This is a genomic window from Kouleothrix sp., assembly GCF_046328425.1.
Classification (GTDB): Bacteria; Chloroflexota; Chloroflexia; order Chloroflexales; family Roseiflexaceae; genus Kouleothrix.
The window spans coordinates 57,672-160,300 of sequence record NZ_JAXLWP010000017.1 but is presented as its reverse complement, the minus strand read 5'-3'; the positions used below and the strand labels follow the sequence as shown (position 1 = coordinate 160,300).

The 102,629-nt window shown below is 68.3% G+C and carries 91 protein-coding genes; 37 read left to right on the top strand and 54 right to left on the bottom strand.

What is annotated here, in order from left to right; genetic code table 11:
- From U0177_RS17145 to U0177_RS17130, 4 genes are all read right to left on the bottom strand, one after another.
- Positions 1-897: Rieske 2Fe-2S domain-containing protein (locus U0177_RS17145; RefSeq protein WP_409571873.1), on the bottom strand; the 897-nt coding region annotated here is incomplete at its 3' end.
- A 50-nt stretch (positions 898-947) separates the two neighbouring features.
- Entirely contained in the window at positions 948-2,168 is a 1,221-nt protein-coding gene (locus U0177_RS17140) for a zinc-dependent alcohol dehydrogenase (RefSeq protein ID WP_409571872.1), read from the bottom strand.
- Positions 2,169-2,387: 219 nt separating this feature from the next.
- Complete coding sequence (locus U0177_RS17135) at positions 2,388-3,083, bottom strand: hypothetical protein (RefSeq protein WP_409571871.1); 696 nt, start codon at positions 3,081-3,083, stop codon at positions 2,388-2,390.
- 61 nt (positions 3,084-3,144) lie between these two features.
- The gene (locus U0177_RS17130; protein WP_409571870.1) at positions 3,145-3,516 is read right to left on the bottom strand and encodes a hypothetical protein; all 372 of its coding nucleotides are present in this window, start codon (positions 3,514-3,516) and stop codon (positions 3,145-3,147) included.
- Positions 3,517-3,801: 285 nt separating this feature from the next.
- Between U0177_RS17130 and U0177_RS17125 the strand changes: the two genes are divergently transcribed.
- Positions 3,802-4,473: an HAD family hydrolase gene (locus tag U0177_RS17125; protein WP_409571869.1), complete on the top strand. Its 672-nt coding sequence runs from the start codon at positions 3,802-3,804 to the stop codon at positions 4,471-4,473.
- Here U0177_RS17125 and U0177_RS17120 read toward each other — a convergent pair.
- Entirely contained in the window at positions 4,437-5,681 is a 1,245-nt protein-coding gene (locus tag U0177_RS17120) for a potassium channel family protein (protein WP_409571868.1), read from the bottom strand. The genes U0177_RS17125 and U0177_RS17120 overlap by 37 nt on opposite strands.
- 178 nt (positions 5,682-5,859) lie before the next feature.
- Here U0177_RS17120 and U0177_RS17115 point away from each other — a divergent pair, with 178 nt between their 5' ends.
- The 4 genes from U0177_RS17115 to U0177_RS17100 all read left to right on the top strand — a co-directional run bounded on the left by U0177_RS17115 (position 5,860) and on the right by U0177_RS17100 (position 8,136).
- Positions 5,860-6,183, top strand: coding sequence for a hypothetical protein (locus U0177_RS17115; protein WP_409571867.1), 324 nt, complete (start codon positions 5,860-5,862; stop codon positions 6,181-6,183).
- Between the two features lie 36 nt (positions 6,184-6,219).
- Positions 6,220-6,693 (top strand): DUF1440 domain-containing protein, encoded by a 474-nt coding sequence (locus U0177_RS17110; RefSeq protein ID WP_409571866.1) that lies wholly within the window; start codon positions 6,220-6,222, stop codon positions 6,691-6,693.
- Between the two features lie 232 nt (positions 6,694-6,925).
- Positions 6,926-7,372 (top strand): hypothetical protein, encoded by a 447-nt coding sequence (locus tag U0177_RS17105; RefSeq protein ID WP_409571865.1) that lies wholly within the window; start codon positions 6,926-6,928, stop codon positions 7,370-7,372.
- Between the two features lie 5 nt (positions 7,373-7,377).
- Positions 7,378-8,136 (top strand): alpha/beta fold hydrolase, encoded by a 759-nt coding sequence (locus U0177_RS17100; protein WP_409571864.1) that lies wholly within the window; start codon positions 7,378-7,380, stop codon positions 8,134-8,136.
- Positions 8,137-8,345: 209 nt separating this feature from the next.
- On the opposite strand, the gene U0177_RS17095 is transcribed toward U0177_RS17100, so the two are convergent.
- The 4 genes from U0177_RS17095 to U0177_RS17080 form a co-directional block, all read right to left on the bottom strand.
- Positions 8,346-8,627, bottom strand: coding sequence for a hypothetical protein (locus U0177_RS17095; protein ID WP_409571863.1), 282 nt, complete (start codon positions 8,625-8,627; stop codon positions 8,346-8,348).
- 89 nt (positions 8,628-8,716) lie between these two features.
- Complete coding sequence (locus tag U0177_RS17090) at positions 8,717-9,328, bottom strand: macro domain-containing protein (protein WP_409571862.1); 612 nt, start codon at positions 9,326-9,328, stop codon at positions 8,717-8,719.
- A gap of 133 nt (positions 9,329-9,461) precedes the next feature.
- Positions 9,462-10,481, bottom strand: a complete 1,020-nt coding sequence (locus U0177_RS17085; protein ID WP_409571861.1) for a Gfo/Idh/MocA family protein — start codon at positions 10,479-10,481, stop codon at positions 9,462-9,464.
- 10 nt (positions 10,482-10,491) lie between these two features.
- The gene (locus U0177_RS17080; RefSeq protein WP_409571860.1) at positions 10,492-11,208 is read right to left on the bottom strand and encodes a cysteine hydrolase family protein; all 717 of its coding nucleotides are present in this window, start codon (positions 11,206-11,208) and stop codon (positions 10,492-10,494) included.
- Positions 11,209-11,480: 272 nt separating this feature from the next.
- Here U0177_RS17080 and U0177_RS17075 point away from each other — a divergent pair, with 272 nt between their 5' ends.
- Together U0177_RS17075 and U0177_RS17070 are read left to right on the top strand one after the other, a co-directional pair.
- Positions 11,481-11,843: a hypothetical protein gene (locus U0177_RS17075; RefSeq protein ID WP_409571859.1), complete on the top strand. Its 363-nt coding sequence runs from the start codon at positions 11,481-11,483 to the stop codon at positions 11,841-11,843.
- A gap of 142 nt (positions 11,844-11,985) precedes the next feature.
- Positions 11,986-12,804, top strand: a complete 819-nt coding sequence (locus U0177_RS17070) for a transposase (protein WP_409571877.1) — start codon at positions 11,986-11,988, stop codon at positions 12,802-12,804.
- A gap of 447 nt (positions 12,805-13,251) precedes the next feature.
- Here the strand turns inward: U0177_RS17070 and U0177_RS17065 are convergent, their stop codons facing one another.
- Genes U0177_RS17065 through U0177_RS17050 form a run of 4 tightly spaced genes read right to left on the bottom strand, consistent with a single transcriptional unit; the run spans position 13,252 to position 16,622 of the window.
- The gene (locus U0177_RS17065) at positions 13,252-15,168 is read right to left on the bottom strand and encodes an NAD+ synthase (RefSeq protein ID WP_409571858.1); all 1,917 of its coding nucleotides are present in this window, start codon (positions 15,166-15,168) and stop codon (positions 13,252-13,254) included.
- 14 nt (positions 15,169-15,182) lie between these two features.
- On the bottom strand, positions 15,183-15,413 hold the full coding sequence (locus tag U0177_RS17060; RefSeq protein WP_409571857.1) for a PLDc N-terminal domain-containing protein: 231 nt from the start codon (positions 15,411-15,413) through the stop codon (positions 15,183-15,185).
- Positions 15,410-15,895 (bottom strand): adenylyltransferase/cytidyltransferase family protein, encoded by a 486-nt coding sequence (locus tag U0177_RS17055; RefSeq protein ID WP_409571856.1) that lies wholly within the window; start codon positions 15,893-15,895, stop codon positions 15,410-15,412. Before U0177_RS17055 ends, U0177_RS17060 begins: the two co-directional genes overlap by 4 nt.
- A 1-nt stretch (position 15,896) precedes the next feature.
- Entirely contained in the window at positions 15,897-16,622 is a 726-nt protein-coding gene (locus tag U0177_RS17050; protein WP_409571855.1) for an NUDIX hydrolase, read from the bottom strand.
- 598 nt (positions 16,623-17,220) lie between these two features.
- Here U0177_RS17050 and U0177_RS17045 point away from each other — a divergent pair.
- The 3 genes from U0177_RS17045 to U0177_RS17035 all read left to right on the top strand — a co-directional run bounded on the left by U0177_RS17045 (position 17,221) and on the right by U0177_RS17035 (position 20,857).
- Positions 17,221-18,336, top strand: a complete 1,116-nt coding sequence (locus U0177_RS17045) for a helix-hairpin-helix domain-containing protein (protein WP_409571854.1) — start codon at positions 17,221-17,223, stop codon at positions 18,334-18,336.
- 3 nt (positions 18,337-18,339) lie between these two features.
- Complete coding sequence (locus U0177_RS17040) at positions 18,340-19,632, top strand: Ig-like domain-containing protein (protein ID WP_409571853.1); 1,293 nt, start codon at positions 18,340-18,342, stop codon at positions 19,630-19,632.
- Positions 19,633-19,873: 241 nt separating this feature from the next.
- Positions 19,874-20,857: a thioredoxin family protein gene (locus tag U0177_RS17035; RefSeq protein WP_409571852.1), complete on the top strand. Its 984-nt coding sequence runs from the start codon at positions 19,874-19,876 to the stop codon at positions 20,855-20,857.
- A gap of 151 nt (positions 20,858-21,008) precedes the next feature.
- Here U0177_RS17035 and U0177_RS17030 read toward each other — a convergent pair whose 3' ends face one another.
- Both U0177_RS17030 and pepF read right to left on the bottom strand, forming a co-directional pair.
- Positions 21,009-21,329, bottom strand: a complete 321-nt coding sequence (locus tag U0177_RS17030; RefSeq protein ID WP_409571851.1) for a hypothetical protein — start codon at positions 21,327-21,329, stop codon at positions 21,009-21,011.
- Positions 21,330-21,522: 193 nt separating this feature from the next.
- Positions 21,523-23,325: an oligoendopeptidase F gene (gene pepF, locus U0177_RS17025; RefSeq protein WP_409571850.1), complete on the bottom strand. Its 1,803-nt coding sequence runs from the start codon at positions 23,323-23,325 to the stop codon at positions 21,523-21,525.
- 282 nt (positions 23,326-23,607) lie between these two features.
- Here pepF and U0177_RS17020 point away from each other — a divergent pair, with 282 nt between their 5' ends.
- From U0177_RS17020 to U0177_RS16990, 7 genes are all read left to right on the top strand, one after another.
- Positions 23,608-24,609, top strand: a complete 1,002-nt coding sequence (locus tag U0177_RS17020; RefSeq protein ID WP_409571849.1) for a pyridoxamine 5'-phosphate oxidase family protein — start codon at positions 23,608-23,610, stop codon at positions 24,607-24,609.
- A gap of 65 nt (positions 24,610-24,674) precedes the next feature.
- A complete protein-coding gene (locus U0177_RS17015) occupies positions 24,675-25,919 on the top strand; it encodes a class I SAM-dependent rRNA methyltransferase (RefSeq protein ID WP_409571848.1) in 1,245 nt (414 codons plus the stop codon).
- Positions 25,920-26,090: 171 nt separating this feature from the next.
- Positions 26,091-26,483, top strand: coding sequence for a response regulator (locus tag U0177_RS17010; RefSeq protein ID WP_409571847.1), 393 nt, complete (start codon positions 26,091-26,093; stop codon positions 26,481-26,483).
- A 199-nt stretch (positions 26,484-26,682) separates the two neighbouring features.
- Positions 26,683-28,122, top strand: a complete 1,440-nt coding sequence (locus U0177_RS17005) for a circularly permuted type 2 ATP-grasp protein (RefSeq protein ID WP_409571876.1) — start codon at positions 26,683-26,685, stop codon at positions 28,120-28,122.
- A gap of 70 nt (positions 28,123-28,192) precedes the next feature.
- Positions 28,193-29,194 (top strand): alpha-E domain-containing protein, encoded by a 1,002-nt coding sequence (locus tag U0177_RS17000; protein ID WP_409571846.1) that lies wholly within the window; start codon positions 28,193-28,195, stop codon positions 29,192-29,194.
- A gap of 357 nt (positions 29,195-29,551) precedes the next feature.
- A complete protein-coding gene (locus tag U0177_RS16995; protein ID WP_409571845.1) occupies positions 29,552-30,319 on the top strand; it encodes an AAA family ATPase in 768 nt (255 codons plus the stop codon).
- 18 nt (positions 30,320-30,337) lie between these two features.
- Positions 30,338-31,174, top strand: a complete 837-nt coding sequence (locus tag U0177_RS16990) for a transglutaminase domain-containing protein (protein ID WP_409571844.1) — start codon at positions 30,338-30,340, stop codon at positions 31,172-31,174.
- Between the two features lie 13 nt (positions 31,175-31,187).
- On the opposite strand, the gene U0177_RS16985 is transcribed toward U0177_RS16990, so the two are convergent.
- The 3 genes from U0177_RS16985 to U0177_RS16975 all read right to left on the bottom strand — a co-directional run bounded on the left by U0177_RS16985 (position 31,188) and on the right by U0177_RS16975 (position 34,542).
- The gene (locus U0177_RS16985) at positions 31,188-32,300 is read right to left on the bottom strand and encodes a glycosyltransferase family 4 protein (RefSeq protein WP_409571843.1); all 1,113 of its coding nucleotides are present in this window, start codon (positions 32,298-32,300) and stop codon (positions 31,188-31,190) included.
- A gap of 80 nt (positions 32,301-32,380) precedes the next feature.
- Positions 32,381-33,007, bottom strand: a complete 627-nt coding sequence (upp, locus tag U0177_RS16980; RefSeq protein ID WP_409571842.1) for a uracil phosphoribosyltransferase — start codon at positions 33,005-33,007, stop codon at positions 32,381-32,383.
- 239 nt (positions 33,008-33,246) lie between these two features.
- Positions 33,247-34,542, bottom strand: coding sequence for a hypothetical protein (locus U0177_RS16975; protein ID WP_409571841.1), 1,296 nt, complete (start codon positions 34,540-34,542; stop codon positions 33,247-33,249).
- Positions 34,543-34,957: 415 nt separating this feature from the next.
- Between U0177_RS16975 and U0177_RS16970 the strand changes: the two genes are divergently transcribed.
- The 3 genes from U0177_RS16970 to U0177_RS16960 are packed head-to-tail and all read left to right on the top strand — an operon-like array spanning position 34,958 to position 38,028.
- Positions 34,958-35,521: a flavin reductase family protein gene (locus U0177_RS16970; protein WP_409571840.1), complete on the top strand. Its 564-nt coding sequence runs from the start codon at positions 34,958-34,960 to the stop codon at positions 35,519-35,521.
- 9 nt (positions 35,522-35,530) lie between these two features.
- Positions 35,531-35,962 (top strand): universal stress protein, encoded by a 432-nt coding sequence (locus U0177_RS16965; RefSeq protein WP_409571839.1) that lies wholly within the window; start codon positions 35,531-35,533, stop codon positions 35,960-35,962.
- Positions 35,963-35,967: 5 nt separating this feature from the next.
- Positions 35,968-38,028 carry a glycosyltransferase gene (locus U0177_RS16960; RefSeq protein ID WP_409571838.1) on the top strand — a complete coding sequence of 687 codons (2,061 nt, stop codon included), beginning with the start codon at positions 35,968-35,970 and terminating at the stop codon, positions 38,026-38,028.
- 393 nt (positions 38,029-38,421) lie between these two features.
- Here U0177_RS16960 and U0177_RS16955 read toward each other — a convergent pair whose 3' ends face one another.
- Positions 38,422-39,390, bottom strand: a complete 969-nt coding sequence (locus U0177_RS16955) for a quinone oxidoreductase family protein (RefSeq protein ID WP_409571837.1) — start codon at positions 39,388-39,390, stop codon at positions 38,422-38,424.
- A 158-nt stretch (positions 39,391-39,548) separates the two neighbouring features.
- Here U0177_RS16955 and U0177_RS16950 point away from each other — a divergent pair, with 158 nt between their 5' ends.
- Positions 39,549-40,625 carry an STAS domain-containing protein gene (locus U0177_RS16950; RefSeq protein ID WP_409571836.1) on the top strand — a complete coding sequence of 359 codons (1,077 nt, stop codon included), beginning with the start codon at positions 39,549-39,551 and terminating at the stop codon, positions 40,623-40,625.
- 1 nt (position 40,626) lies between these two features.
- Here the strand turns inward: U0177_RS16950 and U0177_RS16945 are convergent, their stop codons facing one another.
- A complete protein-coding gene (locus U0177_RS16945; RefSeq protein WP_409571835.1) occupies positions 40,627-42,483 on the bottom strand; it encodes a thiamine pyrophosphate-binding protein in 1,857 nt (618 codons plus the stop codon).
- 258 nt (positions 42,484-42,741) lie between these two features.
- Between U0177_RS16945 and U0177_RS16940 the strand changes: the two genes are divergently transcribed.
- Positions 42,742-43,062 (top strand): hypothetical protein, encoded by a 321-nt coding sequence (locus U0177_RS16940; protein ID WP_409571834.1) that lies wholly within the window; start codon positions 42,742-42,744, stop codon positions 43,060-43,062.
- Here U0177_RS16940 and U0177_RS16935 read toward each other — a convergent pair.
- Both U0177_RS16935 and U0177_RS16930 read right to left on the bottom strand, forming a co-directional pair.
- On the bottom strand, positions 43,059-43,598 hold the full coding sequence (locus U0177_RS16935; RefSeq protein WP_409571833.1) for a CDP-alcohol phosphatidyltransferase family protein: 540 nt from the start codon (positions 43,596-43,598) through the stop codon (positions 43,059-43,061). The two genes, U0177_RS16940 and U0177_RS16935, sit on opposite strands and share 4 nt — an antisense overlap.
- A 114-nt stretch (positions 43,599-43,712) precedes the next feature.
- Complete coding sequence (locus U0177_RS16930) at positions 43,713-45,920, bottom strand: heterodisulfide reductase-related iron-sulfur binding cluster (RefSeq protein WP_409571832.1); 2,208 nt, start codon at positions 45,918-45,920, stop codon at positions 43,713-43,715.
- A gap of 304 nt (positions 45,921-46,224) precedes the next feature.
- On the opposite strand from U0177_RS16930, the gene U0177_RS16925 reads away from it, so the two are divergent.
- From U0177_RS16925 to U0177_RS16905, 5 genes are all read left to right on the top strand, one after another.
- On the top strand, positions 46,225-46,668 hold the full coding sequence (locus U0177_RS16925; RefSeq protein WP_409571831.1) for an OsmC family peroxiredoxin: 444 nt from the start codon (positions 46,225-46,227) through the stop codon (positions 46,666-46,668).
- Positions 46,669-47,252: 584 nt separating this feature from the next.
- Complete coding sequence (locus U0177_RS16920) at positions 47,253-48,257, top strand: thiamine pyrophosphate-dependent dehydrogenase E1 component subunit alpha (RefSeq protein ID WP_409571830.1); 1,005 nt, start codon at positions 47,253-47,255, stop codon at positions 48,255-48,257.
- A 351-nt stretch (positions 48,258-48,608) separates the two neighbouring features.
- Positions 48,609-49,631 carry an alpha-ketoacid dehydrogenase subunit beta gene (locus U0177_RS16915; protein ID WP_409571829.1) on the top strand — a complete coding sequence of 341 codons (1,023 nt, stop codon included), beginning with the start codon at positions 48,609-48,611 and terminating at the stop codon, positions 49,629-49,631.
- Positions 49,632-49,648: 17 nt separating this feature from the next.
- Entirely contained in the window at positions 49,649-51,037 is a 1,389-nt protein-coding gene (locus tag U0177_RS16910; protein ID WP_409571828.1) for an alpha/beta fold hydrolase, read from the top strand.
- A gap of 192 nt (positions 51,038-51,229) precedes the next feature.
- Positions 51,230-52,231, top strand: a complete 1,002-nt coding sequence (locus tag U0177_RS16905; protein WP_409571827.1) for an ATP-NAD kinase family protein — start codon at positions 51,230-51,232, stop codon at positions 52,229-52,231.
- 198 nt (positions 52,232-52,429) lie between these two features.
- Here U0177_RS16905 and U0177_RS16900 read toward each other — a convergent pair whose 3' ends face one another.
- From U0177_RS16900 to U0177_RS16860, 9 genes are all read right to left on the bottom strand, one after another.
- On the bottom strand, positions 52,430-52,912 hold the full coding sequence (locus U0177_RS16900; protein WP_409571826.1) for an MOSC domain-containing protein: 483 nt from the start codon (positions 52,910-52,912) through the stop codon (positions 52,430-52,432).
- A gap of 1,282 nt (positions 52,913-54,194) precedes the next feature.
- A complete protein-coding gene (locus tag U0177_RS16895; protein ID WP_409571825.1) occupies positions 54,195-54,839 on the bottom strand; it encodes an N-acetylmuramoyl-L-alanine amidase in 645 nt (214 codons plus the stop codon).
- Between the two features lie 191 nt (positions 54,840-55,030).
- Positions 55,031-55,921 (bottom strand): STAS domain-containing protein, encoded by an 891-nt coding sequence (locus U0177_RS16890; protein WP_409571824.1) that lies wholly within the window; start codon positions 55,919-55,921, stop codon positions 55,031-55,033.
- Positions 55,918-56,679: an SAM-dependent methyltransferase gene (locus U0177_RS16885; RefSeq protein ID WP_409571823.1), complete on the bottom strand. Its 762-nt coding sequence runs from the start codon at positions 56,677-56,679 to the stop codon at positions 55,918-55,920. The genes U0177_RS16890 and U0177_RS16885 overlap by 4 nt, the downstream gene beginning before the upstream one ends.
- Positions 56,680-56,987: 308 nt before the next feature.
- Positions 56,988-57,452, bottom strand: a complete 465-nt coding sequence (gene bcp / locus U0177_RS16880; RefSeq protein WP_409571822.1) for a thioredoxin-dependent thiol peroxidase — start codon at positions 57,450-57,452, stop codon at positions 56,988-56,990.
- 79 nt (positions 57,453-57,531) lie between these two features.
- On the bottom strand, positions 57,532-58,485 hold the full coding sequence (locus tag U0177_RS16875; RefSeq protein WP_409571821.1) for a universal stress protein: 954 nt from the start codon (positions 58,483-58,485) through the stop codon (positions 57,532-57,534).
- Positions 58,486-58,491: 6 nt separating this feature from the next.
- Positions 58,492-60,120 carry a DHA2 family efflux MFS transporter permease subunit gene (locus tag U0177_RS16870; protein WP_409571820.1) on the bottom strand — a complete coding sequence of 543 codons (1,629 nt, stop codon included), beginning with the start codon at positions 60,118-60,120 and terminating at the stop codon, positions 58,492-58,494.
- A gap of 38 nt (positions 60,121-60,158) precedes the next feature.
- Entirely contained in the window at positions 60,159-60,872 is a 714-nt protein-coding gene (locus U0177_RS16865) for an HlyD family secretion protein (protein WP_409571819.1), read from the bottom strand.
- Between the two features lie 89 nt (positions 60,873-60,961).
- Positions 60,962-61,420 carry a MarR family winged helix-turn-helix transcriptional regulator gene (locus U0177_RS16860; protein WP_409571818.1) on the bottom strand — a complete coding sequence of 153 codons (459 nt, stop codon included), beginning with the start codon at positions 61,418-61,420 and terminating at the stop codon, positions 60,962-60,964.
- A gap of 432 nt (positions 61,421-61,852) precedes the next feature.
- Here U0177_RS16860 and U0177_RS16855 point away from each other — a divergent pair, with 432 nt between their 5' ends.
- The gene (locus tag U0177_RS16855) at positions 61,853-62,581 is read left to right on the top strand and encodes a response regulator transcription factor (RefSeq protein WP_409571817.1); all 729 of its coding nucleotides are present in this window, start codon (positions 61,853-61,855) and stop codon (positions 62,579-62,581) included.
- A 111-nt stretch (positions 62,582-62,692) separates the two neighbouring features.
- Here U0177_RS16855 and U0177_RS16850 read toward each other — a convergent pair whose 3' ends face one another.
- On the bottom strand, positions 62,693-63,223 hold the full coding sequence (locus U0177_RS16850) for a polyhydroxyalkanoate synthesis regulator DNA-binding domain-containing protein (protein WP_409571816.1): 531 nt from the start codon (positions 63,221-63,223) through the stop codon (positions 62,693-62,695).
- Between the two features lie 488 nt (positions 63,224-63,711).
- Positions 63,712-64,005: a CsbD family protein gene (locus U0177_RS16845; protein WP_409571815.1), complete on the bottom strand. Its 294-nt coding sequence runs from the start codon at positions 64,003-64,005 to the stop codon at positions 63,712-63,714.
- A gap of 128 nt (positions 64,006-64,133) precedes the next feature.
- Between U0177_RS16845 and U0177_RS16840 the strand changes: the two genes are divergently transcribed.
- The 3 genes from U0177_RS16840 (at position 64,134) to U0177_RS16830 (ending at position 66,630) form a co-directional block, all read left to right on the top strand.
- Positions 64,134-64,868, top strand: a complete 735-nt coding sequence (locus U0177_RS16840) for a sugar phosphate isomerase/epimerase family protein (protein ID WP_409571814.1) — start codon at positions 64,134-64,136, stop codon at positions 64,866-64,868.
- A 1-nt stretch (position 64,869) separates the two neighbouring features.
- Entirely contained in the window at positions 64,870-65,283 is a 414-nt protein-coding gene (locus U0177_RS16835) for a thiol-disulfide oxidoreductase DCC family protein (RefSeq protein ID WP_409571813.1), read from the top strand.
- A gap of 372 nt (positions 65,284-65,655) precedes the next feature.
- Positions 65,656-66,630 carry a ring-cleaving dioxygenase gene (locus U0177_RS16830; protein ID WP_409571812.1) on the top strand — a complete coding sequence of 325 codons (975 nt, stop codon included), beginning with the start codon at positions 65,656-65,658 and terminating at the stop codon, positions 66,628-66,630.
- Positions 66,631-66,636: 6 nt separating this feature from the next.
- On the opposite strand, the gene U0177_RS16825 is transcribed toward U0177_RS16830, so the two are convergent.
- The 10 genes from U0177_RS16825 to U0177_RS16780 all read right to left on the bottom strand — a co-directional run bounded on the left by U0177_RS16825 (position 66,637) and on the right by U0177_RS16780 (position 80,885).
- On the bottom strand, positions 66,637-73,269 hold the full coding sequence (locus tag U0177_RS16825) for an AAA family ATPase (protein WP_409571811.1): 6,633 nt from the start codon (positions 73,267-73,269) through the stop codon (positions 66,637-66,639).
- A gap of 295 nt (positions 73,270-73,564) precedes the next feature.
- Complete coding sequence (locus U0177_RS16820) at positions 73,565-74,365, bottom strand: SDR family NAD(P)-dependent oxidoreductase (protein WP_409571810.1); 801 nt, start codon at positions 74,363-74,365, stop codon at positions 73,565-73,567.
- Positions 74,366-74,549: 184 nt separating this feature from the next.
- Entirely contained in the window at positions 74,550-75,173 is a 624-nt protein-coding gene (locus U0177_RS16815) for an NADPH-dependent FMN reductase (RefSeq protein ID WP_409571809.1), read from the bottom strand.
- 160 nt (positions 75,174-75,333) lie between these two features.
- Positions 75,334-76,278 carry a hypothetical protein gene (locus U0177_RS16810; protein ID WP_409571808.1) on the bottom strand — a complete coding sequence of 315 codons (945 nt, stop codon included), beginning with the start codon at positions 76,276-76,278 and terminating at the stop codon, positions 75,334-75,336.
- A gap of 179 nt (positions 76,279-76,457) precedes the next feature.
- Positions 76,458-76,925 carry a DUF5946 family protein gene (locus U0177_RS16805; RefSeq protein ID WP_409571807.1) on the bottom strand — a complete coding sequence of 156 codons (468 nt, stop codon included), beginning with the start codon at positions 76,923-76,925 and terminating at the stop codon, positions 76,458-76,460.
- A gap of 33 nt (positions 76,926-76,958) precedes the next feature.
- Entirely contained in the window at positions 76,959-77,357 is a 399-nt protein-coding gene (locus U0177_RS16800) for a hypothetical protein (protein WP_409571806.1), read from the bottom strand.
- A gap of 166 nt (positions 77,358-77,523) precedes the next feature.
- On the bottom strand, positions 77,524-77,820 hold the full coding sequence (locus tag U0177_RS16795; RefSeq protein ID WP_409571805.1) for a MoaD/ThiS family protein: 297 nt from the start codon (positions 77,818-77,820) through the stop codon (positions 77,524-77,526).
- Complete coding sequence (locus tag U0177_RS16790) at positions 77,817-78,932, bottom strand: WD40/YVTN/BNR-like repeat-containing protein (protein WP_409571804.1); 1,116 nt, start codon at positions 78,930-78,932, stop codon at positions 77,817-77,819. The genes U0177_RS16795 and U0177_RS16790 overlap by 4 nt, the downstream gene beginning before the upstream one ends.
- Before the next feature lie 181 nt (positions 78,933-79,113).
- Positions 79,114-79,539, bottom strand: a complete 426-nt coding sequence (locus U0177_RS16785; protein ID WP_409571803.1) for a YciI family protein — start codon at positions 79,537-79,539, stop codon at positions 79,114-79,116.
- Between the two features lie 89 nt (positions 79,540-79,628).
- Positions 79,629-80,885, bottom strand: coding sequence for an RNA polymerase sigma factor (locus tag U0177_RS16780; protein WP_409571802.1), 1,257 nt, complete (start codon positions 80,883-80,885; stop codon positions 79,629-79,631).
- Between the two features lie 308 nt (positions 80,886-81,193).
- On the opposite strand from U0177_RS16780, the gene U0177_RS16775 reads away from it, so the two are divergent.
- The 6 genes from U0177_RS16775 to U0177_RS16750 are packed head-to-tail and all read left to right on the top strand — an operon-like array spanning position 81,194 to position 89,270.
- A complete protein-coding gene (locus U0177_RS16775) occupies positions 81,194-81,895 on the top strand; it encodes an ABC transporter ATP-binding protein (protein ID WP_409571801.1) in 702 nt (233 codons plus the stop codon).
- 2 nt (positions 81,896-81,897) lie between these two features.
- Positions 81,898-84,309: an ABC transporter permease gene (locus tag U0177_RS16770; RefSeq protein WP_409571800.1), complete on the top strand. Its 2,412-nt coding sequence runs from the start codon at positions 81,898-81,900 to the stop codon at positions 84,307-84,309.
- Entirely contained in the window at positions 84,302-85,003 is a 702-nt protein-coding gene (locus U0177_RS16765; protein ID WP_409571799.1) for an ABC transporter ATP-binding protein, read from the top strand. The genes U0177_RS16770 and U0177_RS16765 overlap by 8 nt, the downstream gene beginning before the upstream one ends.
- Positions 85,000-86,562 carry a biotin/lipoyl-binding protein gene (locus tag U0177_RS16760; protein WP_409571798.1) on the top strand — a complete coding sequence of 521 codons (1,563 nt, stop codon included), beginning with the start codon at positions 85,000-85,002 and terminating at the stop codon, positions 86,560-86,562. The genes U0177_RS16765 and U0177_RS16760 overlap by 4 nt, the downstream gene beginning before the upstream one ends.
- 24 nt (positions 86,563-86,586) lie before the next feature.
- Positions 86,587-88,623, top strand: a complete 2,037-nt coding sequence (locus tag U0177_RS16755) for a sensor histidine kinase (RefSeq protein WP_409571797.1) — start codon at positions 86,587-86,589, stop codon at positions 88,621-88,623.
- A complete protein-coding gene (locus U0177_RS16750; RefSeq protein ID WP_409571796.1) occupies positions 88,596-89,270 on the top strand; it encodes a response regulator in 675 nt (224 codons plus the stop codon). The genes U0177_RS16755 and U0177_RS16750 overlap by 28 nt, the downstream gene beginning before the upstream one ends.
- Positions 89,271-89,426: 156 nt before the next feature.
- On the opposite strand, the gene U0177_RS16745 is transcribed toward U0177_RS16750, so the two are convergent.
- From U0177_RS16745 to U0177_RS16695, 11 genes are all read right to left on the bottom strand, one after another.
- The gene (locus U0177_RS16745; protein WP_409571795.1) at positions 89,427-90,668 is read right to left on the bottom strand and encodes a winged helix-turn-helix domain-containing protein; all 1,242 of its coding nucleotides are present in this window, start codon (positions 90,666-90,668) and stop codon (positions 89,427-89,429) included.
- A 9-nt stretch (positions 90,669-90,677) separates the two neighbouring features.
- Entirely contained in the window at positions 90,678-91,340 is a 663-nt protein-coding gene (locus U0177_RS16740; protein WP_409571794.1) for a dienelactone hydrolase family protein, read from the bottom strand.
- Positions 91,341-91,441: 101 nt separating this feature from the next.
- Positions 91,442-91,930 (bottom strand): DinB family protein, encoded by a 489-nt coding sequence (locus U0177_RS16735; RefSeq protein ID WP_409571793.1) that lies wholly within the window; start codon positions 91,928-91,930, stop codon positions 91,442-91,444.
- Between the two features lie 80 nt (positions 91,931-92,010).
- The gene (locus U0177_RS16730; RefSeq protein ID WP_409571792.1) at positions 92,011-96,921 is read right to left on the bottom strand and encodes a CheR family methyltransferase; all 4,911 of its coding nucleotides are present in this window, start codon (positions 96,919-96,921) and stop codon (positions 92,011-92,013) included.
- Between the two features lie 430 nt (positions 96,922-97,351).
- Positions 97,352-97,813, bottom strand: coding sequence for a VOC family protein (locus tag U0177_RS16725; RefSeq protein WP_409571791.1), 462 nt, complete (start codon positions 97,811-97,813; stop codon positions 97,352-97,354).
- 172 nt (positions 97,814-97,985) lie between these two features.
- Complete coding sequence (locus U0177_RS16720; protein ID WP_409571790.1) at positions 97,986-98,330, bottom strand: DUF86 domain-containing protein; 345 nt, start codon at positions 98,328-98,330, stop codon at positions 97,986-97,988.
- Complete coding sequence (locus U0177_RS16715) at positions 98,311-98,622, bottom strand: nucleotidyltransferase family protein (protein ID WP_409571789.1); 312 nt, start codon at positions 98,620-98,622, stop codon at positions 98,311-98,313. Before U0177_RS16715 ends, U0177_RS16720 begins: the two co-directional genes overlap by 20 nt.
- Positions 98,623-98,873: 251 nt before the next feature.
- On the bottom strand, positions 98,874-99,203 hold the full coding sequence (locus U0177_RS16710; RefSeq protein WP_409571875.1) for an alpha/beta hydrolase-fold protein: 330 nt from the start codon (positions 99,201-99,203) through the stop codon (positions 98,874-98,876).
- A 24-nt stretch (positions 99,204-99,227) separates the two neighbouring features.
- Positions 99,228-100,388, bottom strand: coding sequence for a radical SAM protein (locus U0177_RS16705; protein WP_409571788.1), 1,161 nt, complete (start codon positions 100,386-100,388; stop codon positions 99,228-99,230).
- 516 nt (positions 100,389-100,904) lie between these two features.
- Positions 100,905-101,522 (bottom strand): hypothetical protein, encoded by a 618-nt coding sequence (locus U0177_RS16700; protein ID WP_409571787.1) that lies wholly within the window; start codon positions 101,520-101,522, stop codon positions 100,905-100,907.
- 327 nt (positions 101,523-101,849) lie between these two features.
- Positions 101,850-102,593 carry a LexA family protein gene (locus tag U0177_RS16695; protein WP_409571786.1) on the bottom strand — a complete coding sequence of 248 codons (744 nt, stop codon included), beginning with the start codon at positions 102,591-102,593 and terminating at the stop codon, positions 101,850-101,852.
- Positions 102,594-102,629: the final 36 nt, after the last annotated feature.

Here is a 102,629-nt window from a genome sequence, read left to right as displayed (position 1 = left end):
GACCTGGCCGTTGCGCACGCGCGCCTCGTAGGCCGGCTGGGCCATGGTGGCCGGGCCGTGCACCACGCTGCCGTCGCGCAGATCGAACACCGACTGGTGCCACGGGCACTCGACGCAGCCATCGGCGAACGTGCCCTCTTCGAGTGGGCCGCCGGCGTGGCTGCACACCGCGCCGATCGCGTACAGCTGGTTGGCGTCGTGGTACACCAGCACCGGCTTGCCGGCCAGCTCGACGCGCTGGGCCTGGCCCTCGGCCAGGTCGTCGAGCGGCAGCACCGCCGTCCAGCTCGTGGGCTTGTGGGCCGGCTCGGCGTGGTTCACGCCGACGCCGAGGCGGTACACCAGGTCGCCGCCGAGGCCGGCCGAGGCGCCCACCACCGCCAGGCCCAGCGTCGAGAGCAGCACGCCGCGGCGGCGCTGGCCGGCCGCGCGCGCCCAGATCGACAGCAAGAACAGCCCTAGGCCGGCGGTATTCAGCAGCCCGTGCGCCGCGCCCACCGCCAGCGCGCGGTCGTCGATCGCCGAGTAGTCGGCCAGGCCGGCCAGGGCGGTAGGCACCGCCGCAGCTGCGCCGATCGACAGCAGCATGTCGGCGGCCTGCTCGGCGGCCGGCCCGCCACCCATGCCGGCGTAGGCGTCGAACAGCGCCGCCAGCGCCCAGGCGCCGATCGGGATATCGGTGAGCGCGGCGTGCAGCGGGTGGCCGAACCATGTGCCGTGCAGCGCGTCGGCGATGGCTCGCGCCGGTGTGCCGCCGCTCAGCACCGCCTTGTGAATGCTGCTCGCGAGCTGCGCGCCGGCATGTTCGAGGCCGGGGATGCGCTTGATCGCCTGCTCGACCTCGGCGGCGCTGGCGGGCAGCGCGCCAATCGCGCGCTCGATCGATGTGCCGATCATTCGTGTGCTCCTTTGCAAATCTGCTACAAGATGCGCGGCCGGCGCGTGTGCTACGCCAGCGCAGGCTCGAGCTTCACCTTCACCCAGCCGGGCTGGCGCGTATCGAACGCGCGGTAGGCGTCGATCGCGGCCACCAGCGGCCCCACCTGCGTGAGGATCTCGGCCGGGTTGACCTGGCCGGCGCGCACGATATCGACGAGCCTGGGGATGTAGGCGCGGTGGTTGCAGTTACCCATGCGGATCGTCAGGTTGCGGTTCATGGCCGCGCCGATCGGGAAGAACTGCGCCGTCTGCGGGTATACGCCGATGATCGAGAGCGTGCCGGCCTTGGCCAGCGCCTGCACCGCCCAGCTCAGCACCTGCGATGGCGCGTCGCCAGGGTGCCAGTTGTCGCCCTGCTCGTTGGTGCTGGGCGCCACGGTCTTGCGCTCGTCGCGGAACTGGCCGCCCTGCGTCGTCGCCGACTTCAGCGCCGGGATGCCGGCGTGCGGCCGGTTGGCGTCGACGCCCACCGCGTCGATCGCGCAGTCGACGCCGATGCCGCCGGTGAGATCGTGGATCATCGCCACCGGGTCGTGCTGGTTGTAGTCGATCGCCTCGGCGCCCTGGCGGCGGGCCATGTCGAGGCGCGAGGCGATCGTGTCGACCGCGAAGATCCGGCCGGCGCCCATGAGGCGCGCGCTAACGATCGCAAACAGGCCCACCGGGCCGCAGCCGAACACCGCCACGGTATGCCCCGGCTTGATGTTCGCCATCGCCGCGCCGAAGTAGCCGGTCGGGAAGATGTCCGAGAGCATGATCGCCTGCTCGTCGTCGATCGCGTCGGGCAGGCGCACCGGGCCGACATTCGCGAACGGCACGCGCGCGTACTCGGCCTGCAGGCCGTGGAATGGCCCGGTGAGGCCGGGGCCGCCGAAAAACGCCGTGCCGGCCTGCGACCCTTTGGGGTTGGCGTTGTCGCACTGCGCATAGTAGCCGGCGCGGCAGTAGGCGCAGTAGCCGCAGGCGATCGTCGAGGGGATCACCACCCGGTCGCCGGGGCGCAGGTTGTGCACTTTTTTGCCGACATCCTCGACGACGCCAACGCCCTCGTGGCCCAGGATGGTGCCGGCCTCCATGCCGGGCATGGTGCCGCGAATCATGTGCAGGTCGGTGCCGCAGATTGCGCTGGCGGTGATCCGCACGATCGCGTCGGTGTCGGCTTCGAGCCCCGGCTCGCGCACGTCGTCGAGCCGGATGTCGCCGATGCCGTGAAATACCACTGCTTTCATTGCTTCCTCTCTTCTCTGGCTCCAGGCCACTCGGCCGCGCCCGCCGTGGCGGGCGCGGCGGCTAGGGCGTAGTGGCGTCATACCAAATTCGCTTGATTACGTACACTTTAGTGGGGGTTTGGGGGTGGCGAAGCCGCCCCCAAATTTCTTATTGTGCTGCACAACGTGGTGAAGCCAGGTTGTGCAGCACAATCTATATGTGATCAAGCGAACAGCGTATCACATATCGGCGCGCGCCTGCGGCGCCGTGAACACCGCGCCGGTCGGCGCGTCGGTGGGGCTGGCGTGCGTCTCGCCGAGCGCCGCGCCGGGCTTCGGCGCGCCCTGCTGGCGCTCGCTTCGCATGCGATCCATCTCGCGCGAGACCGCCGGCAGGTTCTGGGCCACCACGCCGCGCAGCAGGTCGATCACTGCGCCGACTGCGGCGCTTTTCAGCGTGTCGACCTCGCCGCTCACCTGGCTGGCGATCTGGCCGAGGCCCGCCGACGCCGCGCGTGTTCGGCTGGTGCCGCCGCCCGGCTGCTCGAATGCGCCTGCCGGCGTGCCGCCGGGGTAGTGCGTGATGCCTGCGCCGCTGGCGTGGCGCTCGGCCGGCCCGGCTTCGTCGGGCGACGTGGCGTAGTAGTGCATGCCCGTGCCGGCGAGCGCGCCCTCGGGCCGCTGCTTGGCCGGCTTCGCCTGGCCCGCGGCCGGCGGCGTATACTCGCGGAACGAGTCTTCGGCGCGCTCGGGCGACCAGCTGGCGCGTGGCTCCGAGCGCCCGCCGAGCATGTAGCCGGCGGCGAGCGCCAGCCCGACCGATAGCCAGGGGCGCTTGGCGATCTGACCGCCAATGCTGCTCGGGGTGGGGGTGTTGGCCTCGCGTGCGCGCTCGATCACGCGCTGCGAGAATTGGCCAGGGGTATGTTCTTGCATTGTTCCGTCCTTTCAATTGCTCGAATGGAGGCACGGCCGAGCAATCGGCGTGCCAGGGGCGCTACGCGCTGGGCGCTATTCGCCCGAGATGCTCGGTTGGCTCTTGCACCGCGCGGCCGTTGACGATGCGCACGCGCACCACGCCGTCGCGGGCGAACAGCACAAAGCTCATGCCCTCGTGGGGCGCCAGGTCGGCGTGGCGGTAGCAGGTGTAGGCGAACCATGCCGCGCGCGCGGCGTTCAGCAGCGTGCGGTAGAGCGGACCGCTGGCGGCCTGGGCTAGGTGGTGCTCGATCTCGCCCAGCTTGGTCGCCGCGCGCGGCCAGGCTTCGTCGAGCGCGATCGCCTGGCGCAATGGCATCACCGTAAGGGCTAGCTCGTCGGGTAGCGTGCTCGCGAGCATCCACTGGTAGAAGGTTGGCTGAGGGCTCATTCCAGCACTCCTGGCTTGGTGTAGCGCGCTGGGTACGCCTGGGGCTGGTGGTGGCTGGTCGGATCGTGCGTGCCCGTGGAACTGCGCGAGCGCGCTCCGCACGGCTGCCCGGCGCTACCTGCGGTTCTCCACTGGCGTTTTGCAAGCAAAGATCGTGCCGATGCTGCCGGGCGCGGCACCTGGCTTGCTAGAAAGGGCCCGACCGCGCTGGCGGGCGAACCGAAACTTCACGACACGCGCCGCGCAGGCGGCGCTGTTGCCTTTGGCAGAAAAGGGAGCAACCGTATGAGCCGGATTGACGGCGTTATTTTCGATGTCGACGGCACGCTGATCGACAGCAACGACGCGCACGCGCGCGCCTGGGTGGCGGCGCTGGCCGAGCACGGCTACGACGTGCCGTTTGAGCGCGTGCGCCGGCTGATCGGCATGGGCGGCGACAAGCTGCTACCCAGCGTGGCTGGGATCGACACAGACTCCGAGCGCGGCAAGCAGATCGACAAGCGGCGCGGCGCGATCTTCCAGCAGCGTTTTTTGCCCGAGGTCGGCGCATTTCCGCAGGTGCGCCCGCTGCTCGAGCGCCTAAGCGCCGATGGGATGCGGCTGGTGGTGGCGAGCTCGGCCAAGGGCGACGAGATCGACACGCTGCTCGAGCGCACCGGCGCGGCCGATCTGTTTGAGTCCAGCACTTCGTCGAGCGATGCGCCGCGCTCCAAGCCCGACCCCGACATCGTCGAGGCCGCGCTTGGCCAGCTGGGGCTGCCGGCCGGCCAGGTGCTGATGATCGGCGATACGCCCTACGATGTAGAGGCCGCCGCCAAGGCCGGCATCGGCATTGTCGCGCTGCGCTCGGGCGGCTGGGGCGACGCCGACCTCGCGGGCGCGCTGGCGGTGTACGACGACCCGGCCGACCTGCTGGCCGGCTACGACGACTCGCCGCTCCACCAGACGCTGGGGTAGTCGGCGCGCGCGGCCTCGACGCTGTAGCCGTTCGCCGCCGCGTAGGCTGCGATGTACGGGTCGGTTTCGAGCCGGAACACCTCAAACGCGTCCACTGGCGAGGCCGACGACAGGTCGAGCGCCGGGTCTTCGGCTTTGGAGGCGCCTGGGCTGCTGCGCGGCAGCGTGCCGTCGGGCGCCTCGATCGCGGCCTCGACCAGCGCGGGCACCGGGCGCCGCGCCGACGAGCGCGCCGACAGCATGCCGATCGCCTCGATCTCGTCGCACAGCCGCGCGTACTCCTGGGCGAGCTGCGCGCGCAGCTGCGCCGAGGCGGGCTGCGCGGGCGGGGCGGCGCGCAGCGAGGCGCTGAGGCGGCGCAGGCTGTAGTGCAGCGCCTGCTCGAGCAGCAGCAGCTGCGGGTGGTACACCAGCTCGCGGTGGGCGTCGGGCGAGAGGCCGTAGCGCAGCAGGCCCACCAGCCCCTGAGTGGTGACGAGCACGCGCAGCACGCTCTGCTGGATGCGGCGCGGGTGGGCATAGTACAGCACCGGGTGGGTCTCGTGGCTTTCGGTGATCGACAGCAGCTCGAGCGCCAGGTCGCGCAGCTGGGCGGCGATCTGATCGGGCCACTGGCCATTCTCGCCCAGGTAGCGGCGCAGCAGCGGCAGCCCGCTCGGGTGCCCGGCCACCTCGGCGTCGAGCGCGGTGGCGATCGTGCGGCGCTGCGAGAGCGCCGGGTACACCGCCAGCACATACGCCACGCTGAGCGCGGCGGTGAGCGCGCCCATCAGCGCCTCGGCCACCGCCAGCAGCCGCAGCCCCTGCCCCAGCGGCTGAATATCGCCAAACCCCAGTGTCGCAACCGTAACGCCGCTGAAGTACAGCCCGTCGAGCAGGCCGGCGTTCAGGGCGTGCGGCGCGGAAAACGCGGCAGGGTCGTCGATCCAGGGGAAGTACAGCAGCGCGAAGCCAACGATCAGCAGGCCGAGCCACATGCCGATCAGGCCGACCACCATCAGCGGCAGCGACCAGTTCAGCAGCCGGTCGGCGGTGCCGTGGCCGGGCGCGTGCCGCGCCGCCAGCGTCAGCACGCGCCAGATCGCGCGCTGGAAGCCGCTGCTCAGCGGGCTTCTGACCTCGGGGTGCAGCACCGTCGCCACAATATCGAACTGCACAAGCGCGATCAGCGCCGCGCCGGCGAGCAGCGCGAGAATATACAGCGTCATGCTGGCCTGCTATGCGAGCGAACCTCTCCGAGCCCGAAACATTCGCATATATATGCGCAAGAACTGTGCCATGTGCTTGTATGGCGCTCAGGCGGCACGCCGCTTGCCCAGCTGCGGCTATCGGCAGCGTACGGCGCGCCGCCGCATCGATCGTGAGATCGCCGAAAGGAGCGCCACTATGGCTGATCGTAAAAAGAAAAATTCGCCGAGCGACGAAACCGAGCGCCGCGAAACCGGCCGCAAAGATGCCGGCAGCGGCACAGCCGGCCGTGGCGCAGTTGATGGGCTCGGCGGCGCGGGCGGAACATCGGGCGCGGGCGGCGTGCGCGGCGACGCCGGCACTCTGGGCGACCCGGCCGGGGTTGGCCAGGGCGACGCGCCGGCGCCCGGCTCGGCCGGCAAGGTCGCCGGCCGGCGCGGCCAATCGAACGACGGCGGGCTGAGCGGCCGCACGCGCGGCCCCGACGGCGAAACCGTGCCGAACCAGGACGAACCTGCCTGAGCGCGCTGTTCGGCACCACAGAAAGGATCTGGGCACATGACCATCGAACCAACCCTGGCCGGCGCGCTGGCGGGCTGCGCAGCCACGGCGCCAATGACTGCGGCCATGGAGCTGCTGCACCGCGCGCTGCCGCAGCACGAGCGCTACCCGCTGCCGCCCAGCCAGATCACCGCGTCGGTGGCCGGCAAGCTGGGCGTGGCCGACGAGATCGGCGGCGACGAGCACACCGCGCTGACGCTGCTGGCGCACTTCGGCTATGGCGCGGCGGCCGGGGCGCTCTACGGGCAGGTGGCGCAGCGCGCCACGGCCGCCCCGGCGATCAGCGGCATGCTGTATGGGCTGGGTGTGTGGGGCGTGAGCTACCTGGGCCTGCTGCCGGCCATGAACATCCTGCCGCCGGCGACGCGGCACCCCGGCCGCCGCAACGCCCTGATGATCGCCTCGCACCTGGTGTGGGGCGCGTCGCTTGGGCTGCTGGCCGCGCGCCTGGCCGAGTCAAAAAGAGCGTAAGCCGTACTATTCAGTAATCTAACAGCCCGTTTCGCCGAATCCGGCCGCGAGTATACGCGGTATCTCTTCGAAAGATTTGCCGGCGGCGCGCCAAACGTGGCGCGCCGCCGGAGTAATATCAAAGCGCATGCCGGTATAGAAGTTGCTAAATACCGGCGGCAACGAACACGGCGCCGCGGCTCTGCAGGCGGCTGCCGCTAGTGAAATATATGAGGAAAGCGAGCGGAAGTTGATGAAACCCATTCACGCACAACGCCTACAGCAGTACAGCCTGATCATTTGCACCGCGCTCGGTGCTGGCGCTGGCGCGGCATTCGCCACCAGCACGCCCGGCGCGTTTGGCGTTATGTTTGGCCTTTTCTTGTGGTCGCTGATCGCCGGAACCGTGGTGGCGATCGTCGCGTCGCTGAGCGGCCGGATCAAGCTCGACGATTGGCGCAGGGGCTTGCGCCTCAGCGCGGCGATCTACTTCGCGAACTCGACGGTGTATATCCTGGCGCTGCTGCTGGGCGCGGCCATGGGGCCGGCGCAGGTGGTCTCCGGCCAGTTGTTCGACCCGCTGACCATGGCGCGGATCATTGCGCCGGGCGTCTACTTCGCCACCAGCATCATGACGCTGGCCAGCATCTTTTTCTATATGCGCACGCCCGGCACGAGCCGCGAAACCACCAGGCGGTAGCCGAGATGCAAGCATACGGGCATACCCAGCCAATCGCGCGGCGGGCGCGTGTTGGCGCGGCGTCGATCTACTACGAGACGCACGGCTCCGGCGCGCCGCTGGTGCTGCTGCACGGGTTCTCGGGCTCGACGCGCTGGTGGGGCCGCAATGTCGCCGCGCTGGCTCGCCAGTTCCAGGTGTATATCCCCGACTTGGCTGGCTTCGGCCAGAGCCGTAGCGCAGTGCCGTTTGAGCTGGCCGACGCGGCGCGGCACGTGGCGCGCTGGATGGATCAGGCCGGCCTCGAGCGCGCCAGTATGGTCGGCCACTCGATGGGCGGGCTGATTGCGGCCGAGCTTGCCGCCGACGCGCCCGAGCGCGTGGCCAGGCTGGTGCTGGTCGATTCCGCCGGGCTTGGCTTCGATGCCAGCGACGTGCCGCCGGTGAGCGAGCTGCTGCCGGCGCTGCGCTACCTGCCCACGGCGTTTATCCCGCCGCTGCTGGGCGATATGCGGCGCGCCGGGCTGCGCACGCTGGTGCGGGCCAGCCGCGCGCTCGCCACCTACGATATCCGCGCCAAGCTCGCGGCCATCCGTGCCCCGGCGCTGATCGTGTGGGGCCGCTACGATCCGATGATCCCGCTGGCGGTGGGGCGGGCGCTGGCGCGCGAGCTGCCGCACGCCCGGCTGGCGGTGATCGACGCCGCCGGCCACAACCCGATGTGGGATCAGCCGGCGGCGTTCAACCGGCTGCTCTGCCAGTTTCTGGCTCACGAGCCCGCCTGAGAGCGCGTTTTCGCTGTCCGGCTGCCTCAATCGGGCGCTTTTGCCGGCTGCAGCATGCTACTCAGCCATCGTTGTGTCCAAAAGGAAAGTGCCGCTCTGCCGAAGGCTAAGCACGCCAGCTGCGTAGATCCTCTTTGTTTTACTATGCCCTGCCCGGCGAAGCCGGGCAGGGCATAGTACATAGAACGTATCCTCGCCGCTCGTGCTGGCTAGGCCGCCGGCTGCGACCAACGCAGGGTTTGCATCCAGCACAGCATCGGGCCGTTTTCAAGCACCTCGCTGGTGGTGTAGCCGCCCTCGAGCTCGAGCGGCGTGACCAGCGAAGTGCCGCAGCGCGGGCACACCGGCTCGTCGGCCGCGAGTAGCCAGATGCTCTGGTCGCTTGCATTGACGAGCAGCCAGAGGTTATGCAGCGCATTCTGCTGCTCGAGCACCCAGGTGCCGCCGCTACACGCCCGATCCGGGCAGAGATAATGCTCTGGTGTCTCCATCGTCCCCACCACACGCTCTGTGTCGCTAGCGGCGGGCCGCGCGCCCGCCGTGCCGATCGCAGAAGCAAGAGCGGTGCCACGTAGTGGCGCTAGCGCGAGCGCATCTTCTTGTCGTGGTCGATCTGTTTCTCGAGGCTCTTGGCCCACTCGAGATCGCCGAGGATGACGCTGCGGTAGGCCGTCCACATCTGGAAGGCGGCGCGCTCGGGCGGCATCTTGCCGGTGCCGGTGCCGAGGCCAGGCATCGCCAGCGCGCCGATCTGGTCGTTCGGGCTGGCGCGGTGGGCCTGGTTATGCGCCTCGACGGCGCGCAGAATCGCGCGCATGGCCAGGTAGGCGTGTACGGTGTTGCTCACGTCCGAGGGCACGCGCATGGTCGGCGCCACCACGACGTAGCGCAGGCGCGCGCTGTTGGTCGGCATCACCAGCGCCTGGCCCACCAGCAGCTCGCCGGCGTAGTCGCGCTCGATCTGGGCGCGCAGCGCGTCTTGCAGCCGCCAGTCGAAGATCTCTTTGCTGATCGCCAGGTCGGTGCCGCCATCGGTGAAGCCGAAGGCATTGGCTGGGATGGCTAGCGCGTCGACGGGCAGCGTCAGAATGTTCTGGTTCAGCACCTTCACGCCGCTTTCTTCCGAGAAGTAGCGCTTCCAGGCATGCACCATGTCGGCCGAGCGGTCGCAGAGCGTGATTGCAGCGGGCATCGCGGTTCTCCTTTGGTGTTGCAATGGTGTTGTGTTGTCGATCTAACCGCGCGCGGCCGCGCGGAGATGCGCCGATACCGGCCGCACCTGATGGCGGGCGGGCGCGTGCGCTGGGCGGCCTCGCGCCGGTGCGCTACAGCGCCCGGATGGCCACGCGCTGGCCCAGCTTGGCCGACTCGATCGCGCCGAACACCATGGCCAGGCTTTTGATGTTGTCGTGGCATTCGCCCATGGGCGTGGCGCCGGTGCGAAGCGCGTGGGCGAACTCGCGCAGCGACCCGGCGATCCCGCTGGGCGCGTCGGCGTCGGGCGCGATCGTGCGCGCTTCGGTCGGGCGCAGGAAGCCGGTGTCGCCGGCCAGCACCTCGGCGACCGGCGCGCCGTGGCCATCCCAGGTGGCGCTGCCGCGCGGCCCAACCGCGCGCCACTCGGCCTCCCACGAGGTCGGGTGGCCATCGGCGCACCAGCTGCCGCGGTAGATATAGCGCATGCCGCCGGTCATCTCGAAGATCGCGCTGGCGCAGGCATTACCGGCGTACCAGCTCCAGGGCGGGTTGAACTCGTCGCAGTACACCGCCAGCGGGTCGGCGCCGCTGAGGTAGCGCGCCGCGTCGAAGGTGTGGATGGCCATGTCGAGCAGCAGCGGGCTGGGCATGGCGTCGCGGAAGCCGCCAAAGTGCGCGCCGATAAAGAAGTCGGCGGTGAGCATGCCGGGCGTGCCGATCTGCTCGGCGATCAGGCGGCGCAGCGCGGCCAGCCGGGCGTCGTAGCGGCGGCTCTGGCTCACCATATACAGCAGCCCGGCGCGCTCGGCGGCGGCGACCATGGCGCGGGCGCGGTCCATGGTGTCGGCCATGGGCTTTTCGCCGAGCACCGGCACGCCGGCCGCCAGCGCCGCGAGCGTCACGTCGTGGTGTGCCTCGGGCACCGTCACGTCCACCACGAAGTCGGGCCGCAGCTCGGCCAGCGCGCGGTCGAGCTCGGCGCCAGTGTAGATGCCCGCCAGCCCCAGGTCGCTGGCGGCCTGTGCCGCCGCGTCGGGGCGAATATCGACCCAGCCGGCCAGCCGGGCGTCGGCGCTGGCCGCCAGGTTCTTGGCCCAGGCGCGGCCCATTCCGCCGGCGCCTACCAGGAGTGCGCGTAGCTGCTGCATGATTTACTCGCTATTCACTCAGCGTCGCCACCACTTCGACGCCATTCATGGCCATGTGGTGCAGAAACAGCACGTGGTGCAGGTCGCCGTCGTGCGCGCGGATGCCGAGCGCGCGCGCGACCTCGACCGGCGTGTCGAAGGTTTCGACCGCGTCGGCCGGCACGATCACGCGGCGGTGCTGGTTGGCCGCGCCGGCTTCGAGCCGCAGGTGCATTGCCGCCTGGTATGCGCACAGGTCCGAGCAGTCGCCGACCACCACGAACCGGTCGAGCTGCGGGTTGGCGCGCAGCCATGCGCCCAGGCCGGTGCCGAAGTGCGAGTTGATCGAGTTCTTGGGGAAGATCGCGATCTCGCTGTAGAACGGCAGCTCGCGCAGCTCGTCGACCGCCTGGCTTTCGGCGGTGCCGCGCAGGCAGTGCGGCGGGTACGAGCCAAACTCGGGCGCGTCGGGCGCGTGCGTGTCCTGCGTCAGCGCGAAGTGGCGCACGCCCAGCGCGTACGCCTGGCGGAACAGCGCGGCCACCGGCTGGGCCACCCGCCCGACGCGCGCGCTGGCCAGTGGCCCCTCGACACAAAAGCCGTTGATCACGTCGATCGAGATCAGCGCCACGCGCTCGGGCGCGCCGCCGACGATATCGGCCAGCGCGGCTGGCGGGAGCTGGCGATACCAATCTTCGAGGTAGGCGAGAAACGGCCGGCTGGTATCGGTTAGGTTGATTGTGTTCATGGGTGTGCTCCTGGGCGTCGATCGCCTCTGCCAATGGGCGCCGTACGATATCCGGTTGTCTATCGCAAGGATTTGTTAGTGTTAACTTGGCACTATTCTAGCATACTTTTTCGATAGTGTCAAGATGTCACTTTCTACTGCTTCTCTGTTTGGTGGGGGTTTGGGGGCGCCTTTGCCACCCCCATACGCATTAAGCGTAGTAGACAAGGACAGCTCTTGTGGTATGGTTGTTGTCGCCAAACCACAACCAAACACCGACAGGAGCCGCCCTGATGACGACTATACCACAGCTGGCCGCCACGCTTGCGGCGGTGTTGACCGAGGAAGCCGACCGTGCCGGCCGCCAGACCGGCTTTGTTCAGCGCTCGGACGCCAAACTGACCGGCAGTGTGTTCGTGCAAACGCTCGTGTTTGGCCTCGGTGCCGACCCGCAGGCGAGCTTGAGCGCCCTGACGCAGACGAGTGCCGCCTTGGGCGTAACCATCTCGCCCGAAGCCTTGCATCAGCGGTTTGACCGAACCGCCGCCACCTGTCTGGAACACGTGCTCGGGGCTGCGATTGGCGAGGTGCTGTGTGCTGACCCACTCCAGCTTGCCCATCCTCGACCGCTTCGCCGAGGTGGTGGTGCAAGATAGTACCACGATCGCCTTGCCCGAGGCGCTCGCCGCGGTCTGGACCGGCTGCGGTAATGGCACGCCCGACGCCGGCAACGCGGCGCTTAGCTCCAGGTCGCCCTCGACCTGCGCACGGGGCGCTTGCGCGGCCCGACCCTGCACGATGGCCGCGAGTCGGATGCTCACGCCACCCTGCATCACGATCTGCCGCAGGGCGCGGTCCGGCTGGTGGATTTGGGCTATTTTGACCTCGCCCTGCTGGCGGAGTTGGACGCGCGGGCGTGTCCTGGTTCTCGCGCATGCAGGCACTGACCAGCCTGCAAACGGACGATGGACGCTGGTGGCGCCTGCACGACCTGCTGGCCGCCATGCCCGAGGCAACGCTCGATCTGCCGGTGCGGCTGGGGCGGGAGGCGCAGGTGCGGGCGCGCTTGCTGGCAGTGCGGGCACCGCAGGAGGTGGTCGACCAGCGCCGCCGCCGCTTGCGGGAGGAAGCAAAGCGCAGGGCCAGATGGTCAGCGCGCTGCGCTTGGCCTTGGCGGCGTGGAGCGTGTTTGTGACCACCATCCCGCCGGACGGACTGACCGTGACGGAGGCGCTGGTGCTGGCGCGGGCGCGCTGGCAGATCGAACTGCTGTTTAAGCTGTGGAAAAGCCACGGGCAGATTGATCTGGTACGGGACGTGCAGCCGTGGCGGGTGCTGTGTGAATTGTATGGACGCTTGCTCAATCAAATTGTGCAGCATTGGCTGCTGCTCGTGAGCGGGTGGGATGCGCCCGCACGGAGTTGGGGCAAAGCGGCACAGACAATTCGTACGCGATGGATCGCGCTGGCAACGGCGATGGGGCAGCCCGCACGGCTGCGGGACGCGCTGACGACGCTGGCACGCTGTATTCAAGCAGGCTGCCGCAAGAACCGACGCAGGAAACATCCGTGTACCTTCCAGCGGTTTTTGATGAGTACCGATAGCTGTGTGGCGTAAGCTTAATGCGCATGGGGGCGCCTTTGCCACCCCCAAATTTCTTTAGAAGCTGTTTAAAAAGGGTGGTTTGGGGGGACGAAGTCCCTCCAAGTATCCACTTTTTCTGGCGGGTGGCGGCCACATTCGTGGCCGCCACCGCCAGAAAAGTGCGAGGGGCTATGCCCCTCGCGCACCCCTTTTCAAACAGGCTCTTAGGACAAACGCAGTTGGCGCGCTCAACCCCTTCGGCAGAGCGGTACTATGCTCCATATCGTGTCCTTTTTCCGCGCAGAGCGCGAAAAAACCACACACAGAAGATGAACAGGTACCATGCTGCCGCAGGCTCGGTCGCGTACCGTGAGGAAGCCAGATCACGCGAGTGCGTAACTCCTATTCTTATAGTGTTGCACTACGTGGCTTACGCCACATGATGCAACACTATCTATACGTGATCAAGCGAACAGCGTATTAGTAGTCGAGCGGGCGCAAATAGTACTCGCCGATCGCGGTGGCGCTGAGCATGGCGGTGCTGGGCAGGTGGCGTTTCCAGTGGGTGCTGTCGAGCCGGCGCTTCACCAGTGCCACGTCGTCGGGGCGGAAGCCCAGCGCCGCGATGCCGGCGGGGTTGTAGCCCGCGAGCAAGAAATGCAGGATCTGGTCGGCCAGCGGGTAGCTGATGCCAAAATCGGCCTCGTCGGTCTGCCCGACGATCAGGTCGGCCGAGGCCGGCTTCGCGACGATCACGTCGGGCACGCCGACGTGGCGTGCCAGCTGCCACACCTGGCTTTTGAACAGGTCGCCGAGCGGGTTCACCGGCGGCGAGTCGTCGGCGTGCCAGGTGTAGTAGCCAAACAGCCGCTCGGTCTTGTTGCCGGTGCCTACCGGGATGCAGCCAAGCCGCTGCGATTGGTCGAACAGCGCGATCATGCGGGTGCGGGCCATGATATTGCCCTTGCGCCGCCCGTCGATCGTCGGGTCGAGCCTGGCGTAGCCGTCGACCGCGTCGCTGATGTCGAGCGTCAGGCTGCGCACGCCCAGCGCGTCGATGCACAGCTGGGCGTGCTCGAGGCTTTCGCGGCTCGAGGTGCGGTAGGGCATGCGCAGCGCCAGCACGTGCTCGGCGCCAAACGCCTCGGCGCACAGGTACGTCACCAGCGCCGAGTCGACCCCGCCCGACAGCCCGACCACTACGTCGGCGAAGCCGCGCCGGCGCGCCACTTCGTCGCGCAGAAACGCCACCAGCCAGCGCCGCACCGCCGCCGCGTCGATGCGCAGGAAGTCGGCGCTCGGGTCGAACTTCGCAGCGGCGACGACCGGGAGGCAGGCAGATGGCGAGGCAGTAGGCCCGGTAGCACGCTCGCTCTCGCCGCCTGCTTGGCTGGTTGGCCCGCGCTGCGGGTGCGGCGCATCCCAGCGCACCAGGCCCGCCTCGCCACGCTGGGTGCGCGCCAGCTCATTCTGCAAATGCGGCAGCATGGTCTCGAGGTCGGCCAGCAGCGGCTGGTCGGCGCGGGCGATCGGCAGCTCGGCCAGGTCGAGCGTCGCGGTGACCAGCGCTTCGTCCCACAGCGGCCCGCGCACGAGGAAGTTGCCGCGCGGCCCGATCGCCAGCGAGCCGCCGGGAAAGCCTTTGCCGCCCTCGAAGCCCACCAGCTGCGCCAGCACGCCAAACACGCCGTGCTCGTCGGCGATGCGGTAGATCAGCTCGTCCCAATGCTCGACGTTCGCCGGCCGGGGGGTGGCGATGCCGCGCGCCGGCGACGCGCTGACCACATACACTACCTGGGCGCCGTCGAGCGCGGCCACGGTGCCGCTGATGCTGTGCCAGGCGTCTTCGCAGATCAGCAGCGCCGCGCGGCCGAAGCGCGTGTCGAAGGCCAGCACCTGGCGCCCGGCCTCGACAAAGCGCGCCTCGTCGAATACGCCGTAGGTTGGCAGGAACACTTTTCGGTGCACGTGGCGGATGCCGGGGCGAAGAACTAACGACGGATGACCAAAGGCTGCTTCCCCAATCGCCGATGCCTGGTCTTGCGTCTTTTGGCTTGCATCTGCAGAGCCGAGCGTCGCATACAGAGCGGAGTTATAGAACCGGTCGCGGTAGCGCTCGTAGAAGCCCACCGCAATGTCGAGCGGCCGGGCTGCGGGGCCGCTCGCCGCCAGGTAGCGCTGGTTTATGTCGGCGTATACCTGGCCGGCCGGGCGGGCAACCTCGCGCACGCCACCCTCGAGGAAGTAGCCACTGAGAAATGTTTCGGGCAGCACCAGCACATCGGGCTGCGGATCGAGCGCGGCCAGCTGCGCGAAGATCGCGCCAAGCCGGGCGATATTCGCGTCGTAATCGCCTTTTTTCGGGCGCAGTTGGGCGATGGCGATCTGTATCGGCATAGGTGTTCCTTGTGTCAGCGGTGAGTGCTCGCCGAGGCGCGCGGCCGGGCGATCAGGCACGCCAGCGCGCCGACCAGCGGCAGCAGAATGATCAGCGCGACCCAGATCGCCCGCGCCGACGGCGGCAGATCGCTGCGGCGTACCAGCCGCAGCGCCAGCGCGCCCAGCCCGAGCCAGGCCGCGATCAGCGCCAGGTTGGCGAGCTGGGTCAGTAGAAGCGGCCAGTGTATGCCGAGTGGCGTCATGGTGCTCCTTTCGCGCGCTCGGCAAAGTACGGGCGCACGCATTCGGGAATGTACTCCCAGTGGGCCAGCGGGTCGGCGCGCACCTGCGTGGCCGAGATCGGCACCACCCGCCGCTCCAGATCGACCAGCACGTGGCGCGCCCCTAGCTCGGCCGCCAGCCGGTCGCCGTAGGTTTCGGAAGTGAACACGACATCGACGTTCGGCGCATACCGGCCGATCAGCTCGCGCCAGATCGGCCAGAAGTCGGGGTGCTCGTGCGGGTACGAGGGAACTTCGTCGGTGACGTGCACCACCCGCGCGGCTGGGAAGCTGCCGCGCACCCAGCCGTAGCGCAGCGCGCCGTCGATCGGCTCGCGCCGCAGCGTGCACACCAGCACCGTGAGCTGATCGACCATGCGCAGGCCGGTTTCGATCAGGTGGCAGTGGCCTTTGGTCAGCGGCATGAACTTGCCCAGGATCATGCCGTGGCTCGCGCGCTGCATGCTAGCCCTCGGCGTCGTCGACGCGGGCCTCGCGCCAGCGAAACACGAACTGCTCGTCGCCGCGGTTGCGGCGAAAGCGGTACAGCGAGGTCGGCCGGCCGCGGCCTTCGCGGCGAATGCCGGTGTCTTCGAGCACTTTGGCGTCTTTGATCTTGCGGTAGAAGTTGCCTTTGTCGAGCTTCTCGCCGAGGATTTGCTCGTAGATGTGCTTCAGCTCGAGGATCGAAAATACCTCGGGCAGCAGCTGAAACGCCAGCGTGGTGTACTCGAGCTTCGAGCGCAGCCGGTCGAGCGCGGCTGCCAGGATGGTGTCGTGGTCGAAGGCGAGCGGGCCGGGCAGCTGGCTGATGGCGAACCAGCGCACGTCGGTGCTTTCGTCCGACACGCGCAGCGTTTGCTTGTCGGCGCTCACCAGCGCGATGTAGGCGATGCTGATCACGCGCGTGCGCGGGTCGCGGCCGGGCTCGCCGAAGGTATACAGCTGCTCGAGGTAGATGTCGCGCACGCCGGTTTCTTCTTCCAGCTCGCGGCGCGCGGCCTGCTCGAGCGATTCGTCCATGTTGATGAAACCGCCGGGCAGCGCCCAACGGCCTTCGTAGGGCCAGTGCTTGCGCTGCACCATCAGCACGTGCAGCTCGCGATCCTGCAAGGTGAAAATCACGACGTCGACCGTCACCGACGGGCGCTCGTAGCGTGAGGGATCGTAGCTCTCGGCATTCTCGCTCATTCACTCGCTCCTTTTAGTGTTAAATATACAATAAGTATACATGCAGGCCGGCGGCTTGTCAAGCCCAGCGCCTGCTGGGGAAGGGCTGGTGCAACGTCAGCCCTCACCCCCTCGCCCCCTCCCCTGACAGAAGAGGGGAGGGGTCGAAAGACTTTGCACGAGCCGTGGTTGTGGCGCGGGCGCACTTGCCGGCACGCGCCACTTCTACTATAATGGCGCGCGTCTTTCTCCTACCTCGCTCACCAAGATCACGCAGCCGAGTGCATTGTTTCGGGCGAAGCGCGATGCCGCGCGGCCAGGCCCGCTTGCGCAACCGCAGCCACCGATAGTGCGAATACGGCACAGGGCCGTGCCGCGCGGTATACACCCACCTTCGCAGCTGTGCCCCGGCTCGGCGTGTGACCATCTCGGCAGCGCGTCGTCATACTCTTCGGCAGCGGCCCGCGCCCGGCTCGGCCTCGTCTCGCCGACCTTCCCGCTGCTACGGTATTGCATAGTCCGAATACCGGTCGTATCTGGCAGCTGGCAGCCACTCGTATGCCCGCCATGGGCTGTGGTTGGTCGCCGCGGCCATCGTGTGAGACACAAGGAGCAGTGTATGAACTGGACATCGCTCGTCATCGGTCTGCTGATTGGCTGGATCGCCGAATGGGTGATCGACTGGGTGTACTGGCGGCGGCGCGCCAGCGGCTCGGCCGAGCTCGACGCGCTGCGCGAGCAGAACGGCCGGCTACGCGCCGATATCGAGGCCGCTGCCGGCGGGGTGGCGCAGCTCAAGGCCGACCTGGCGCGCCAGAGCGCGAACCTGGCAACTGCCCAGGCCGACAACGACAAGCTGCGCGCCGAGCTGGCGGCCGCGAATGGCTCGCTGGCCCAGCTCAGGGCCGAGCTCGATCGCGCCGGCCAGGCCGACCAGGGCGCCGCGCTGGCGCAGCTGCACGCTCGCGCGAATGTTGCGCGCGGCGCGGCGGCAGCCCTGAACGACCGGCTCGGCCGCCTCGAGGCCGATCTGGCGGCTGCGCAGGCCGAAAATGCTCAGCTGCACGCCCGGCTCGAGGCCAACGCCCCGGCCGGCGACGCGAGCCAGTTCAAAACCCAGCTGCTGCGCGCCGACGACGTGGCGGGCGCGCTGGAGCTGGAGCGCCTGCGCGCCGAAAACGCCCAGCTGCACGCCCAGCTCGAGGCCGGCGCCCCGGCCGCGCGGGCGGTTGGCGACGCGAGCCAGTTCAAAACGCAGCTGCTGCGCGCCGAAGACGTGGCGGGCGCGCTGGAGCTGGAGCACCTGCGTGCCGAAGACGAGCGTGTGCGAGTGCACGCCGAGCCGGCGCCGGTGAGCGCTGGCGCTGGCGAGCAGTACAAGACGCAGCTCATGAGCGTGGCCGATCTCAACCTCGGCGGGGCGCTCGCCGGCGACGAGGCCGCGCGGCTGCGCGCCGAGCTGGCTGGTGCGAACGACGAGATCGCCCGGCTGCGCGCCGCGCTGGCCGGCCGCACCGGCCAGCCGAGCCGCGACGCGCTGATCGACATCAATGGCATTGGCCCGGTGATCGAAAAGCGCCTGTTCGACGCCGGCATCCTGACATTCGAGCAGCTCGCCGCCGAGCCGCCCGAGCGGCTGCGCCAGATCGCCCGGCTCAAGGAGTGGCAGGACGCCGACCCGGCCGCCTGGGTTGCCGAGGCGCGCGAGCGTGCCGCGCGCAGGGATCGGAGCTAGCCGATGAATGCGCGCACGATTGGCTGGATCGGCTACGATTGGTTTAAGCTGGCTGTGACAATCATTCTGCTGCTGCTGCTGCTGTGGCTCGCGCTGAGCCGCGCGCCGGCCCCCGCTGCCACTGCTCCAGCCCCTGCTGCAGCGGCGACGGCGCCAGCCCCTGCGGCCGCAGCGGCGACGGCGCCGGCCCCCGCTGCAGCGGCGACGGCGCCGGCCCCCGCAGCGGCTGCGCCGGCCGCACCGGCGCTGACATCGCCGGCCGCCGCGAGCCAGCTGCAAGCCGGCACTACCACATTCAGCGGCACCGCAGCGCCCGGCAGCCAGGTGCAGATCAGCCTGGACGGCAAACCGCTGGGCACGGCCACGGCCGACGCGAGCGGCAAGTGGTCGATCGACGCGGCCATCGACAGCCCCGGCGACCACACGGTAGTGGCAGAGGCGCTCGGCGCCAATGGCGCGGTGGCGGCGGCCTCGGCCCCGCTGCGCCTGAGTGTCGCCGCGCCGCCGGCAGCCGCCGCCCCGACGATCGACCAGCCGGCTGGCGCTGTTGCGGCCGGCGCGCTGGCGCTCAGCGGAACCGGCAGCCCTGGCACACAAATCACGATCTTCGTCGACGGCCAGCCGGCCGGCACGGCCACGGTTGGTGCCGACGGCAGCTGGAGCCTGCCGGTGACGCTGCCCGAGGGCCAGCATGTGCTGACCGCGCGCGCGCTCGACACGGCCGGCAAGGAGCTGGCGGCCAGCCAGCCGCTGCAGCTCAGCGTGGCCGCCGCAGCGGCCAGCGGCGCGGCCCCGGCAATTGGCTTCCCCGCCGACGGCGCGACGCTCGGCGCTGGCTCGTTCACCATGAGCGGCACTGGCGCGCCCGGCAGCACGATCGAGATACTCGACAGCGACAAAGTGATCGGCACCGCGACGGTTGGCGCCGACGGAGCCTGGAGCTTCCCGGTGCAGCCGGCCGGCGCCACCGCTGCGTATAGCGCGCGCGCGGCCGGCACCACCGACGTGACCGCCAAACCAATTCGGGTGACATTCGGCGCCGGGCAGGCCGCCAACTGCACCGGCCTTGCGGCTAGCTGCGATGCCTGGGTGACGCGCAAGGGCGGGCTGTCGCTGCGCATGCGCGCCGGCCCCGGCACCGACCAGGCGGTGATCGCCAAGCTACCGGTGGGCACGCAAGTGACGCTGCTGGAAGGCCCGCAGAGCGCCGGTGGGCTCGGCTGGTGGCGCGTGCGTACACTGGGCGCGCGCGAGGGCTGGGTGGCCGGCGAGGAGCTGGTGCTTCAGCCCGACTAGGCGCGGCGCGGGCGACGGCATGCGGCGGGGCGAGCGGCAGGCTCGCCCCGCCGTTTTGCATACCGTCACGCTGGCGCATCGTTTATAATTCTTCTGGCGTGCGCAGTCGCCTGCCGGGCGAGGCAGGAGGGCGCAGCTCTCCAAGGCCAAAAAAAGCGAAGCCTTTGGGATCCGTCCTCGAGCCTCGCCGCGTACGCCCTGTGACACGCAACAAGCAATGCACTACTGAAAGGTACCACCGATGCTGTATCGACGTATTCTGCCGGGCCTGGCGCTGGCGCTGGCGCTGGCCGGCTGTGGCCAGGCGGCCGGCACGCCTGCGGCGGGCGGCGGCGCCAGCGCGACGCCTGAGGCCCAGGCCGCGCCCGCGAATGTCACGCCGGTGTTCGCGTTCTCCGAGGCTGTGGCCGGCAAAAACCGCATCGCCGTCGGCCTGGTGAGCAACAACACGCCGCTGAACGAGCCGGCCGCCAAGGTGCACCTGCGCTTCTTCAACCTCGACGAAACCAACCCGCAGGTGAAGTTCGAATCCGACGCGATCTACTACGGCCAGGGCCTGCCGGCCGCTTTCTACGTGGCCTACCCGAGCTTCGATACACCCGGCAACTGGGGGGTTGAGATCCAGGTGCAGCTGCCTGGCCAGGCTCAGCCGGTCGTCAGCAAGAACCGGCTCGAGGTAAAGCAAAGCTCCGAGGTGCCGAATGTCGGCCAGCCGGCGATTGTCGCCAAGACGCTCACGTCCAAGGATGTGCCCAGTGTGTCGCAGCTTTCGTCGGGGCCGCACCCCGACCCGGCGATGTACCAGATCAGCCTCGACCAGGCGCTCAAGTCGGGCAAGCCGACCGCGCTGCTGTTCGCTACGCCGGCGTTCTGCCGCACCGCCACCTGCGGCCCGAGCCTGCAGGTGATGCAGGGCCTGCAGAAAACCTACGGCGACAAGGTCAACTTTATCCATGTCGAGGTGTACAAGTACCCGTTCGACGCCTCGGTGGAGCAGCAGCAGCAGGCGGTGGCCAAGGCCTCGAAAGAGCGGCGCGCGCTGACCGACGCCGAGGCCGCCACTGGCCTATCCGACGCGATGGTCGCCTGGAAGCTGCAATCCGAGCCGTGGCTGTTTCTGATCGACGCCAAGGGCATGATTGCCGGGCGCTACGAGGGCGGGCTGACGAAAGAGGAGCTTGGGCCGGCGCTCGAGAAGCTCATCGCCGGGCAGCCAGTGTTCTAGGGCAATACCTTTCAAACACGCTGACCGGGAACGTTTGCCACAAAGACTCAAAGACTCGAAGGCAACAGAAAGCTACACCTGCGCTGCCGCAGGCAGAACAAGCCGATATCGCAGGCGACCGCGTAAGTCCTGTAATTGAAAAGAATTGGTTCTAGGGGTAGAAGGCGTAGCGCTCGCTGATCGGCACGCTCGCCAGCCGGTAGTAGCGCGTGCCGCCAGGCGCCTCGATGCTCAGGCGCAGGGTGTAGGCCGGCGCCGGGCAGCTGCGCTTGAGCGCGCGCTGCAGGCAGATGCGGTTCTCGATCGTCGTGTCGAGCGCGTAGCCGCCCAGCGCAACGCGCAGCGGCGTGGGGGCCAGCGCGTCGGCGCGCAGCGCCAGCCCGAGCGTCGCGCAGGCGAGCAGCGGCGCGAGCACTGCTACGCTGGCCAGGGCCGCCCGCGCGCGTGCCCGCCGTGCCCGCCGTTCGCTCACCGGTTCTCCTTAAAGGGGCTTAAAAGTCCAAATTATTTCGCTCGGTGGCGGCGCGGGCGGCATTGCCGTCCCGCAGATGCTTTTTCGCGCTCTGGCAGAGCCGCCACTATGCCAGAGCGCGAAAAACCGATATCTTTGGAGGGTCGCAGACCCTCCAAACCTCCCGTCGGATGAGTACGAATGCCCGAGCCTCTTACGCCAGCGCCTCCAGCTCGTTCACCAGCCGGTCGAACGCGTCCATCGCCGCCTGGATGGGCGCGGGCGTGGTCATGTCCACCCCGGCGTCGCGCAGCATATCGATCGACGAGCGCGACGAGCCGCTGCTCAGGAAGCGCAGGTAGCGGTCGACCGCCGGCTGGCCCTCGTCGATGATCTGCCGGCTCAGCGCCAGCGCGGCCGACAGGCCGGTGGCGTACTGGTAGACATAAAAGTTGTAGTAGAAATGCGGGATGCGCGCCCACTCAAACGCAATCTCGTCGTCGAGCGTCACCGGCGGCCCCTGGTAGCGCTTCACCAGCTCGTAGTAGCTCTTGCTCAGCGAGTCCGAGGTGAGCGGCTCGCCGGCCTCGGCGCGGGTATGGATGTCGAGCTCGAACTCGGCGAACATCGTCTGGCGGAAGATCGTGGCGCGGATATCATCGAGCTGCTGCACGATCAGGCTCTTGCGCAGCATGGCGTCGTCGCGGTTCTTCAGCAGGTAGTCGTTCAGCAGCGCCTCGTTCAGCGTCGAGGCCACCTCGGCCACGAAGATCGTGTAGCTGCCGTACACGAACGGCTGGGTGCGCCGCGTGAAGTACGAGTGCATCGAGTGGCCCAGCTCGTGCGCCAGCGTGAACATATCGCGCAGCCGATCCTGGTAGTTCAGCAGAATAAACGGCGGCGTCGAGTACGAGCCGCTGCTGTAGGCCCCGCTGCGCTTGCCGACGTTCTCGTACACGTCGATCCAGCGGTTGTTGAAGGCTTTGGCCAGCGCGTCGGCGTAGTCGGCGCCGAGCGGCCTGAACGCGGCCTGCACGGTGTCGCGCGCCTCGTCGTAGGGCACCGACACGTCGGCCTGCGGCACCAGCGGCGCGTAGGTGTCGTAGATCCGCAGCTCGTCGAGGCCCATCATGCGCTTGCGCAGCTCCATGTAGCGGTGCAGCTTGGGCAGGTTGGCGTTGATCGTCTTCACCAGGTTGCGGTATACGTCGAGCGGAATATCGCGCGGCTCGAGCGCCGCCGCCAGCGCCGACTCGTAGCCGCGCACGCGCGCGTTCACCACGTGGCTGCGCACCTCGGCCGCCAGCGTGGTGCCGAGCGTGTTCAGGATGCCCTGGTAGCCGCTGTAGTAGTTCTTGAATGCGTCGCGGCGGACGCGGCGATCCTGGCTTTCGAGTAGCCGGCCGTAGCGCGCGTGCGAGAGCTGGATCTTCTGGCCGGCCTCGCCGTCGATCTCGGGGAACTTCAGGTCGGCGTTGGTCAGGATCTCGAAGATCTCGCTAGGCGCGCGCGTGACATCGCCAAACTGCGCCAGAATGCTCTCGACCTCGGCCGAGCGTATGTGCGCGCGCTGGCGCGCCAGCTCCTCCAGCTCGTAGCCGTAGATCTGCAGCTTTGGCTCGCTCTTCAGCCAGCTCGCGATGGTCTCCTGCGCGATGCCGAGGATCTCGGGCTCGATAAACGCCAGTGCCGCGCCGATCCGCGCCAGCAGCGAGCCGGCGCGCTCGTCGAGCGCCTGGCCGGCCGGGTCGGTGCTGTCGGAGTTCTTGCGGTTGCTGGCGTAGGTGTACAGCTGGTACAGGATGCGGGCGATCTCGTCGCGCAGGTGCAGCGCGCGCAGCAGCTGGCCTGCCCCTTCGCCAAGCTTGCCCTGAAGCGCCGTCAGGTCGGGCAGCAAGCCTTCGATCTTGGCTACGTCGGCGTCCCAGGCGTCGATGTCGGCATACACCACCGACAGATCCCAGGTATACGCCGCCGGCAGCTCGTCGCGGCGGGGAACTTTTTGCGCCTCGGTCATGGAAAGCCTCCCTCGTGTCCTACGCATACTGCGGCGCGCGGCCGCCGGCGCGGGTGCCTTTGCCGCCTAACGCCGGGCGGCCGCGCGATGTGCGCCAGATTGTACCATTTTTTCGCCGGGCCGCGCCACTGGCCCAGCCGCCGAACACACGGCTCGTGCAGCGCCCTGCGGCGCTCATCCGCGCGGCGCGCTCGCTTCGATGAGTATAATAGGACTTGCGCGGCGGGGCTTGGGCGCTGCTGTCCTGCACACCGCCCGGTAACAAAAGAAGCGAGGAAAGCAATGGCACTGCTCGGGCTGCCCGACGAGATTCTGGCCGTCTTTCGCGCGTTCCGCACCTGCGAGTTTGCGACGCTGGCGAAAGACGGTACGCCGATCGCCTGGCCAACGCTGCCGTTCTTCGACGCCGACCAGGGCCAGTTTGTCGTCACCACGTCGATCGCGCTCGCGCAGAAGGCGCTCAACATCCGCCGCGATGGCCGCGTGTCGCTGCTGTTCTCCGAGCCGCGCGCCAGCGGCCTGGCCAACCCTGCGGCAGTGCTGGTGCAGGGCGACGCCGTCGCGCCCGACGAGGTTGTTACTACCATTAAAGGGTACGAAGAGGGCCTGGCGATGGTGTTCCAGCGCCAGCCCGCCAGCGCGCTCTACAGCAGCAACCCGCTGATGCGCGCCATGAGCGACTGGTACTACATGCGCCTGATCATGACGGTCACGCCGCGACGGATCTTCTGGTGGCCCGGCGGCGATTTCAGCCACGCGCCTCTGCGCATCGACCTGGCGCCTGCTGCGGGCGCGCCTCCGGCCCGCCGCTCCGCTTCCGCCGCGCCCGCCGCCGCCAGCGCCGACGACTGGCCGGTGCTTCTGCGGCAGCTGGCGCGCTTCCCCAGCGCGGTGATCAGCGGGCGCGATGCGCAGGGCTACCCGTTCAGCGCGCGCTGCCGGCCCACGCCCGACGCCGCCAGCCACACACTGCGCGTGATGCTGCCGCCCGAGGCGCCGATCGAGCCGGGGCCGGCTGGGCTGCTCTGCCACTCGCACGACGACCTGCTGTGGAAGCAGGAAAGCTTTGGGCTGCGCGGGGCGCTGCAGCGCGCCGACGACGGCTGGCGCCTCGAACCGCTCGCGATCATCCCCGGCATCAGCCCGGATGTGCTCAGCCTCGGCCGGTTTTTTATCGACAGCCGGCGCAAGGCCAAGGCCTACCTCGCCAAGCGCAACCTGCCGCGCCCAACCATCCCCTGGGACGATATCATCGCGGTGAAGAAGCAGGCGCTGAGTCAATAGCCCGGTAGTACGCGGCGTGTGCGGCGGCGGTTGTCAACAGCGCGGCTCTGCGCTACAATCAGCAAATGCCGAAGCTGACAGATGTCACTCTCCCAACGCAACTGAAGGAGCGCCTGGCGCAGGGCCACCCGTGGGTCTACCGCACGCACGTGCCGCCGCAACTGCGGCTGCCGGCCGGGGCCTGGGTGCGCCTGCGCTGCGGCGGCTGGTCGGCTTATGGCCTGTGGGACGCCGAGCGCCCGATCGCCGTGCGGGTGTTTTCGGCGCACGGCCTGCCCAATGCCGCTTGGGTGCGCGAGCGCGTGCGCGCGGCGTGGGAGCTGCGCGCGCCGCTGCGCGCGGCGGGCTGCACGGCGTATCGCTGGCTGTTCGGCGAGGGCGATGGCCTGCCCGGCCTCACCGCCGACGTGTATGGCGAGTACGTGGTGGTGCAGGCCTATATGGGCGGCGCTGGCGAGCTGCTGGGCTGGCTGGCCGAGGCGCTGCGCGAGGTCAACCCGGCTTTGCGCGGCGTCGTGCTCAGGCAGCAGCGCGCCGACGACCAGGATGAAGACCAAGTGACCGGAAGCCAGGGCGGCGAGCCGGATCAAGCTCGCTCGGCCCCTTCGCCTGCCGGCGCTCTGCTTTCCTTATCCGGCAGCCTACCGCCGCAGCAGCTGGTGGTGCGCGAGCATGGCGTGCAGCTCTACGCCGACCTGCGCGGCGGCCAGAAGACCGGGCTGTTTCTTGATCACCGCGAGAACCGCCGCTATGTCGAGGCGGTATCCGCCGGCCGCAGCGTGCTGAACTGCTTCGCCTATACCGGCGCGTTCTCGCTGTACGCGCTGCGCGGCGGCGCCAGCGCGGTGGTGAGCGCCGATATCGGCAAAGGGCTGGCGGCGGCCACGGCGGCCAACCTGGCGCTGAATGGCTTCGACGCCGCGCGGCACAGCTTTGTCACCGACGACTGCTTTGCCATGCTCGAGCGCTTCGCCGCCGCGGGCCGGCGCTTCGACCTGGTGGTGCTCGACCCGCCCAGCTTTGCCAAGAGCAAGGCCAGCCGCTACGCCGCCGTGCGCGCTTACGCCCGGCTCAACACACTGGCGCTGCGCTGCGTCGCCCCTGGCGGGCTGCTGGCCAGCGCCAGCTGCACCAGCCAGGTCGGCCCCGAAGAGTTCAAAGGCATGCTGACAGCCGCCGCCGCAGGCGCCGAGCGCACACTGCAGATCGTGCACGAGGCCGGCCAGCCGCTGGATCACCCGGTGCCGGCGGGCTTCCCCGAGGGCCGCTACCTGAAATTCGTAGTAGGCCGGGCGCTGGAGCGCGCCTGAGGCGGCCGGCCAGGCGCCGCCGACAACGATTTACAAACATTTATCTACTTTATGACACAAAACTATAGACTCTCTTGCTAGCAGTGCTACAATACACAGGCCAGAGAAAACAATAGCATCCGGCGAGCGGATGAACCACGCCACGGAGCGGGTATAAACGGGGAGATCAAGATGACGACGATTCTGGTGGTTGAGGACGAGGCGATGATCCGCGACATGATTGAGCGCATGCTTAAGATCTCAGGCTATCAGGTGCTTACCGCCGGCGATGGCGCGCGGGCGGTGGATCTGGCCCAGGAATCGTTGCCCGATCTGATTCTCATGGATATGGGGTTGCCGGTGCTGAATGGCTGGCAGGCTACACACCGGATCAAGAGCCGCGACGAAACACGCCCGATCCCGGTGATTGCGCTCACTGCCTATGCGCTTACCGAAGATCGCGAGCGCTGCTTCGCTGTCGGCTGCGATGAGTACGAAACCAAGCCGATCGAGTTCCCTCGCCTGCTTACGAAGATCCGCGCGCTGCTGCAAAGCCAACGCACGCGCGTTACCGTCAACCACTAGGGCGCTCGCCCTCGGTGGCTGGCTTGCGCCACGCCCAAACTATTACTCTGTGTATCAATACACACTATAAACAGCGCGCCAGCGCTGTTTCTTGTCATCAGGCGGAGCATCAAGTATAATCGCCGCCACAGAAATCCCCTCGCACCAACGCGGCAATGGCGCCTGCTGCTGGCATAGCATGGAAAGCAGAGGCGGCGGCATGGGCCACCTGTTCGACAGCTACACCACCGATGGCTTTTTCGACGAGATGTTCGCGGCGCAGGGCCTGCCACACCAGCACTATCAGCGGCTGTATAACCGGCTGAACGAGCTTTCGCGCGCCGATTTCGACGACCGCATCCGGCTGGCCGACATCGCCTTTCTGTACCAGGGCATTACGTTTACGGTGTATAGCGCCCAGGAAGGCATCGAGCGCATCTTCCCGTTCGACCTGGTGCCGCGGATCATTCCCCAGTCCGAGTGGCAGCAGCTCGAGCGCGGCCTGCGCCAGCGCGTGACGGCGCTGAACATGTTTCTGCACGATGTCTACCACGACCAGCGCATCCTGCACGATGGCCTGATCCCCGCCGACCTGGTGCTTGGCGCGCAGGGCTTCTGCGCGCTGATGGCCGGCGTCGAGCCGCCCGGCGGTGTGTACATCCACATCACCGGCACCGACCTGGTGCGCGACGAGCGCGGGCGCTACGTGGTGCTCGAAGACAACGGCCGCAGCCCCTCGGGCGTGTCGTATGTGCTCGAGAACCGCGCGGCGATGAAGCGCGCCTTCCCGCGTCTGTTCGAGCACTCGGGCGTGCTGCCGGTCGAGCACTACCCGCAGGCGCTGCTCGAAACGCTGCGCAGCGTCGCCCCGCGCACCGCCGACCAGCCCACGGTGGTGCTGCTGACGCCCGGCGTGTACAACTCGGCCTACTTCGAGCACTCGTTTCTGGCGCGCCAGATGGGCATTGAGCTGGTGGAGGGGCGCGACCTGGTGGCCTACGAGAACCGCATCTACATGCGTACCATCCGCGGCCTGCAGCCCGTCGACGTGATCTACCGGCGCATCGACGACTCGTTTCTCGACCCGCTGGCCTTCCGCAACGACTCGATGCTCGGCTGCGCCGGGGTGTTCAACGCCTACCGCGCCGGGAATGTGACGCTGGCCAATGCGATCGGCACCGGCGTGGCCGACGACAAGGCGATCTACCCGTTCGTGCCGGCGATGATCCGCTACTACCTGAGCGAAGAGCCGATCCTCGAGAACGTGCCGACCTACCGCGCCGACGATCCTTCCGAGCGGCTGTACATCCTCGAGAACCTCGACAAGCTGGTGGTGAAGTCGGTGAATGAGTCGGGCGGCTACGGCATGCTCGTGGGGCCGCACGCCAGCGCCGCCGAGCGCGCCAATTTCGCGGCCAAGATCCGCGAGAAGCCGCGCAACTTCATCGCCCAGCCCACGCTGGCGCTCAGCCGCCACCCGACATTCGTCGACGGGCATTTCGAGGGCCGCCACGTCGACTTCCGGCCCTACATTCTCAACGGCGGCGGGATCACAATTGTGCCGGGCGGCCTGACGCGCGTGGCGTTGCGGCGCGGCTCGCTGGTGGTGAATTCGTCGCAGGGCGGGGGCAGCAAAGATACGTGGGTGCTGGACGAGTAGGGGATAAGTCTAGGTAATCAAGCGAATTTGGTATAACCTTTGACCTGCAACCTTTAAGCTGTGACTAAATATGCTAAGCCGAGTCGCCGAATCGCTATTCTGGATGTCGCGCTACCTCGAGCGGGCCGAGGACGTGGCGCGCATTATCGCGGTGAATTTTCAAGCCTCGCTCGACGCGCCGAGCGCCAGCCAGGAGCTTGCCTGGGAGCCGCTGATCGCGATCACCGGCGACCGCGGGCTGTTCAACGCGGCTTTTCAGGCCTACGACGCCGAGAGCGTCACCGCCTTCCTGACGATGCACCCCGAGAACCCCAATGCGATTCGATCGTGCATTGGGCGTGCGCGCGAGAATGCCCGCGCGGTGCGCGAGCAGATCAGCCGCGAGATGTGGGAGCAGCTCAACCGCCTGTACCATACCATCGCCACCACCGATGTCGAGGTGATCACGCGCGATCCTTACTCGTTTTTCAGCGAGATCCGCAACGGCTCGCACCTGTTTCAGGGCGTCACCGACGCCACCATGGCCCATAGCGAGGGCTGGGAGTTCATCCAGGCCGGCAAGTTCCTCGAGCGTGCCGACAAGACCGCGCGCATCCTCGACGTGAAGTACAGCGCGCTGGCCGGCCACTCCGGCGGCGAAGGCGCGCCGCTGGCGAGCCTGCAGTGGATCGCGCTGCTGAAATCGTGCAGCGCCTTCGAGCCCTACCGCCGCTCGCACTCGCAGCTGCAAGCCTGGCGCGTGGTCGATTTTCTGCTGCTCGATCGCACGTTTCCGCGCAGCGTGGGCTTCTGCCTCGACCAGACGCGCAGCGCGCTGGTGCGGATCTCGGACAGCCCGCTCGACCGCCCGGCCAATACCGCCGAGCGGCTGCTGGGCCGGCTGTGCGCCGACCTGACCTACCTTGATATTCGCGAGGCACTGGCCGATCTGCACGTGTACCTCGACGATATGCAGCACAAGCTCAACGGCGTCGGCGACGCGATTGCCCAGAGCTATTTCGTGGTCAATGTGCTGCCGCCGGGCACGACGCCGCTTAGCCGCTACGTTCAGGCCCAGCAGCAGCAGCAGTGATTCCGGCGCGGCCTGGATCTTGCATATATCATTCGCTGTATGCTTGATCACGTATCGATTGTATTAGACTTTATTGGAAATAATAATGGTGGGGTTTGAGGCCACAGGCCCTCAAAATCCTGTCTGGGGCGTGGATGGTAGCAAAGCACCATCCACGCCCCACCAGGGAGGTTTGGAGAGGCAAAGCCCCTCCGGCTCCCCTATTTCCGATTAATTCTATAGCACTACGTGGCTTCGACATGTAGTGCTATACAATAAGAAATTTGGCGGCGAAGCCGCCGCCAAACCCCCCACCAAAGTGTAAGTAATCAAGCGAATTTGGTATCACCAGCGTTACGCGACAAAGATCGAGCGTGAATGAGTACCAGCCAGCCGATCGTGCTAATCACCGGCATACCCGGTGCAGGGAAATCGACTGTTGCGCGGGCGCTGCTGCGGCGCTTTGAGCGCGGGCTGCACATTCCGGTCGACGACCTGCGCGAGCTGGTCGTGTCGGGCATCGCCCACCCGGTGCCCGAGTGGACCGACGAGACCGCGCGGCAGTTCCGGCTCGCGCGCGAGTCGGCTGTGGCGATGGCCAGGCTGTACGCGGGCGCCGGATTTGCGGTGGCGATCGACGATGTGATCGGTGCGGCCGAGGCCGAGGCGCACTTCGGCGCCCTGGCGGCCGAGCGACCGCTGCACAAGTTCGTGCTGCGGCCGAGCCTGGAAGCGACGCTGGCGCGCAATGCCGAGCGCGCCGGCAAGGCGTTCGACACAGCCGTGCTCGCGCCGACGATCGAGCGGCTCTACCGCTCGATGCAGGCCGAGCCGTACGCGGCCCACGGCTGGCACGAGCTTGACACAAGCGGCCAGACCGCCGAGCAGACGGCCGAGGCGCTGCACGCGCTGCTGGCCGAGCCTGCGCCGGCGATCGACCGGCGCGGCGTGCTCGACGAAGAAGTATTCAGCTACCACGCGACCCGCGACAAAGTGTTGATCTCGTGGTATGGTAAACAGGTGACGGTTCTGCGCGGCGAGCAGGCCCGCAAATTTCTGGCGAAGATCGAGGGGCTCGAAGGCAAGGCGGCGCAGCTGGTGATGGCGAAGGCCACCGGCAATTTCAAACACGGCAACGAGCGCTAACAGGGGCAGGCAGGCGGAATGAAGCTATACGTCGAGCACGAAACGATCTTCTCGTATACCGACAACGTGCGCGAGGCGGTGGGCGAGGCGCGCCTGCAGCCGCGCGACGAGGGTGGGCAGCACGTCCTCAGCTTCCGGCTGGCGCTCGACCCGCCTACCGCCTTCGATCGCGTGACCGATCGTTTTGGCAATACGCTGCACTGCTACAGCGTGCTGCCGCCGCATCGCCGGCTGGTGATCACCTCGCACAGCCTGGTGAGCACCAGCAGCGAGGCGCTGATCGCCACGCCGCGCCTGGGCCTGCTCGAGCGCCACGAGCTGGTGGCGCCAAGCCAGTATGTGCCGCTTACCGACGCGCTGGCCGAGTACGCCCGCCAGTATGCCGCTGGCGCCGACGCCGAGGCGGTGGCCTACGCGCTGATGCACGTGATAGCCGCCAACTTCAGCTACGAGCCGGGCAGCACCGATATCTCGACCACCGCCGAGGCCGTGCTGGCCGGGCGGCGCGGCGTATGCCAGGATTTCGCGCACCTGCTGATCGCGCTGTGCCGCAGCCGCGGCCTGCCGGCGCGCTATGTCAGCGGCTACTTTCACGATCCGGCCCAGCCGCCTGGCGCCATCCTGGCCAGCCACGCCTGGGCCGAGGTGTGGCTTGAGGGCCGCGGCTGGCTCGGGCTCGACCCGACGCACAACTGCGCGGTTGGCGAGAGCTATGTGCGCGTGGCCGTCGGCCGCGATTACGCCGACGCCGCGCCGATGCACGGGATCTACCAGGGCGCGGCGCGCGAGACGCTGACCGTGCGCGTGCGCATGCGCGCCGCCGACGAGCAGCCGCGCGCCGCCGCCGCGCACTAGCCGCCGCCCTCGGCTACGAGGCCACCGCCGCGCGCCGCGAGGCGTAGCCGATCAGCACGATCACAATCAGCGCAAGCAGGCTGAGCGCCGCGAGCTTCACCACCGGCGCGACGTTCAGAATGCCCAGCAGGCCGAAGCTCGCGCCGAGCGCATAGTAGAACAGCACCACCTGGCGTGGGCTGAAGCCCATGTCGCGCAAGCGCAGGTGCAGGTGATCGCGCCCGCCACGCGCCGGCGAGCGGCCGGCCAGGGTGCGCGAGATGATCAGCCAGACTACGTCGAGGATCGGCACCCCCAGCACCAGCAGCACCGTCGCCAGCTTGGCCCCGCCGATGATCGCGCTGACCCCCAGCACATAGCCCAGCACCTCGGCGCCGCTGTCGCCCATGAAGATGCGCGCCGGCGGGAAGTTGAACAGCAGAAACCCGGCGCATGCCCCGGCCAGCGCCAGCGGCAGCAGCGCGATCGTGATCTGCGGCGGGCTCTGGCGCAGCGCGTTGAGCGCAAGCGCCAGCGCGGCGATCAGCGATACGCCGCCCGCGAGCCCGTCGATCCCGTCGGACCAGTTGATCGTGTTGGCCATCCAGCCGAGCCACAGGATCGTCGCGCCGATCGCCAGCCACGGGCTGAGATCCCACAGGCTGATCTGGTTCACAAACGGGAACTTGAAGGCCGTCAGCACGATGCCGCGCGCCTCGGTGAGCTGCCCGCCTACGTCGGGGTAGCGCGTGTGATCCCACAGGTACGGGCCGACCGCAATCAGCGCGGCGGCAAGCTGCGCCACGAACTTCGGCAGCGGCGGCAGCTCGACGACGTCGTCGCGCCACATCACCAGGAAGATCAGCGTGCTGCCGAGCAGCAGCAGCAGCAGCCGCAGCCGCTCGAACCCGCCGCGCGGCAGCCACGGCTCGAGCGCGAACGTCAGCAGCAGCGCCGCCACAAACCCGCCGTAGATCGCCACACCGCCAATATTCGAGGTGGCGCGCGCGTGCAGCCGGCGCCCGCCGGGCTGCTGCACCCAGCCGCGCCGCTCGCTCAGGCGCATGACCCAGGGGATCAGCAGCGCGGTGACGGCGAAGGCGAGCGCGAAGGTGGTTCCAAGTGCGGCGATCGTCGGCAGGCTCATGTGTCCTCACAAGACCAGGTTCAATTTCCTGCGCTTCGGCCTAGGGCTGTGCCGGCGCGATATACCGCGCCCGTACGCAGCTACCCCGTGCCAAACTGGCGGTCGCCAGCGTCGCCGAGGCCGGGCACGATATAGCCCTTGTGGTTCAGGTGATCGTCGAGCGCGGCAAGGTAGATCGGCACGTCGGGGTGCGCGCTCGAGAGCGCGGCCACGCCCTCGGGCGCGGCGATCAGGCCGAGAAACTTGATCTGCTGCGCGCCCCAGCGCTTCAGAATATCGACGGCGGCGATCGCCGAGCCGCCGGTCGCCAGCATCGGGTCGAGCACCAGGCACAGGTCGACTTCGACCTCGGGCGGCAGCTTGTTGTAGTAGGTCACCGGCTCAAGCGTGGCGTGATCGCGGTACAGGCCCAGGTGCCACACATGCGCGGTCGGGATCAGGTCGATGATCGGGTCGACCATGCCGAGCCCGGCGCGCAGGATCGGCACCAGGCCGATCTGCACGCCGATCTGCTTGCCGACAAGCGGCGCCAGCGGCGTTTCGATCGGGCGATCTTGCAGCGGCAGGTCGAGCGTGGCTTCGTAGAGCAGAAACTGGGTCAGCTCGCGCACCAGCTCGCGGAACTTCTTTGGCTCGGTGATGGTGCGGCGCAGCAGGGTGAGCTTGTGCTGCACCAGCGGATGCGGTGATACGTGAACCTCTGACATGGCGCCCCTTCCTTCGGTGAAACTGGTGCGTTCCTGACACGACTTTCTTGCTGCGAGCGCGAGGGTGGCAAGCGTCGCTCGCTGCTCTCCTTTCGGCCGCTGCCGGCCAAACGAGTGTTTTCGGAGAGCCTATTTGGAATGAGCGGTGCGCCGCGGTATGGCCGCGCGCCTCCCTTTCAAGCAGCTTCTGGGGGCGGCGAAGCCACCCCCGACCCCCGCGTATTATAGCCGAAGGCGTGTCACTCCGCGCCGAACTCGTGCCACAATCGCGCCAGCTCGCGGCGTGGGTCGCGCCAGTAGCGCTCGTGGTCGAGCTCGATCGGCGCGGGCGCCTCGAGCGCCGGCCGGCGCTGTGCGGCGAAGCGGCGCAGCGCCCCGGCCGCGAGCTTCTCTTTGCCGGCGGCATCGACCAGGCCGAGCGTGCGCTCGCGGATGGCGCGGTCGAGCGGCGGCTGGCGCCACAGCGCGGGCGGGTAGTCGGCGTAGGCCGCCAGCCAGGCCCCTGGCGCCCCGGCGCGCTGCAGCCCGTCGAGCGCCTGCTCGATCAGCATGGCCTGCTGCTCGCCGTCGCCGCGATAGGCGCGCAATGGCTGGCCGTAGGCGCTGTCGCTGATCCAGCCGGGCTGGCCGCCCTGCCCGGCCGCGTTCCAGCCAGGCTGGCCCGCCGCCACCGTCGGCAGGCCGAGCTGCGTCACAAGCGCCGGGCGCCGGCCCAGCGCGGCCGCCAGCGCGTGCAGGAACAGCACGAAGCGGGCGTGGTTGCCGCGCGCGCCGCCAGGTGGCTGCGGCGGGTCGGCGGCTACGCCAAGCCAGTCGCAGGTATGTGCGATGTGCTCGGGGCGCGGCGCGGCGCGCATGCCCAGCGCGTGCGCCGACACCACGCCCAGCACGCGCGCGCCGGGGCGCTGCTCGCGCACCGCCTCGGCCATGGCCGCGAGCCACTCGTGCGCGGCGGCTGCGGAGGCGGGCTTGCGCACGCGCTCGATGCCCTCGCCAAGCTGCCAGGCCGCCAGCGCCGGGTGCGCCCCGAAGTAGCCCACCACCTCGCGGATCAGGTAGCGCTGCGCCGCCAGCACGGCCGCGTCGGTAAACAGGTCGTTGGCCTGGTTGTGGCGGTAGCGCCCCTCGGCCAGCAGCAGCGGCCCGCGCGCCGGCGGCGCCACCAGCACCGGCCCCTCCAGCCGGGCCATGCGCCGCAGCTGGTCGAGCGGATCGGCGCCGTTGGCCCAGGCCGGCAGCTGCAGCGCGCCGCCCAGCGCCAGCGGAAACAGCGCGGCCACCACGCGCAGCCCGGCGGCGTGCGCCGCCTCGAGCGCCTGCTCAAGCGCGTTCAGCGCGCCGCTGTTCAGGCGCTGTGGGCCGGGCTGAAAATCTTCCCATAGTAGGCAGAAGCGCACAGTGTCGCAGCCCAGCGACGCCACGTGCGCCAGCTCCTCGCGCGCCGCGCCGCGGTCGAACGCGCGCCACCAGCCGAAGCCGGCATTGCGCGGCCAGTATGTCAGCCCAACGCTGAACCGTGGGGTGTCCTTCGTCATCGCTCTCTCTGCTGCGAATGCGCCAGATCCGGTGGCGCCAACCGCGCCACGCTGGCTTGCGACATTATACTCACCTGTACGGATGATCAGCAACCGGCGCGCGGCGGCGGCCGAATGCGCAGTATAATAGCGCTGCTGCGTTTTTACATCTTCCATGCCACGTGCGCGCGTAGTATCAGAGGCGCCTGAACGGCGCCGCTGGCTCGCCGACCCTCCCGTGCGGAGGGCCAGCACGTCGGTTGTGTGATTGGCACGAGTTACGCGGTGTGCTCCTGCGTGAGAGGCTTGGCGGGCGCAAGTCCTCCAAAATCACTCTTTTGGTTGGTCGCGGCCACCCAAAAAAGGAAGTTTTCGGGGCGGCAAAGCCTCCCTCGACCCCCACCACGTAGCTCGTATGATTGAGGGCAAGAAACCAATGGAGCATCACAATGCCGAGAGCCCGGTGACCGAGCTGCTCGTGGCTGCTGGGGCACCGCCGCAGGCGGCAACCACAGAATTGGAGCAGCTTATGCCGATCGACGAGGCGCGCTTCCGCCAGGCCATGGGCTATTTCGCCAGCGGCGTCACGGTGGTGACAACCGAGCACAACGGTGAGCCGTATGGCATGACCGTCAGCTCGTTCTCGTCGCTGTCGCTGGTTCCGCCGCTGGTGCTGATCTGCATCGATAAGTCGGCGCCGACGCACCAGGCGCTGCTGGGCGCCGGCAAGTTTGTGGTAAACGTGCTCGAAAAGCGCCAGGAGCACCTGTCGCGCCGATTCGCCACCACCAGCCGCGAGAAGTTCAAAGGCGTGGCCTGGCACTCGGGCACGCTGGCCCTGCCGGTGCTCGACCACGTGCTGGCGGTGATCGAGTGCCGCGTGCACGCCACGATCGAGGCCGGCGACCATACGATCTTTGTCGGCGAGGTGTACGATACCGATGTGCACGAGGGTGCGCCGCTGCTCTACTTCCGGCGCGGCTACCACGAGCTGAAATAGGTGCCCGGCATGCTCTACAAACGCATCATGGTGCCGCTCGACGGCTCCGAACTGGCCCAGGCCGCGCTGACCCACGCGCTCGATATGTGCCGCGCGTTTGGCGCGACGCTGGTGCTGCTGCACGTGCGCGAGCGCGGCGGCAGCGCCGAGGCGTCGGATCGCTTCCTTGATTTCACGCGCCGCCAGCTCGCCGGTTCGGGCGTGCCGATCGAGCTGGCGCTGCGCGAGGGCGTCGTGGCCGACGCGATCGTGCAGGCGGTGGCCGACGAGCGCATCGACGTGATCGCCATGGCCACCCACGGCCGCAGCGGCCTGCGGCGCGTGGTGTACGGCAGCGTGGCCGAGCAGGTGCTGCGCCGCTCGAGCCAGCCGGTGCTGCTGGTGCGCGTGGCCGGCGAGGCCGCCCAGCCGGCCGACGAGCACCTGCCCAGCGCGAGCTGACCGCCTTGAAGATCCTCGCCGCGCTGACGTTCTACCACCCGCACTGGACTGGCCTCACCGCCTACGCCCGGCGCATCGCCGAGGGGCTGGCCGCGCGCGGCCACCAGGTGACGGTGCTGACCTCGCAGTATGCCCCCGAGCTGGCGCGCGAAGAGTGGGTTGGCGGCGTGCGAGTGCTGCGGCTGCCGTTTGTCGCGCGCCTGAGCCGCACCGTGATCATGCCGGGCTTCGCCGCCGCCGCCGCGCGCCTAATCGCCGAGCACGACCTCGTGCATATCCACGCGCCCATGCCCGAGCTGCTGCTGCTGGTGGCGCTGGCGCGCGCCCTGGGCAAGCCCGCGCTCGTGACGCACCAGGGCGATGTGGTGATGCCGGCTGGCGGCTTCAACCAGGCGATCGAGCGCGTGATGCACGCCTCGTCGGCGCTGGGCATGCGTCTGGCCTCGGGTGTGGCGACGCACAGCGCCGACTATGCCCGCCACTCCGCGCTGCTCGCGCCGCTTGCCGGCCGCGTCGTGGCGATCACGCCGCCCGTGACGCTGCCCGCGCCTGATCTGGCCGCCAGCGCCGCCTGGAAGCGCGCGCTTGGCCTCGAGGGCCGGCGCCTGGTTGGCTTTGCCGGGCGCTTCGTCGAAGAAAAGGGCTTTGATCTCCTGCTGCGCGCGGTGCCGCTGGTGCGCGAGCAGATCGCCGAGGCGCATTTCGTGTACGCCGGCGAGACCGACGTGGTGTACGAGCGCTTCTTCGCCCGCTGGCGCCACCTGTTCGAGCAGCACCGCGGCGCGATCACCAGCCTGGGCCTGCTGCGCGACCCGCAGCGCATGGCCGATTTCTACGCGATGTGCGACGTGTTCGCGCTGCCGTCGCGCAGCGATTGCTTCCCCAGCGTGCTGCCCGAGGCGCTGCTTGCCGGCACGCCGCTGGTGGTGGCCGACATCCCCGGCGCGCGCGAGCTGGTGCTGCGCAGCGGCATGGGCCGGCTGGTGGCCGCGCGCGACCACCGCGCCCTGGCGGCGGGCATTGTGGCTCAGCTGAACGATCCGGCCCGGCCCGACCCAGCCCGCGCGCGCGCGCTGCTCGACCCAAGCCGCGCGCTCGATGCCTACGAGGCGCTGATGCTGCGGCTGGCGCAGCCTCCGGGCTTGGGTGCCCTGCCGGCGCCCGCGCAGCCATCCGATCTGCCCGCCCGCCAGCCGGGCGCCTCGCAACCGGCCAACGACCGCGCGACGCTCGAGCGGCTGCTGCGCAACGAAGCCGACATGGCTTTCCGCCGCCGCGCGCTCGCGCTGATCGAGCATCTTGGCCTGCGCGATGGCGAGCGCGTGCTCGACTGCGGCTGCGGTATGGGCGTGTACCTGATGCTCATGAGCCGCCTGCGCCAGCTCGAGCTGGTGGGCGCCGACGGCGACGCTGGCCGGCTTGCCTGGGCCGAGCGCGAGGGCGTGGCCGCGCGGCTGGCTCGCGCCGACCTGCACCGGCTGCCGTTTGCCAGCGGCAGCTTCGACAAAGTGCTGATGAGCGAGGTGCTTGAGCACCTGGCCGACGACCGGCTGGCCATGCGCGAGGTGCTGCGCGTGCTCAGGCCCGGCGGAACCCTCGCGCTCAGCGTGCCGCACGCGCGCTACCCGCTGGCCTGGGATCCGATCAACAAAGCGCTCGAGGCGCTGGGGCTGCGGCCAATTCGCTCCGCCGGCCCGATCACCGGGCTGTGGAGCAACCACTGGCGCCTGTATACCCCCGCCCAGCTGCGCGATGTTGTCGGCGGCGCCGGCTTCGTGATCGAAGCGCTTGAGGAGCAGACCCACTACGCCTTTCCGTTCATCCACCTGCTGGTGTACAGCATCGGCAAGCCGCTGATCGAGCACAATCTGCTGCCGCGGCGCCTGCGCGACTCGGCCGACCGCTTTCGCGGCGAGCACAACCCCGGCGGCCTGCTCAACCCCGTCAACCTGGGCGTGCGCCTGCTGCGCTGGTTCGACCGCCGCAACGACTATTTACGCGGCGACGAGCGGACGTTCGTGAACCTGGTGATGAAGGCGCGCCGGCCTGATACGACATCCGGCTGATCTTCGTGCCGAAGGCTGAGCCTGCCAGCTGCGTAATACCAAATTCGCTTGATTACTGGCACTTTGGTGGGGGTTTGGGGGCTTCGCCGCCCCCATTCGCCTTATTGTGTTGCACTACGTGGCGAAGCCACGTAGTGCAACACAACATGAGTTCTATACGTGTAGGACTTACGCAGTTGCGTTTTTCGGCTCTCGAAGCAGTGCATTTCGCCTGCGGCAGCGTGGTACGTGCCGATCATTGTGTGTCCATTTTCCGTGCGGAGCGCGGAAAAACCGCACACCTCAAGATGTAAAGTACCGCTCTGCCGAAGGCTGAGGGCGCCAACTGCGTTTGTCCTAACGTGGCCAAGCAAACAGCATATAAGTCATAAGCACGCGATCGGACGGAGCTAATTATGAGGGGAGCAGCAGCACCTTGCCTTTGGTGTTGCGCCCTTCGAGGTAGCGGTGCGCGTCGGCGGCGTCGGCCAGCGCGAAGGTCGTGTCGATCGCCACCTTCAGCGTGCCGTCGCGCATCCAGCCGAACAGGTCGTTCGCGCGCCACAGCAGCTCGTCGCGGGTGGCAGTATAGTGCCCGAGCGTCGGCCGGGTGAGGAACAGCGAGCCCTTGCCGTTCAGCACCTGCGGGTCGAGCGGCGGCACTGGCCCGCTCGACTGGCCGTACAGCACCAGAAAGCCGCGCGGCCGCAGGCAGTTCAGGCTCTTGTCGAAGGTCGTCTTGCCGACCGAGTCGTACACCACGTCGACGCCCGTGCCGCCGGTGAGGCGCTTCACCTCGGCCTCGAAATCTTGCTCGTTGTAGCCGATCACCTCGTCGGCGCCGGCCGCGCGCGCCAGATCGAGCTTCGCGGCCGAGGCCGTGCCGATCACGCGCGCGCCGCGCTGTTTGGCGATCTGCACCAGCAGCTGGCCAACGCCGCCGGCGGCCGCATGCACGAGCGCGGTGTCGCCCGGCTTGAGCGCGAAGGTGCTGAGCGCCAGGTAGTGCGCGGTCATGCCCTGGAGCATCACGGCGGCGGCCTGGTCGGGCGCGACGCCCGCAGGCACCGGCACCAGCCGCGCGGCCGGCACGAGAGCATACTCGGCGTAGGCGCCCTGCACGCTGGCATAGGCCACCTGGTCACCGGGCTTGACGTCGGCCACGCCCGCGCCCACGGCGTCGACGGTGCCGGCGCCTTCCTGGCCAAGCGTCAGCGGCAGCTTGCCGGGGTACAGCCCTTTGCGGTGGTAGATATCGATGAAGTTCACGCCGGTGGCTGCAAGCTTCACGCGCGCCTCGCCGGGGCCTGGCTCGGGCAACGGCAGATCGTCGGCGCGCAGCACCTCGGGGCCGCCAAACTCGTGGATGCGGATGGCTTTCATATCGCTTCTCCTTTTGATTACAGCGGCCCCATTCTAGCACGTTCTCTGGCGCCCAGTGCTTTGGCAGCTGTTACCTTCGTGTCATTGGCGCGTCTACCGCTTTTCCCGCCTGTGCGCTACAATAAGTTGGGCAACATCGTGAGAATAGTGAGAAACCCATGCGCCAACACGTCGACCGGCTGCTCGCGATCACACACCCCGACGCCGACCTGCGCCGGCGCGGGCGCAATGTCGTGGCGATTGCGCTGGGCCTGCTGCTGCTCGACTTGCTGCTGCTGGGGCTATGGCTGCTCCAGCGCGAGCTGCCCAGCCTGGTGGCCGGCACGGTCGCGCTGGGCTTGTTTGTGCTTGTGATCGGGCTGGCGCGCCGCAGCCACGTGGTGCTCGCGGCCGTGCTGCTGGCGGGCACAATGCTGGTTGCGACGTTCGCGGTGATGCTCGCCAACCGCGGGCTCTCCGACACGCCGTTTTTTCTGATCGTTCCGGTGGCCATCGCCGGCGCGGTGTTCGTGCGGCGCGAGGTGTGGCTGGTGTTCGGTGTGTGCCTGGCCGGCCTGGCGCTGGTGGCCGCTATCGTTCACCAGGCGTCGCCGCTGAGCTACCTCGACGTGCAGATTCTGCAGGATGCCGTGGCGCTGCTGGCGCTGCTGGCGCTCGTCAGCGTTCTCACGGCCGGCAGCACCGCCCAGGCGCTGAGCGATGCCCAGCGCGCGCGCCAGCAGGCCGAGCAGATGGCCAGCACCCTCGAGCGCATGAACGCCCAGCTCGAGACGCGCGTGGCCGAGCGCACCGCCGAGCTGGCGGAGTCGCTGGCGGCGCAGAGCGCGCAGGCCGCCCAGCTCCAGGCGAGCCTCGACCGCCAGCAGGCGCTGAACGATATGGTGAACGCGCTGTCGCTGCCGATCATTCCGGTGCGCCGCGATGTGCTGGTGGCGCCGCTGATCGGCAACCTCGACGGGCCGCGCGCCCAGCGGCTGATCGACGAGGTGCTCGGTCAGGTCGAGCGCAGCCACGCCCGCACGATCATCCTCGACATCACCGGGGTGGCGGTGGTCGATACGCACCTGGCGCAGGTGCTGCTGCGCACCGCCGACGCGGCGCGGCTGCTTGGCACGCAGGCGGTGCTGGTGGGCATCCGGCCGGAGGTGGCGCAGACGCTGGTGAGCCTCGGCGCCGATCTCAACCGCCTGCGCACCGAGGCGACGCTGCAGGATGTGCTGGCGCGCATTGGCTAGCTCACATCGAGATCGACCCCTTGCGAAATTCGGTTTTGCCCAGCAGCGCATTGAGCAGCACCGGCCGTCCGGCCGCCGCTAGCGCGCGCGCCTCGGCCAGCGCCTCGTCGGCCAGCCCCGGGTCGCTCAGTGCCAGGCCGGCCGCGCCCAGCCCGGCTGCGGCGGCGTGGTAATCGGTGGGGCGCAGCACGGTGCCCACGTCGTCGCCCAGGATCTCGGCCTGCTCGCGGGCGATCTGCGTCCACCCGGCGTCGTTGCCGACCACCGCGATCACTGCGGCGCCGTGGCGCGCGAAGGTGTCGAACTCGGCCAGGCTGTAGCCGAGCGCGCCGTCGCCGAACAGCGCCCACACCTCGCGCTCGGGGTACAACAGCTTGGCGCCAAGCGCGAAGCCCGCGCCCACGCCCAGCGTGCCGAACGCGCCAGGGTCGAGCCACTGCAGCGGGCCGCCAGGCCGCACAATGTACGACGCAGTGGCCACGAAGTCGCCGCCATCGCCGACGACGATCGCGTCGGCGGCGTGGGCCGCCTCGACCGCGCGGCACAGGTGCAGCGGGTTGACACCGCTGGCGGGTGCATGGGCCTGCGCGGCAATTTCAGCCTCGCGCGCGTCGTCGCGCGCCCTCAGCTCGCCCAGCCACGCACCCCAGCGCGCGGCGCGCTCGTCGCCCGATACCGAGGGCGATTGTGCCGCGAAGCCACGCAGGCCCAGCGCTTTTAAAGGCTGAAAGATGCCCGCCCTTTCTTCGTGCCTTCGTGCATTCGTGTCTTTGAGGCCACTCTTCGGTTTATCGGCTAGCGCATCGGCCAGGCCGCGCAGAAACAGTGCGGGGTCGCCGGGCGCGGCGATCGTCGGGCGGCGGTTGAGCCGCAGGTCGCGCGGGCTGCGGTTCGCGGCGACGTAGCAGGCGCCACGCCGGATCTGGCGCCCGTAGTCGAGCCGGAAGTCGCACGGCACGCCGGCCAGCAGTACGAAATCGGCCTGGCGCAGCGCCTCGCGGCGCCGGTGGCGCAGCAGCAGCCGGTGCTGAGCGCCCAGCAGCCCGCGCGCCATGCCCGAAAGGTACACCGGCGCGCCGATGCGCTCGATCGCGCGCGCCAGCTCGCCGGCGCCGGGCGCGTCGAGCAGCGCCTGGCTGCCCACCAGCACCACCGGCCGCTCGGCGGCGCGCATGCGCTCGGCTACGCGCGCGATCGTCGTGGCGTCGGGCATGGGCGCGGCCGGCGCGATCTTCGCCGAAGCATGCGCTGCGCCGGCCCCGGCGAAGATCCGGCCGACGCGAAAGCGCAAGTAGAGCTTCAGCGCGCGGTCGGCCAGGCTGCGGCCACCCGGCGCCGCGCCATACAGCTGGCGCACGGTGGCCTCGTCGTACAGCAGGTCGATCGGGCACTCGACGAACACCGGGCCGGGGACGCCGGCCTGGGCCTCGTGGAAGGCGCGCTCGACGGCCGGCGCCAGGTCGCGCACGCGGCGCACCGCCGCAGCCCACTTGACGTGCGGCCGGATCAGCGCCAGCTGGTCGATATCTTGCAGCGCGCCGCGGCCCTTCAGCACGGTCGGGGCGGCGCCGCCCAGCAGCACCACCGGCGACTGGGCCACCTGGGCGTTTTTGACCGCAGTGATCGTGTTGGTGAGGCCCGGCCCGGCGGTGACGGCGGCCACGCCGGGGCGGCCGCTGAGGCGCGCGACTGCGTCGGCGGCGAACACGGCCGTGGCCTCGTGGCGCGTGTCGATCACGCGGATGCCGCGAGCTTTGCAGCCGGTGAGGATCGGCGAGATATGCCCGCCGCAGAGTGTGAATAGGAATGGTGTGCCCTGCGCCGCCAGAACGCTGGCGATGATATCGCCGCCGTGCATGTCCGTCTCCACTGTTTTATACCAACTCCGTTTGATTACTTGTGTTTTCTTGTGCGGCGCCCGGCCAAGCCGGGCGCCGCACAAGAAAACGAAATTTCGGGGCGGCGAAGCCGCCCCAGACCCCCATAAAGTATAAGTCATCAAGCGAATTTGGTATTATTTCAGCTTCCGCGCTAGGCCCGCGCGAGGCTCATGCGCCTGCGGCCGATCTCGGGTATACTGGCGGCATCGCCCACCGAATACCACGCGAGGCGCGCCATGCCCGAGCCAAACGCCGCCCTTCAGTACGAGCACCGCCGCCCGCGCCTGACGGTCCTCGTCGGCCTGGGGATGGCGCTGGTGCTGCTGCTGGCGGCATGCCCGCTGAGCCTGCTGGCGGTGCAGCAGCGCGTGATCCGCCCGCCCGCGTTCGCCTTCGAGGTTGGCGGCGTCGAGTTCGCCGCGCCCTGCCCGCGGCGCGGCTTTGTCTGCGATGAGGGCACGCCGTGGTACGCGGTGTGGCGCGGCGACCCCGAGCCGGATGGGTCGATCACCTACCGGCAGCTGTTCTTCATGTACCTGCGGCGGCAGCGGCGCTAGCGCAGCGCCCGTGCCAGCGCGCGCCCATACACCAGCGCCGACGCGCCGAACGGCACCAGCGCGGCGTACAGCATTGGCCGGCCGCTGCGCGGGCCATCGGCCAGGTAGAGCAGCATCGCCGCCGCCAGCGCCACGGTGGTAAGCTTGCCGGCGGGGTGGGCCACACTGATCTCGGCGCGCCGGTGGTATACCAGCGCGCTCCCCAGCACGATACCGCAATCGCGCGCCAGCAGCATGCCGGTGGCCCACCACGGAAAGCCGCGCGTGCGCGATAGCGCCAGCGCGGTCGCGTTGATCATCAGCTTGTCGGCGATCGGGTCGAGCAGCTTGCCCAGCGGCGATACTTCGTCGCGCATGCGCGCCACCGGGCCGTCGAGCACGTCGGTGGCCATGGCCACGCCAAACAGCACCAGCGCGCGCCTGCGAGCGCCGGGGTGGCGCATGGCCTGCAGCGCGGCCGGCAGCATCAGCAGGCGCGCTAGCGTCAGCAGGTTGGCCGGGTAGGCCAGCTCGCGCAGCTTGGGGGTGTCGGTCATGCGTGCTCCTTGCGTGTATCGATAACGTTTACCACCAAGACACCAAGACACCAAGATTCTTTCGTTTTCTTGGTGCCTTGGTGGTTGTTTTTCAGCTTTTTTTGGTAGCTGTGCCTACGCCTTGGCTGATTGCTTTGGCAGCGAGTCCAGCAAGATCTCGGCCACGTCTTTGCGTGCCAGCGTCTCGTCGACCCCGGTGTTCTTGGCGGCGTCCTCGAACATGACCATGCAGAACGGGCAGGCCACGGCCACGGTGGTGGGCTGGGCCTTCTGGATCTGCTCCAGCCGGATGGTATTCACGCCCTTCTTGCCCCAGCCCTCAAGCCAGACGTTGCCGCCGCCGCCGCCGCAGCACATCGCGCGCCCGCGGTTCCAATCGGGCGCCTCGACCAGCTCGAGGCCGGGGATGGCCTGCAGCACGCTGCGCGGCGCGTCGTAGATGTCGTTGTAGCGGCCGATGTAGCACGGGTCGTGGTAGGCCACGCGCTGCTCGACCTTCTCGCTGGGCGTGAGCTTGCCCTCGGCCACCAGCTGGGCCAGGAAGTCGGTGTGGTGGATCACCTCGTAGTCGACGCCGGCCTTGCCGCCGAACTGCGGGTACTCGTTCTTGATCGTGTTGTAGCAGTGCGCGCAGGTGGTGACCAGCCGCTTAAAGGTGTACTGGCCGAACGTGCCGACGTTGGTCTTGGCCATCTCCTGGTACAGCAGCTCCTCGCCCATGCGCCGGGCAGGGTCGCCGGTGCAGGTCTCTTCCTCGGCCAGCACCGCGAAGTCGACGCCGGCGCGGTTGAATAGCTCGACCATGGTGCGCGCCACGCGCTTGGAGCGGTCGTCGTAGCTGGGCGCGCAGCCGACCCAGTAGAGCACGTCGACGTGCTCTTTCTCGGCCATGGTCGGCACGTCGAGCCCCTCGGCCCAGGCCATGCGGTCGCGCGCGGGCAGGCGCCAGGGGTTGCCCTGCCGCTCGATGCCCTCGAGCACGCGCTTGACGCCGCCGGGCACCTCGCTCTGGATCATCGCCAGGTTGCGCCGGAAGCCGACGATCTGGTCGACATGCTCGATCATCGCCGGGCACTCTTCCATGCAGGCGCGGCAGGTGGTGCAGCTCCACAGCTCATTCTCGGTGAACAGGCCATGCTCGTAGAGCGGGATGGTCTCGGCGTCGCCGGTGATGATCCGGTACTTCTCGGCGGTGTCGGCGGGCTTGCCGGCCTCGCCGCGCTCGCTGGTGCCCTCGGCCACCACATTCTGGTGAACGCGCGCGATCGAGCCGTCGCGCAGCAGGATCGGCTCGCCGCGCATCAGGTCGGCCATCTTGGTGATCAGGAACTTGGGCGAGAGCTCGGAGCCCGAGGCGTAGGCCGGGCACTTGCTCTGGCAGCGCCCGCACTGCATGCACGCGTCGAAGTCGAGCCGCTGCTTCCACGTAAAGTCGGCCAGGGTCATCAGGCCGAGCGACGGCTCGTCCTTCTCGATCTCGGCCTCGAGGTTCGGGATGGGCATCAGCGCGCCCTTGGGCTCGGTGTCGCGGAAGAAGGTGTTGAGCGGTGTGTAGAACAGGTGCTTGAACTTCGAGAGCGGGATGGTGGCGATAAAGGCGAAGGTGGTGAGCATGTGAGTATACCAGAACAGGCCGTGCAGCGCGAATGCCACGCCGCTGCCGCCGCCCAGGCCAATGCCGCGAAAGATCGTGGCCAGGCCGTAGCCGAAGAACGAGTTGGCGGCCCATGCCTGCTGGTACACCGCGATGTCGCCGATCGTCTGGTTCGCCAGGCGCAGGCCCTCGAGCAGAAAGCCGGTGATCGTGATGTAGAGCAGCGACGCCAGCACCCACAGGTCGGTTGGCCGGTTGTTCAGCCGGTCGGGCTTGCTGCGGTAGCGCCGCCAGGCCGCCCACACCAAGCCTGCCAGGAACACCAGGCCCATGGTGTCGAGGATCAGCTCGTACCACTGGTAGAACGTGCCGGCCAGGATCTGCCCGGCCTGCGGCCCCATCAGCGGGATGCTGAAGTCTTCTTCTACGGCGATGATGTCGGTGCCGATAAACAGCGCCAGAAAGCCAAAAAAGATCAGCGCGTGCATGGAGCCGGGCCGGCGATCCTTGAGCACGCGCTTTTGGCCGAACACCTGCGCCAGCGCTTCGATCGCGCGCGCCGGGATCTCGGAGATCCGCGCGTCGGGCTTGCCGCGGCGCCAGCGGCCAATGTCGCGCAGCACGCCCCACGTCATCACCGATACGGCGACGAGCGCGGAGAGGTAGAGTGCCAGCGGGGCAAAGCCTTCGCCGACATTCCAGTAGATTTGGCGGACGGCTTCCGTCATCGGAGTTCTCCCCAGGGCCACAAGGCCAATCTACGATATAGAGGATACTGTTTGAGGTAGTTCAGATAATAGCATTGCTAATGCAGCGCGTCAAATATCCTGCTTGCATTCGCGCGGCCACGTACCACCAGATCTTCTTCAACCACCGCTTCGCCTTTGTGATGGCGAGCGATGTCGACATGCTGCGGCGCTCGCAGTGCCGCGCCGCCTGGCGGTCGGTTTCTTGCTGGGACGCGGGGTGAGCAGTATGGCGGCGCGAGGCGCCTCGCCTTGGCGCAGCCGCAAACCTAAGGAGGGCTTTCCCATGGCAGAGTTCAACCGCTACGCGACATCGACTTGGCGGGGCGATCTGAAGGGCGGCGCGGGGACAGTGTCGAGCGAGAGCGGGGCGCTGCGCGATGTCAAGCTCACATTTGTATCGCGCTTCGAGAACGGCGGCGGCAGCAACCCCGAGGAGCTGATCGCGGCGGCCCACGCCGGCTGCTTCAGCATGGCGCTCGCGAATGGCCTGAGCGGCGACGGCCACGTGCCCGAGTACGTGACCACCCGCGCCACGGTCAAGCTGCGTATGGGCGAGGGCGGCCCCAAGATCGCCGCGATCCACCTGGCGACTGAGGGCAAGGTGCCTGGCATCGACGCTGCGGCGTTTCAGGCCGCCGCCGAGAAGACCAAGCAGACCTGCCCGGTGTCGCGGCTGCTGCTGCCCGGCCTTGAAGATGTGACTCTCGAGGCCCGGCTGGTCGAGTAGCGCGCCCTTTCCACTAAAGAGCTGGCGCCGGGTTTGCCCTGCGCCAGCTTGTTTGTGCGCGGCTTTTGCAGCGATCTGCGGTCTGGGGGTTCGGGGGCGGCGCAGCCGCCACCGAAATCTCCTTTTTTCGGAGCGAGTTGCGGTCTGGCGGGTTCGGGGGCGGCGCAGCCGCCCCCGAAATCTCCTTCTGCTATGCGCTGCACGGCGAAGCCGGGCAGCGCATAGCAAAAAGAAATTCATCAAACGAAGTTTGATGTAATTTCAGATAATGGAAATACAGCCCTTGACGCGCCCATGTTCATGGCTGTACTATGGCTTAACTTCAAGCGCTATTTCACTACTTGCCCGAAGCTATACCGTCCACAAGCTTTTTAGCCTGGGCCGCGTGCGTATGCCAGCGGCACGCGGGCATGCCAAAGTTTGAAATAATCCGGCTATCTTCCTTCGCGCATGCACGCGAATAGGTACGGAGGCATTCGCGTGCGCTCGTAGCGCTGCATTTGGGGCGCGCGGCTTTGGCGTAGCCCTGCCATCGGCAAAGCTCTGTGCTTTTGTCTTGAGCATAAGATCGAGGAGGATCGCGCATGGACATCGGCAAGGACACGCTACTCTGGGCGTATGAGCGGATGCGGCTGATCCGCGAGTTCGAAGAGCGGCTGCACCTCGACTTCGCAGCCGGCAAGATCCCCGGCTTTGTGCACCTCTACGCTGGGGAGGAGGCCGTGGCTACCGGGCTGTGCGCGCACCTGCGCGACAGCGATTTCCTCACCAGCACGCACCGCGGCCACGGCCACTGCATCGCCAAGGGCGTCGACGTGCGCTCCATGATGGCCGAGATCTACGGCAAGGCCACCGGCTCGTGCAAGGGCAAGGGCGGCTCCATGCACATCGCCGATGTCGACAAGGGCATGCTCGGCGCGAATGGCATCGTCGGCGGCGGGCCGCCCATGGCCTGCGGCGCCGGCCTTACCGCCAAGATCCACGCCACCGACCAGGTGACGGTCTGCTTTTTTGGCGATGGCGCGTCGAACCAGGGCACTACATTCGAGGGCCTGAACCTCGCCGGCGTCTGGAAGCTGCCGGTGGTGTTTGTGTGCGAAAACAACGGCTACGCCGAAACTACCTCGCCCAAGTACTCGGTGTCGGGGCAGGATATCGCGGCGCGCGCGCGCGGCTTTGGCATGCCCAGCGTCGCGATCGATGGGCTTGACTTCTTTGCGGTGTACGAGGCCGCGCGCGAGGCTGTGGCGCGCGCGCGCCGCGGCGACGGCCCGACGTTTATCGAGGCGCAGACGTACCGCTACTATGGGCACTTCGAGGGCGACACCGTGAAGTACCGCGATAAGGAAGAGGAAGCGCACTACCGCTCGCTCGACTGCATCGGCCGCTTCCGCGCCACCGTGGTCGACCAAGAGCTGCTCAGCCAGGCCGAGCTTGACGCGATCGACCAGCGCGCCAAGGACGCGATTGTCGACGCGGTGCGCTTCGCCGACGAAAGCCCGTTCCCCGCCGCGCCCGAGCTGCTGAGCGATGTGTATGTGAACATTCCCGAGCGCGAGCTGTGGCCGTTCCAGACTGCCGGCGCCTAGCGTCGCCGCTATCGCGCGCTTTTGCCAGGCGGGCCGCGAAGCCGCCAAGCCTCCCCTGCGGAAAGGCACTGCGTACATTCTCTCGATCATAAGACGTACGCGGCGTCCTCTCGCGTGGGAGGCTTGGAGGGCGCAAGCCCTCCAAAATCAATATAACTCGTGTCAATCACAGGACTTACGCGGTGCGCGTTTTTGCCTTCGGCAGAGCGGTACTTTTTCGCGGTACTTTTTCATGGATGGTGCTGAGATTTTGGCGCTTTGCGCCAAAATCTCAGCACAAAGCTGCCGCAGGCATCACAAGCCGATATCGCGGGCGACCGCGTAAGTCCTGTCAATCAGAGGAGCACACATATGACCACAGCTCGCACGATCAGCTACCGCGAGGCGATCAACGAGGCGCTGCGCCTCGAGATGCGCCGCGACGCGAATGTCATCCTCATGGGCGAAGACGTCACCGGCGCGTCGCAGAGCGACAGCCCCGACCACCTCGACGCCTGGGGCGGCGTGCTTGGCGTCACCAAAGGGCTGGTGCAAGAGTTCGGCCGCCAGCGCGTGCGCGACACGCCGATCACCGAGTCGGGCTTTATGGGCGCCGGCGTGGGCGCGGCGGCCACCGGCCTGCGCCCGGTCGTCGAGCTGATGTTTATTGGCTTCATGGGCGTGTGCCTCGACCAGATCGTCAACCAGGCCGCCAAGATGCGCTATATGTTCGGCGGCAAGGCCAAGATCCCGCTGACGGTGCGCACCATGATCGGCGCCGGTTTCCGCGCCGCCGCCCAGCACTCCGACTCGATCTACTCGACGTTTGTGCACTTCCCCGGCCTTAAGGTCGTAGCCCCGGCCACCCCCGCCGACGCCAAGGGCCTGCTGGCCGCCGCCATCCGCGACGACGACCCGGTGATCTTTTGCGAGAACAAGGTGCTGTACGACAGCAAAGGCCCCGTGCCCGAGGGCGAGTACGTGATCCCGCTCGGCAAGGCCGACATCAAGCGCGCCGGCACCGACGTGACGATTGTCGCGATCTCGCGCATGGTGATCCACGCGCTCCAGGCCGCCGACCAGCTGGCCAAGGCCGGCATTAACGCCGAGGTGGTCGACCTGCGCTCGCTCGCGCCGCTCGACGAGGACACCGTGCTCACGTCGCTGCGCAAAACCGGCCGGCTGGTGGTGGTAGACGAAGACAACCCGCGCTGCAGCGTGGCCGGCGATATCGCCACGCTCGCGGCCACCCAGGCGCTCGAATATCTCAATGCGCCCGTCAAGCTGGTGACGGCCCCGCACACGCCGGTGCCGTTCAGCCCGGCGCTCGAAGACGTGTACGTGCCGTCGCCGGGGCGCATCGCCGAGGCCGCGCAGGCAACCATGGCCGCCTGATCGATTCGGAGCAACCAATGCCTATTGAAATCGTGATGCCCAAGTGGGGCCTGAGCATGCAGGAGGGCACGATCGGCGCCTGGCTCAAGCGCGATGGCGAGGCTGTCAGCCAGGGCGACGCGATCGTCGAGATCGAGACCGAGAAGATCACCAACCTGGTCGAGGCGCCGGCCAGCGGCGTGCTGCGGATCGTCCACCCCGAAGGCAGCGTGATCCCGGTCACGCAGACGATCGCCTGGCTTGCGGCGCCGGGCGAGGCCTTGCCCGACGTCGCCGGGCCTCCTGCCGCCGCGCCGCCCCCAGCAGCCGCGCCCGTGCCGGCCCCGGCGGCGGCCCCGGCGCCCCAGGCGCCAGCGGCTGGCGGGCCGATCCGCGCCATGCCGGCGGCGCGCGCGCTGGCCAAAGAGCACGGCATCGACCTGGGCATGCTGGCCGGCACCGGCCCGAACGACACGATCGTTAAGGCCGATGTCGAGCGCGCGATCGCCGCGCGCGCCGCCGTGGCCGCCCAGCCGATCCAGAAAGTCGGCTTTTTCAGCGAGGGCCACCGCCTCGACGGCATTCTGTACACGCCGCGCGGGCTCGCCGCCGAAGAAAAGCGCCCCGGCGTGGTGCTGCTGGTGGGCTACACCTACCTCAAAACCATGGTCATGCCCGACATCGCAAAGGCCCTGGTGGCCGCCGGCTATGTGGCGCTGGTGTTCGACTACCGCGGCTTTGGCGAGAGCGAGGGCCCGCGCGGCCGGCTCATTCCGCATGAGCAGGTGGCCGACGCGCGCGCCGCGCTGACGTTTCTCGCCGATCAGCCGCACGTCGACGCCAGCCGGCTGGCGCTGGTGGGCATCAGCCTGGGCGGCGCGCACGCGATCAGCGCCGCCGCGCTCGACGCGCGCGCCCGCGCCGTGGTGGCGCTTGAGCCGCCCGGCCAGGGCGAGCGCTGGCTGCGCAGCCTGCGCCGCCACTGGGAGTGGAGCAAGTTCCAAAGCCAGCTGGCCCACGACCGGCTCCAGCGCGTGCGCACCGGCGTGTCGGCGCGGGTCGACCCGCTTGAGATCATGGTGCCCGACCCCGAGTCGCGCGAGTTTCTCGACCAGGTCGGGCGCGAGTTTCCGCAGATGAAGGTCGAGCTGCCGCTCGAGAGCGCCGACGCGCTAATCGAGTACGCCCCCGAGGCGCTGATCGGCCGGGTAGCGCCGCGCCCGGTGCTGATCGTGCACGGCGACGCCGACCACCTGGTGCCGCTGGCCGAGGCCCGCCACCTGGCGGCGCAGGCCGGCGCCGGCTGCCGCCTTGAAGTGATCGCGGGCATGGGCCATTTCAACTGGGTCATGCCCAACAGCCCTGGCTTCAAGCGCGTTGCCGAGCTCACGGTCGGCTTCTTGCGCGAGGCGCTGCCGCTCGGTTAAAGTGCTACGTTTGCGCGCTCTGCCGAAGGCAGAGCGCTGCTTGATTCTGCTAGGGCTTACGCAGCTGGCGCGTTCTGCCCAAGGCAGAGCGGTACTATCTTCGTGTATTGCGTGCGGTTTTTTCGCGCGGAGCCAGGAAAACTGCACGCGCAAACTATAGAAACTCTCGGTTCTCGCGCCAGAGGTTTGCCCATGATCACCGTAGGCATTATCGCCAACCCCGCCTCGGGCAAAGACATCCGCCGCCTGGTGGCGCACGGCTCGGTGTTCGACAACGACGAGAAAGTGAGCATCGTGCGCCGGGTGCTGCTGGGGCTCGAGGCCGTGGGCGTCCAGCGCGTGCTGATCATGCCCGATCGCTACGGCATTGGCCTGAAGGCGCTCGACACGCTGAAGCTTTCGATCGAGGCCGGGCTGATGGCCATGCCCACCACGTTTATGCCGGCCGACTCGCAGCGCGCCGCAGGGCTCATGGCCGAGCAGGGTGTGCGCGCAATCGTCACGCTCGGCGGCGACGGCACCAACCGGCTGGTGGCCAAAAGCTGCGGCGACGTGCCGCTGATGCCGATCTCCACCGGCACGAACAATGTGTTTCCGCTGATGATCGAGGCTACCACGGCCGGGCTGGCGGCTGGGCTGGTTGCCTGCGGCAAGGCCGGCCCCGCCGTGGCCCACGCGCCGCGCATCGATGTGTTTCGCGGCGGCGCCTCGCCCGGCGCGCCGCCCGACGACATCGCGCTGATCGATGCAGTGGTATACGACGAGCGCTTTGTGGCTTCGCGGGCGATCTGGGATGCCAGCAAGCTGTGCGAGGTGCTGCTGACGCGCGCCGAGCCCGGTAATATCGGCCTTTCGTCGATCGGCGCGCACCTGCTTGGCGGCGATTACCCGCCCGGCCACGGGCTGTTTCTGCGCGTCGGCCCCGAAGGCCGGCCGGTGCGCGCGCCAATCGCCCCCGGCCTCATCCAGACCGTGCACGTGGCCGAGTATCGCGCCATCGCCCCCGGCGACGAGCTGCTCGTCCGCCACGAGCGGCCGTGCGTGCTGGCCTTCGATGGCGAGCGCGAGCTGGAGCTGCGCGCGAATGCCAGCGCGCTGCTGCGGCTCAACCCGCTCGGCCCGCGCGTGATCGACCCGCGCCGGGCGGTCGAGGTGGCGGCGCGCGCCGGCGCTTTTTATACTAACTTCGGCTGATTACTTGCTTATAACGGGGTTTGGTATTGCCAGGCGGGCGGTTGCGGGGCCTAATATCAAATCCGGCTGATCGGTTGGATTATGGTGGGGGTTCGGGGGCGGCGAAGCCGCCCCCGAAATTTCTTTTTCTTGTGCGGCGCCCGGCTTTGCCCGGCGCCGCACAAGAAAACACAAGGGATCAAACGGAGTTGGTATACGCTAGCCTGGCCGCACCAGCACCACCGGGTCGCCGGCGTGCACGGTTGCTTCAGACAGCACGCGGGCGTACAGGCGGCTCCAGCCGGGGTGCAGCTTTTGCGAGATGCGCTTCGACAAGCCGTCGGCGAACGAGCCGGCGATGTTGGCGCACGGCGCGGCGTAGCCGGTGATCTCGATCAGCAGCTCGCCTACGCGCAGCCGGTCGCCAATGCCAAGCGCGCCCCAGTCGAGCCCTTCGATCGTCAGGTTTTCGCCGGTGCTGCCCGGCGCGATCGGGTGGCCTTCGCTCTGAAGCTCGGCGATGCGCTCGGCTGAGTACAGCGACACCGCGCGCTCCGGGCCGCCGTGAAACCGCCGGTCGCGCTGCTTGTCGCCTATCACGCCGCTGGCGGCGACGCGCGCGCTGGGCGTGGCGTGTTTGGGCACGCCGCCGCGCGGGTTCACATTCACTTGGGCTACGCGCCCACTGCCTGTGCTGGGCATGGCTCAAACCAGCTTTCCGGTTCATTAGAATTAACTGAAGTATACCTTGGCTACACGATCCTCGCGCTTCAGGCAGGCTCCAGCGCCTCGGCCGCTGCGGGGTAGCGCGCGCGCAGGTCGGCCCTCAGCCAGTCGAGCGCGCGCTGCTGCTCGGCGGGCCTGGCGCTGCCGCACGGCTCCAGGCCAATCGCGATGGTATCGGCCGCGCTCGCGGCGCGCCCCTCGGCCACCAGCCGGTAGATCACGCCACTCAGATCTACATAATAATCGAACCGCGGGCCGGCTGCTGCGGCCAGCTCGGCTGCGGCGGGGCCGGCGGCCGGCGCTATGCTCAGGCGCGCGATCGGCGTATCGCCGCGGCCGGCGCCTGCACCAATGCTCGCGCTTACGTCGGCGATTGGCGGCGTGGCAGCTTCGCGGCCAAGCAGCCCGCCGCGAAACACGCGCCGGGGCAGCACATCGCGGGCGTCGCGGGCGTCGAGCACCGCCGCGCCATCGGCGTCGGGGTCGCCCTGCTTCAGCAGTTCGCTCAGCTGAGCGAGCTGGGCCTCGCCGTCGGCGAGCGTCACCGGCAGCTGGCCGATCACAATCCTGCTCCAGTCGCCGTCGGCAGGGATCTGGCAGTAGAGCACGTCGAGGGCGTAGGGCATCGCCACCAGGCGCTGGCCCTCAAGCGTTTGCATTTCGGCCTTGCCCATTGGCGCGCCCATGCCGTGGGCGAGAGCATACTTGCAGAACAGCGCGTTTGGGTCGAAGTTGCGGCCGGTGCGCGCGGTATACAGGTCGTTCAGCACCAGCGTGCGTAGCTCGCGCTCCTGGGGGGTGTGCGGGTCGCCCTGGTACATATTGCGCGTCAGGTCGCTCAGCCGCGTTAGCCTGCCAGTCCAGATCAGCGTGTCGAGCGCGTAGTGCTGGCACGAGATCTGGCCGCCAGGCAGCAGGTGGTCGGGGCCGATCGGCACGCCGATCTCGCCGGTGTGCGCCAGGTAGAACTGGTGAAACGCCTGGTCAGGCCGGAAGCCTTTGGCCGGGTCGGCGGCGCGGAATAGTGTCTGCAGCAGTGCGTCGCGCAGCGGCCCGGCCGGCGCCGCGCTCAGCCGCTGCACCTGCTCGAGCGCATCCGGCGCGGCGAAGAACAGGTCGCGGCCGTAGGCTTCGAGGATCAGCGGCTGGCCGTTCACCACCACGGCGCGCTGCTGGTCGTCTTCGCCTTGGCCATCGCCGCTGGGCGGCGGGGCGAGCACCGCCACCGGCATGCCGGTGCTCTGCGATACCGCCTGCTTCAGCAGCGGCCAGCCGAACGGCCGGCCGCCGCCGGCCGCGCGGTAGGCCAGGTCGACGAGCAGCTTGCGCAGCTGCTGCGAGGCGGCGAGCGGCTGGGGGTGGGCGCGGGCACAGCGGGCGCGGCCGGCGGCGGCGTGGGTGCCGGGCCGGCGCCGTACACCTCGGCCACGAAACGCTCCCACGGGAAGCCGGCCGGGTCGGTCTTGCGGCGCGGCGCGATATCCAGGTGCCGCACGAGCTGCCCGCGCGGGACATTGTATTTCGACACCAGGTAGCGCGCCAGCTCGAGCGCGGCGGCGTACTGCGCCGGCGGGTACGGGTCGTGCCCGGTGTTGAGGTTCTCCAGCTCGATGCCGATCGAGATCGGGTTGCACGACGGCGCGATCTGCCGCCCGTCGACCTTCCAGCTGCTCAGGCCGGCCTGCCAGGCGATGTCTTTGTCTTCGACCATCTGCGCGACCGCGCCGGATTTATCGATGTAGTAGTGGATCGACACGCGCCGATTTGGCTCGCCGCCGCGCCGCAGATAGTTATAGTCGCCGGGGCCGTGCGCGGCGGTGGCGTGCAGCACGACCATGCGCACGCGCGTGGCGTTGCCCGGCTCGAAGCTATTGCTCAGCAGCCCAACCTTGTTCACCTGCATGCCGGCCTCCAATGTTTCTTTGTGTGCGTGTTTGTGTGGCTCGCGACCCGCGGTATAGTATCTACGAGCCAGTATAGCACGCCAAACGGTAGCGTTGAAGCGACGGCTTGGTTGCGATCGGGTTGCGAGCTGAGCACGCCAACTCAGCGTAAGCCCTAGCCAAAAAAGCAAGCGCTCAGGCGGAGTTGGTATTAGCTGCGCGCGAACAGCGCGTCGGCGCCGAGCTGCTGGGGGCGCGGCCTGCCCGCTGCGCTTGGCAGCGGCTGGATGGCCAGGCCGATGCGCCCGAGCGCGTAGGCAATGCCGGCCTGGAGGTTCGCCAGCGTCACCAGGCCGCGCAGCTCGATGCCGATGTGCACGATCGTCTGGGCGATCTCGGCGCCAATGCCCACCAGGATCACCTGCGAGCCAAGCAGCCCGGCCGCGCGTGTGGTCATCAGCAGGTGGTTGGCAGTGCTTGTGTCGATCACCGGCACGCCGGTGACGTCCATGATCACAAACTCGGCCTGGTAGGCGGCGATCGACTCGAGCAGACGCTCGGTGATCTCGGTGGCGCGCCGGCTGTCGACCGCGCCGACGAGCGGCAGCACCAGCACGCCGGGGTACACCGGGATGATCGGCGTCGAAAGCTCGCTGATGGTGCTGCGCAGCAGCGCCTCTTGCTCGCGCTGCTGGTTGGTGGCGTTGATATAGGCGCGCTCCATGTCGGCGCGCTGGCGCGAAAGCTCGGCCGCGTCGGCGGCGACCAGCGCCTCGACCACGCGGTTGAAGTAGCAGCTGACCTGGCCGATCGCCTCGGGGGTTGTTCCGGCAGCGCCAGCTACCACGCCAACGGCGGCGGCCTGGGCTTCGAGCAGCGCAGGGAGGCCCAGCCCCTGCTGGCCTAGCTTGGTGCCGAGCGCCGCCGCGTCGGCGGGCGTCTCGGGCGAGGCGAGCAGGCCGGCCACCAGCGCCTGGGCGGTGGAGGGCAGTCGGAAGGGCGCGAATGTGCCCCGGTTGGTCATGGCCTTGCGCGCGAGCGCGTCGGCCACCTGTTGCTCAAAGGCGGGCCTCAGCCCGGTAAGCTGTTCGTGCGTGATCATCCGGCATGCTCCAGTAGCACTCCATACATCTCGGCGTCGATCGTCTCGCGGTCGCTTTCCTGCACCAGGTGCTCGACGCCAAGCCAGGCCGCTAGCGGCCGCACTGTGTGAACGTGCCACGGCGCTAGTAGCGCGCGGATCTGATGTTCGTCGCGTATGTATACCTGCGCCGAGTTGCGCTTGAAGTTGTCGAGCTTCGCGCGTGCGGTGTCGTCCATACGCACATAGCCGTACGAGAGCGCCATCACGCTGCCCGGCGCGCTCCATTCGTACAGCGCCCGCGCGATATGCGCCAGGCTGGCGTCGTCCATGAAGTACGAGAGGCCAATAAAGCCGATCGCCACGCGGCGCTCGCCGCCGAAGTGCGCATTGGCCGCCGCCAGCAGCTCGGCGGGCTGGCGGATGTCGGTTTGAATATAGCTCACCGCCGGGTTGCTGCCGATCACCTCGCGGGCGTACGCCACCGTCATCGGGTCGGCGTCGCTGTAGAGCACCCGCGCGTTGGGCGCGCTGTTGTGGAAGTGGCCCTGCGTCGGCATGCCCGAGCCGAGATCGAGAATGTTAGCGTGGTTGCTGGCGGCCCACTGCTCGGCCACCATCTGCAGGAACCAGCGGTTCAGGCGCGCCCAGGTGGTGTACGAAGGCGTCACTTTGAGGATCTGCTGCGCTGCGATGCGGTCGACTTCGAAGTTGTGCTCGCCGCCGAGAATGTAGTCGTAGATGCGGCTGACGCTGGGTTTGCTGGTGTCGATTGTCATGGGTTAGGCCTCGCGAATGAATAGTGTAGCTGCGCTGGTACGGGGCGCGATGCCGGTGGGGCAGTGCGGCGAACGGAGCAGGGCAGGGGCCACGGCGTGGTGGAAAGGAAGAACTTGGTGTTATTTTAACCGATTCGCCACTATTTCGCTATAGCCTATCGGTCCTGTGGCCGGATGGTATAGTTGGCGCGTGTGCGCTCCCCGCTACTACAGCGGAGCGTGGTGGCAGTATAGGGTTGCCGGCAGCGGGGATGGCAAGGCCACCGTGATGTTCAGGTTTCGCGGTGGCCTTGCCGTGCAGTGGGGGGCTACAGCGCCGCCAGCGCGCGCTCGACGCTGTCGGTCGGGCTGACTTTCACCTGGGCATCGGCGATGCGGCCCGCCTCGTCGATCACGAAGTGGCTGCGAATAATGCCCATATATGTTTTGCCGTACATTGAGCGCTCGCCCCACACGCCGTAAGCCTCGGCGATGGCGTGGTCTTCGTCGACAAGCAGGGTGAACGGCAGGTTGAACTTGCTCTTGAACTTCTGGTGTGATTTCTGGCCGTCGGGGCTGACGCCCAGCACCACCGCGTTGCGCTCCTCGATCTGCGGGTAGGCGTCGCGGAAGCCGCACGACTGCGTGGTGCACCCCGGCGTGTCGTCTTTCGGGTAGAAATACAGCACCACGCGCCGGCCGCGCAGATCGGATAGCCGCAGCGTCGTGCCGGTGTCGGTGGTGGCGCTGAAGTCGGGCGCGGCATCGCCGACTTTCAGGGTTGCCTCTGCCATAGCTGTTCCTCCAGGTGTATGTGTACGAAGTACGTGGCGAAAGCGCGAGCGAGGCCGGGCGCCGCTTGCGCACCCTCTGTTAGCTGGCCGGCCGCGCGGGCGCAAGTGCCGGCCTGTGCAGCAGCACCGGAACCTGCGCGGCGCGCAGCACTTTGTCGGCCGTGCTGCCGAGCACCAGCCGGGCGAACCCGCCGCGGCCATGGGTTTTGATCGCGATCAGATCGACCTGCCGCTCGGCGGCGTAGCCAAGGATCACCGCCGCCACCGGGGTGCCGAGCAGCACATCGGTCTTCACGTCGAGCTGCCGATCGTGGAGCGGACGGGCAGCCTGCTCCATGTAGGCGCGCGCCTGCTCGGCCTCGGTCTCGATCTCCGACTGGGTCGTCGGCACGGGCGCCAGCGTCGCGATCGTCTCTTCGAGCTGAAGATCGATCGCGTGCAGCAGATAATAGCACGCGCCCCACGGCTGGCCAAACGCGATCGCGCGCTCGAGCATCTGCTCGGCCGCCTGCGAGCCGTCGAGCGGCACGAGAATGCGCCGGAACGCGACGGAGGCCGCCAGATCCGGCGCTGCAGAGCCAGGCTGCACCAGCAGGAGCGGCGCCGGGGCGTGGTGAATCAGGTGCTCGGTGACGCTGCCAAGCCAGAAGCGCGAGATGTCGCTGCGGCCGTGCGTCGTCATTGCCACCAGCTCCACCCCCGGCTGCTCGGCAGCCGCCGCGAGCGCGTGCGCCACTGCGCGCCGTGGCGACGCAACCACGCCCGGCTCGCCGTGATGGGCCGCGTGGTGTATATCTTCCAGCACGGCCGTCTCGGCCGCGACGCCGGCGAGGCTCTGAATGCGCTGCGCGACGGCGCTCAGGTAGGCCTGCGAGCGCTGCCGGTCGGCGGCGCTGGCGCCGACCGGCACGACGTGCGCCAGCCGGAGCGCTGCGCCGCTCGCGCGGGCCACGCCGATCGCGGCGGGGAGCGCGTGCTCGCCGGCGGGCGAGCCATCCAGCGGAACCAGGATCGCATGCGCGTTTTCTGCCATACTCGCTTACTCCATGATCTCGGCACTGGCGCGGCCACCACCCGCGCGCGGATTGCCGACGAAAAAGGCTAGCCCAAATGCTACCACAATCAGGCCGGTGATCAGCATCAGCGCGTCGCGGAAGGCCAAAACCGTGGCCTGGAGGCGCAGCTGAATCGCAACCTGGCGCAGCAGCTGCGCCTGCACCGGCAGCACCCAGCGCCCCTGCGCCGCCGCCTGCGCCACCACGCCGCTCAGATAGGCGTACAGCGGCGAGGCTTGGGTGGTCTGCTCGGCCAGGTGCGCGAAGTGCGGGATCGTCCGGTCCTTCACATATGTTGCGAGGAACGAGGTAATAAAGGCCGCCGCCACCTGGCGCTGCAGTGTGAAGAACGCCGAGCCGCGCGCCAGCTTCGCGCGTGGCACGTCGCTCAGCGCGATCACGCTGGCCGGCTGGCTGGCGAAGCCGATCCCGATACTCCGGCCGATCAGCAGCAGCTGGATCACCTGTATTGGCGTCGTGAGCGTCAGGCCCGAGAGCAGGTAGCTTGCCAGGCCCAGCGCCAGCAGGCCGATAAAGATCGACCATTTCGGCCCGAAGCGATCCGTCGCCAGCCCCGACAGCGGCAGCGCGATCAGCGTCACAAGCGACGACGGCAGCAGCACCAGGCCGGCCTGCTCGGGATTCAGCCCGCGCAGCACCTGCAGATACTGCGGCACCAGGAACAGCGCGCCGAATAAGGCAAACGTGATCGCGATGGTGATCAGGTAGGCGCTGCTCCAGTTCCAGCGCTTGTACAGGCTGAAATCGAGCAGCGGGTCGTCGGTGCGCAGCTCGACGACGATCAGCGCGACCAGGCAGATCAGGCCGAAGGTGCCAAACCCGAGCACCCTGGCCGACGACCAGCCGTCGCTGGCGGCCTCGCCGACGCCATAGACCAGCGACGAGAAGGCGAGCGTCGCGAGCACCAGGCCGGGTATATCGAGCCGCGCGCGCTCGTTGACGCGCCCGCGCCGCAGCAGCACCCAGCACATAAACAGGCCGACAACCCCGATCGGCACATTGAGGTAGAAAATGATCCGCCAGCTGAAGTACTGGATGATGTAGCCGCCGAATGTGGGGCCAAGCGCCGGCGCCAGCAGCACCGGCACGCCAATCGTGGCCTGGCTGAGGCCGCGCTGCTCGGGCGGGAAGACGGCGTAGACCTGCGCGATGCCCAGCGGCAGCAGCGCGCCGCCGCCCAAGCCCTGCAGCACCCGGAAGAAGATCATGCTGCTGACGTTCCACGACAGCCCGCACAGCATTGAGGCGATCGTGAACAGCGCCAGCGAGATCATGTAGATCCACTTGGCGCCAAAGCGGTCGGCGAGGTAGCCGAACAGCGGGACGCTGATCGTCTGCGCGAGGGTGTAGGCCGTCACCACCCACTGGATATCGTTCAGGGTGACGCCGAAGACAGCCTGCAGCTTGGGCAGCGCAATATTCACGACGGTCGAGTCGAGCACGGCCATAAACAGGCCGAAGATCACCGCGATCGCGACCAGCCACTTATATTCCAGGCCCAAAATACTGCGCACTGCGGGCTTGCCGGGGGCGGGGGGGCCGACTGGCCTGCCCGCCGGCCCGGCCGGCTGGAGCGACTCAGCAGCACTCATCGAAAAGCTCCCTGTTATTTCCCATAAAGTCTCGTGCCCTATGCCGTGCGGATGCGCACATAGGCGTTCTCGCCGGGGTACAGGCTCGTGCCGGCCGTCGAGCCGATGCTGATATGCACCTCAATGCGCTGGGTCACCTTGGTGAAATTGCTGGTGGTGCGGTCGCTCGACGGAATGATCGCGAACGAGCTGGCCGTCGCCTGCAGCACCTCGCTCACCGTGCCCTGGTAGACACTGCTGCCGGTGGCGTCGACCGTCACCTCGACGGCCTGGCCAGCGTGAATTTTGTGGATCTGGCTTTCGTCGACGTAGGCGGTGATGCGCATTGCGTCGAGGTTGGCGACATACGCGAGCGCCTGGGCCTGCGCGACGACCTGGCCCTCCTTGGCGTCGACGCGCAGGATTGTGCCGTCGAGCGGGGCGGTGATATTGACGAACACCGAGCTGGTCGTCGGTTTGATCTGCCCCAGCACCTGGCCGGAGTGCACTTTGTCGCCCGGCCTGACGCGCCAAGTCGCCAGCGTGCCCGAGGCCAGTGGCGCAACCGAGACCATGTTCGAGTCGACCAGCGCGTCGTCGGTAGAGACATAGAAAGTTGAGTCGATGTAGTAGGTGTAGCCAAAGCGCGCGAGCGCGGCAAGCACGATCAGCCCGACGATGCCCAGGATCAGCGGGCGCCGCCCGACGCGCGCGCGTGCCCGCGGTGGCGCGCCCGCGCCCGGCGTTTCGGTAGGAACCGTCCCTGTGGTCATGGAAATCTCCCTGAATACAAGCATTACGCAACACCGGCGTGCCGTGCTGGCGCGGGGCAAGCTCCACGTCGTACAAGCGCGATGAGGTGTCAGGAGGGTTTGGAAGGCGCTTCGGCCCTGGCGACATTGGCAAGTGCCCGCAGCCCGAGCTGCAGCGCCGCGAGAGCCGTATCGTCGAGCTGGGCCAGCCAGCGCTGCATCGGCTCGCTGCGCATCTCGCGCAGCTGCTCGATCAGCTCGACTCCGCTGGCAGATAGCTCGGCCAGGGTGCGGCGCCGATCGACCGGATCCTCGGTTCGCACGACAAACCCAGCCTGCACGAGCTTGTCGGTGAGATGGCTCGCGGTTGGCTGGCCAACGCCCAGCAGGTCGGCGAGCTGGCCAATCGGCAGCGCCCCGACATCATAGAGCGTGAATATGGTCTTGAGCTGCGCCATCGACAGATCGAGGCCGATCCAGACCTGCCTCGACGACGTGCTGATCGCCCGCCCGATGGCCTGGTATGCCAGCAGGATGTCGTCGGTCAGGGGCGCGCGTTCGCCTGCCATGGTGCTTCCTTCCACACGATGGCGCGAGTATAGCAAATTGCATCGATATCGTCAATATATTTGCGGGCAGCGGCGGCCGGCGCGCCGAGCCCTGGGCCGAGCGGCACTGTGAAGGATGCTGCTACCGGCAGTGGTATACAGCTGCCGGCGGCACGTGACTTTCGGGCTTCTACGGCGTTCTAATCAGCATCTGCCACTCGCGGCCCGGCGCGCGGCGGCGAGAGCGCCGGCCTTTTGTTGGTGGCAGAAATCGACTATACTAGCTATAGAGCGCGCAGAACACTGCGCGCCGCGTGGCGCCTACCACGATGTAGTGCCGGCCCGCACAGCAACCTCGCGCACGACCAAGCCGTCGCGCCGGGACAGCAGACGATCGCAGGTATCGCACGAGCCTGCGGCGTGTGCTGCGCCGGCATTTGCAAAAGGTGAGACATGACCCACATTCTGGTGATCGACGACGACTGGCTGAGCGTCAAGATGACCGCGTTCATCCTCAACGACGCGGGCTACCGGGTTTCCAAGGCATTTGATCCACGCAACGCCCTCAAGGTTCTCGAGCACGACCCACCCAACCTGATTTTATTGGACATCGGCCTACCGGCTCGGACGGGCTTTGCGCTGTGCCGCCAGATTCGGAGCGCCTCGGACGTGCCGATTATTTTTCTCTCGGGCTCACGCGATCCGGCCGATCGGGTGAAGGCGCTCGAGGCCGGCGGCGACGACTGCATCGGCAAGCCGTTTGAGCCCGCCGAGCTGCTGGCGCGCATGGTGGCAGTGCTGCGCCGCGCCGATCGGACGCAGCGCACCTCGCGCGCGAAGCTGACCATCGGTGACCTCTCGCTCGACCCGGTGGGCCGGCTGGCGAGCTTTGCGAATGGCCGCGAGATCGAGCTGACGCCGATTGAATTTCAGATCGTGCACACCCTGGCGCGCCAGGCCGGCCAGCTTGTGAGCGACGCAGCGCTGATGCGGCTGGTATGGGGCGCGCAGGCGCGCGGGCGCAATCTGCTGACGGTATATATCTACCGGCTGCGCGCGAAGCTGTGGCCCGGCAGCGAGTCGCCGATCGCGACACTGCGCGGCCAGGGCTACATGTTTATGCCGGCCGGGGCCGGGCGCGTGCGCGAGCGTGTGGTTGGCGAGGCGGTGCCGGGGATGTAGGGCGTGATACCAAACTGGTGGTTACTGCTCAGACAATTTCTGAGAGCAGAGAGCGATCCGGTGGGGTGAAGCCCGAGCGTATCAGGAGGGCCGAGGCTCTACGCACTCCGCTCAATCGCCCTGCGCTCTGCTTGTATGCGTGTCGCGGTCGGCGAGCAGGTGCTCGATCGCGGCCGACAGGGTGTCGACCTGGGCGTGCAGGCGCGAGATATCGCGCTGGCTAGGCAGCTCGACCACGGCGCTGGCCTGGTCGTGCAGCAGCAGGGCCTCGAGCCGGGCCAGCTCGTCGGCGTCGATCGCCCCGGTGGCCAGCAGGTGATCGAGGCGCTGCTTGATCGCGAGGTCGATCAGGCTGGCGCCGCTGAGCGTGCTCCAGATCGAGCGGCTGACGCCCGCGAGCGTGTCGCCGCCGGCGCGGATCAGGCCGGTGAGCACCTGGGTCGGCAAACGATCGCCGCTGTTGCGCGCCTGCAGCACCACCTGGGTGAGTATCGCCGCAGTGATATCCTCGCCGGTCTCGTTGTCGAGCACCTGGACTGGCTCGCCGGCCTGGATGAGCGTAGCGATGCCCTCGAGGGTAATATACTGCTTGCGGTTGGTGTGGTACAGCTTGCGGTTAGCGTATTTTTTAATCGTCTGCATGGCTATCTCTTGTCGGCTGGCCTGTGGGGCGTATTATACCACCGTACGCCCTCCCAGGGTATAATACGCTGTTCGCCTGATCACGTATCGATTGTTGCACTCCGTGGCTTCGCCACGGAGTGCAACACAAAACGAATTGGGGCGGCGAAGCCGCCCCAAACCCCCACCAAAGTATACGTCATCAAGCGAATTTTGATCAGCCACGGAGTGCAACACAAAACGAGATTTGGGCGGCGAAGCCGCCCCCAAACCCCCACCAAAGTGTACGTCATCAAGCGAATTTTGATCAGCCACGGAGTGCAACACAAAACGAGATGGGGGCGGCGAAGCCGCCCCCAAACCCCCACCAAAGTGTACGTCATCAAGCGAATTTGATCAGCCACGGAGTGCAACACAAAACGAGATGGGGCGGCGAAGCCGCCCCAAACCCCCACCAAAGTGTACGTCGTCAAGCAAATTTGGCTAAGCAGAGCGCCAGTGGGCCGGCGCTACTGGTTTGCGCGCTGGCGCGCCTTGCCCTTGAGCTCTTCGGCGCGGCCCTCGGCCTCCAGCTGCTCGTCGTCGACCAAGTCGCCGGCGGCGCCCTTGATCTTGCCCTTCAGCTCTTCGCCTGCGCCGCGCGCGCGCTCTTTGGCCTCGGCGGCCTCGTGGCGGGCGTGGCCTTTAAGCTCTTCGGCGCGGCCCTCGGCCTGCAGCTGCTCGTCGTCGAGCATGTCGCCGGCGGCGCCCTTGATCTTGCCCTTCAGCTCCTCGGCCTTGCCTTTGATGCGATCGTTGCTCATGTCGGTTGCTCCTTGATATCGAACGGTATGCGTGTGCCTAATGCACGAACGATGCCACGGTTATTTTGACAAATCGCCCCGCACAGCTATGATGGTGCAACACCGCATACCTGAAAGGAACCTTTGCTATGACAACGCTTCCGATTGCTGCGCAGCTCTACACCGTGCGCGCGCAGATGGCCCAGGATTTCGCCGGCACGCTGCGCGCGGTGGCCGCGCTGGGCTACGATGGCGTGGAATTTGCCGGGCTGTTCAACACGCCGGCATCCGAGGCGCGCGCGCTGCTCGACGAGCTGGGGCTGCGGGTGTGCAGCAGCCACGTGGCCTTGAATCTGCTCGAGCAGCAGTTCGACGAGACGATTGCCAGCTACCAGGCGCTTGGCTGCCCGATCGTCGTGGTGCCCTGGATCGACGCTAGCCTGCGCGGCGACTACGCCGCACTGGGCGAGCGGCTTGAGCGCCTGGGCGAGCGCGTGCGCGCGGCCGGGCTGCGCCTGGCGTACCACAACCACGATTTCGAGCTGGCCGGCGACGATGGCGCCAGCGGGCTGGCGCAGCTGGCGGCCGCCTCGCAACGGCTCGAGTTCGAGCTGGACTGCGGCTGGGTGTACAAGGCCGGCAAAAGCGTGCCCGCGCAGATCGCCGCGCTGGCGGGCCGGCTGCCGCTGCTGCATATCAAAGATGTCGACGCTGCCGGCCGCTGGGCCGAAGCCGGCCATGGCGAGGTTGGCTACGCCCCGGTGGTGGCCGGCGCCGCCGCAAACGGCGCCGAGTGGCTGATCGTCGAGCTGGACGAGTGCCCGCGCCCGGAGCTCGAGAGCCTGCGCATGAGCCTGCAGTGGCTGCGCGCGCAGAGTGCGTAGTATGGACATGAGCCACCCAGTGATACTGTTCGACGGGGTGTGCAACCTGTGCGCCTGGTCGGTGCAATTTATCATCCGGCGCGACCCGTGCGGGCAGTTCCGCTTCGCCGCGCTGCAGTCGCCGGTGGGCCAGCGGCTGCTGGCCGAGCGCGGCGCCGACGCGCGCGGGCTCGACAGCGTGGTGCTGATCGAGGGCGCGCGCTGGTACGCGCGCAGCGACGCGGCGCTGCGGATCGCGCGGCGGCTGAGCGGCGCCTGGCCGCTGCTGGCGCTGCTGCGGGTGCTGCCGCGCCCGCTGCGCGACTGGGCGTACGATTTCGTCGCGCGCAACCGCTACCGCTGGTTTGGCCGGCAGGACGCGTGCATGCTGCCGACGCCGGCGCTGCGCGCGCGCTTTCTTGAGCAAGAGGGCTAGTGCGCAGTACTTTTCACATGGCCAGGCTAGCGGAAGCTTGCCACGAAGACACAAAGACACGAAGATATGAGAGAGCCGGCAAATCTTCGTGTCTTGCCGCACCAGGCCAGCGGAAGCTTGCCACGAAGACACAAAGGCACGAAGATATGAGAGATCCGGCAAATCTTCGTGTCTTGCCGCACCACGCCAGCGGAAGCTTGCCACGAAGACACAAAGGCACGAAGATATGAGAAAGCCGGCAAATCTTCGTGTCTTGCCGCACCACGCCAGCGGAAGCTTGCCACGAAGACACAAAGACACGAAGATATGAGAAAGCCGGCAAATCTTCGAGTCTTCGCGCGTTTGTGGCTATTTGAAGTGTAGTGGGGCTCAATGGACGACGCACTGCTTGGCCTGCACCACGTCACGGCGATTGCCGGCGACGCGCAGCGCAACCTCGATTTCTACGCAGGCACGCTCGGGCTGCGGCTGGTGAAGCATACCGTGAACTTCGACGACCCGAGCACGCTGCACCTGTACTATGGCGACGGGCTGGGCACGCCCGGCTCGATCGTCACGTTTTTCGCCTGGCCGGGCGGCCGGCGCGGGCGCCAGGGCACCGGCCAAGCGGCGGTAGTGTCGCTGGCAATTGCGCCCGAGTCGATCGGCTACTGGATCGCGCGGCTGATCGAGCGCGGCGTGGCCTACGAGGGGCCGCTCGGCCGCTTTGGCGCGGCGGCGCTGGCGCTGCGCGACCTCGACGGGCTGCTGATCGAGCTGGTGGCCGCGCCCGAGGCGCCGCCGCGCGCGAGCTGGCCCGAAGCGCCGGTGCCGCCCGAGCACGCCATCCGCGGGCTGTATGGCGCGACGCTGTGGCAGGAGGGCTACGAGCTGACCGCGCGGCAGCTGACCGAGACGCTCGGCTTCCGGCTGGTGGCCGAAGAGGAGAATGTGTTCCGCTTCGCGGTGGGGCCGGGCGGGCCGGGCGCGCTGCTGGATGTGCGCTGCACGCCGGGCTTCTGGGCCGGCGAGGTTGAGGTCGGCACGGTGCACCACCTGGCCTGGCGCGCCGCCACGCCCGCGCAGCAGCAGGGCTGGCGCCAGCGCGTGGCGGCGGCGGGGCTGGACGTGACGCCGGTGCTCGACCGGCAGTACTTCCAGTCGATCTACTTCCGCGAGCCGGGCGGCGTGCTGTTCGAGATCGCCACCGACCCGCCGGGGTTCGCGCGCGACGAGCCGGTGGAGCACCTGGGCGAGCGGCTGATGCTGCCGCCGTGGCTTGAGCCGCGCCGCGCCGCGCTCGAGGCCGCGCTGCCGCAGCTGCGCCGGCCAGGCAGCAACCCGCACGGCTACGTCGACGAGCCTTGAGCGCGGCTACTGCGGGCAAGGCTCGCCGGCGCGGTAGGGCTGGCCCGGCAGGTACTGCTGCCACTCCTCGGGTGTGAAGTTGCGGCGCACGATCGCGCACGCGCGCTGGCGCAGCGTCGCGGGAGCCAGGTCGTACACCAGGATCGCGCCGCTGTCGCCGGCAGCGGCCAGCTGCTGGCCGTCGGGGCTGAAGGCGACCCTGGCGAGCCACTGCTCGTCGGCGAACGACGCGATCGGCTGGGCGGTGGCGATATCCCAGAGGATGGCCAGCCCGTCGGCGCCGCTCGAGGCCAGGCGCGTGCCGTCGGGGCCGAAGGCCACGCTGGTGACCTCGCCGGTGTGGCCGGTGAGCGCGAACAGGGGCCGGCGCGCGGCCACATCCCACACCAGGATGGTCGAGTCGTGGCTGGCCGACGCCAGGCGCGTGCCGTCGGGGCTGAACGCCAGGCTGCTCACCGGGCTGGTGTGGCCGCTCAGCGGCGCGCCAAGCGGCTGGCGGCTGGCGAGATCCCACAGGATGATCGTCGCGTCGGCGCCAGCCGATGCCAGGGTTTTGCCGTCGGGGCTGAAGGCGATGCTGGTGACAGTGCCGGTGTGGCCGGCCAGCGGCGCGCCGCTGGCCGCAGCCTGAGGCATGCTCCACAGGCGCACCTCGCCGCGATCACACTCATTATTGCTGGCATGGCCGCAGCCGCCTCCCGCTAGCAGCGCGCCGTCGGGGCTATACGCGAGGGTGGTGATGGAGAGCCGCTGGCTGCTGAACAGCTGCGCGCGCTGCTGCCGGCTGGCCGTGTCCCACAGCGTGATGGTGCCGCTGAACGTGCTGGTGTCGCTGCCGCCGGCGGCCAGCGTCGCGCCGTCGGGGCTGAAGGCCAGGCTGTTGATGTACAGACCGTACACGCCGAATGGCTGGCCGATCGCCTGGCGCGCGCCCGTGTCCCACAGCAGCATGCCCGACGACTCGCTGGCCGAGGCCAGCAGGTGTTGGCTGGCTTTGGGGCTAAAGGCGATGTCGAACACGTCGGCGCCAGCGGCGGCGATCGGCGCGAGGCGCGGCTGGCGGGTGCGCGTATCCCACAGCATGATCGAGCCATCCCACGCGCCCGAGGCGAGGGTGCTGCCGTCGGGGCTGAAGGCCAGGCCGTTGACAAGCGAGGCGTGGCCGACCAATGGCGCGCCGGCCGGCGACCTGCTGGCGGCATCCCACAGGTATACCGCGCCGCGCTCGCAGTAGCCGTCATCTCGCCAGCTATCGCACCCTCCGGCGGCCAGCAGCGCACCGTCGGGGCTGAATGCAATGCTTGTTACACGGCCGCGCGGCGGCTTCAGCGGCTGGCCCTGGTCGGCGTGCGCGGCCAGGTTCCACAGCAGAATCGTCGGGGCAGACGTCCCGTCGCTGCTGGTGTCGTCGCGCAGCATCGCCAGCAGACGGCTGTCGGGGCTGAAGGCCAGCGCGCGGATCGCCGCGCTCTCGTGGCGCTGCTCGGCGAGCGCGCCGGTATGTGCGTCCCAGACGATCAGCGTGCCGTCGGCGCTGGCCGAGGCCAGCCACTTGCCGTCGGGGCTGAAGGCCACGCTGTTCACCGCTTCGACGTGGCCGGTGGTGGTGGCGAGCGGCTTGCCACGGGATTTGCCGGTGGCCGCGTCCCAGACCTGCGCGGTGCCGTCGCCGCTGCCCGACACAACCGATCGGCCGTCGGGGGTGAACGCCAGGCCGTTGATCGAATTGGCGTGGGCGTTGGGCAGATCGTGGATGAGCCGCTCGCTGGCGACATCCCACAGCCGCAGGGTGCCGTCTTGCGTGCCCGAGGCGAGGGTTTTGCCGTCGGGGCTGAAGGCCACGCTGACGACGCCGTGTGTGTGCGGCAGCGGCTGGCCGACCGTCCGGCCGGTGGTGGCGTCCCACAGGCGCACTGTGTTGTCGCTGCTGGCCGATGCGAGCAGCTTGCCATCGGGGCTGAAGGCGATGCGCCAGACATGGTCGGCGTGGCGCTTGAGCGGCGCGCCGATCGGCTTGGGGCCGGCGGAGTCGCGCACGTCCCACAGCCGCAGGCTGCCATCCCAGCTGCCCGAGGCGAGGGTGGCGCCGCTGGGGCTGAACGCCAGGCCTACCACCGCGCCGGTGTGGCCGCTGAGCGGCTGGCCGAGCGCCTGGCCGGTGGCGGTGTCCCACAGCCGGATTGTGCTGTCGCTGCTGGCCGAGGCGAGCAGCTTGCCGTCGGGGCTGAAGGCTACGCCGTTGATCTCGGCGGTGTGGCCGCTGAATGAGAGAATGGCCTGGCCGGTGGCGACATTCCACAGCAGCACGGTGTTGTCGCCACCGCCCGAGGCCAGCCAGGCGCCGTCGGCGCTGAAGGCCAGCGCGTTGACGAACTTGGTGTGGCCGACCAGCGGCAGGCCGACTGGCTGGCCGGCGGCGAGATCCCAGAGCTGGATCGTGCTGGCGCGCGTACCAACCGCTGCCAGGCGGCCGTCGGGGCTAACCGCGATGGCATAGGTTTCGGCCCGGCCGCCGACCAGCGTCTTCGCGGCGGGCGGGTTGGCGCTGGCGTCCCAGAGCGTCACCGCGCCGGTACTGCTGCCTGCGGCGAAGGCCCTGCCGTCGGGGCGAAAGGCCACGCTGTTCACAAAGCCGCTCTGGTACAGCGGCGGGCCGAGCGGCTGGTGGGTTCGGGCATCCCACATGGCGACGCCGGAGCGCTGGCCGGCGATCAGGCGGCTGCCGTCGGGGCTGAACGCCAGGCTGTAAATATCGTCGCCCATCGAGGTGCGCAGGTAGCTGGTGAGCCGGCCGGCGCGCCTGCCGGTCGCGCTGTCCCACAGCGCGATGTCGCGGTCGCTGCCGGCCGAGGCGAGGGTTTTGCCATCGGGGCTGAAGGCTAGACTAAGCACCTGCGGCTGGTGGCCGGGCAGCACGGCGAGGCTTTGCCGTGCCGGCTCGGCATCCCACAAGATCACCGCGCTGTCGGCGCCAGCCGAGGCGAGGGTTTTGCCGCTGGGGCTGAAGGCCACGCTGTTGACGCGGCCGTGGTGGCCGCGCCAGGGCTGGCCGATGGCCTGGCCGCTGGCCGCGTCCCACAGCGCCACGGCGTCGGTGCCGCCCGAGGCGAGGGTTTTGCCGCTGGGGCTAAAGGCCACGCTGGTGATCGGGTTGAGCTGGTGGATGAGTGGGCCTGCCTGGCGGCGCGCGGCCACGTCCCACAGCACAATCGTGCCGTCGGCGCCGCCGGCCGCCAGGGTAGCGCCATCCGGGCTGAACGCCAGCCCGGCCACCGTGGCGCTGTCGTTGTCGCGGGTATAGCCGCTGAGGCGCTGGCCGATCGGCGTGGCGCGCGCGGCGTCCCACAGCACCACGCTGCCATCGCCGCCGCCCGAGGCCAGAAGCTTGCCGTCGGGGCTAAAGGCCACGGCGGCGACCTCGCCCTGGAAGCCGCGCAGGCGCTGGGCGGCTGTGGCGCTGGCGACGTCCCACAGCACGATCATGCCGTCTTTGCCGGCCGAGGCGAGGGTTTTGCCGTCGGGGCTAAACGCCAGCCCGAGCACCGCGCCGGTGTGGCCGGCGAGCGGCTGGCCGGCGGGCTGGCCAGTGGCCGCGTCCCACAGCCGGATCTCGCCGTGCTCATCGCCCGAGGCCAGGCGATTGCCTGGGCCAAAGGCCAGGCTCAGCAGCGGCGCGGCGTGGCCGGCGAGCGGCTGGCCGACGGGCTGGCCCGTGGCTGCGTCCCACAGCCGGATGGTCTTGTCGCGGCTGGCCGAGGCCAGCCGCGCGCCGTCGGGGCTGAAGGCCAGCTGCGTGACGGCATCGGCGTGGCCGTGCAGAAAGGCATCGAGATGGGTGCTAGAAAAGAACGTAGATATCAAGTTATTCTCAGCATCATGCTGGTTTGATATGCTGTTTGTTTCAAGGCTGAAAAGCAGCGCCAGGTCGAGATCATTTGAATGCTTCATCGCCTGAACCGATAGCTCGTTGACTCGGGCGAGCTCGGTCTGGCGCTGGGCCTGGCTGCGGAAGATCAGCGCGGCCACCGCAACGCCCAGCGCCAGCACGGCCAGCGCGGCCAGGATCAGCGCGCGCCGCCGCAGCTGGCGCGTGGTGGCGCGGCTAGCCGCAAGGTGCTGGGCCTGCTCGTCGGCGCGGGCGGCCTCGGCCTCGGCGCGGCGGCGCTGCTCGTCGGCGAGCGCCTGGGCGCGCTCGATCTCGCGGCGCTGCTCGTCCTCGACGGCGGCGCGGCTGGCCTCGAGAAACGCGCGCTCGAGCGGGTTCAGGTCGGCGTCGTGGCCAGCGGCCCACTCGGCGGCGCTGGCGAGCCTGGCGCCGCGGTACAGCGCGCCGGGGTCGCGCGCCAGCTTTTCCCACTCCTGCGCGTCCTCGGAAAGCGCGTGGTGCAGCAGCAGCCCGGCGCGGTCGGCGTCGAGCCACTGGCGCAGCAGCGGCCACTCGCGGATCAGCGCCTCGTGCGCCACCTCGACCACCGGCACCGAGTAGCCGGTGGTTGCCGGGCGGGCAGGCGCTCCTGGCGCGCGCGGCGTGTGCATAAGCTGGTTGCTCACCACCAGCAGCCGCGCGTCGGTGAGCGTCTTGATCACCGCGTCGACGGCGGCGGCCGCGTCGGGGCGGTGCACCAGCTCGGCGATGCTGGCGCGGCGGCGGGTGTCCTGCGTTCCCTCGCCGAGCTCGGTCAGGCGCAGGAAGATGCCGCGCGCAATCGCGCGCTGGTCGTCGCTCAGCACGCGCTCGTACACCTCGGCGGCGGTTTTGGCGATCGCGCCGCGCACCCCGCCGGCCTCGGCGTAGCTTTCAAGCGTCATGGTGCGGCCACGGCGGCGCTGCCAGGTGGCCAGCAGCGCGTGCGAGAGCAGCGGCAGCGCGCCGGGCTCGCCGGCCGCGTCGCGCAGCATGTACTCGACGAGGCCAGGCTCGAAGTGCCAGCCGCCCTGGCGCGCCGGCTCCTCGATCGCGCGGCGCAGCTCGTCGGCGGTCATCGCGCCGATAAACTCCTGATGCTCGGCCACGGCGGCGCGCAGGCCGTCGTAGCGCGCGCAGGCGGCGTAGAAGTCGGCGCGCAGGCCGATCACCACAATCACCGGGCCGTCGTGCAGCGCGGCGTAGAGCAGGTTGCCGATAAACGCCTGGCGCTCGTCCTCGCTCTTGCAGGCGGTGAACAGCTCCTCGAGCTGGTCGACCACCAGCAGCAGCTGGCTGGCGCCGGGCCGGCGGTTGATGATCTTGCAGGCGGCCAGGTGCAGGCTGCGCTCGCTGCGGGCCAGGTCGGCGGCGAGGGCCTCGGCCTCGGCCAGCGAGGCGTTGGCGCGCGCAAGGCTGGTGGCCAGTGCGTCGAGCGGCCGCGCGGTGGGCGTGATGATCCGCGCCGGCCAGCTTGCGCTGCCGCTGGGCGGCAGGCGCCCGTCGGCCAGCGGCGCGGCGCGGCGCAGCGCGGGCAGCAGGCCGGCGCGCACGAGCGACGATTTGCCGCTGCCCGATGCGCCAATGATCGCCAGAAAGCGCCCCGCGCCGCCGGCGCACTGCGCGCCGATCCGCGCGGCCAGGCGCGCCGTGAGGGCTTCGCGGCCAAAGAACCCGGCCGCGTCGGACTGTTCGTAGAAGCGCAGGCCCTTGAACGGCGGCTCGCCGGGGGCGGGCGGCTCGTCGAGCACGATCCGCGGCGGGCCTTCAACTTTGATCTCGCCGCTTTTCAGCTCGAGCAGCGTGCGCTCGATCCTGGCGATCGCCAGCAGCACGTCTTCAAAGCCCTGGTCGAGCTTTTTCTCGATCCGGCCGCTGGCGGCCAGCAGCGCGGCGACGCGGTCGGAGATCGCGTCGGGCTGCGACAGCAGCGTGTCGAGCCGCTCGAGGATGGCGCCCTGGCCGCTGGCGAGCGCGCGCGCGCTGTCGCGCAGCGCCTCGAGCATGAGCCGGTTGAAGGCGCGCCAGGCGCGGGTGTGCTCGGGCTGCTTCAGCAGCTCGCCGAGGTGGATCAGCGCGCGGTCGAGCAGGTGGCGGCGCAGGTGTGGCCGGAGGTTCTGATCCCACGCCAGCCAGCCGGCCAGCTGCTTGGCCAGGAATGGCTCGAGCGCGTCGTTGAAAAAGCGCTCGGCCAGCGCCTGCGGGTTGGCGTCGTGCAGGTAGGTGTAGACGCTGGCGCCCGGCCGGTCGGCGGGCGGTTCGAGCGGCAGGATGTACTGCGCGCGCAGCGCCTGCTCGATCGCGCGCAGGCACTCCTGGGCCTGGCGGCCGAGCTCGTCGTCGCGGCGCGCGCCGGGGTAAATCACCGCGTCGGGCACGTCGCGGGCGGGCTTCCAGGCCGCCGGGAAGCTCTGCGGGCCGCCAACGTCGTAGATCGCCTCGCGTAGCGCGTCGCGAAACGCGCCCTGCAGGTCGTGGTTGATCCGCTGGCGCTCCTGGCCGCTGCGGTCGGTCAGATCGCGGCAGATCTTCCCGACCTGGTCGGCGGCGAGCGTGCCCGAGGTGCTGGTGACGAGCGCGAAGATCTTTTTGACTGCGGCGTTCTGCGCGATGTCGGGGAAGCTGGAGGCGACTGCCGATTCCAGCAGGCCGCCGCTGAGATCGCCAATCAGCGAGCCGATCGGGCCGGCTGCGGCCAAGCCCACGGTGCTGCCGATCATGCGCCCAAGCGCCATTGCGGTGCCTTCCCATTGCGTGTGCGAATACGTCTCGTAGGGAAGCAAGCTATTGTTTGGTTGCCCTCCGTACCAATTATCGACGCGATTTCAAGAGGGGCGCGCCCGCCCGCCGCGCGCGCGGCAGGCCGTTCATGGCGTGCTGATGCGCTCTTTCGCCATGCGCGGGCGCGGGGGTGTGGCCGGCGGTGAAGAAACTGCCACGTTGGTGAAGAAAGTTGCCCGGCTGGCGCGGGCGCCGCGGCGCGAGGTCGGCGAAGCCACCCCCGCGCCGCAGCATGATGCGGAGGAGGTACTACTCGGCCGAGCCGGGCTCGGTCAGCTTGCGGTGCTGCGCGGCCTTGGCGGTCTCGGGCAGCAGCTTGGCGGCCGCGCCCTGCAGCTTATTCTTGGCCGACCCGGCGATCACGTGGTCGCCGCCGCTCATCAGCGCTTCGAAGCCCTGCCTGGCAACCTGGGCCGGGTCGTCCTTCTTGCCGGCGCCGGCCTTGGTGTCGTCCATGCCGGCGCGGTGGAAGAAGTTGGTGTCGGTGGGGCCGGGCATCAGCGCGGTCACGCTCACGCCGGTATCCTTCAGCTCGTTGCGCAGCGCCTCGGAGAACGAGAGCAGAAACGCCTTCGAGGCGGCGTAGACTGCCTCGAACGGGCCGGGCATCACCCCGGCGATCGACGAGGTGAACAGAACGCGGCCACTGCCGCGCGCGACCATGTCGTTCAGCACGCGCTTGGCCAGGTGCACCGACGAGCTGACGTTCAGGTTGATCAGGTTCAGCTCGGCGCGCAGGTCGGTCTCGCGCGCGAAGTCGCCGCCGACGCCTACGCCGGCGTTGATCGCGATCGCGTCGACCGGGCGGCCGGTGGCTTTGATCGCGTCGTACAGCGACTCGACGCCCTCGTAGGATGCCAAGTCGGCCTGCACAGCGTCGACCTGCGCGCCCGACTTGTTGAGCTTGCTTGCGGCCGCGTCGAGCGCTGGGCCAGTGGCGGTGACGAGCAGGTCGAAGCCATGCTCGGCGAACTGCCTGGCCAGCTCGTAGCCAATGCCGCTTGACGCGCCGGTGACGACGGCGAGCGGCCGGTTTGCTTGGGTGTTCATAGGGCACTCCTTCCCATGCGGTTCGGCTGCGGCGCGGGGCTAGCCGCGCGGCCACAGTTCACAGCTGAGTGGCAAGTGGCGTGCCATATGTGCCGGGTTCTCGCGCGGCGGCGATTGTGCGGGTGTGGGCGGTAGCCGGTATACGCGTGGGCGGCTGCCGCCCGTACGTGGCGAAGGGATGGCGCTAGCGCGCGGCCACCGGCGCGGCGGCCGGGGCGCGCAGCGGGCGCAGCGCGGCGGCAAAGCGCGCCAGCTCGCCGAGCATCGCCGTAGCGGCGCTCTCCATGGTGTCGTTGGGGTTGAGGCGGCCCTCGGCGTCGAAGAACTGCGCGAAGAACGGGATGGCCACCGCCTCGGGCAGCGGCGTCATCTTCAGCGTCGTCACCACCTGCTTGAGCATCTGCACGGCGCGGGTGCCGGCCGACACGCCGCCGTAGCTGACAAAGCCAACCGGCTTGTACTGCCACTCCTGGTGCAGGAAGTCGAGCGCGTTCTTCAGCGGCGCGTTCATGGCGAAGTTATACTCGGGCGTCACCATCACGAATGCGTCGGCCGCCTCGACGCGCGCGCTCCAGTCTTTGGTGTGCTGGTGCACATACTGGCGCAGCCGTGGGTGGCCCGGCTCGTCGAAGAAGGGCAGGTTGATCTCGGCCAGGTCGGCCAGGTCGACATCGAACGCGCCGTGGGCCAGCGCCCGGCTGTAGATCCACTGGCCGATCGGCAGGCCGCGCCGGCCAGGGCGCGTACTGGCGATAATGATCTGCAGCCGCAGGCGCGGCGTGTCGGCTGGCTCGGGGGCGTCGGTCATGACGTGTACTTCCTTTCCACAGAGGTTTGCTATGGCCCGTGCCCGCGTGCGCCGGCAGCCTGGGCCGCATATTCATCGCCTATTATACGTACGGCGCTGCGTTTTCGCTTTCTTTTTGCGCCGCAATGTACCTGGCTGCGTGGCAAGCCCAGTGCCACGATCAAGCATGTTCGCCCCACCAGCGCAGCACGCGCAGGGCGCGCAGCGTGTTCCAGCGGCTCGGCCCGCCGGTGCGCTCCATGTCGAAGAATACTTTGCCGGCGTATTTCTGCTGCACCGGCCAGCGGCCGTCGGGCCGGCGCCGCGCGTGCAGCAGCTCGATCGCGTCGCCAAGCCGCTCGTCGCGCGCGGCGCCGGCGCGGGCGAAGTACGCCAGTCCGCGCAGCACGTCGTAGTGCCAGCGGTAGGGAAACGACAGCATGGCGAACTTCTGGCTGATCAGCTGCCCGGTTCGATCGGATTTGAACAGGCGGTGGCGCAGCATCAGCTCGAGCGCGGCCTGCTCGGCCGCACGGGCATCGTCGCGCCGCGCGCCAGCGCCCTGCTCGATATACTCGCGCAGCCCTTCAAGCACGTTGAAGGTGGTGTGAAACGAGCTGTGGTGTGGGCGTGGCTGGCGCAGGCGCCGGCAGTTCCAGCCGCCGTCGGGCATGGCTTCGGCCAGCAGGTTGGCGACGATCGCGTCGACGCGGTCGGCGTCGGCGCCGAAGTACACGGCGATACGCAGCAGCATCCCGACGACGCAGCGGTCGCAGGCTGCCAGGCGCCGCTCGAAGCTGGCGTCGCGCGCCGGCCCGAGCAGCGAGCCCAGCGCCAGCTCGGCGCCGCGCCGCGCTGCGGCGCAATCGCGCGCGATGCCGATGTCGCACAGTGTCAGCAGCGTGTAGGTGGCCGAGGTCCATTTTGGCGAGTACGCCCCGCCGCCCCAGCCGCCGTCGGCGTCCTGGAGGGCCAGCAGCCGCGCGCCCCAGCCCTCGCTCTGCGTGCGGCGCTGCTCGGCGCGCCACGCGTCATCCGGCGCGCCAAGCAGATCGCGCAGCGTCTGCCAGCGTATCGCCGGGTCGCCGTCCATCAGCCAATCGGCCGGGCTTGTGGCTTCGCTCATACTGTGTGCTCCTGCGCCGAGGTTCTTAACAGCTGTCTGAAAAGGGTGGTTTGGGGGGACTTCGTCCTTCCAAATATCCACTTTTTCTGGCGAGTGGCAGCCACATTCGTGGCCGCCACTCGCCAGAAGGGAAGTGCGAGGGGCTATGCCCCTCGCGCACCTCCTTTTCAAACAGGCTTTTAGGGTGCCTGGCCTGCCGCTGGCGTATGCTCCAGCTCGCGGCGGAGCGCTGCGGCCCACGCGCGCACGCGGCCGGCGGCGCCGCTGGGCTGGCCTGGCAGGTAGACATCGGCGATCGTCGTGCTCCAGGCGCGCAGCACTGGCCGCCGCTCGGCCTCGGGCCGCAGCACGCGCGCCGGCCCGGCGGCCAATCGCCCAACGCGGCGGCGCAGCTCGGCCACGGCCACGCCACGGTCGAGATGATCGACAAATGCGGCGCGCAGGCCAGCCAGCGCCGCGTCGGTGAACTGCGCGGGGTGTTGGAGGTTGTACGAGGCGACGGTGAGGAAATGCTCGGCCTGCAGCTCGGGGTCGCTATACTCCCAGGCTATCAGCGCGCCGAGCATCTCCCAGCAGGTCATTCCGTCGGCGGAAGGCGCGCCGCACTCGCGGCAGCGTGCGCCGGGCGGCTGAGTAGGTGTGCTCATAGCCGCCAGTATAGCACGGCGGCGGGCGTGCTTCTACTGCCCTGGGCTGAACGGCACCTCGCCGGGCTTCAGCGGGCGGAAGCGCAGCGCCGACCAGACATCGTCGACGGCCACCTGGCTGATCGGCCGCATGCCATACTCGGCGAGGATTGGCCACAGGCTGTCGCGGTTGATGTCGGTGCGGTTGGCCTTGGGGTACAGCACCCAGAAGGCGCTGGGCCGGGCCAGCAGCTCTCTGTGGCTGTCGAGCGCGCCGCGCAGCGACGCAGCGTCGCCGGCGAAGATCAGCGTGGCCGTCGCGTCGCCAAACGCCTCGACCAGGCGCGCGCCCTCGGGCAGCGGCCCGATCCGCTCGCGGTACGCGGCGTCGGAGAGCCAGGCGAGCGTGCCTGGCTTGATCTGGAGCTTTTCGGCGATGCTTTTTGTGCTCATGCTGCCTGTCTTTTCAACAATACGGCTTGCGCGGCCGGGGCTTGGCTTTCGGCAGAGCAGTTCTTTTCCCTGTGTGGTGCTGGGATATTCGCACGAAGCGCGAACATCCCAGCACAGCAGATCGCATGCTGCAGCTGCCTGCGGCAGCCTGCGACGCGGGTGGCGGCTAGCCGCCGGCGATCGCGCCCACCACGATGAACGGCTCGACGCCGCGCGCCACCGCCTCGGGCAGCGCGGCGTCGGGCGGCTCGTGCGACAGATCCTCCTCGCAGGCGAAGAAGCGCACAAACGCCCGGCGCTGCTTGGTGACATGGTCGCGAATGGCGCCGCGCAGCACCGGATACTTGGCCTCGAGCGCGTCGAGCACCGAGCGCTGTGTCACCGCGCCCACGACCTCGACCTCGGCCTCGCCGCTGAGGCGCGCCAGCGTGCGCAGGTGCGCCGGGAGCATCACGCGGATCATCGCAGCGTCTGCACTTCGACCGAGAGCACCGACGGCAGATCGCGCACGATCGGCGCCCAGGTGTCGCCGCTGTCGGCGGAGGCATACACCTGCCCGCCGGTGGTGCCGAAGTAGATCCCGCACGACGCGTGTGTGTCGACGGCCATCGCGTCGCGCAGCACATTCACGTAGCAGTTGCTCTGCGGCAGGCCGTTTGTCAGCGGCTCCCACTCGCCGCCGCCGCTGCGGCTGCGGTACACGCGCAGCTTGCCGTCGGGCGGGAAGTGCTGTGAGTCGCTGGTGATCGGCACGACGTAGATCGTCTCGGGCTCGTGCGCGTGCACCGCGATTGGGAAGCCGAAGTCGGTGGGCAGGTTGCCGCTGATCTCGTGCCACGAGGCGCCGGCGTCGTCGCTGCGCATCACGTCCCAGTGCTTCTGCATGAACAGCACGCCGGGGCGCGAGCGGTGCATGGCCAGGTTGTGCACGCAGTGGCCGACCTCGGCCTCGGGGTTGGGCATGAACTCCGAGCGCAGGCCGTGGTTGATCGGCTGCCATGTCGTGCCGCCGTCGTCGCTGCGGAAGGCGCCTGCGGCCGAGATCGCGATGAAGATCCGGTCGGGGTTGCTCGGGTCGAGGATGATTGTGTGCAGGCACATGCCGCCGGCGCCGGGCTGCCACGAGGGGCCTGAGGTATGCTTGCGCAGGCCGGAAAGCTCATGCCAGCTGCGGCCGCCGTCGGTGGTGCGGAACATGGCCGCGTCTTCGACCCCGGCGTATACGGTGTCCGGGTCGCTGAGCGAAGGCTCGAGGTGCCAGACTCGCTTGAATTCCCACGGGTGCTGAGTGCCGTCGTACCATTGGTGGGTGCCGGGCACGCCATCGTACACGAACTCATTGTTCACCGGCTCCCATGTGGCGCCGCCGTCGTCGGAGCGCTGGATCTGCTGGCCGAACCAGCCGCCCGACTGCGAGGCGTACAGCCGGTTCGGGTCGGCGGGCGAGCCCTTGACGTGGTAGATCTCCCAGCCGGGGAAATGCGGGCCTTGCACGTCCCAGCGCTCGCGCTTCTCGTCGGATGTCAGCACGAACGCGCCTTTGCGCGTGCCAACCAGCACTCGTACACCGCTCATTGGTCGCTCCTTTCAGCCAACACTGCCAATGTGGAAGGTATAGGGCTTACGCAGCTGCGTTGTTCGGCGCGCGCTACGGCGCTCTTGCGTGCGGCAGCGCTGTGCGGTTTTCCGAGCGGAGCGCGGAAAACCGCACACAAATCTGCCAAAGGCAGAGCCGGCCAGCGGCGTAAGCCCTACGCTATATGTTCGGGCGTTGCCGCGCGCGCAGCTGCTCTTCCTGGGCGCGCAGCTCGGGCGTCAGCGCGGGGCCAAAGTCGTCGGCCTCGAATACCTGGCGGATCTCGATCTCCGAGTCGCCGTTGCCAGGGTTCGGGCAGCGCTTGACCCACTCGATCGCCTCTTCCATCGAGGCCACCTGCCACAGCCAGAAGCCGGCGATCAGCTCCTTCGACTCGGCGAACGGCCCGTCGATCACGGTGCGCTCGGCGCCCGAGAAGCGCACGCGCGCGCCCTTTGAGCTGGGCTGCAGGCCCTCGCCCGCCAGCATGACGCCGGCATTGACCAGCTCTTCGTTGAACTTGCCCATTGCGGCCAGCTGCTCTTCGGTTGGCAGCACGCCGGCCTCGGTCTCGTTGGTGGCTTTGACGATCACCATGAAACGCATCGGGGTCTCCTTTCCAGGGCCGCGCCTCCAATCGGCGCGTCGGTATGAGCTAGTCGCTCGGCCGCGCCCCGGATCGACAGCAGCTCGGGCTACTCTGCCATACTGGCCAGGCGGCGCTCGATGAAGCGGCGCTCGCTTTCCTGCCGCACGAGGCCAAGCGCGCGCTCGTACGATCGGCGGGCATCGCCGGTGCGCCCCAGCCGCCGGCACAGGTCGGCGCGCGTGGCGTGCGCCAGGTGGTACTCGGCCAGCTCGCCGCGCGCCAGGATGCCCTCGACCAGGGCCAGGCCGGCGGCCGGGCCGTCGCGCATCACCACCGCCACCGCGCGATTCAGCTCGATCACCGGCGAGGGCGCCGCGCACGCCAGCGCATCGTAGAGCGCGACGATCCGCGGCCAGTCGGTGGCGGCGATGCTGGGCGCGCGCGCGTGCTCGGCCGCGATCGCCGCCTGGAGGGCGTAGGGGCCGGCCGGCTGTGCCGCCAGCGCGCGCCGGGCCAGCGCCAGGCCCTCGTCGATTAGCGCCGCGTCCCAGCGCGCGCGATCCTGATCCTCGAGCAGCACAATGTCGCCGCTGGGCGTGGTGCGGGCGGCCCGCCGCGACTCGTGCAGCAACATCAGGGCCACCAGCCCGGCCACCTCGGGCTCGGGCAGCAGCGCCAGCAGCAGCCGGCCCAGCCGTATCGCCTCGCCCGACAGGTCGGGGCGGGTGAGCGCCTCGCCAGCCGAGGCGGCATAGCCCTCGTTGAACACCAGGTAGATCACATGGAGCACGCCGCCAAGCCGCTCGGGCAGCTCGGCGCGCGACGGCACCTGGTAGGGAATGCCCGCGTCGCGGATCTTGGCTTTGGCGCGCACGATCCGCTGTGCCAGCGTGGGCGGGGTGGCGAGAAAGGCGCGCGCGATCGCGTCGGTGCTGAGGCCGCAGACCTCGCGCAGCGTCAGCGCGATGCGGGCCTCGGGCGCGAGCGCGGGGTGGCAGCAGGTGAAGATCAGCCGCAGCTGGTCGTCTTCGAGCGGCTCGTCGTCCCAGTCGGCCGGGTCGGCGCCGGCCGTGCCGAGCTGCTCGGCTATGGTGGCGAGCGATGCGTCGAAGCGGGCGCGGCGGCGCAGGGCGTCGATCGCCTTGAAGCGCCCGGCCGACACCAGCCATGCGCGCGGGTTGGCGGGCACGCCGTCGCGCCGCCACTGCTGCACCGCTGCGGCAAAGGCGTCGTGCAGGGCCTCTTCGGCCAGGTCGAAGTCGCCGAGCAGGCGAATAAGCGTGGCGAGGATGCGGCGCGACTCGGAGCGATAGGTGTTTTCGAGCAGGTCGCGGATCGTCCCCGCGGCGCTCTCGCTGGTCATTCGCAGCTCCCTACGCGCGCGCCTGGCGCGCGGCCAGGGCGGCAACAGTATTGCGAGCTTGGTGCGCTGGGGCGTAGCATAGCACGGATGTTCGATATGCGCAAGCGCGATTCTCTTGCCTGCAGGGCTCGTACAGCGCCCTTTGCCCCCACCCGCTGGCCCGCTTCGCTACCAGGGGTAGTGGAGGCGCGGCCACCCGAAAGAGGGGCGGCCGCCGCCTCTCGAACGGGGGCTGACGGCGCGGCAGCCGGCTGCTATGCTGCAATCACGGCGCGAGTGCGCCTGAACCGAGCCTATTGGGTGATCTTATGCAGCAGCAACCGGGCGAGCCGCTCGTCGACGTGCGGCAGGCAGCGCGAACGTACACCATGGGCAGCACGCGCATCGCCGCGCTCAGGGGCGTATCGTTCCAGGTGCGCGCCGGCGAGTTCGTCGCGATCGTCGGGGCGTCGGGCGCGGGCAAATCCACCTTGCTCAACATGATCTCGGGCGTCGACGCGCTCAGCTCGGGCGCGGTGTTTGTCGGCGGGCAGAACATCCAGCAGCTTGGCGAGCGGGCGCTGGCGCGCTGGCGCGGCGCGTGGCTGGGGATCGTGTTTCAGTTCTTCGCGCTGCTGCCCAGCATGACGCTGCTCGACAATGTGATGCTGCCGATGGAGCTGGCAGGTAAGTACTCGCGCGCCGAGCGACGCGAGCGCGCCGCGCACCTGCTCGAAGCCGTCGGGCTGCGCGACCACCTGCACAAGCTGCCGTCGCGCGTCAGCGGCGGCCAGCAGCAGCGCGCGGCGATCGCGCGGGCGCTGGCCAACGATCCGCCGCTGATCCTCGGCGACGAGCCGACCGGCAACCTGGACTCGGCCTCGGCCCAGGTGGTCTTCGATCTGTTCGCCGGCCTGGCGCGCGATGGCAAGACGATCCTCATGGTGACGCAGGATGAGGCGCTGGCGGCCCGGATGCCGCGCCGGATCGAGCTGGGCGAGGGCCAGATCGTTCGCGATAGCGGAGCATAGCGATGTTCGGCATTTTTTCCACCGCCCTGCGCCACAAGATCTGGTTCGACCTGTGGAGCGCCAAGCAGCGCACGCTCCAGGCGATCCTGACGATCGCGATCGGCTCGTTTGTGGTTGGCGCGATCTTCGGCGCGTGGGACGGGATCTCGTACGATACGCGCGCGAACTTCGGGCCGACCCGGCCGCCCGCGATCAGCGTGCGCGTGCTGCCGCCAGCCGACGATCAGGTGGTCGCCGCGCTGCGCGACGACCCACAGCTCGCGGCGGTGGAGGGCCTGATGGTGGCGGGTATCAAGTGGCGCGCCGGCCGCGACCAGCCGTGGCAGCCCGCGAGCCTGCAGGCCCGCGCCGACTACGCCAACCAGCGGCTCTCGCTGCTGCTGCTCGAAAGCGGCGCCTGGCCGGCCGGCCGCCAGCTCGCGGTCGAGCGCGGCTTCGCGCTCGGCATAGGCGGCCAGGTCGAGCTTGAGGTCGATCGCCATACCACCTCGGCACGCATCGGCGGCGTGGTCTACAACCTGAGCCAGCCCTCGGCGGCGCTGGGCGGCAACCCGACCTTCTACACCTCGCGCGCCGAGTTTGCCAGGCTCACCGGCCAGGATCGCTTCGCGCAGATTATCGCCAGCGTGCCCGGCTATAGCGCCGCGCGCGCCGAGGCGGCCGCGGCCGGCGTGCAGGGCAGGCTGCGCGAGCATGGCTTCACGGTGATGCCGGGCAGCATCGACAACACCAAGGTGGCCGATCCCAACCGCGCGTTCTTCCAGGATCCGGTCGAGGGCGTCGGGGCGATCCTGCGGTCGATCGGCATCATTGCGGTGGTGCTGGGGCTGCTGCTTGTGTACAACACCGTGACGGCGATCGTCGCCCAGCAGATCGCGCAGATCGGCGAGCTGAAGGCGATCGGCGCCACCAGCCGGCAGATCCTGCTGGTGTACTTCACGCTGGTGTTTGGCTACGGCCTGGCGGCGCTGGCGATCTCGCTGCCCAGCGGGCTGCTGGCGGCCAATGGCCTGCGGCGCATGCTGATTGCGTCGCTCGGGCTCAAGCCGGCCGGCTGGCTGACCCTGCCGGTGCCGCTGCTCTACCAGCTGGCGATCTGCCTGGTGGCGCCGCTGCTTGTCGCGGCGATTCCGGTGCTGCGCGGGGCGCGCGTGACGGTGCGCGAGGCGATCAGCTCGTATGGCCTCAGCGGCGGCGGCTGGGTCGACGACGTGCTGGCGCGCGTGCGCGCGCTGCCGCGCGTGGTGTCGCTGGCGCTCAGCAACGCGCTCGGCAACCTCGGGCGGGTTGCCACCACCCAGCTGGCGCTGGCGGGCGCGGGCCTGACGTTTATGGCCGTGCTGAGCGTGCGCGCCTCGCTGGTCTATACCCTGAGCGGCGTGCTGCTGCAGGCCTACCCCTACCAGGTTCAGCTCGACCTGGCCGCGCCCGCGTCGCTGCCGCGCGCCGAGCAGGCCGCGCAGCTGCCCGGCGTGGCGGCGATCGAGGCCTGGCGCCTGCAGAGCGCCACGCTGCGCCGTGACGGCGCCGGCGAGCGCGCGACCGACCCGGCGGTGAACCTCGCGGGCGTGCCGCTGCCGACGGCCAGCTACAATCCGGTGCTGCTCGCCGGCCGCGCGCTCGCGCCAGGCGACCGCTATGCGATGGTGCTGCACGAGCGCCTGGCGCGCGACCTCGGGGTGAGCGTGGGCGACTGGGTGATCGTCAGCATTCCCGACGCGACCAACGCGCGGCGCTGGGTGAGCCAGCGCCGCTGGCAGGTGGTGGGCGTGCTGCTCGACGTGACGCTGGCCGGCGGCGCGCTGGTGCCGCGCGAGACGCTGTTTGGCGAGATCGGCCGGCGCGAGGTCAACCGGGTGCAGGTGCGCAGCGCCGACGCCTCGGACGCCGGGGCGGCCGCGCTGGCGGCCCGGGTGCGCGCCTTCTACGAGGGCCGCAACATGCCCGTGCAGCTTTCGCGCACCGACACGGTGCGGCAGCGTAGCGACGACCGGCTGGCCAATCTGGCGACGGTGATCGGGCTGCTGGTGCTGGTGGCGCTGATCGTCGGCTGCGTGGGCGCGATCTCGCTGAATGGCACGCTCTCGATCAGCGTGATCGAGCGCCGGCGTGAGATCGGCGTGCTGCGCGCGATCGGCGCGACGCCCGGGTTTATTCGCCTGCAGTTTGTGCTCGAAGGCCTGCTGATGGGCCTGCTCAGCTGGCTGATCGCCCTGCTGCTGAGCTACCCCGCCGGCTACCTCACCGCGCGCGGCGTCGCCGCCGCGCTGCGCATCAGCGTCGTGTTCCAGTACGCCTGGTCGGGCGTGGCGATCTGGCTGCTGCTGGCCGTGATCATCGCGACTGTCGCCAGCCTCTCGCCGGCCCAGCAGGCGATCCGCGCGAGCGTTCAGGAGAGCCTGGCGTATGAATGATTGTGTGATCGAGCTGCGCGCCGTGAGCAAGAGCTTCGCCGTGGGCAGCGGCAGCGTGCAGGTGCTGAAAGACATCTCGCTGCAGGTGCGCGCCGGCGAGTTCGTCGCGATCGTCGGCCAGTCGGGCAGCGGCAAATCGACGCTGCTGAACATGCTCACCGGCGTCGACCGGCCAACCGCGGGCGAGGTGATCATCGGCGGGCAGCGCCTGGCCGGCAAGAGCGAAGACGACCTTGCGCGCTGGCGCCGCACCGAGATCGGCATCATTTTCCAGTTCTTCAACCTGGTGCCGGGCCTGACGCTCGGCCAGAATGTGCGCCTGCCGATGGATCTTGCGGCCACGCTGCCTGCGGCCGATCGCCAGGCGCGCGTGCGGCGGCTGCTCGACACCGTCGGCCTTGCCGAGCGGCAGGGCTGGATGCCGGCGCGCGTCAGCGGCGGCGATCAGCAGCGCGCGGCGATCGCCCGCGCCAACGCCAACGATCCGCCGATCATCTTTGGCGACGAGGCCACCAGCCGCCAGGACCCGCGCTCGGCGATCGCGTGCTTTGAGCTGTTCAGGCGCTGGGTCGCCGGCGGCAAAACCTTCGTACTGGTAACGCACAGCCGCGAGCTGGCCATGCGCACCGGGCGCGTGATCGAGCTGGCCGACGGCAGCATTGTAAGCGATAGGCGGGTAAAGGAAACACTATGAGCGTACGATTGCTCCTTCGCGCGGGCGCGCTGCTGTTGCTTTTCGCGCTGAGCGCCTGCAGCGCGCCCACGCCGCCGGGCGCCCCGCAGCCCACCAGCGCGCCCGCGGCCGAGCCGGCGCCCCCGCCCCCCGGCCGGGTCATCGCCGACGCGAGCGTCGTTCCCGAGCGCGTGGTCGATGTGGCCTTCGCCCAGGCGGGTACCGTGGCCGAGGTGCTGGTGCGCGAGGGCGATACTGTCGCCGCCGGCGCGCCGCTGGCCCGGCTCGACACCCACGACCTCGAGCTGCAGGTTGCGCAGAGCCGCGCCAGCCTGGCACAGGCGCAGGCCAGCTACGACCGGATCGCGGGGGGCGCAACCGCCCAGCAGATCGCCGCGCAGCGCGCCGTGGTGCAGAACGCCGAGGCTGGCCTGCGCCGCGCCCGCACCGGCGGCTACACCGCCGCCGACATCGCGCGCGCCCAGGCGCAGGTGCGCCAGGCCGAGGCCGCGCTGGCCGCGCTGCGCAGCCCCAGCCCGGCCGACCTGAGCGCCGCCGAGGAGCGCGCGCGCCAGGCCGAGGTTGATCTGCAGGCGACCCGCGACAGCGCCTCGCAGGCGAAGACCAGCAGCCAGCTGGCGATGCAGCGCGCCGCCGACGCGCTGACCCAGGCCCAGGCGGCGTATGCTACCGCCGCCGAGAACTGGCAATATGTCGACGACACTGGCGCCGACCCGGCCAACCCTACCGTCGTCGACGCGGCCGGCAAAACCAAAAAGAACCTGCTCAACGATGTGCAGAAGCGCCAGTACTACCAGGCCTTTGTGCAGGCCGAGGCCGCGCTGCACAGCGCCGAAAAGGCCCTGGCCGACGCGCAGGTGGTGTACCGGCAGGCCCAGAACCACGAGATCGCGGCTGTTCAAGGCGCCGAGTCGCGGCTGGCCGAGGCCCAGGCCCGGCTCGCGGGCCTGAAGAACCCCGACGCCAACGCGCTGGCGCAGGCCCAGGCGAGCCTCGACCAGGCGCGCGCCGCCGAGCAGAGCGTGCGGGCTGGCGGCGCGCCGGCTGACGTGGACGCCGCCCAGGCGACGCTGGCCCAGCAGCGCGCCGCCCTCGATCAGCTCACGGCGCCGCCGCGCGCCGCCGACCTGGCCGAGGCGCAGGGGCGTGTCGCGGCGGCGCAGGCCGGCCTGCAGCAGGCCGAGCGCGCGCTCGACCAGGCGACGCTGCGCGCGCCGTTTGGCGGGACAATCGCCGCGCGCGCGCTGGAGGTCGGCCAGCGGGTGAGCCCCGCCGGCGCGGCGCCGCTAGTGCTGGCCGATCTCGCGAAGTGGAAGATCGTCACCGACAACCTGAGCGAGCGCGATGTCGTGCGGATCGCCGTCGGCTCGCCTGCACAGCTGAGCTTCGACGCGCTGCCGGGCGTGGCGCTTGCCGGCACGGTCGCGGCCATCCAGCCGCGCGGTGTCGACCGCTATGGCGATATCACCTATACTGTAACAGTGGCGCCCAGCGCGTGGGACGCGCGGCTGCGCTGGAATATGTCGGCGTCGGTGTCGATTGCGGCGGGGGCGCCGTAGGCTGCCGCGCCAGGACGAACGCTCATGAGCAAGACGGCGACACCCGAGATCTCGGCGCTTGGCGCGCACCTGGCCGGGCGCGGCGCCCGCCGCGCGCTGGCGCCGATCGGTGCGCTGCTGCTGGGCGAGCTGCTCGCGCTGGGGCTGCTGGCGCCGCCGCGCCCGGCCGAGCTTGGCATGGTTCCGCTGGCGCTGGCGCTGGCGGTGCTGCTGGCGGGGCTGCTGCCGGCGCTGCTGCGGCCCTCGGCGGCGGCCAGCATCGTCGGCTGCTCGGCGGTGGTGGTCGCGAGCATCCTGTGGCGCCCGGCGCTGGCCTTCGGCGGCGCCCGCTCGCTCGCGGAGGTCGCGGCGATGCTTGGCCGCAACGACGCCAGGCTCGTGCTGCTCAACATGGCGCTGCTGCCGCCGCTGACGCTGCACCTGGCGGCGCGCTTTCCCGAGCGCGGCGCGCTCGGCGGGCGCGCGCTCGCTGGGGCCTACGCGCTTGCCGCCGGCCTCGCGCTGGCCGCGTGTGTGCTGCCGCCTGCGCTGCGCCTGGCGCCGCTGGTGGCGCTGGTGATCGCCGCGCTGGCGGGATTTGGCGGCGCGGCCTACCTGCTGCTGTGCACCATTCGCGGCGCGCAGCCCACGCAGCCGCGCGCCGTGCAGCAGGCGCGCTTGCTGCTGCTGGTGCTGACGCTGGCCGAGGCACCGCTGCTGCTCATGCCGCTCGGCCGCTCGATCAGCCTGCTCATCCCCTACGAGGTGGCGCTCAGCGCGCAGATCCTGCTGCCGATCGGCATCGCCTATATCGTGATGCGCCGGGATCTGTTTGGCATCGATACGGCCATGCGCCGCGCGCTCGACTACGCGATCGTCTTGTTCGCCCTGCTGATGATCTACTTTGGCCTGACGGCGCTGCTCACCCGCTTCAGCAGCGGCCTGGGCGGGGCCTGGGGCGCGGCGGCCACAATCCTGAGCGTGATCGCGACCGCGGCCGCGTTCACGCCGCTGTTCCACGCGGTGCAGCGCCTGGTCGATCGGGTGTTCTACCCCGAGCGGCTGCGCTTCGCGCGCGCGATCGGCGCGGCGCGCGCCGCGCTCGCGCAGGTGGTGCAGCGCGACGCGGTGATCCGCCTGCTGGCCGACGAGCTGCCGCGCCAGCTTGAGGCTGCCTGGGCCGAGCTGGTGCTGCAGCCCTCGCCTGGCCAGCCCGCCGCGGCCAGCCAGCCCGGCGTCTGGTCGGCGCCGATGACTGTCGGCGGCCGGCTGATCGGGCGCTACTGGCTCGGCCCGCGCCACTCCGGGCTGCACTTCGCCGCCGATGAGCACGAGCAGCTCGCGAGCCTGGTGCAGCAGGCCGCGCTCGCGCTGGCGTATGCCGAAACCTACGACTCGCTGGCGCGGCTGAACGACGAGCTGGAGGAGCGCGTAGCGCTGCGCACCAGCCACGTGGTGGCGCAGCAGCGCGAGCTTGCGGCGATCGAGGAGCGCCAGGCGCTGGCGCGCGACCTGCACGACTCGGTGAAGCAGGCGCTGTTTAGCCTGGGCATCGGCCTGCGCACCGCGCGCATCCGCCTACACGCCGACCCCGCCGCCGCCGCTGTGCTGCTCGAGCAGTACGAGCAGGTGGCACTGCAGGCTCAGGCCGAGCTGGGCCACCTGCTGGGGCATCTGCGCACGCCGGCCGCCGGCACGGCCGATCTGGCGCTGCTGCTCGCCGAGCACGCGGCGGCGCTCGCCGAGCGGCACGGCCTGGCGGTGGCGCTCGAACTGCCGCCGGCGCTGGTGCTGCCCCAGCCGCTGCCGAGCGCGCTGGCGCAGGTGGCGCGCGAGGCGCTGCATAATGTAGTGCGCCACAGCGGCGCAGGCGCTGCCCAGCTCTGCCTGGCCGCCGAGCCCGATCGGCTCACGCTTACCATCGCCGACCACGGCCGCGGCTTCGACATGGCCGCGCCAACCCGCGGCCACGGCCTCCAGAGCATGCGCGAGCGCGTCGCCCTGCTCGGTGGCACGCTGACGGTCGAGTCGGCGCCGGGGAAAGGAACAGCAGTATGTGCGCAGCTGGCACTGAAGCCTTAGCGGCCGCGCCGATCGGCGTGATCATCGCCGACGACCACGAGGTGGTGCGGCGCGGCCTTGGCATGCTGATCGAGGGCGAGCCCGACATGCGCCTGCTGGGCATGGCCGCGAGCGGCGCCGAGGCGCTGGCGCTGGCGGCGGCTACTGCGCCGCAGGTGATCCTGCTCGACATCCGCATGCCCGGCATAGACGGCATCGCGGCGGCGGCGCAGCTGCGCGCGGCCCACCCCCGCCTGGCCATTCTCATGCTGACGAGCTACAGCGACGATGCGCGGATCTACGCCGCGATGCGCGCAGGGGCGAGCGGCTACCTGCTCAAAGAGATGAGCGGCGACGCGCTGCTGCACGCCATCCGCGCGGCGGCGCGCGGCGAGCCGCAGCTGCATCCCACGATTGCCCGGCGGCTGATGGATCGCGTGATGCCGCCCGACGACCCGCTGGCGCGGCTTTCGCCGCGCGAGCACGACGTGCTGCGGCTGATCGCGCGCGGGCTGAGCAACAAGGAGATCGCTTTCGCGACTGGCCTGACCGAGCAGACGGTGAAGTCGTATGTTCGCGAGATCCTCGGCAAGCTTGGCGTGGCCGACCGTACGCAGGCGGCGCTGCTGGCGGTGCGCTATGGCCTGATCGGCGACGCCGAGGGGTGATGCCGCCTGCGGCTGTTCATACCACATTCGCTTGATCACGTATAGATCGGTAGCACTCCGTGGCGAAGCCACGGAGTGCTACACGATCACAAGTTTGGGGGCGATCGCCGCCGCCCCAAACCCCACCAAAGTGTAAGTCATCAAGCGAAGTTGGTATTACGCGCTGGATATTTTTGCCCTCAGCAGCGGCTGGCGAATCGCGCCTGCGTCGAGCCTGGCGGCGCCCAGAAACGCCACAAAGCGCGCAAACCCGCGCGCCAGCGCCTCGGCAAAGGCCGCGTCGTCGCCGAGCGCCTCGTCTTCGAGCCACAGCCCCAGAATGACAAACGTGCCGCTTGCGCGGTCGAGCTTGCTGTCGAAGCGCGCCACCAGCCGGTCGCCCCACAGCACCGGCATGGTGTAGTAGCCATACTTGCGCAGGTGCTCGGGCTTGTACACCTCCCACACGTAGTCGAAGCCAAACAGCACCTTGGCGCGCCCGCGCGCGCTGACCTGGTCGAGCGGCGCGAGGAACACCGCCTCTTCGGCTGTGGTTGTTTCCAGCGGCGCCCAGGCGGCCGGAACGCGCCCGGCGGCAAGCTCTTGCAGCACGGCCGCGTCCTCGCCGAGCGCGTAGTGCGGCGCCTTCCAGCCCTCAACCCGCACCGCCACAAGCTCGCCCGTAGCCAGCAGCGCCTCGCGCAGCGTGGCCATGGCGAGATCCGGCCGCTCGTGGCCATAAAGCCCGTCGACCGCGCGGCTCAGGCGCGACAGGCCGGCGAAGCCTACCTCTTTCTTGATCAGGAAGCGGTCGGTCTCGTCGTCGCCGCTTTCGCGGATCAGCTGCGCCGGCGCGACGGCCTCGGTGAGCGCGTACACGCGCTCGAAGCGCTCGCGGTGGTGCGTCATCACCTCGCCGGTGCGCCACAGGTAGTACAGCGCCAGCGCGCTGTCTTTGCGGCCGCGGTAGTGCTGGGTGCGCGTGCGCGTGGCCATCGCGAAGTCGCGGTTGCTGACGGTGCCGCGCTCGCGTACGATCTCGCGCATCTCGACAATCGCGTCGGCGTGCTCGCGCGCCATGTCGCGCAGGCGCTGGAACTGCGCCAGCTCGCGCCGCATCACTACGCGCCAGTGCGGCAGCTCGTCCATCGGCCGGGCGGCCAGCCAGCCGCCCCAGTCGAAGAACTTGCGCTGCTCGTAGGCCAGCTCTTCCCACATGCCGGGCCGGTAGCCGAGCACGCGGCCGTACAGCGCGATGTCGTGGCTGCGCGCGATGATCTGCAGCGGGTCGAGCTGCAGGTACTCCATGGCGCGCATGGCCTGCTCGGCGCCGGCGAGCCCGCGCCAGCGGCGGCCGGGCCACAGCCCCTGCTTGCCGAGGATAAAGCGGCGGGCGGTCTCGATTGTGATTGTCAGCATAGGCTTTAGCTAATGCACATCGCCCGCAGGCTGCCGCAGAAAGGCGAGCGTGCGCTCCCACGCCAGGCTGGCCGCCGCCTGATCATAGGCGTCGGCGCGGTCGGGCTCGAAGAACCAGTGGCCGGCGCCGCTGTAGCGGTAGAATGTCGCCGGGCGACCAGCCTGCCGGAGTGCTGCTTCGAGCGCGTCGACGCCAGCCTGTGGCTCAAACTCGTCGCTCTCGCCAAAGTGGCCGAGGTAGCGCGCGCGCGATTGGCTGAGATCGGCGTCGCCGGTGCCGTAAAACAGCACGACCGAGCCAATCTGCTCGGGGTCGGCGCTGGCGAGCTCGAGCGCGTAGTACGCGCCAAGCGAAAAACCGATCACCGCGAGGCCGCCGCTGGCCTGGCTGGCGCGCTCGCTCAAAAAGCGCACCGCTTCGGCGATAGCTGCCCTGGCCTGGCGGTCGTCGGCGTTGAGCGCTTTGACAAGCGCTTCGGCTTCAGCGATCGTGTCGACAACGTTGCCCTGGTATAGGTCGGGGGCGAAGGCGACAAAGCCGGCCTCGGCCAGGTGCGCGCAGATCGCGCGTATGGTGCCGTTCAGCCCCCACCAGGCGTGCAGCACCAGTGCGCCTGGCCCGGTGCCATCAGCTGGGGTGGCCAGAAATCCTTGCGGTTGTGGGTGGGTCATATGCGCCTCCTTGGGTTCAGTATGCGGCGAGGGCACCTCGGCCCACCGCACGCAGGGATGCTGCCAGCATCCTATTCGATAGCACCTGCCTGCCGGGCGCCTCAGCGCGCCGTGCCGGCCACGCGCCCGATCTGCTTGAGGTGCGTTCGCTCGTGGCTGGCCAGCCACTGCGCATAGAACAGCACCGTGCGCTCGAGCGGCCGGCCCGCGCCTACCACGGTTGCCGCGCGCGCCCATGCGGCGGGGGCCAGCGGCCGCAGGCGCGCCAGCAGTTCGCTGCGCTGCGCCGTAAACTCCGCCAGCGACGCCGCGAATGCCTGCTCGCGATAGCCGGTGTTGGCGATCCAGCTGGTCGGGTTGATCGCCCGCAGGGTCGGGTGGTCGCGGGCGATGATCTCGGCGATGCACTCGCCCCACACGTCGGCGCAGGCGCGCAGGTGCGCCAGCACGTCGTTGGCCGACCACTCGCCGGGCGCGGGTGCGGCGTGCAGCTGCGCCGGCGCCAGCCCGGCGGTGATCGCGGCGATGCGCGGCGGCGCGGCCGCCAGCATTGCCAGAATCTGCTCTGCACTCAGCGTTTGATCGGGCACGTCGCGCGTTCCTTTCCCCGGCAGATGCTGCTCGGCCAGGTTTGTGTGTGCGTTTTTCAACAACGCACACCTCTGCGGAATCAGGCACCGCTCTGCTCGCCGTCGAGCGGGATATTCACATAGATCGCGGTGCCCGCGCCGGGCGCGCTCTCGATCGTCATGCTTCCGCCCAACAGGCTCGCGCGCTCCGCCATCCCCACCAGGCCAAGCTGCTGGCCGCCGCTGCGGTTTCGCGCCGTGGCCTCTGGGTCGAAGCCCACGCCGTCGTCGGCGATCACCAGGCGCATCTCGCTGGCGTGCCGCTGGATCAGCAGGTTCACCTGGCGCGCCTGCGCATGCTTGCTCACGTTGGTGAGCGCCTCTTGCACGATCCGGTAGACGCTTGCCTCAATCGTGATCGGCATGCGCGTGGCGTCCAGCCCGGTCGCCAGGTACTCGATCGCAATGCCGCTGCTCTCGCTCCACTGCTGGGCATAGAACTCGAGCGCGTCGTGCAGGCCCAGGTCGTCGAGCACGGTAGGGCGCAGCTCGGCCGTCAGCCGGTCGAGCTCGTCGTCAATCTCGCCGATCGCACTCAAGAGGTGGCCGATGCGCGCCTGAACTTCTGGCATGGTGTCACACAGCGTCTGCACCTGCGTCAGGTTGAGGCGCACCGCAACCAAGAATTGCCCCAGGCTGTCGTGCAGCTCGCGCGCGATCCGGCGCCGCTCGTCTTCCTGCACCGTCACCAGGCGCTGCAGCAGCTCGCGGCGAACCATGTTCAGCTGGGCCAGCTCGGCGGTGCGCTGCTGGACACGCTGCTCCAGCTCGTCGTGCGCCTGCTGCAGCATGTCCTCGGCATGGCGCTGAGCGGTGGCGTCGCGGGCGATCTTGACGAAGCCGCGCACGTCGCCCGCCGGGTCGTCCAGGCGCACGAGCATGCCGTCGACGAACAGCCGCGAGCCGTCTTTGCGCAGGTGCCAGCGCCGATCTTCGGCGCGGCCTTTAGCCATAGCCGTGCGGATCTCGCGCTCGACGGCGCCGCCCGCGCGATCTTCCGGCGTGAAGATCAGCGCGCCGCTCTGGCCGAGCGCCTCGGCCTGGCTCCAGCCAAATACGCGCTCGGCGCCGCTGCTCCAGAAGGTGATCAGGTTCTCGGCGCCCAGCAGGAACATCGCGTAGTCGCGCGCGCCGTCGACGAGCAGGCGGAATTTTTCTTCGGACGCGCGCAAGGCCGCCTCGGCCTGCTTCAGATCCTCGATGTCGGTGGCCGAGCCAAACCAGCCGGCGACCTGGCCGCTGTCGTTGCGCAGCGGCACATTCCGCCCGATAAACCAGCGGTACGCGCCGTCGCTGCGGCGCAGCCGGTATTCGGTGTCGAACTGGGCGCCTGCCGCCAGCGCGCGCTGCCAGCGCCCGGCCGAGGCCGGCGCGTCGTCGGGGTGGACGATCGCCTGCCAGCCCAGCCCGGCCGATTGTTCGTAGCCTAGGCCACTGTACTCATACCAGCGCTGGTTGAAGTAGATCGCTTCGCCGGCTGCGTCGTTAGTCCAGATCACCTGCGGCACGGTGTTGGCCAGCGTGCGGAAGCGCGCCTCCGAGTCGCGCAGGGCATCCTCGGCGCGCTTGCGATCGGTGATATCAAACGACGCCGCCAGCACCGCATACACCTCGCCTTGCGGGCTATACAGCGGCGTGCCGCGCGTGATGTAGTAGTGCCCGCGGTCGGTGTGCTCGTGCAGAAACGGCCTGCCCGCCAGCGCGTGCCGAAAGTTTGTCTCGTAGGACGCGGCGGTTGCGGGATCGAGCGCCTCGAAGATGGTTTTGCCAACCAGATCGCTGGAGCGCAGGTTGACGGCGTGCAGGGCTTCGCCTTCGACCAGCAGGTAGCGCAGATTGCGATCAACCACAAACGCCGCGCCTCCCGGCAGGTTTTCGCTCAAGGCGCGTAGCAGCTGCTCCGACTCGCGCAGCGCGGTTTCGGCGCGGGCGCGTTCGACTGCCGCCCAGGTGCGCTCGGCGATTTCTTCGGCGAGGGCTATTTCAAAGTCCGTCCATGCTCGCGGGGTATTTTGCGTGATACACAGGTTTCCGGCGTACTCGCCATTCTTGATCACCGGCACATTGATAAAGGCAATGATCTGCAGCTGAATGCAGAGCTGCTTTAGCTCTTCGTCCATGGCGTCGGTGGCATTCGAGTCGCGCACGGTCAGCGGGCGGCCCATGTTCATCGTCGCTGTAAACAGCGGCAGACTGTCAAGCGGATATACGCCTGCCACCGAAGGCAGATCTCCGCGCGAGGCGTCGCGCCGGATGATCGCGTTGCCGTCCTCGATTTCGCAGTAGTAGGCTCGATCTGCCTTGAAAAAGTCCATCGCCGTGCGCGTGACGGTCATCTGGATCTCAATGGCGTCCGCAAGCGGGCGCAGCGCATCCGAGAGTTTTAAGAGAAATTCCTGCTGCCGCTCGTGCTCTTTGCGCTCGGTGATGTCGAAAAAGGTGAGCACCACGCCGCCGATGCGGTCTTCGCCGTCGCGGTAGGGCAGCACGCTCAGCAGGTACACCTTGCCGTTGCTGGCGCGCGCCTCGCGCTCGATCGTCCGCAGATCCGCAAGCACGCTCGCCGCGTCGGCCAGCACGTCGGCGCCGAGCAGCCGGTGGGTGATGTCGGCGAGCGGCCGGCCGTAGTCGGCCGCGATCAGGTTGAACAGCTCGCGCGCGGCCGGCGTGAACAGCTTGATCCGCAGCCGGCGATCCAAAAAGATCGTGCCGATGTTGGTCGAGTTGACCAGGTTCTGCAGGTTGGTGCTGTGCAGCGTGGCTTCCTCGATTTTGACCTTGAGCTCCTGGTTGACGGTGCGCAGCTCTTCGTTGATCGACTGCAGCTCTTCTTTGCTGGTTTCCAGCTCTTCGGCCGACGAGCGCAGCTCTTCGTTCATGGCGTGCAGCTCTTCGTTGGTGGCCCTGAGCTCTTCGGCCTGCAGCTCATACTGCTCGCTCGTCGTGTTCAGCTGCTGCCTCAGGTGCTGCACTTCGTCTTCCAGCTGCTGTGTGACTAAGCTCTCGGCGTGTACCACCGGCTCGGCGCCGCTCGGCGGTGGCGCGCCTGGCTCGAACAGCACCAGCAAAAATGTGCCGGCGCCCTTGGCCTGGCGCGGCATCGGGCGCACGCGCACCGTCACCGTCTCGGGGTGCGTGTCGAAGCCGATGGTCAGGCTGCTCGTGTCGATATTGCTCTGCCGCTTGGCGGCCTGGTACAGCGCGCTGAGCAGCGCGAGGCGCAGCTCGGGCCGGATCAGCTCGAGGAGATTGGTGGTAGGTTCGCCGGCGGCGATCTCGAGGTAGCGCCCGGCGCCCTTCGACAGGTGCACGATCTGGAAGTCCTGGTCGACGACCAGCGAGGGCGGCGCATACTCCTCGATCAGCCGCATGTGCAGCGCGGCGTAGCTGATCTGCTCGTCGGCCGGCTCATCCGGGCTTGCCAGGCTCGCCTGCGGCAAAGGCAGGGGCGTGCGCGCGAGCGGCTGCGCTTCAGGTAGCGTGAGCACGCGCGCGCCGGCGGTGCGGCGCTGAAAGATGCGCTGCTCGCGGCTGACGGCTGAAAAGAGGTCGTTCGAGCCGTCGACCGACTCGGAGCTGCCGAGAAACAGGTAGCCGCCCGGCCTGAGCGCGAAATGCAGCGTCTCGATCACCCGCTCCTGGGCGGCGTGGTTGAGATAGATCAGCATATTGCGGCATGTCACCAGATCCAGGTGCGAGAACGGCGGGTCTTTGAGCACGTTGTGGGTGGCGAACAGCACCATCTCGCGGATCTCGCCCCGCACGCGGTAGCGCTGGTCTTCGAGCGCGAAGAACCGCCGCAGCCGCTCGGGCGACACGTCGGCGGCGTCGTTTGCGCTGTAGAGCCCGCGGCGCGCGTGGGCAATCGCGGCCTCGTCGATGTCGCTGGCGAAGATCTGCACGCTGGGCGCACCGCTGGCGCCGAGCGTGTGCTCGGCGCAGAGCATGGCGATCGAATAGGCTTCCTCGCCGGTCGCGCAGCCGGCAACCCAGATCCGCACCTGCTCGTCGGCGCGCTTGCCCGCAAACAGGCGCGGGATGATCTCGCGCTCGAGCGCCGCGAAGGCCTCTTTGTCGCGGAAGAAGTTCGTAACCGAGATCAGCAGATCTTTCAGCAGCGCCTGCACTTCGTCGGGGGTCTCGCGCAGAAACGCGGCGTAGGCCGGCAGGCTGGGCAGGCCGCGCACATTCACCCGCCGCGCGATCCGCCGCAGCAGCGTCGGGCGCTTGTAGTTCGAGAAATCGTGGCCGGTGTGCACACGCAGCTGGGTAAAGATCTCGCGCAGCGCCTGCTGCTGCTCGGCGGGGCGCTGGCCGGCCTCCAGCTGGATGGCAAGCGTGCCCAGGCTGGCGCGGTAGGCGACGATCCGCGCGGGTATCGCCGCCACCGGCAGCACGTCGTCGGCCAGGTCGGTGGCGATCGCGTTGCGCGGCATCTCGCTGAATGCTGCCTCGCGCGGATTCTGCACAAACACCACGCCGCCATGCTCCTTGACGCGCTTGAGGCCCATCGAGCCGTCGGCGCCGGTGCCCGAGAGCACGACGCAGACCGCCCGGCTGTAGTGCGTTTCGGCGAGCGTGCGAAAGAAGATATCTACCGGCGCGCGGCGCTCCTCCGGCAGGGTGTTCGGCGACATCGCCAGATCGTCGCCGGCCATGGTGAGGTGCTGGTTCGGCGCGACGACGTAGACGTGGTTTGGCGCGACACGCGCGGTTTCGCTTACCTGTGTGACGGGCAGTGGCGTAACGGTTTGCAGAATTTGCGCCACACGGCTTTCGTGATCGGGCGAGAGGTGCAGGATGACGACGTAGGCGGCGCCCGAGTCGGCCGGCACGTGCGCGAAAAACTCGCGCAGCGCCTCGATGCCGCCGGCCGAGGCGCCCAGTCCGACGACCAGGAAGCCTGGCTCGGATCGCATCAGATCCTCAGGAGCATCGGGCAGATGCGTCATCGTGGGCACCTTTTCTCTGGGAGCGCGCCGGACGGCAGCTGCACACATTATAGCAACCTTTGATCCACTCGGGCGGTGGCGCGAGCCGCAATCGCAGGGCTACGGCGAGCCTAGAGGTTTGCCGCAAAGACGCAAAGTCTCAAAGGCGATTTCTACATTTCACCATGACAGTGACATAGTGGTGGGGGTTTGGGGTCGGCTTCGCCGCCCCAAATTTCTTAGAAGCTGTTTGAAAAAGGTGGTAGGGAAATAAAAAAGTGGGGGCTTGGGGGGGCCGCAGGCCCCAAAAATCTTCTTTGGTGGGGCGAGTATGGTAGCAAAGCTACCATGCTCGCCCCACCAGGGAGGTTCGGAGAGGCAAAGCCACTCCGGCTCCCCTATTTCCGATGAAGCCAATTGAAAGCTCGGGCACCTGACCGAACGAGCGCGACTACGCCTGATTGTAGGCTCGCTCAAGCTCAGCCACGTCGAGCTTCACCATCGTCAACATGGCTTCCATCACAGCCTTCACCTTCCTGGGGTCGCTATCACCAATCAGCTCGGTGAAGCGCCTCGGGACAATTTGCCACGAGAGGCCGAAGGGGTCTTTGATCCAACCGCATTGCGTGGGCGTGGCTCCTGCCTTCACGAGCTTGTCCCAGTATTCGTCCACTTCATGCTGATCCGCGCAGTCCACGTAGAGCGAGACCCCCTCAGAGAAGCTGAAGTACGGCCCTCCGTTGTAGCCCATGAAGGGTTGGCCACCAACGACAAACTCGGCGGAGCTGATGGAACCGTCGTTGCCCGTGCGGGCGACGTTGCGTACTTCGGAGTTCGGAAACGTCGCGGTGTAGAACTCGATCGCCGCTTCGAGCTGGTCGTTGAACATCAGGAAAGGTGTCACTTTGTTCATGGGAGTGTCTCCTTTGTGAGGGCGCTGCTCTTCTTCGCCCAAGGGGTTGGCATTCAGCTGCCGCGAGCGCGGAAGCACGCTCTAAAATCGCTAGAATCTCGCGCGCAAAGCGGTTGGCTGGAACATCTTGTTCGGCGGCAAGCTGTCGGCGTGTCCTATGATAGCGAATACTTTATGGGTACTCTCGTGCGATTATCTGCTGTATTTCTTGCTCCAATGCCGACAGCTTGTTCGCTATCACATCCCACACAATCTCGTAATCGACACCAAAATATCCATGTATCAGTCGATCGCGCATTCCTGCAATTGCTCGCCATTCGACCGTACCGTACTTTTGTCGAAGTGCCTCGGGCATCTGTTTGATTGCCTCGCCGATAACTTCGATGCTGCGAACATATGCGCGCTTCAGCGTCTCGTCTTGCAAGAAGGCTGCCTTATCCAAGCCCTGTGAACTCTTCCGGACATACGCAATTTCATCAAGGACATGCTGGAGGTACTCACGCGCTGAGAGCGGCATATTCGACCTCACGCAGAATATGTGGCCCAATATATGGACTGAGCGACTCTTTAGTCAAGAGATCGACACGCCGGCCAAATAGGTCTTCAAGGAAGAAGGCCAAGTGCATGAAATTATCGAAGGTTTTCTGGGCAGGCGCAAACTCAACCAGAATGTCGACATCGCTTTGCTCTTGGGCTTCATTTCGCACAAATGAGCCAAAGACGCCGCAGCGCTGAACACCAAAGCGACGAAGATCCGGCTGATGGAGTTGAAGGAGGGTCAATATCTGCTCTTTGGTCTGAACCGCCATAACGTACCTTGTCAATTACAGGACTTACGCGGTGCGCGTTTTTGCCTTCGGCAGAGCGGTACCATGCTGCCGCAGGCAGAATAAGCCGATATCGCCGGCGACCGCGTACGTTCTGTCAATTACTCCTATATGCTGAGGATTATAACACGCTTGTATTTTGTGGCATTGGCTGGAATAGCGTGTTCGGCGGCACTTACTATCGGCCCTACTCTAATCGGCTGGAACGCCAAGGGGGGCGCTTGGTTGCCCTGCTACCCCTCAGTTTGTGGGTATACCATGGCGATGCCATGCAGGTAGGTCAGCGCAATCCCTTCGGCACCGTGGCCTTCACCGGCATAGATTTCGCTTTCCAACTCGCCGACTGAAAGGTACAGCTGTATCGGATTGCTGGCATCTCGCGCGGCCAGCTGCGCATCGTGCTGAAACCAGTAATCATACGTGGCGTTCAGAATCGCGCTGCCGGAGATATAGCGCTGAAAAGCATCCGGCTGCTGGAACAACGCATAGAGCACAAAGAAGCCGCCCGACGAATAGCCTTGCAGGCAGCGATCCGAGGGAATGGTGCGATAGTTCGCATTAATGGTGTTGGTTAGCTATCTTGCTACCTACCACAGCCCCAGCTGTACCGCCGCGCGCCGGCCGTCGAGCAGCACATACGGCGCGGCCCACTTGGTTGTAACCCCAAGCGCCCTGAGCTGGGCCAGGTCGCGCAGGCGCGTTTCGCGCCGCGCCGCAATGATCCGGTCGGCGCTCTTGGGGCCGATGCCGGGCACCTTCAGCAGCTGCTGGCGCGGCGCGCGGTTCAGCTCGATTGGCGTGTGCAGGTGGCGCTCGGCCCAGGCCTGCTTGGGCGTGCGGTCGCGCGGCAGCAGGCCCTGCTCGTCGAACGGCAGCTCGTCGTAGCAGAAGCCATAGTCGCGGAGCATGAAGTCCGATTGGTACAGCCGCAGCGCGCGCGTCGGGTCTTCGGCCGGCTGCTCGGCGAACGGCGAGCGGTCGATCGGGTGGAACGCGCTGAAGTAGGCGCGCCACAGCCCCAGCTCGCGGTGGGCGCGCTGCACCGTGCGCAGCAGCTCGCGGTCGCTCTCGCCCACCGCGCCGACGACGAACTGCGTGGTGAGGCTGCGCGCGGCGGTGCGGCCCTCCTGGCGCGCGCGCCGGATCAGCTCGGCGGCCCAGGCCATGCGGCCCCACATGCTTCCCGCAAACTCCTTGTCGGGCGCAAGCTCGCTCAGGCGCGCCTGGTTCGGCGCCTCGAGGTTGAGCGAGACGCGGTCGGCCAGCTGGACGGCGCGCTCGACGTACTCGAAGGCGGCGCCGGGGATGAGCTTGAGGTGGATGTAGCCGGTGTAGCCCTCGCGCAGGCGCAGGCGCTCGACGGTGGCGAGCATCTTTTCCATGGTGGTGTTGGCGTCGGGCACAATGCCCGAGGAGAGGAACAGGCCGTCGACGCGGCGGCGCTGGCTGAGCGAGACAAACGTGGTGGCCAGCTCGTCGGGCTTGAAGGTGGTGCGCTTGCGGCGGATCGCGCAGCTGGTGAAGCAGTACTTGCAGGCGTAGCGGCAGGCGTTGGTCTGCAGCACTTTGAACAGCCGCGTGGTGCCGCCGCCCTCGCGGCTGGCGTTGTACACAAAGCCGGTGGCGTGCGCAATGCCCTGCTGGATGCTCTGCGTCGCGGGCACATCGGCCACTTCGTCGGAGGCTTCTTCTCCGAGGATCGCTAGCTTCTGCTGGATGTCCGGCTCGAGGATGATCGTTGTGCACATCCTGTACCCCCCTTGCGGCCCGGTAAAACAGATGTGCGAGTAGTATAGCACAGGTGTGCAAGTGTGCGCAGCGAGGTGTTGTCAGGCGCTATCTGCCAACATGACAACCGCGTCGCCCCGACTACTCGGGAGACGCGGCGTGCATTGCGGTGAACGGCAAACAGCAGGCGATCTTGCAGGCATTCAGCCCGCCCGAGTTTACGGCCTACCCGGTGAGCAAGAACGCGGGCGCCAGGCGGCAGCGCGCCAGACGGCTGTGGGACGTGCTCGCGCCTAGCCCGAGCCCGAGCCGCCAAAGCCGCAGCCGGCCGAGACGGTGAGAGGCGCATAGCACATCACGCCACGCCCGCCGACGATCGCTCGTCGGCGGGCGCGGCGTGTTTCGCGGTTGGCGAGCAGCCAGGTGAACGGATTGGCGTTCAGTTGCCGCGAGCGCGGCACGCGATTGGTGAAATCGCTGCGATCTCGCGCGAAGCGGTCGGTTGGATGCGCGGGTTCGGCGGCACAGCGCCGGCCTCACTGTCCTTTCCCCTTTGACCACGCATTCGCATGCCATTTCTGACGCCACTCTTCACGAGTGCGTTCTATGTCGGCTGGGATCGTATCGCCATAGCTGAGGCGGTCCAGGAAGGACACCACGTCGTGCATCTTACCCTCAATTAGGCTCGTCGCACCTGGTCTGCCATCCTGGCTGCCATCACTTTCCCAGTGAAATCGGTGGATCAGGTCGTCAATAAGCAGCATCCGCTCACGAGCCGAGTGACTGATCGGGAATAGGCGCACATATTCCTTGACAAACGGCTCGAGACCACCGGCAAACAACCACTTGCGCTGATAGGTCTTCTGGTACAAATCCCAAGGGCACAGCCAGCCACAGTTGGCGCATTGTGCGACGGGATGTGGCTCCCAATCGATGTGCGCAGTATGCTCGCACACCGGGCAAGACGGATTACCACGAATGGCTTCGGTAACCCTGAGCATGCTGATACAGCGAGAATAGAGCGAGAAACCCACGTCATTGACGAGGTTCTCGTCCAGGAGATCACGGGCGCAACTCTGGTAGAGCTGTTGAATGCGGGCTTTACTCAAGCGTGGTGCCCACATGGGCAAATGGTACACGTTCGGATCGGACATGGGCAATCCTCCACGAAAAACACAAAATGACCAGGTAACCACCGGCCGCGAGCCCGCTTGCACGGTCGACGCTGCCACCGGGTGGTTCCCGGCCATTCCATCACGCTCATAACGAATGTGACAGTTGGAGAATAGCACATCGGTATTTGCATTGCAAGAGGTATGATCGTGATGATGCCGCCGAACGAATAGCTGTCAGCTGCGCCGCACTAATAGATCTGGAAAGCCTTTTAGATGATGCTACTGCTAAAATCGCCCCGATCTTGTCGACGCGTAGCGGCGTCAGGTGCAAGCGCTTGTTGGACGGCAAATTTGGCAGTTATGGTTTTATCTGACAATAGGCCTATATATGCCAACAACTTTTCCTACTGGAGCAATACGTTTTGTCTCAATAGTGTATTCGCTTTTTTCTATGTCTCTTCGCCAACTCAATCGAAAAGGTCTTTCTTTTCCGGCGATTTCCGTGTAATATTTGAGAGTAGGGCCGTCAAACCATTGCATATCCATATCCGGTAGATCTTCTACTTCTTTCTCGTGTCTTGGTGGTAGATAATAAGTGACTATCAAATCTCGTTGTTTTGGCATTCTTCCATTTTTATACGGTTGTACTATCACATAATCATCTTCAAATATCCTTTCGTGTTCCATACTGATACCGACAACTTTTAGAACAAAGGCGCCTAAATCACTATCAAGATTAGGAATAGGAATTGTGACCAGCTCATGATCTGGTAGATCTGCTAAATCAATTCTCAGTTCGTCCTGCTTCGTTCTTCCGGCCCTGACCTGTCCACGAAGCGGTAGGTATGTAGGTGACACAATATGCGAGTTAGTAGAAACAACTTTGCCAAGATACGCAGCGGCCTCTTCTGTAAAAACAAAGTCTTTACGATTCTTAACTAAGAATCCTTTTTCGACAAGTCCCTTCTTTAAGTCAGAAAGCCAAGTCGTCGATATTACCATCTTTTGCTCTATCCATTTACGATCTACGGTGGTATTCGGGCCATGTGAACTGCGCCAATGCCGAATATATCGTAGGAGTTCATCTTCACGTGGCGTCAGATCGCTCATACCTTATTGCTCCTTGAAAATGACAATGGCAGTACA

Bases quoted from the DNA above. Each gene is read 5' to 3' on its own strand.
- U0177_RS16835 (WP_409571813.1), top strand. From the start codon at position 64,870: ATGGACATGAGCCACCCAGTGATACTGTTCGACGGGGTGTGCAACCTG.
- U0177_RS16825 (WP_409571811.1), bottom strand. From the start codon at position 73,269: ATGGCGCTTGGGCGCATGATCGGCAGCACCGTGGGCTTGGCCGCAGCC.
- bcp (WP_409571822.1), bottom strand. From the start codon at position 57,452: ATGGCAGAGGCAACCCTGAAAGTCGGCGATGCCGCGCCCGACTTCAGC.
- U0177_RS16695 (WP_409571786.1), bottom strand. From the start codon at position 102,593: ATGAGCGATCTGACGCCACGTGAAGATGAACTCCTACGATATATTCGG.
- U0177_RS17035 (WP_409571852.1), top strand. From the start codon at position 19,874: ATGCTGTATCGACGTATTCTGCCGGGCCTGGCGCTGGCGCTGGCGCTG.
- U0177_RS16800 (WP_409571806.1), bottom strand. From the start codon at position 77,357: ATGAGCACAAAAAGCATCGCCGAAAAGCTCCAGATCAAGCCAGGCACG.
- U0177_RS16740 (WP_409571794.1), bottom strand. From the start codon at position 91,340: ATGACCCACCCACAACCGCAAGGATTTCTGGCCACCCCAGCTGATGGC.
- U0177_RS16955 (WP_409571837.1), bottom strand. From the start codon at position 39,390: ATGAAAGCCATCCGCATCCACGAGTTTGGCGGCCCCGAGGTGCTGCGC.
- U0177_RS17135 (WP_409571871.1), bottom strand. From the start codon at position 3,083: ATGCAAGAACATACCCCTGGCCAATTCTCGCAGCGCGTGATCGAGCGC.
- U0177_RS16935 (WP_409571833.1), bottom strand. From the start codon at position 43,598: ATGACCGACACCCCCAAGCTGCGCGAGCTGGCCTACCCGGCCAACCTG.
- pepF (WP_409571850.1), bottom strand. From the start codon at position 23,325: ATGACCGAGGCGCAAAAAGTTCCCCGCCGCGACGAGCTGCCGGCGGCG.
- U0177_RS16775 (WP_409571801.1), top strand. From the start codon at position 81,194: ATGCAGCAGCAACCGGGCGAGCCGCTCGTCGACGTGCGGCAGGCAGCG.
- U0177_RS16995 (WP_409571845.1), top strand. From the start codon at position 29,552: ATGAGTACCAGCCAGCCGATCGTGCTAATCACCGGCATACCCGGTGCA.
- U0177_RS16830 (WP_409571812.1), top strand. From the start codon at position 65,656: ATGGACGACGCACTGCTTGGCCTGCACCACGTCACGGCGATTGCCGGC.
- U0177_RS17095 (WP_409571863.1), bottom strand. From the start codon at position 8,627: ATGGAGACACCAGAGCATTATCTCTGCCCGGATCGGGCGTGTAGCGGC.
- U0177_RS16950 (WP_409571836.1), top strand. From the start codon at position 39,549: ATGCGCCAACACGTCGACCGGCTGCTCGCGATCACACACCCCGACGCC.
- U0177_RS16915 (WP_409571829.1), top strand. From the start codon at position 48,609: ATGACCACAGCTCGCACGATCAGCTACCGCGAGGCGATCAACGAGGCG.
- U0177_RS16940 (WP_409571834.1), top strand. From the start codon at position 42,742: ATGCCCGAGCCAAACGCCGCCCTTCAGTACGAGCACCGCCGCCCGCGC.
- U0177_RS16920 (WP_409571830.1), top strand. From the start codon at position 47,253: ATGGACATCGGCAAGGACACGCTACTCTGGGCGTATGAGCGGATGCGG.
- U0177_RS16850 (WP_409571816.1), bottom strand. From the start codon at position 63,223: ATGCAGACGATTAAAAAATACGCTAACCGCAAGCTGTACCACACCAAC.
- U0177_RS17070 (WP_409571877.1), top strand. From the start codon at position 11,986: ATGGCCGCGAGTCGGATGCTCACGCCACCCTGCATCACGATCTGCCGC.
- U0177_RS16965 (WP_409571839.1), top strand. From the start codon at position 35,531: ATGCTCTACAAACGCATCATGGTGCCGCTCGACGGCTCCGAACTGGCC.
- U0177_RS16785 (WP_409571803.1), bottom strand. From the start codon at position 79,539: ATGCGTTTCATGGTGATCGTCAAAGCCACCAACGAGACCGAGGCCGGC.
- U0177_RS17125 (WP_409571869.1), top strand. From the start codon at position 3,802: ATGAGCCGGATTGACGGCGTTATTTTCGATGTCGACGGCACGCTGATC.
- U0177_RS16820 (WP_409571810.1), bottom strand. From the start codon at position 74,365: ATGAACACCCAAGCAAACCGGCCGCTCGCCGTCGTCACCGGCGCGTCA.
- U0177_RS16905 (WP_409571827.1), top strand. From the start codon at position 51,230: ATGATCACCGTAGGCATTATCGCCAACCCCGCCTCGGGCAAAGACATC.
- U0177_RS17080 (WP_409571860.1), bottom strand. From the start codon at position 11,208: ATGAACACAATCAACCTAACCGATACCAGCCGGCCGTTTCTCGCCTAC.
- U0177_RS17065 (WP_409571858.1), bottom strand. From the start codon at position 15,168: ATGCCGATACAGATCGCCATCGCCCAACTGCGCCCGAAAAAAGGCGAT.
- U0177_RS16815 (WP_409571809.1), bottom strand. From the start codon at position 75,173: ATGACCGACGCCCCCGAGCCAGCCGACACGCCGCGCCTGCGGCTGCAG.
- U0177_RS16975 (WP_409571841.1), bottom strand. From the start codon at position 34,542: ATGACGAAGGACACCCCACGGTTCAGCGTTGGGCTGACATACTGGCCG.
- U0177_RS17115 (WP_409571867.1), top strand. From the start codon at position 5,860: ATGGCTGATCGTAAAAAGAAAAATTCGCCGAGCGACGAAACCGAGCGC.
- U0177_RS17105 (WP_409571865.1), top strand. From the start codon at position 6,926: ATGAAACCCATTCACGCACAACGCCTACAGCAGTACAGCCTGATCATT.
- U0177_RS17120 (WP_409571868.1), bottom strand. From the start codon at position 5,681: ATGACGCTGTATATTCTCGCGCTGCTCGCCGGCGCGGCGCTGATCGCG.
- U0177_RS17110 (WP_409571866.1), top strand. From the start codon at position 6,220: ATGACCATCGAACCAACCCTGGCCGGCGCGCTGGCGGGCTGCGCAGCC.
- U0177_RS16855 (WP_409571817.1), top strand. From the start codon at position 61,853: ATGACCCACATTCTGGTGATCGACGACGACTGGCTGAGCGTCAAGATG.
- U0177_RS16970 (WP_409571840.1), top strand. From the start codon at position 34,958: ATGGAGCATCACAATGCCGAGAGCCCGGTGACCGAGCTGCTCGTGGCT.
- U0177_RS17010 (WP_409571847.1), top strand. From the start codon at position 26,091: ATGACGACGATTCTGGTGGTTGAGGACGAGGCGATGATCCGCGACATG.
- U0177_RS17090 (WP_409571862.1), bottom strand. From the start codon at position 9,328: ATGCCCGCTGCAATCACGCTCTGCGACCGCTCGGCCGACATGGTGCAT.
- U0177_RS16900 (WP_409571826.1), bottom strand. From the start codon at position 52,912: ATGCCCAGCACAGGCAGTGGGCGCGTAGCCCAAGTGAATGTGAACCCG.
- U0177_RS16930 (WP_409571832.1), bottom strand. From the start codon at position 45,920: ATGACGGAAGCCGTCCGCCAAATCTACTGGAATGTCGGCGAAGGCTTT.
- U0177_RS16795 (WP_409571805.1), bottom strand. From the start codon at position 77,820: ATGATCCGCGTGATGCTCCCGGCGCACCTGCGCACGCTGGCGCGCCTC.
- U0177_RS16750 (WP_409571796.1), top strand. From the start codon at position 88,596: ATGTGCGCAGCTGGCACTGAAGCCTTAGCGGCCGCGCCGATCGGCGTG.
- U0177_RS16805 (WP_409571807.1), bottom strand. From the start codon at position 76,925: ATGAGCACACCTACTCAGCCGCCCGGCGCACGCTGCCGCGAGTGCGGC.
- U0177_RS16860 (WP_409571818.1), bottom strand. From the start codon at position 61,420: ATGGCAGGCGAACGCGCGCCCCTGACCGACGACATCCTGCTGGCATAC.
- U0177_RS16770 (WP_409571800.1), top strand. From the start codon at position 81,898: ATGTTCGGCATTTTTTCCACCGCCCTGCGCCACAAGATCTGGTTCGAC.
- U0177_RS17000 (WP_409571846.1), top strand. From the start codon at position 28,193: ATGCTAAGCCGAGTCGCCGAATCGCTATTCTGGATGTCGCGCTACCTC.
- U0177_RS16790 (WP_409571804.1), bottom strand. From the start codon at position 78,932: ATGAGCGGTGTACGAGTGCTGGTTGGCACGCGCAAAGGCGCGTTCGTG.
- U0177_RS16985 (WP_409571843.1), bottom strand. From the start codon at position 32,300: ATGAGCCTGCCGACGATCGCCGCACTTGGAACCACCTTCGCGCTCGCC.
- U0177_RS16780 (WP_409571802.1), bottom strand. From the start codon at position 80,885: ATGACCAGCGAGAGCGCCGCGGGGACGATCCGCGACCTGCTCGAAAAC.
- U0177_RS17085 (WP_409571861.1), bottom strand. From the start codon at position 10,481: ATGCAGCAGCTACGCGCACTCCTGGTAGGCGCCGGCGGAATGGGCCGC.
- U0177_RS16840 (WP_409571814.1), top strand. From the start codon at position 64,134: ATGACAACGCTTCCGATTGCTGCGCAGCTCTACACCGTGCGCGCGCAG.
- U0177_RS17130 (WP_409571870.1), bottom strand. From the start codon at position 3,516: ATGAGCCCTCAGCCAACCTTCTACCAGTGGATGCTCGCGAGCACGCTA.
- U0177_RS16890 (WP_409571824.1), bottom strand. From the start codon at position 55,921: ATGATCACGCACGAACAGCTTACCGGGCTGAGGCCCGCCTTTGAGCAA.
- U0177_RS16705 (WP_409571788.1), bottom strand. From the start codon at position 100,388: ATGTGCACAACGATCATCCTCGAGCCGGACATCCAGCAGAAGCTAGCG.
- U0177_RS16990 (WP_409571844.1), top strand. From the start codon at position 30,338: ATGAAGCTATACGTCGAGCACGAAACGATCTTCTCGTATACCGACAAC.
- U0177_RS16895 (WP_409571825.1), bottom strand. From the start codon at position 54,839: ATGCAGGTGAACAAGGTTGGGCTGCTGAGCAATAGCTTCGAGCCGGGC.
- U0177_RS16870 (WP_409571820.1), bottom strand. From the start codon at position 60,120: ATGAGTGCTGCTGAGTCGCTCCAGCCGGCCGGGCCGGCGGGCAGGCCA.
- U0177_RS16715 (WP_409571789.1), bottom strand. From the start codon at position 98,622: ATGGCGGTTCAGACCAAAGAGCAGATATTGACCCTCCTTCAACTCCAT.
- U0177_RS17020 (WP_409571849.1), top strand. From the start codon at position 23,608: ATGGCACTGCTCGGGCTGCCCGACGAGATTCTGGCCGTCTTTCGCGCG.
- U0177_RS16755 (WP_409571797.1), top strand. From the start codon at position 86,587: ATGAGCAAGACGGCGACACCCGAGATCTCGGCGCTTGGCGCGCACCTG.
- U0177_RS16875 (WP_409571821.1), bottom strand. From the start codon at position 58,485: ATGGCAGAAAACGCGCATGCGATCCTGGTTCCGCTGGATGGCTCGCCC.
- U0177_RS16720 (WP_409571790.1), bottom strand. From the start codon at position 98,330: ATGCCGCTCTCAGCGCGTGAGTACCTCCAGCATGTCCTTGATGAAATT.
- U0177_RS16765 (WP_409571799.1), top strand. From the start codon at position 84,302: ATGAATGATTGTGTGATCGAGCTGCGCGCCGTGAGCAAGAGCTTCGCC.
- U0177_RS17005 (WP_409571876.1), top strand. From the start codon at position 26,683: ATGGGCCACCTGTTCGACAGCTACACCACCGATGGCTTTTTCGACGAG.
- U0177_RS17040 (WP_409571853.1), top strand. From the start codon at position 18,340: ATGAATGCGCGCACGATTGGCTGGATCGGCTACGATTGGTTTAAGCTG.
- U0177_RS16725 (WP_409571791.1), bottom strand. From the start codon at position 97,813: ATGAACAAAGTGACACCTTTCCTGATGTTCAACGACCAGCTCGAAGCG.
- U0177_RS17045 (WP_409571854.1), top strand. From the start codon at position 17,221: ATGAACTGGACATCGCTCGTCATCGGTCTGCTGATTGGCTGGATCGCC.
- U0177_RS16945 (WP_409571835.1), bottom strand. From the start codon at position 42,483: ATGCACGGCGGCGATATCATCGCCAGCGTTCTGGCGGCGCAGGGCACA.
- U0177_RS16810 (WP_409571808.1), bottom strand. From the start codon at position 76,278: ATGAGCGAAGCCACAAGCCCGGCCGATTGGCTGATGGACGGCGACCCG.
- U0177_RS17075 (WP_409571859.1), top strand. From the start codon at position 11,481: ATGACGACTATACCACAGCTGGCCGCCACGCTTGCGGCGGTGTTGACC.
- U0177_RS17050 (WP_409571855.1), bottom strand. From the start codon at position 16,622: ATGAGCGAGAATGCCGAGAGCTACGATCCCTCACGCTACGAGCGCCCG.
- U0177_RS17140 (WP_409571872.1), bottom strand. From the start codon at position 2,168: ATGAAAGCAGTGGTATTTCACGGCATCGGCGACATCCGGCTCGACGAC.
- U0177_RS16910 (WP_409571828.1), top strand. From the start codon at position 49,649: ATGCCTATTGAAATCGTGATGCCCAAGTGGGGCCTGAGCATGCAGGAG.
- U0177_RS16745 (WP_409571795.1), bottom strand. From the start codon at position 90,668: ATGCTGACAATCACAATCGAGACCGCCCGCCGCTTTATCCTCGGCAAG.
- U0177_RS16700 (WP_409571787.1), bottom strand. From the start codon at position 101,522: ATGTCCGATCCGAACGTGTACCATTTGCCCATGTGGGCACCACGCTTG.
- U0177_RS16885 (WP_409571823.1), bottom strand. From the start codon at position 56,679: ATGACAATCGACACCAGCAAACCCAGCGTCAGCCGCATCTACGACTAC.
- U0177_RS16760 (WP_409571798.1), top strand. From the start codon at position 85,000: ATGAGCGTACGATTGCTCCTTCGCGCGGGCGCGCTGCTGTTGCTTTTC.
- U0177_RS16925 (WP_409571831.1), top strand. From the start codon at position 46,225: ATGGCAGAGTTCAACCGCTACGCGACATCGACTTGGCGGGGCGATCTG.
- U0177_RS16730 (WP_409571792.1), bottom strand. From the start codon at position 96,921: ATGACGCATCTGCCCGATGCTCCTGAGGATCTGATGCGATCCGAGCCA.
- U0177_RS17060 (WP_409571857.1), bottom strand. From the start codon at position 15,413: ATGACGCCACTCGGCATACACTGGCCGCTTCTACTGACCCAGCTCGCC.
- upp (WP_409571842.1), bottom strand. From the start codon at position 33,007: ATGTCAGAGGTTCACGTATCACCGCATCCGCTGGTGCAGCACAAGCTC.
- U0177_RS16865 (WP_409571819.1), bottom strand. From the start codon at position 60,872: ATGACCACAGGGACGGTTCCTACCGAAACGCCGGGCGCGGGCGCGCCA.
- U0177_RS17015 (WP_409571848.1), top strand. From the start codon at position 24,675: ATGCCGAAGCTGACAGATGTCACTCTCCCAACGCAACTGAAGGAGCGC.
- U0177_RS16845 (WP_409571815.1), bottom strand. From the start codon at position 64,005: ATGAGCAACGATCGCATCAAAGGCAAGGCCGAGGAGCTGAAGGGCAAG.
- U0177_RS17100 (WP_409571864.1), top strand. From the start codon at position 7,378: ATGCAAGCATACGGGCATACCCAGCCAATCGCGCGGCGGGCGCGTGTT.
- U0177_RS17055 (WP_409571856.1), bottom strand. From the start codon at position 15,895: ATGCAGCGCGCGAGCCACGGCATGATCCTGGGCAAGTTCATGCCGCTG.